Origin of the sequence: Rhodoferax sp. PAMC 29310, assembly GCF_017948265.1 — a bacterium.
Classification (GTDB): domain Bacteria; phylum Pseudomonadota; class Gammaproteobacteria; order Burkholderiales; family Burkholderiaceae_C; genus Rhodoferax.
This window is the reverse complement of the sequence record NZ_CP072852.1, coordinates 2632111-2743374: the sequence shown is the minus strand read 5'-3', so window position 1 is coordinate 2743374 and position 111264 is coordinate 2632111. Positions and strand designations below refer to the sequence as shown.

Sequence of the window (111264 nt, the reverse complement as noted above, 5' to 3'; positions counted from 1 at the left end):
GTGAAATCATTCAAGAGTTCCGTGTAACAGCTGATGCTGCTGCTCAATACCAAGCCGGCGGATCAGTTCCTGTCGCTGCCGTATTCGCAGTGGGCCAAAAAGTGGATGTCCAAGGCACCACCATTGGTAAAGGCTTCGCTGGAACCATCAAACGTCACCACATGAAATCACAGCGCGCATCGCACGGTAACAGCCGTTCGCACAATGTGCCTGGTTCCATTGGTATGGCGCAAGATCCTGGTCGCGTGTTTCCTGGTAAACGCATGACTGGTCACCTCGGTGTTGATCTCGTGACGACGCAAAACCTGGATGTCATCCGCATCGACGAAGCTCGTCAATTGCTGATGATCAAAGGTGCTATTCCTGGTTCGGCTGGCGGTTTCGTTACCGTGCTGCCTGCCGTCAAAGTCAAAGCAAAAAACGCTGATGAAAAAGGAGCGAATTGATGCAGATCGATCTCCTGAATGAACAAGGTCAATCGACCTCGAAATTTGAAGCGTCGGAAGCCGTTTTTGGCCGTGCTTACAACGAAGATCTGGTTCACCAGATTGTTGTTGCTTTTCAGGCTAACGCCCGTCAAGGCACTCGCGCTCAAAAAGACCGCGAACAAGTCAAGCACTCGACCAAGAAGCCGTTCAAGCAAAAAGGAACTGGTCGCGCTCGCGCCGGTATGACGTCCTCGCCTTTGTGGCGTGGAGGCGGTCGTATTTTCCCGAACATGCCTGACGAAAACTTCACGCAGAAAATCAACAAGAAAATGTATCGCGCCGGTATGGCCGCCATTTTCTCGCAGTTGGCGCGCGAAGGCCGTCTGGCGGTGGTTGATTCGTTGAATGTCGAGTCCCCTAAAACCAAAACATTGGCAGCCAAATTCAAAGCGATGAATCTGGAATCCGTGATGGTGATTGCGGATGAGGTTGATGAGAATCTGTACCTCGCATCCCGCAACCTCGTGAATGTTCTGGTCGTTGAGCCACGTTACGCTGATCCAGTTTCACTGGTTCATTACCGTAAAGTGCTTGTGACCAAGGCTGCAATGGACAAACTCAAGGAGATGTTTGCATGAGCCACGGACCAAATACAAGCAAATTTGACGAAGGTCGTTTGATGCAGGTTCTGGTCGGTCCTATCGTGTCTGAAAAGGCAACGATGGTCGCTGAGAAGAGCAATGTCGTCACCTTCAAGGTGCTGCAAGACGCAACCAAATATGAAATCAAGGCCTCTGTGGAATTGATGTTCAAAGTTGAGGTTAAAGGCGTCTCTGTGGTGAACACAAAGGGCAAAACCAAGCGCTTTGGTAAGTCTGTTGGCCGTCGCGACAACGTTCGCAAAGCCTACGTGACACTGAAGCCTGGTCAAGAGCTGAACCTTGGTGGGGAGGCTGCGTAATCATGGCTGTTATCAAAATGAAACCAACCTCACCAGGCCGTCGTGGCATGGTGAAGATTTCGCGTGACCATCTGCACAAGGGTGAGCCCTATGCACCGTTGTTGGAGCCACAGTTCCAACACGCTGGTCGCAATAACAACGGTCACATTACGACTCGCCACAAAGGTGGTGGTCACAAACATCACTATCGTGTTGTTGACTTTCGTCGTACCAAGGATGGAATTCCAGCCAAGGTCGAGCGTATCGAGTATGACCCTAACCGCTCAGCGCACATCGCCCTGATTTGCTATGCAGATGGTGAGCGTGCTTACATCATCGCCCCCCGTGGCCTTGAAGTTGGTGCATCCATCATGAGCGGCGCTGAGGCTCCTATTCGTGTTGGCAATACATTGCCAATCCGCAATATCCCGGTCGGCTCCATCGTGCATTGCATTGAGTTGCAAATCGGCAAAGGCGCGCAAATCGTTCGCTCCGCTGGCACCTCCGCTACGCTGTTGGCTCGTGAAGGTATCTACGCTCAAGTTCGTATGCGTTCTGGTGAGGTTCGCAAGATCCACATCGAATGCCGCGCTACTTTGGGTCAAGTCGCTAACGAAGAGCACAGCCTGCGTCGTCTGGGTAAAGCTGGTGCAACTCGCTGGAAAGGCATTCGCCCGACCGTCCGCGGTGTTGTCATGAACCCGGTTGATCACCCGCACGGTGGTGGCGAAGGTAAGACAGGCGAAGGCCGTCACCCAGTCGATCCTTGGGGTAATTTGACCAAGGGTTACCGCACCCGCAACAACAAGCGCACGCAGGTCATGATCGTGTCGCGTCGCAAGAAGTAAGGGGTAGGTAAATGACTCGTTCTCTCAAAAAAGGTCCCTTTGTCGACCATCATTTGGTAGCTAAAGCCGAGAAGGCCGTTGCCAATAAAGACAAAAAGCCGATCAAGACTTGGTCGCGTCGCTCAATGATCTTGCCCGATTTCATCGGCTTGACCATCGCGGTGCACAACGGCAAACAGCACGTGCCGGTCTTTATCACTGATCAAATGGTTGGCCACAAGTTGGGAGAGTTCGCGCTCACCCGTACTTTCAAGGGTCACCCAGCGGACAAAAAAGTCCAAAGAAAATAAGGAGGTGACCATGGAAACACGTGCAACCCTTCGTGGCGTTCGTTTGTCGGTCGATAAAGGCCGTTTGGTCGCGGACTTGATCCGCGGCAAGAAGGTGGATCAAGCCTTGAACATATTGCAGTTCACGCAGAAAAAAGCTGCTGTGATCATCAAGAAGGTTCTGGAGTCCGCTATTGCCAACGCTGAGCATAATGACGGCGCTGACATCGACGAATTGAAGATCACTTCGATTTTCGTCGAGCAAGGTGCTTCGCTCCGGCGCTTCACGGCCCGCGCCAAAGGTCGCGGCAATCAAATCAGAAAACCCACGTGCCATGTGTACGTGACGGTTGGTAACTGAAAGAGGCCAGGAAGATATGGGACAAAAAATCCACCCTACCGGCTTTCGCTTGTCGATCAGCCGTAACTGGTCTTCACGTTGGTACGCAAGCGACCGCGATTTCGCGGGCATGCTGGCCGAAGACATCAAGGTGCGCGAGTACCTGAAAGCCAAACTCAAGAACGCATCGGTTTCGCGCGTTCTGATCGAGCGTCCTGCCAAGAACGCCCGTATCACAATTTTCTCGGCTCGTCCGGGCGTTGTGATCGGCAAAAAAGGCGAAGACATCGAGAACTTGAAGCGTGAACTGGGTCGCCAATTGGGCGTTCCGGTCGCCGTGAACATCGAAGAAGTGCGCAAGCCCGAGATCGATGCCAAGCTGATCGCTGACAGCATTACGCAGCAATTGGAAAAGCGGATCATGTTCCGCCGTGCCATGAAGCGCGCCATGCAAAACGCCATGCGTCTGGGTGCCCTCGGCATCAAGATCATGTCGTCGGGTCGCTTGAACGGTATTGAGATCGCTCGTTGCGAGTGGTACCGCGAAGGTCGCGTGCCACTTCACACACTGCGCGCTGATATCGACTACGGTACATCCGAAGCCAGCACAACTTACGGCATCATTGGTGTCAAGGTTTGGGTCTACAAAGGTGACACGTTGGGTCGTAACGACCTGCCGGCCGCCGTTGAAACCCGCGCTGATGATGAGCGTCGTCCACGTGGTCCACGTCGTGATGCCCGTCCTGGTTCTGACCGTCCCGCTCCCCGCGGTGCGCGTCGTCCAGCCGGCTCCAACGCGGCCCCTGCCGATGGCAGCGACAAACCTGCTGAGGCTCGCGGAGCCGACGCTACGAAACCCACCGTTCAGCGCGTCCGCAAGGTAGCCGCGCCAGCTGCAGCAGCTGACGGAAAAGGAGAATAATTATGTTGCAACCCGCTCGCCGGAAATACCGCAAAGAGCAAAAGGGCCGTAACACCGGTATCGCTACTCGAGGCAGCTCAGTGGCATTTGGTGATTTCGGTCTGAAGTGTACTGATCGTGGTCGTTTGACAGCGCGTCAAATCGAAGCGGCTCGCCGCGCGATTTCTCGTCACGTCAAACGTGGCGGTCGCATCTGGATTCGTGTGTTCCCTGACAAACCAATTTCCCAGAAACCTGCAGAGGTTCGTATGGGTAACGGTAAAGGTAACCCCGAGTACTACGTTGCTGAGATTCAGCCCGGTAAGATCGTTTTTGAAATCGTTGGTGTTTCAGAAGAGTTGGCCCGTGAAGCGTTTCGTTTGGCAGCTGCCAAACTGCCTTTGCGCACCACTTTTGTCGCACGAATGATTGGTCAGTAATCAGGAGCACATGATATGAAAACTACTGAATTGCGCCAAAAAGACGTTGCCGGATTGCAGGCAGAAGTCAAAGCTTTGCAAAAAGCACATTTTGGCCTCCGTATGCAAAAAGCTACGCAGCAACTTAACAACACCGCTACATTGCGCACTGCGCGCCGTGATATTGCTCGCGCCAAGACTATTCTTGTCGAGACGCAAAGCGCTGAAAAATCCGCCAAATAAGGAGCACATATGACGGAAGCTAAAACATCCCTCAAGCGCACCTTGGTTGGCAAGGTTGTCAGCGACAAGCGGGCGAAAACAGTGACAGTTCTGATTGAGCGCCGCGTGAAGCACGAGCTTTACGGGAAAATTATTGGTCGTTCCAGTAAATACCACGCTCATGATGAAAAAGGTGAGTTCAAAGTTGGTGATGTCATCGAGATCACTGAGAGCCGCCCTATTTCCAAAACCAAAAACTGGGTAGCAACCCGTTTGGTTCAAAAGGCAGCGCTGGTTTAAGCCTTTAGCGGCGACATACCACCTGTCATTCAAAAACGGCTCACAATGTGAGCCGTTTCTGTTTGTGCAATCAAATCATTCATATTGGAGAAGTAGATGATCAAAGTCGGCGATAGCCTGCCCGCAACCACATTGATGGAATTTGTTGAAGTTGCTGGTGAGGGCTGCAGTATGGGCCCCAACCCAGTGGCCGTGGCCGCTGCCAGTGCGGGCAAAACCATTGCCCTGTTTGCCCTGCCAGGTGCGTTCACGCCCACTTGTTCGGCTCAGCACGTGCCTGGGTACATCCAGACCTTGGCAGAGTTGACCGCCGCTGGCGTTGACGAAATCTGGTGCATCAGCGTGAACGACGCCTTCGTCATGGGCGCCTGGGCGCGTGAACTTGGCGCCAATGGCAAAGTTCGCATGTTGGCTGATGGTGATGCCACCTTCACCAAAGCTACCGGCCTGACACTTGATTTGACTGGCAAGGGCCTTGGCCTGCGCAGCAATCGCTACTCCATGCTCGTCAAAGACGGCAAGGTTGTGACATTGAACATTGAAGGCCCCGGCAAGTTCGAGGTCAGTGACGCAGCCACGCTGCTGGAACAAGCCAAGGGCTAAGCCACCCCTGCTCTAGGCTGTGCCGTCTACTGCGGCTCTGCCTAGAGCTGCACCTTCAAATAGTGTGCACCTTCAATCGGGTTGAAGTAATAAGGTGGAATTTCCTCAAACCCCAGCTCCTGGTAAAGCGCCCGCGCTGTTTCCATGTCATTCAGGGTATCGAGCAACAAGCAGTCATAGTCGGCCATGCGGGCCAGCTCCATGATTTCCTCTGCCAGTTGCCGCCCCAAGCCCAGACGCCTGAATTCAGGGCGTACAAACAAACGTTTCATCTCACACGCATTCGCGTAGTCCACGCTGTCCAGCGGCCGCAAGGCACAGCAACCCGCTGTCACGCCGTCTACCGTTGCTATCAACAGCGCCCCCCGTGGCTCGGCGTATTCGCCGGGCAGGCCTGCCATCTCCGCTTCAAAGTTCTGAAAACAAAGGTCCACACCTAGGCGGGTCGCATAGTCTTGAAAGAGTGACTGAAGCGCGATCAGGTCATCAGGAAAGGCCGGTGGCGCGATGACAAGTGTGTGAGTGTTCACCAGAAAGTAGCTTCCAAAACGATTTCCGGCCGGGCCTTGAGCAGGCCTAAGACGCTAGCTTAACCATTGCCGCCACAAGAGACGCGCACATCGCATAAATGGCAAGCGCCAGCAAGCGCGACGCGCCGTCGTCGCGCGACGGTGGCACCAGCACATCTGTGGCTTTGTCGCCGGACAGCATGGGGCGAACCAGGTTGTTTTTCTTTTTGAACACGTAGTAAACAATGGCAATCAAGTGGATCGCAATCAGCGCCAGAAGAATAAATTTCCCCACGTTGGTGTGATAGAACGTGGCGCTCACCACCGTCTCGTTTGACACAAACTTGCCCAACGGACCGTAGGCAGAGATCTCGTCGTCGCTGAACAGGCCGGCGCCCACTTGCAGCAGCAAAAACACCAACATGGCGTACACCGACAGCGCACCCATGGGGTTGTGGCCGATGGAGTGCTCGGGGCGGCCTCGCCCGGTCATGTAACGCCAGAGCGTGGCCGGTGAATACAAAAACGACGAAAACCTCGACCAACGCCCACCCACCAGGCCCCAAACCAGTCGAAACAGCAGCAAGCTCAGCACGGTATACCCCAGGCGGAAATGCCACTCCATTGCCGCGCCGCCCACGTTGGCAGTAACGACCAAGCCAATCACAGAGGACGCCAATAGCCAGTGAAAAATCCGTGACGGCAAATCCCAAACCCTAACCTTGCTGCTCATGTTGAATCTCCGCTTTGACGTGAATAGAGAATACCAACGAAGGCTTCCTTGTTTCGCGCGGCCGCCATAGGGTAAGCAAGCGCTGCACAAAAATTGACTTTTCAGTACACTAATTTCGCTAGTTTAAATACCCTGTTACCAAGGAGTTCTGATGAAGCCTATCTTGTCACTTGTTCTCATTGCCGCCGTTGCCGCCTACGGCCCCGCTCACGCACAGTTTGCCAAGGCCGAAGACGCTGTCAAGTACCGCAAGAGTGCCTTGTTTGTCATGCAGCAAAATTTTGGGCGTGTCGCTGGCATGGCCGGGGGCAAGATTCCGTTTGATGCCAAAGTGGCCGCCGACAGCGCCGCCGTGGCCGAATATGTCAGCCGTCTGCCGTGGACGGCGTTTGGAGAAGGCACCGACAAAGGGGACACCCGTGCCAAGCCAGAGATCTGGAAAGAGCGCGCCAAGTTTGACGAATACGCTGAAAAGATGCAAGCCGAAATGGTAAAACTGTCCGCTGCTGCCAAAACCGGCAACCTCGACAGCATCAAAGCCGCTGTCAACGCCACCGGCGGCAGTTGCAAAACCTGCCACGATGCCTTCCGCAAGGAGTGAGTTGGGAGGCGTGTTCACACTCCTCTAAACGCTTTGGAGTTGTTGAAGCGGTTTGTGACGTGTTGTGGATGCGCGAGAGGCCCCCGTTGGGAGCATGGCTGCACACAACGGGCTGTTCTCGTCTCCGATGGACAGTCTTGACGCTATAAACTAGCCCCGAGCGTCGCTCCAGCGCAAGTCGCAATGATCGTCACCCCGGTAAAAGGTCTCGCCCTTGTTGTGCACGCAATACTCGGGTGAAACAATCATGTCGGTGAATTTCATCCCCTCGCCAATGCGGGTGTAGTCAAACAGCACGCTTCGCTCGACAGTCGCCCCCGCTCGAACGTGGCTGCCGTGGCCGATCCAAGTTGGGCCGATGATACGAGCGCCGGGTTCAATTTTTACGCTCGAGCCAATATACACCGGCCCTTCGACCTCCACATGGTCCCAGTCGACTCGCGTGTTTAAGCCCACCCAAACACCGGAGCGCACTTCACGGCCGGGTATATCCATGTTGGCGACCTCTCCCCGCAGCACTCGTTGAAGCACGGTCCAGTAGTCACTCACCCGGCCAATATCGATCCAATTGAATATTCGGTTCTATACATAAAAGGGGAGGTTTTTCTCCACCAGCAAAGGGAATAATTGCGAACCAATGTCAAAGGTCTGCCCAGGGGGAATCAGGTCAATGACGCTTGGCTCCATAAGGTAAATCCCTGTACTAGCAAGGGTTGAGCGGGCAGCGTCGGGATTTGGCTTCTCCTGAAATGAGCAGACACGTCCGACTGGGTCGGGGACAACAATGCCGTAATACTTGACTTGGTCGCGCTCTACATCTAGCGCCACCACGCTGGCTACCGCTTCTTTCTCCTTGTGTTCGGCCACTGCCGCGCCAATATCCAGGTCCACCAGTGCGTCGCCGCAGACCACAAGGGTGGTCTCGTCAAAAAAACCAGAAAAGTCCTGGATATGGCGCATGCCGCCGGCTGATCCGCGTGGCTTCGGGATGACGTCGCCATGGTCCAGAATGCCTTCGTAGGAATACCCGATCTCAACACCCCAGCGGCTGCCGTCGCCGAAATAGTGTTCAATTTTTCGGTGGTGGTAGGCCACGTTCACCATGATCTCGCGCACGCCGTAGCGGGCCATTTGCTCGATCAGGTATTCCATCACTGGTTTGCCCAAAATGGGAACCATGGGTTTGGGTAAGTCGCGCGTCAACGGGCGGACCCGCGTGCCTTGCCCGGCTGCCAAGATCATGCCTTTAGTCATTGGTTCCTTCCTGCTTGCCGATCGGCATTCATGTGATTTATTGCCACTCCTCGTACCGTGAAGCGGTGCAGCGGTCTCGGTCCGGATTTAACTTTCGTATCCCTGGGGGTTCTGCCGCTGCCAGCGCCAAGCGTCCCCGCACATGGTGGGCAGGTCGCGTGTCGCTTCCCAGTCTAAAAACTGTTTGGCAAAGGCCGGGTCGGCGTAGCAAGCCGCCACGTCACCGGGGCGTCGGGCCTGCACCTTGCACGGCACCGGCTGTCCACTGGCTTGCTCAAAGGCCCGCACCATGTCCATCACGCTGTAGCCCACGCCGGTGCCCAGATTGACAGCCCTGCACAAGCCACGCTCGGCGTTACCCAGTGCTTCCAGTGCGCGCAAATGGCCCAATGCCAAGTCCACCACGTGGATGTAGTCGCGCACTCCTGTGCCATCGGGCGTGTCGTAGTCGCTGCCCCATACGTTCAAATGCTCGCGTCGACCCACTGCCACCTGTGCCACAAAGGGCAGCAGGTTATTCGGTACCCCCTGCGGGTCTTCCCCCATCTGGCCGCTCTCGTGGGCACCCACGGGATTGAAGTAGCGCAGAATGCCAAAACGCCAATCGGCGTTGGCAGCAAACGCGTCGCGCAGCATGTCTTCCACCACCAGCTTGGTGCGCCCGTAAGGGTTGGTGGCCGAGAGTGGATGGTCCTCCGTCAGCGGCAGGCGCTGAGGTGTGCCATACACCGTGGCTGACGAACTGAACACCATCGACTTCACACCACACACTTGCATGGCCTCCAGCAGGCGCAGTGTGCCCACCACGTTGTTGTCGTAATAGCTCAATGGCATCTCACCTGACTCGCCTACCGCCTTCAGTCCGGCGAAATGAATCACCACGGTGGCGCCACTTTGGCGCAGCGCGTCTTCTAGCGCAGCGCGGTCACGTACATCGCCTTTCACCCGAGTCAGTGTTTTCCCGGCCAGCTTTTCTACCCGGTTCAGCGCCTCGGGCTTGCTATTGCAGTAGTTGTCCAACACTGTCACGCGATAACCAGCTTGCAACAGCGCCAAACAGGTGTGGCTGCCAATGTAGCCCGCGCCGCCTGTTACCAGAATTTTGTTGTGTTTCGTCATGAAATGGGCCTCCCAACCCCGTCAAATTTCGATGGCGCCGAAATGCGATGGCGGGCGCCGCTACAAATACAGGCTGACCCAACTGGCCCACTTGCCATTTGCGCTGCGACCTCAGGCCACAGCAGGTCAGTATATTGGGGCGGCGACGGGCATCTGAGAGAAAACGCCGTCACAAGGGGCCTATGGCTGGGTCAGAAGGCCCTGCTAGAGGTGGACAAGTTCAGGCCTCAGCCAACAACTCCTCAATCAGCTTGTGGAGTTCTGCAAAATTGGGTTCGCCAACATAGCGTTTGACAATTTCACCCCGCTTGTTCACGATGAACGTTGTGGGTGTCAGTTTGACTTCGCCCCAGGCCTTGGCAACGGCACCCGTGTTGTCGATGGCCACGCTAAAGGGGAGCGCCCGAGTTTCGGCGAAATTTACGACATAACTGGGGGGGTCGTAGCTCATCGCCACCGCGATGGTGTCAAATCCCTTGGGTGCATATTTCTCGTAAGTAGAAGTAATGCGGGGCATTTCCGCGACGCAAGTCACACAACTGGTGGCCCAGAAGTTGACCAGGGTGACTTTCCCCTTAAAGCTTGAGGTATCTTTCTTGGAGCCGTCAAGCATCACAAACGAGCTGGGTGGCGCCAGTGGAGTGCTGGAAAGCACATAGGCGGTGCCACCAACCGCCAAAGCGCCGGCCAATACGGCCAGGTAAATTGTTTTCTTCATAAGAGGGGTCCACCGTGAATCGTCGTCAGTTTAGTTCCATTCCATTGCCCATGATGGCCGCCGTCATTTTGATGGCGCACCAACGAGCCCATGCACTCACACTGGGAGATCTCACGCAAGCGGAGGCGTCACAGGGTCTCAAAGTGGCACTGGAGAGAGGGGCGCTGGCCGCCGTCAATCTGCTGGGCAGGCCTGGTGGATTCCTGAATAACGAAAAAGTTCGAATTCCTTTGCCCGGCTATCTGGACGATGCGGCCAAGTTCCTGTCCATGTTGGGCCAGGGCGGTCGGGTCGATGAGTTGGTCACGGCCATGAATCAAGCCGCTGAGTCCGCCGTTCCCATGGCCAAAAACCTGCTGGTGAGCGCGGTTAAATCCATGAGCGTTAGCGATGCCAAAAACATTCTGGACGGTGGCGAGACTTCGGTCACGAGCTTCTTTGCCGAAAAAACCCGGGCACCCTTGGCAATCAAGTTCTTGCCGGTGGTCACCCAAGCCACAGCCAAAGTGGGCATGGCGGACAAGTACAACCAGGTGGCAGGCAAAGCTGCGGACCTGGGGCTGCTAAAGAAAGAGGACGCCAATATTGAGACTTATGTCACCGGAAAATCACTCGATGGCCTGTACCTGATGATTGGGGAAGAAGAGCAGAAAATCCGACAAGACCCGGTCGGTACCGGCAGTTCAGTGCTGAAAAAAGTCTTTGGTGCGTTGAGCTGACGCCATGGTGCAGCGACGATGTGTTGTCATGGCAAGCGTATTGGCCATGCTTTTGTTGGGGTGCAGCCCGGCATTGAACTGGCGCGAGTTACGCCCCGAAGGCGCCCCTTTGGTCGCGCTGTTTCCCTGCCGACCCGACCAGGGGGTCCAGTCGATTCCTTTGGGGGCACATGTTGTGAAAATGACCATGATGGGCTGCGAGGCGGGTGGTGCCATGTTCACCTTGGCCTATGTGACTCTGGACGGCTCGATCGACGCCGACGCGCTGCGCGGGCTCTGGCAAGCGGGCACGTTGGCCAGCATGCAAGGGGTGCCTGCCGAGGCGGAGCCATTTGATTTGAAAAAGGCTGGTGCGAGTCTGGCGCCGACGCAAATTCGCACCACTGGTCAACGGACGGACGGGTCGCCGGTGGCGATGCGGGCGGCCTGGTTTGCCGCCGGCGGGGCGCTCTACCAAGTTGCCGTGTATGCAGATGGTGATGTTGATAAAGTGGCCCAAGATTATTTCGACGGCATTCAGATCGAGTAGACCGTCGTCGTCCTTGACCCGGCGAGCTGGAACTTGACCCGTAAGCAGCCATAATCGCGTCAAACAGGGATAGAGAGTTGAACGGCAAAACAAGTCCGGGCCACTGCCATCCAAAGTCTCCATAATGAACAACGGCATTCTCATCATCGCTCATGCGCCTCTGGCCAGTGCACTACGCCAGTGCGTGTTGCATGTGTTCCCCGACGGGGCGGACGCTGTAGGCGTGGTTGATGTTCAGCCCAACGTCCCGCCGGAAGAGTCGCTGGCCGGCGCACGCCAGGCCATGGCCTTGCTCGGCGCCAGCCACGTGCTGGTTTTGACGGACGTGTTTGGCGCCACGCCTTGCAACGTGGCGCAGAAATTGGTGGACGGAGTGGGCGCCAGGCTGGTGTCGGGTGTGAATTTGCCCATGCTGCTTCGGGCGATGACCTACCGCCATGAGTCGCTGGAATCCCTGGTCACGCGTTCTCTGGCGGGAGGCGCGCAGGGGATCATGTCCGTCGCTGTGACGGCGCCTCAAAATCAACAAAGAAAGACAAATGATCAAGACAAGCACGACCATCAGCAATAAGCTGGGTTTGCATGCCCGGGCGTCTGCCAAGCTGACCAAGCTGGCTGGCAGTTTTCCCTGTGAGGTCTGGATGGCCAAAGGCGAGCGCCGCGTGAATGCCAAAAGCATCATGGGCGTCATGATGCTGGCCGCGGGCATGGGCAGCACGGTGGTGATTGATGTGGACGGCGAGCGCGAGGAAGAGGCCTTGACCGCTTTGCTGGCCCTGATCGGGGACAAGTTTGGAGAGGGTGAGTGACTTTCTCCATACATGGTTTGCCGGTCGCACGCGGCATCGCCATTGGCCGTGCGGTGTTGGTGGCCTCAAGTCGGGTGGATGTGGCCCACTATTTCATTTCGGCAGACCAGGTTAAGGCTGAAATTGACCGGGTTCGCGCGGGACGTGACGCGGTCATGGACGAATTGCACCGCTTGCAGGCCAATATTGCGCACATGAGTGCCAAAGAGGCGCCTCAGGAGTTGACGGCGCTGCTGGACGTTCACCTGATGCTGCTGGAAGACGAGGAGTTGATTGGGGGTGTCAAGCACTGGATCACCGATCGTCTTTACAACGCCGAATGGGCGCTAACCACGCAGCTGGAGGTGGTGGCACGCCAGTTTGACGAGATGGAAGACGAGTACCTGCGTGAGCGCAAGGCCGACTTGGAGCAGATCACGGAAAAGGTCTTGCGCGCTTTGAAAGGCGTTGCGTCTCCCATCATGCAGCCGATGAGCCGGCCTCAGCGCAACAGCTCTCAGCAAGACCTGTTGCTGGACGACACGGTGGACGTTCCCCTGATTCTGGTGGCCCACGACTTGTCGCCTGCGGATATGTTGCAGTTCAAACAAAGCGTGTTTGCCGGCTTCATCACCGATGTGGGTGGCAGGACCTCTCACACGGCCATTGTGGCGCGAAGTCTGGATATTCCCGCAGTGGTCGGCGCCCGGCTGAGCAGTCATCTGGTGCGGCAGGACGACTGGGTCATCATTGACGGCGACGCAGGTGTGGTGGTGGTCGACCCCTCGCCCATCATCTTGGCGGAGTATGGGTTCAAGCAGCGTCAGCATGAGCTGGACCGGGGGCGTTTGTCGCGCCTGTTGCACACGCCCTCGGTGACGCTGGACGGGCAAAAGATTGACCTGCTGGCCAATATCGAAATGCCGGAGGATACGGTGGGCGCGGTCAAGGTTGGCGCCGTTGGTGTGGGCCTGTTTCGAAGCGAATTTTTGTTCATGGGGCGCCAGGGAAAATTGCCCAATGAGGAGGAGCAATACCAGGCCTACCGCCGGGCCATTGAAGGCATGCACGGCCTGCCGGTGACCATTCGCACGGTGGACGTGGGAGCGGACAAGCCGCTGGACAACTCGGCCAAAGAAGACGCACACCTGAATCCGGCGTTGGGGCTGCGGGCCATTCGCTGGTGCCTGGCTGATCCCGCCATGTTCAGGACCCAGTTGCGGGCCATTTTGCGGGCCGCCGCGCACGGAAAAATCAATTTACTAATTCCGATGCTGGTGCATGGCAACGAAATTCGCCACACGCTGGCCTTGCTTGAGCGGGCTCGCGTGGAGCTGGACAAACGGGGCGTGGCCTATGGTCAGGTGAAGATTGGCGCCATGATTGAAATTCCGGCGGCGGCGCTCACCATCAAGCTGTTCCTGAAGTATTTTGACTTTTTGTCGATTGGCACCAACGACCTGATTCAGTACACCTTGGCCATTGACCGGGCGGACGAGTCGGTGGCCCACCTGTATGACCCCACACACCCTGCGGTGCTGCGGCTGGTGGCTGACACGATTGCCGAGTGCCAGGCGCAAGGCAAGCCGGTGAGTGTGTGCGGCGAAATGGCCGGCGACGTGACCATGACCCGTTTGCTGCTGGGCATGGGGCTGCGCAGTTTCTCCATGCACCCGGCGCAGATTTTGGCCGTCAAGCAGGAGATCTTGCGCTCGGACACTGAAAAACTCACGCCATGGGCCGCCCAGGTGTTGGCTGACGAGGACCCCGCCGCGCGCATGTTGCAGCCCTGAGTCCCGCAGATGAAGACGCTTATGGAAGCTCTGCATAACTCCCCTATCTGTTTGCTTGACGTAAGCCCTGGTTGTGAGAATTCGATCCATGAAACAAGCCGCCCTGAACATCAATCTGACTGCCAAAAGAACCCGCACGCAAGTGTTCTTGGAGCAGATGTAGCAAGTCGTTCCGTGGGCGGCGCTGGTGGAAGTAATTGCGCCGTACTATCCCGAAGGTCGAGCCGGCAGGACCCCGTTCTCGCTTCACACCATGCTGCGTATCCACTTCATGCAGCAATGGTTCACGCTCTCAGATCCGGCCATGGAAGAGGCCTTCTTTGATACCCCGCTGTACCGCCAGTTTGCTCAGCTTGAAGAGTTTGGGCGTCTGCCCGATGAGTCCACCATTCTGAGGTTCCGTCACCGACTGGAAAAAACAAGCTGGCCGAACAAATTCTCGCCACCGTCAATGACCTCCTGATCGCGCGCGGCTTACTCCTCAAAGTTGGCACGGTGGTGGACGCCACGTTGATAGCCGCACCACCGTCGACCAAGAACAAAGACAAAACCCGCGACCCTGACATGCATTCGAGTAAAAAGGGTAATCAATGGTGTTTCGGCATGAAGGCCCATATCGGCGCGGATGCCGACTCAGGCCTGGTGCATACGGTGCGCTGCACCTCGGGCCACGTCAGCGACATCTCCGAGGCCAACACCTTGCTGCACGGGCAGGAATCAGTCGCCTTTGGTGATGCGGGTTACCAAGGCTTTCAGAAACGCCCCGATGCGAGACCAGATGTCACCTGGCATGTGGCCATGCGCCCGGGCCAACGCAGGGCACTGGACAAAGAGAACAACAAAGCCGATGCACTGGCGGATCAAGCTGAAAAGCTCAAAGCCAGCATTCGTGCCAAGGTTGAGCACCCCTTTCGCGTGATCAAGCGCCAGTTCGGTTTTGCGCGCGTTCGCTACCGTGGGCTGAAGAAGAACACGGCCCAACTCGTTACGTTGTTTGCGCTGTCCAATCTTTGGATGGTGCGCAGCAAACTGATGTGAGTGCGGGCATGAGTGCGCCTGAAAGCAGGGTGTTGCCGCCAGCCGAAAACTAGTCATCTAAACGGATAAGTGCCAATCTAAAACTGGCCAGGGTGTTCCACTGACCTGCTGAATATTTCAGCAGGTACTTAAAAGGTGATCACCATGGAAATGATAGGCAAGGTCAGGCGCATGAAACTGCGCGACAAACTCTCCCACAGTGCAATTGCGAAGGTCACCGGACTGTCGCGCACGACGGTCAAGAAGTGGCTCAACGCCTGGCGACAAAGCACCCAAGTACGTCAGAGAAAGTGTTGACGGCAAACTAACCGCCTTTGAAGAAACACTGGATCAGTCCCTCAAGGCTGACTCCCATCGGCCTAAACATGGCAGGCGCGCTGGACGCGCTTTGTTCAAGCAAATCCAGGCTCAGGGCTACCGGGGCGGCTACAGCATGGTGATCAACTTCATTCGCGCATGGCGCGAGAAGACGGGCAAATTGCCCAGCAAAGCCTTCGTGCCATTGAGTTTTGAGTTGGGTGAGGCGTTCCAGTTTGACTGGAGCGATGAAGGTTTGGTGGTGGGCGGCATCTTCTACAAGGTGCAGGTCTCACATTTGAAGCTGTGCGCCAGTCGGGCGTTCTGGTTGGTGGCCTACCCCAGCCAGGGCCATGAAATGCTATTTGATGCACACACCCGGTCCTTCCAGGCGTTGGGTGGGGTCACGCGCCGGGGTATCTACGACAACATGAAAACGGCAGTGGACAAGGTCAAGAAGGGCAAGGGGCGCATCGTCAACGCCCGCTTTGCGGCGATGTGCAGCCACTACCTGTTTGATCCGGACTTCTGCAACGTCGCCTCTGGTTGGGAGAAAGGCGTCGTAGAGAAGAACGTGCAAGACAGCCGCCGACGCATCTGGATTGAAGCTGACACCCGCCGCTTTGGCTCCTTCATTGAACTCAATACCTGGCTGGGTGAGCGTTGCCGATCTTTGTGGTCGGACACAACGCACCCGGTCCACAAGCAATTCACGGTGGCCGAAATGCTGGAGTTGGAACGGCCGTATTTGATGAACATGCCTGCGCCCTTTGATGGCTACGTCGAGAAATCTGCCAGGGTCAGTAGTACCTGCTTGGTGGCGGTGGCGCGCAACCGCTACTCTGTGCCTTGCGAATGGGCGGGACACATGGTGAGTACCCGGCTATATCCAAACAGCATTGCGGTTGCTGCCGAGGACACCATCGTGGCCAGTCACCCCAGGATGACCGGCTCCGGTCAAACCGACTACGACTGGCAGCACTACATCGACCTGGTGCAAAGAAAGCCGGGGGCTTTGCGAAACGGAGCGCCGTTTCTGGACATGCCACAGCCGCTACTGCGTCTGCGCCAGTCCCTGCTGCGCCACCCAGGAGGGGACCGGGTCATGGCCGACGTGTTGGCCATGGTCCCACAAGCCGGGCTGGAGGCAGTGCTGGTAGCGGTGTCGTTGTTGCTCGAAGGTGCAGCACCGAGTGGCAGCGTCAGCGCCGAGCATGTGCGCAATGTGCTGGCACGCCTGAACACACCTGCCACACCAGAACGGGCGCAAACGGCGTTGCAACTGACCCATGTTCCTAGAGCCGATACCGCACGGTATGACCGACTGCGTCCCACCCACCAAGATGGTCTGGAGGTGAGTCATGCGCAGTAATCATCCGATTGAAACAGTACGTGACGTCCAGGTTGAACTCAAGGCGTTGCGATTGCACGGCATGGCCAGCGCCTGGGGTGACTTGATGGAGCAAGGTGCCAGCATCGAGCCCTCGCGTTGGCTGATTGAGCATTTGTTACAGGCTGAAGATGTGGACCGGCATATCCGCTCGATTGCCCACCAGATGAAGGCAGCGCGGTTCCCTGTGCATCGAGACTTGGCGGGGTTTGACTTCGACATGTCATGCGTCGACAAGACACTAATCCAAAAATTGGCGGACCTGTCGTTCACGCAGGATGCTCAGAATGCGGTTTTGATTGGCGGGCCTGGCACCGGTAAGACGCACTTGGCAACCGCATTGGGTATCTCGGGTCTGACACGACACCACAAGCGGGTTCGGTTTTACTCCACGGTGGATCTGGTCAATGCACTGGAGCAGGAGAAGGCCAGTGGCAAGGCGGGTCGGATTGCCATGACCTTGATGCGTTTGGATCTGGTCATTCTGGATGAGCTGGGGTACTTGCCATTCAGCCAGGCCGGTGGTGCCTTGCTGTTTCATCTGCTATCCAAGCTGTATGAACACACCAGTGTCTTGATCACTACCAACCTGACGTTCGCGGAATGGTCCAGTGTGTTCGGGGATGCCAAGATGACGACGGCATTGCTGGACCGACTCACGCACCATTGCCACATTGTTGAGATCGGCAACGACTCTTATCGATTCCGGCACAGTTCCAAAGAGGCCAAGGGGAAGATCAAATCCAGGGAGCAATCAAGGAAGACCGCTGCGCGTGGAGAGGCTTCGCTCACTGAAGAAACTGATCCGTTCTGATCGTCGCGACGACCAAGGCCAGCGACTTCGGGTTGCGCCTTACGCAGGGTGCCATTGATGATCAATTCCGGCAGAAAACCAATAGAAAGGGAATCAGCAAAACCAGCTAACCGATATAGTTATCCACAGTTGGCATTCAAACTGCCAGCTTTAGCCCCTGGCCAGACTTCGATTGGCGCAGGTGGCCAGTATTCGATTGGCGCCAACAGTAAGCGACCCAACTAGATTTTTCAAGAAAGCTTCAGCCGCCACAATCCCGCGACACGCAGTGGTTCTGCGGACAGTCACGCAGGTACGGGGAACTGCCCTTAAGTTGGGCATAGGACGCCAATCGCCAGGCAGGCCATCACCAGCCCTCCCACGTTTGCGCAACGACCTCCACATCAAACACAACACACATGCAAAAGAATCGTATTCAGACCGCATAAACGCAAAGAATTTACCCATGAAGCAATGTTATTTTTATACATTGTATCAAATCTAACATTTTAGAAAAATTTGACAAATTGAAGTTTCAATAAATCAGGTGAATTCGGTATTTTTATGGCGAAACAACCTAGCCACTTACCGGTCGAGGCCGAATTGAGGCGAATGTGCAGCTTGCTTAAGAACTTCTTCCAGTCCAGGTGAAAAAGCAGAGGACGCACCCCGCCAGCATGTGCGCTCACGATATCGGAACGATTTACTAAGGGGGAGTGGTCTATGTCGCCCAGATATCGAGAAGTGGGCGCGCAAACCGAAACAATTTTTTAAGTGGGAGATCTGCGCTCAAAGTCCGGCCTGGATGGCTGGACCGATAGAAGTTTGGGCATGAGTGCGCCTGAAAGCAGGGCCCGCGCCCTGCAAAGCGCCAAAGGCGGTCAAACCAACCGCAAAATGATCAACTGGCAGCGGATTTATCGTGAAATCTCATCATTTGAAAATCAGTGACTTGCGACGCCGATTGGCCGCGAGTTATTCAGACCTTCCTTAGAGCAGCCGGAAAATCAGGGGCATGAGCAAGGAGGCAAGCACCACTTGCAGGCCCAGTGCCAGGCCGGCGTAGGCGCCGGCGTCCGCGTTGACTTGCAGGGCGCGTGCGGCGCCAATGCCATGCGCGGCTGTGCCCAGCGCAAAACCACGGGCCCGCCAACCGGGCGCGTCGGTGGGCAGCCCCAGCCATTTAAACAAGTACTTGCCGCTCAACGCGCCCACCATGCCGGTGACCACGGCAAACACCGCCGCCAGTGCCGGAATGCCCCCAATTTTGTCGGCAATGCCCATGGCCACCGGGGCGGTGACAGATTTGGGTGCCAGCGACAAGACCACCTCAAAGGGCAGGCCAAACGCCCAGCCTAGCGCCACTGCCGAGGCGCTTGCCGCCGTGCCTCCCGCCAATGCCGCCAGCAAGATGCCGCCCCAGCGTTGGCGCAACTCCACCCGGCGCTCCCACAGGGGCCAGGCCAGCGCCACGACGGCGGGGCCCAATAAAAAATGAATGAACTGGGCGCCCGCAAAATAAGTGGGGTAGCTCACGCCCGTGGACAGCAGCACGGTGGCCAGCGCCACCACACTCCACAAGACCGGGTTGGCCCATGGGGCCTGCTGAAAATGGGCATACACGCCTTGCGCCAGCACGTAAACCACGAGTGTGGCCGTCAAGCCAAACAGGGGCGTGGCGGAGAGATACACCCACAGTTCGACAAAGTCAGTCATGGTGTGGCTTGCGAGTTTTGTGCAGCACCAGGGCCGTCACGGCCAATCCGATCCAGGTGGACAGCACGATGACCACCAGCATGCGCACCCCGTATTGGCTCAATAAGCCCAAGTGAGTCATCACGCCCACGCCGACCGGCACAAACAACAGCGAGAGGTGGGACAGCAGGAATTGGGCACAGGCCGCCACGGGCGCGCGCACCACAGGCCACCGCAAGGCGAGCAGCAGCAAGAGCATGCCCACCACCGGGCCGGGAAAAGGCAGACTGAAGGCGCGGGCCAACAATTCGCCGACTGACTGAAGTGCCAGCAGCCAGGCCAGACCGCGCAGGCCGTCCATCGTCCCTAGAACCGGGGCAGGTCCGGGTGTTGGATTTTTCCGCCCCGCACCAGCATCTGGCCGTATTCGGCGCAGCGGTTCAGGGTCGGAATCACCTTGCCGGGGTTGAGCAGGCCTTTGGGGTCAAAGGCGCGTTTGACACCGAACATTTGTTCGTTCTCGGGGGCCGAGAACTGGACACACATGGAGTTGAGCTTTTCAACGCCCACGCCATGCTCGCCGGTGATGGTGCCGCCCATGGCCACGCTGGTTTCCATGATTTCTGCGCCAAACAATTCGCAGCGGTGCAATTGGTCGGCGTCATTCGCGTCAAACAAAATCAGCGGGTGCAGGTTGCCGTCGCCGGCGTGAAACACGTTGGCGCAGCGCAGCTCGTATTTCTTCTCCATCTCCTGAATCGCCAGCAGAATGTCGGCCAGGCGCTTGCGGGGGATGGTGGAGTCCATGCACATGTAGTCCGGGCTGATGCGCCCGCTCGCCGGGAATGCATTTTTGCGCCCGCTCCAGAAGCGCAAACGCTCGGCCTCGTCGCGGCTCACGGAAATGGCGGTGGCGCCGCAACGCGTCAGCACATCGCTCATGCGACCAATTTCTTCCTCCACCTCTTCCGGGGTGCCGTCGCTTTCACACAGCAAAATGGCCTCGGCATTTAGGTCGTAACCGGCGTGCACATAGTCTTCCACGGCGGCGGTCATGGGCTTGTCCATCATCTCCAGCCCGGCCGGGATGATGCCCTCGGCAATCACCGAGGCGACGGCGTTGCCCGCTTTGCGGATGTCATCAAAGCTGGCCATGATGCAACGCGCCAGCTGCGGCTTGGGCACCAGCTTGACGGTGATTTCGGTGGCAATGGCCAGCATGCCCTCAGAACCAATCACGACGCTGATCAGGTCCAGCCCCGGCGCGTCCAGCGCCAATGATCCGAACTCCACCGGCTCGCCGGCCATGGTGAAGCCTTTGATGTGCAGGATGTTGTGCAGTGTGAGCCCATACTTCAGGCAGTGAACGCCGCCGGAGTTCTCGGCAATGTTGCCGCCAATCGTGCAGGCAATCTGGCTCGATGGGTCGGGTGCGTAGTACAAGCCCAGTGGGGCCGCCGACTCACTGATGGCCAGGTTGCGCACGCCACACTGCACCACGGCTGTGCGGCTGGATTTGTCCATCTTCAAAATCTTGTTGAACTTGGACAGTGACAGTGTCACGCCCAGCTGGTGCGGCATGGCGCCACCCGACAAGCCGGTGCCCGCGCCCCGGGCGACCACGGGAATGTCCAGGGCGAAGCAGGTGCGCAGCACGCCTTGCACTTGCTCCAGCGTTTCAGGCAAGGCCACCACCAGCGGGCGTTGGCGGTAGGCGGTGAGGCCGTCGCATTCATAGGGCGTGGTGTCTTCCCGGTGCCACAGCAGGGCGTGGACAGGCATAAAGGCCTCTAGCGCCTTGACGACTTGCGCTTGCCGCTCGGCTTTTTCCAGCAGAGCCTGTTGTTCAGAGGTGGGGTTCTCACTCATGGCGATCTCGTCTCTTGGTTAATGACACCCCTTGACTGTAGGGCCAAGCGATCTCAAAGGGTTTGAGCAATTTTGACAACACGGTTGAAAAAAACAATGCTCTCAAAATAATAGCTGCTCCCGCAGGTGGAATAATCGCTGCAGGCCTATTTGATGTAAATATCTAGCCAATGCTCTTTTTCAGCCAGTCGGCAAAGGCGGCGCATTCCCAGCGGTCCATCATGCCGGTGCGCCAGCACAGGTAGTGGGCGTGCGGGCTGGGCACGTTGCCACCGAAAACCGTGTTGCTACCCAGTCGCACCAATGAACCACGCTCCAGCCATGGCGCGCCCAGCTTCAGGCGCACCAGCGCCACGCCCATGCCAGCGGCCGCCGCGTCGCACATCAGACCAATGTCATTGAACTGCGAGCCGTCGATTGGCTCCGGCCAATCCAGATGGTGGGCGGCAAACCAGCTGCGCCAGGGTTCCAGCGGACTGCGCAGCAGGCTTTCGCCCTCCAGGTCTTCGGCCACCAAAAACGGGCCGTGCTCACGCACAAAGGCGGGCGAGGCCAGCGGCGTGACCTCGTCCTTCATCAGGCACACGTGTTCCATGTCGGCATAGCGCCCGGTGCCAAAGCGCACCATCAAATCGGCGTCTTCGGCCACCACGTCGAGCAGCGGAATGGAGACCTGCAGCGTGAGGTCAATCTCGGGGTAGGCCTCGGTGAACTGGCGCAGGCGCGGGATCAGGATCGAGCGCGCAAAGGTGGGGGTGACGGCCAGGCGCAGCTTGCGCTTGCCGGGGGCTGCCGCCGAGCTGGGAAACTTTTGCAGCATGGCCAGCCCTTCGCGCACGTGGGCTAGGTACTCGCTGCCCTCCACGGTGAGCGAAAAGTCGGCCCGGCCAAACAGTTTGGTGCCAATGATCTGCTCCAGCTGCTTCACCCGGTGACTGACCGCGCTGGGCGTGACACACATCTCCTCGGAGGTCTGCGTCACGCTGCGCAGTCGGGCCAGTGCCTCAAAGGTGAGCAGACACTGAATCGGGGGAATGCGGGCGGCGGTCATGCGGGCATTGTTACACCGTAGGCGAGCCTTGGGGCGCTCAGCCTTGCAAGTAGCGCTGCTCCAGATGGGCTCGGAAATGACGGGGGTTGAGGGCTTCGCCGGTGGCGCGGCGCACCAGTTCTGGCGTTTCCCAGCGGCTGGCCTGCTGCCAGATGTTGGTCTTCAGCCAGTCGAAGATGGGAGCGAGGTTGCCGCCGGCCACTTGCGCGTCCAGGTCCGGCTGGGTCTGGCGCAGGGTGGCGAAATACTGCGCGGCGTACATGGCGCCCAGGGTGTAGCTCGGAAAGTAGCCAAAGCTGCCCCCGGTCCAGTGAATGTCTTGCAGACAGCCTTGGCGGTCGTTGCCCAGCGTGTCCACGCCCAGGTACTGCTTCATCTTTTCAGCCCACAGGGCAGGAATGTCGTCCGCCTTGATCTCGCCGTTAATCAGGGCACGCTCAATCTCATAGCGAAGAATGATGTGGGCCGGATAGGTGAGCTCGTCGGCGTCCACGCGAATAAAACCGGGGCGCACGCGGGTGTACAGGCGGGCCAGATTCTCGGGCGCAAAGGCGTCTTGTGCGCCTAGGTGCTTGCTCACCAGCGGGGCGATCAGGCTCAGAAAGGCCGGGCTGCAGCCCAGCTGCATTTCAAACGACAGACTCTGGCTTTCATGAATGCCCATGGAGCGTGCCCGCCCGATGGGCAAATGCGCGGTGCCTCTGGGCAAGCCTTGTTCGTAACGCGCATGGCCGGACTCGTGAACAATGCCCATCATGCTTTGCATGAAATCGTCCGTGCTGTAGCGGGTGGTGATGCGCACGTCTTCGGCCACGCCGCCGCAAAACGGGTGGGTGGAGATGTCCAGGCGGCCGGCTTCAAAGTCAAAGCCGAGCACGCCCATGATCTCTTCGCCCAAGGCGCGCTGGCGCTCGATGGGAAACGGCCCCTTCGGTGTGATCACCGACTCGGCGGATTGCTTTTCTCGCACCTGGCGAATCAGGTCGGGCAGCCAGGTCTTCACGTCGCCAAAGATGGTGTCAATGTCCGCACTGCGGGTGCCGGGCTCAAACTTGGCCATCAGCGCGTCATAGGGGCTGACCCCTTGCGCCTGCGACAAGGTCTGAGCCTCTTCGCGGGACAGCGTGAGCACCTCGCGGAAGTTGCCCAAAAAGCCTTGCCAGTCGTTTTCTTTGCGCTGGGTGCGCCAGGCGTGCTCACAGCGCGAGCCGGCCAGTGCCTGGGCTTCGACAAGACGAGAGGGCAGCAGGTTGGCCAGCGCCCAGTCGCGGTTCATCTCGCGCAGGCTGGCTTGTTGGTCATCGTCCAGCGCCTCGTCCTTGGCTTGAGCCAACAGCGGGGGCAGGGCAGCGTCGGTTAACGTTTTGTGCAACAAAATCTGCAGTTCCGCCAAAGCTGTTCCGCGTGCTTCGTTGCCCTTGGCCGGCATCATCGCGGCCTGGTCCCAGCCCAAAAAGGCGCCCAGGTGCTGGTAGCGGTACAGCCGGGTGAAGGTGTCGATCAAAGCGGCGTAGGCGCTGGTGCTCATGGGGCGGGTCCAATCGGTCAAGTTGAAGGCTCGTCAGCGGACCATTGTTGCACCGTCCGCCCTAGGGCGCTGGGTACAATGCCGCCCACTCTTCACACTGGTAGCCCTTATGTCCGACCGCCTTGCCGTGCTGCCTCAGTACCTGATTCCCAAACAAGCCCTGACCGCTCTGGCCGGTCGCATTGCCAACGCCCGAGCCGGGCAGTGGACGACACGCCTGATCGAGTGGTTTGTCAAACGCTACAACGTGAACATGGCCGAGGCCGCGAACCCGGATGTGGCAAGTTACGCCACCCTCAACGAATTTTTCACCCGCGCACTGAAGCCCGAGGTGCGGCCCTTGGCCCCGGCTGACCTGATTTGCCCGGTGGACGGCGCCATCAGCCAGTTTGGCGCCATGCAGCGCGACCAGATTTACCAGGCCAAGGGCCACCAGTACTCCAGCCGTGCGCTGGTGGGTGGCGACGCCGAGTTGGCGGCCAGGTTCGATGACGGCCACTTTGCCACTCTGTACTTGAGCCCGCGTGACTACCACCGCATTCACATGCCCTGCGATGGCCGCCTGACGCGCATGATTTACGTGCCCGGCGACCTGTTTTCGGTGAACCCGACCACAGCGCGCGGTGTACCGGGCCTGTTTGCCCGCAACGAGCGGGTGGTGTGCGTGTTTGAGTCGGCCCGAGGCCCGTTTGTGCTGGTGCTGGTGGGCGCCACCATTGTGGGCAGCATGGCCACCGTGTGGCACGGTGTGGTCAACCCGCCCCGCCCCGGTGAAATACGCGAATGGCGCTATGAAGATCAGAGCATTGAATTGAAGCAGGGCCAGGAGATGGGGCGTTTTTTGCTAGGCTCCACCGTCGTCATGCTGTTTCCCAAGAGCCCCCTGCAGTTCAGCGTGGCGTGGACGCCCAATGGTGCCATTCGTCTGGGTGAAGAAATGGCGCAACTGGGCGCGTAAGCCACCCCTGTCTATGGCGGCCAGCGCGGCGCCATGAATCCTCAGCGTTTGCGCTGGGTGCTTATTTGAAGATCACGGTCTTGTGACCGTTGATCAGCACCCGGTGCTCGCTGTGCCACTTCACGGCGCGGGCCAGCACCTGGCTCTCGGTGTCCCGTCCCAGGGTGGTCAGGTCTTCCACGGATTTGCTGTGGTCCACCCTGGCCACGTCTTGCTCGATGATGGGGCCTTCGTCCAAGTCGGCCGTGACATAGTGGGCCGTGGCGCCAATCAGTTTCACACCGCGGTCGTGCGCCTGGTAATAGGGCTTCGCGCCCTTGAAGCTGGGCAGAAACGAGTGGTGGATGTTGATGGCCCGACCTGCCAATTTCCGACACAGGTCGTCGCTCAATACTTGCATGTAGCGCGCCAGCACCACCAGTTCGGCCCCTTCGTTTTCAATGATCTCGTACTGCTTGGCTTCGGCCTGCGCCTTGGTGGCAGTGGTGACCGGAATATGGTGAAACGGCACGTTGTAGCTGGCGGCCAGTTGGTAGAACTCGCGGTGGTTCGAGACGATGGCCCGAATGTCCAGCGGCAGCAAGCCGGTTTTCCAACGAAACAACAAGTCGTTCAGGCAGTGCCCGTCTTTGCTGACCATGATCACGGCACGCATGGGCTGGCTGCGTGTGTGCAGGTTCCAGTCCATGATGTAGGGCTGTGAAAAAGCTGCCCACTGGGCTTTCAAAGCTTCGGCGTCAGTCTGCTCGCAGGCGAACTGAATGCGCATGAAAAACAGGCAGGTGTCGTGGTCGTTGTACTGGGCGGCTTCTTCGATGTTGGCGCCGCGGTCCAGCAGAAAGCCGGAAACCGCGTGCACCAGGCCCAAACGGTCCTGGCAGGACAGGGTAAGAATGTAGGCAGTTGTGGTCATAGGGGTGAATTGTCGCCGCTTGATGGGGCGATTTGGGGTAGCCCGGCCGCCGGCTCAGGGCGTTTTGACGGCGGGCGGCCCCGATGGGGAGCGGTTGGCTTCAAAGTCTGCGCAGTAGTCGGTCGGCGGGGCGGCATCCGTGGCCCATATTTGGCTGAAATTAGCTATTGAATGAATAGCTGCCTGCGCTTTATCTGCGCTGAGAAGTACCGTCTTTACCTTTAAAGTGGGTGGTAGTTGCAGTGGCACTCCGACTGATTGATCGGCATGGCCATTGCCCGCCAACAGCAGCACAGTCTTGTCGGTTTGTGCCAGCGAGGCCACTGTTTGCGCCATGCTGACGTCGCGCGCAATTTGCACCCGTGTCATGGGGGCAATCTGGCTTTCTGGCAATAAATTGCAGTGCCCGATGCGAATGGCTTGTTGCTGCGCTTTCAGAGCGGGTCCGCGCAACAACCCGTCAAGCCTTGGGTTGGCCATGGCCTCCCGAAGGCGGGCCGCGGGTAGGTTGGCCCCTGCCACCAACACGCCCGTGCGCACGGCGGCCATGACAGCTGGGCCGTAGGCCGACCACGGCCAAGCGTCGTCTTGCCATTGCAGGGCCGCCCGAACTTCGGCTTCGCTGGCGTGCCGGTTCAACTCTTTGGTGCTGTTGCCTTCATCGGCCATTTCCAGCGCAAGCGAACCCAAACGTTGGCTGTGTGCCAAGCGTTGAACCACAGCGAGATGAATGCGTTGGTGGTGGGCGACGTCGTGCTGCTCGCCCAAGATCAGCACGTCGGTGGGCAAAAGCTGCTCAAGTTGCGCGCTGTAGTTGAATGCGTCCGGCGCAGTCGGCAGGTGAGGTGGGGTCGTGCAAGCCACCAAGCTGAGCGCTGCGAACCAGACTCCAAGGCGAGCGCGGAACATCAAAGGGCTCGCTGCCTGGTTGAAAGTTGCAGGATCAGTGCACGACGACGGGGTTTTGCGCCAATTCGGCGTACCGTTCCAGCGTGTCTTCCACTTCTTCCTGGGTGGGGGTGTTTTCTTGCCAAGCCGAGATGTGTTGTTGAAACAATTCAGCCCAGGAGCCGTCGAGGTACACCTCTTTGCCCGAGCGTTTGTCCACAATTTCAAAGCCGTGACGGGCCAGGGTGGGAATCCGGGGGGCTGCATCGGCCATTTTGCTGCCCGCCTCAGTGGAGGCGTCTGCCGCGACCGCGTTGGCCAGCATATGCGTCACAGAATAGGTGTCAGAGTCGTAGAGCGTTTGCATGGTGAATTATCCCTCAATCATTGCTTGAACACAGTTGGTTGCATGGGGGACTGATTTCAAGGGCAGACCTTTCTATCTGAGAGCGCCCGGCCTATTCGCAGGGCGTCAACTGGGCAATTCGGTAGCCAACCACTTTTGGTCGATGGCGTCTCCATTGCGTTCCGTGATGCGGATGCGTGCCGGCAGGTAGCCCAAAGCCGGCGCCAGCCACAGTTCGACCTTCTGGTCATAGTCCTGGCGCGGGTTGCTAACCAGTTTCAGGGCTTGCAATTCGCCACCGGGCAGGGTCACAGTTTCTGGCGCCTGCACCGTGAAGAGCCAGATGGCGGCATCCCGGGGGCCAATGGTCTGGAAGGACACCGTGGTGCCCTCGGGGTAACGGTCAGGGGCAGCGGCAATCTGGGCGCCGAGTTGAACCAGGACGCTCAATCGGTCCTGCGCGCCGTTTAGCAGGGCCACATCCGGCGTGTTGGCGCTGAAGGTGACCTTGCCAGCCGTGTGGTTGAAGTGGGCGGCCACCTCGTTGCGGAGCTTGTCGGCAAAGCGTTCTGGGGCCAAGCCAGTGCTTCTTACGGCACCCCGGCTGGTTTGGCTGCGCGAAAAGCCAAAGGCGCTGTAAGACAGTTGGGCCTCGTAGGTGCTGCCGTCTTGCTGCCATTTGAAAATGCCATTCACGGTAAATGGCAGTTTATTGGAGGACACCTCGTAGCGCAGCAGGGCCGAGCCCGGCACGGTGGCTGCACTGGGAACCGGTGTGGCGTCTTCTGAGGCCGCCGTTGACGGCGCTGGGGCGGCGGGACTTTCGGGTGGCGGCGCGGCGGCCACCACCACGGGCTCCGGCACTGGGCTGGCGGGTGCCAATGGGGCGGCCGGAAGTGCCGCGACAGGCGCAGGTGCGCGCGGGGTGCGGGCGATCGGCTTCACCGGTGCGGGATTGGCTGCGGGCGCGGTAGCAGGAGCCAAAACGGGGGTCAAAGTGCGGGTCACAAAGGCGCGTGCAGGCTCGACCGCAGCGGGGGCGCTGACCCCCAACGACAGCGTGCCGGCCTGCAACAGAGCCCAATGCGCGGCGACCACCGCCGCCGTGAGCGCGGCCAACCCTTTGGCAGGCAGGCCCGGCGTCATGGCCTGCGCTGCGAAAGCGTCGCGAGGAAAGGGGTGAATAGAGCGGCCAGAGTGGGCATGGGGCACAGCGGTATGATGATCCGGCCCAGTTTACCAACACCCCACTTGCACGGCGTTTGGCCGGTCCGCACGCTGGAACCCACGCCATTTCCCTATGAAACTTGCCACTTACAAAGACGGTTCACGTGACGGTCAGTTGATCGTTGTCTCGCGTGACCTCAGTACCGCTCACTACGCCTCGGGCATTGCCAATCGCCTCCAGCAGGTTCTGGACGACTGGAACTTCATGTCGCCCCAGTTGCAAGACCTGTATGACACGCTAAATCACGGCAAGCCGCGTCATGCTTTTTCGTTTGACCCCAAACAATGCATGGCACCGCTGCCCCGGGCTTACCAGTGGGCCGACGGCTCGGCTTATATCAACCACGTCGAGTTGGTCCGCCAGGCGCGCGGGGCTGAAATGCCGCCCAGCTTCTATACCGACCCCTTGATGTACCAAGGTGGCAGCGACGATTTTCTGGGCGCCTGCAACGACGTAGTGTGCGCCAGCGAGTCCTTTGGCATTGACTTTGAAGCCGAGGTGGCTGTGATCACCGGCGATGTGCGCATGGGCGCCACGCCGGAGCAGGCGCTGGACGGTATCCGGCTGGTCATGCTGGCCAACGACGTGAGTCTGCGCCACCTGATACCGGGCGAGCTGGGCAAAGGATTTGGTTTCTTGCAGAGCAAACCCGCCACCGCGTTCAGCCCGGTGGCTGTGACGCTGGACGAATTCACGACGGGTGGCGAAAGCGCCTGGGACAAAGGCCGGCTGAACCTGATGCTGCAAAGCACCTGGAATGGGCGCAAGGTCGGCCGCTGTGATGCCGGGCCGGAGATGACGTTTCACTTCGGGCAACTCATTTCCCACCTGTGCAAAACCCGCAATGTGCGGGCCGGCAGCATTGTTGGTTCGGGCACGGTCAGCAACAAGGACTGGAGCCGGGGATACAGCTGCATTGCCGAAAAGCGCGCCATCGAGACCATTCAGGGCGGCAAAGCGACAACTGACTTTATGAAGTACGGCGACACCATTCACATTGAGATGAAAGGGCGCGATGGCTTGAGTGTGTTTGGCGCCATTGAGCAGGAAATCGCCCCGCCACCGCTGGTGGTGGGTCAAAGCTGAAGGGAAATGGGCGCTTCAGGCGCCCATGAGCCTGCTTGACGAACGTCCGCAGGCCGCGCAGCATCATTTCTATTGACAGGGCGACCAGCATCAGGCCCACCACCCGCTGAATGTAATTAGAGTTGCGCGCTGGAGTCAGGTCGCGTAGACAGCGCTCAGTGAGCGAAACCCCTTGATCTCAATCGGATTGCCGCACGGGTCGCGGAAAAACATGGTCCATTGCTCACCGGGCTCACCTTCAAAGCGCACCTGGGGCCGCAAGACAAAATCAATCTTTGATGTTTCCAGCCGCTGGGCCAAGGCTTGCCAGTCTGGCAGCGCCAGTACCAGACCAAAGTGGGGCATGGGGACCAGATGGTCGCCGACGTGCCCGGTGTTGGCCGTTTTGAACGGCTCGCCCAAGTGCAGCGAAAGCTGGTGTCCGAAGAAATCAAAGTCAACCCAGGTCGCGGTGCTGCGGCCTTCCGCGCAGCCCAGTACATCGCCGTAAAAATGACGGGCCCGATCCAGGTGGGTGACATTGAAGGCAAAGTGAAAAGCGCTTTTCATGGCAGCAGGATAGCAGGGCACTCGGCCCCGGCCGGCGAAATCACTCCACTTTTTCCTGGCAGGCAATGCAGCGCGACGCGTGCGGTGACGCGTGCAGGCGGGCCGACGGAATCTCAATCCCGCAGTCCGTGCACTGGCCGTAGCTGCCGTCTTCAATGCGACGCAGGGCCGCTTCAACTTGGTTGAGTTCTTCGTTCTCACGGGCGTCGAGCGCAAATTCAAGCTCGCGGGCCGTGTTGGTCTGGGCAGTGGAGTCTTCATGGCCGCCAAAATGTTCGGCGGACGCTTCGGCCCGGCCAATATCACCGCCGCGCAGGGTTTGGATTTGTTCTTTCAGTCCGTCCCGTTGAGAGAGTAGGCGTTCTTTGAAAGGGTTGGTGGATTGTGTTGTCATGGTGTTTCCTTTCGGTGTGTTGAGGTCATCATGCGTTGATTGGCGTCGAAATTGTTTGACGACGGTCAAGTTGTCAGGGTACTCCGACTGGGGTGCTCACGCATAATCGGGGCCATGCAATTTCTGCGCAACGCCCACCATCTCGCCCGCTTCGTGCTGGCGTGGTTTGTGTTGACCTTGGGGGTAGCCATCGCCTCGCCAGTGGTTCATCCCCGGGTCATGGAATTGATTTGTTCGGACGCCGGAGTGGTCAAGCTGGTGGTTCAGGGCGAGGCCGATGGTGGCCTGGTGAAAAACCATACACTGGAATGCCCCATGTGCATTATGGGCGGCGGTGCACCGCTTGTACAGAGCGGCTCCCCGCTGCCCGCCGAGCGCGTCACGGCAGCGTACACCCTGCCCCTGGTAACGGCACCGACAGCGGTCAGTCGCACTGGCCCGCCACCCGCACGCGGCCCGCCTTGGGGCGCTTGATGCTCTCTAATGAATAGCTGAAAACGCCGGTTTAACGAGGGTTGTTCCGCTATTTGGCTTGACATCGAGGCCCGGTCTCGCTGGCTTTTTGTTTCGCCTTGTCGACATTTCCGGTCCGCACCGTTCGTGGCTTGTCTGTGCGTGGCGTGCGCTTATTTTCCAAATTCCAAATGTCTGATGACTATTTCCATGATGCTCAAGGCCGTGTCGGCCGCCGCGCCCGGCTGCCACGGTGGTGGGCACTTCCAGCGCGCTTTCTCATGTGTCTCTGACCGGCGGCATAGGCCGATGGGTGAACGTGGTTGAGGCAGCGCCGCCAGTCCACCCGCATTGATGCCGGGCCCTCCTTTTTGTTGTCTTTTTACTTTTCGTTTTTCAGGAATCATTATGAACTTCCCCTCTCTCCTCATCGGCACATTATTGGCAGCCAGCGGCCTGGCTGCGGTCGCGGCCCAGCCGGTTGACATTCAAGGCGCGTGGGCCCGTGCCACGGTGCCCGGGCAAAAAGCCACCGGGGCGTTCATGACACTCACCGCCGCCGATGGCGCCAAGTTGGTGCGCCTGGAGTCGGCCGTGGCAGGCATTGCCGAAGTGCATGAAATGAAGATGGAGGGCGACATCATGCGTATGCGCGCGGTGCAAGGCGGCCTGGATTTGCCCGCAGGCCAAGCGGTCGAACTCAAGCCTGGCGGCTACCACGTCATGCTGATGGACTTGAAGGCACCGGTGACCAAGGACAGCACGCTGCCCCTGACGCTGGTGTTCAAGGATGCCAAAGGGGTGGAGAGCAAAGTCGAGCTGCAGGTGCCGGTGGCCACGAAGGCGCCCGCCCACATGGGGCACGCCAATGACACCAAAATGGACCATGGCATGCACGGTACCGCGCCGGTCAAAAAGACTCCGTAGTCGGGTTGGCCGGTAAGGACGCCCGTCCTGCCCGGGCGGCAGGTGATCGCCACGGCGCTCACATTGGGGTAAGCTGTTAACTGATCCGTTTGATAAACCCTATTGGAGCGACCATGAGTGACTCACCCAGCGCAGGTTTCGGCAAATTCGTCCCCGGTTTTGACTTTCTCCAGAATCTCGCCCGGGGGGCCACTGAGACGGTTCCCCAAATGCCCAATCTGGGCAACTGGATCGCTCCGACCCTGAATGTGGAAGAGCTTGACAAACGCATTCAGGAACTCAAGGCCGTGCATTTTTGGCTCGACCAGAATTCCAAAGCGCTGGGCGCCACCGTGCAGGCGCTGGAAGTACAAAAGATGACACTGGCCACCCTGCAGGGCATGAACTTCAACATGGGTGATGTGGCCAACGCCTTCAAACTCAAGGCGGCTGACACGCTCGCCTCGGGTGTGCAAAAAGCCACTGAAAAAGCCGCCGCCACGGCCAAAACCGTGGCTGACGTGGCCTCGGACGCCGAGGATGTGGCCCGCAAAGTGCGCAAAGCCGCGGAACCGGTGGCCTCGGCCGCGACCAACATGATTGACCCCATGCAGTTGTGGGGTGCGCTGACCCAGCAGTTTCAGACCATTGCCGCCAGCGCCATGAAAGATGCAGGCAAACACACGGCCATGGACATGACCAAGAACATGGCCGCCGGGTTTGCCAAAGAAACTGCCAAGGCCGCCAAAAAGACATCGAGCACGGCCAAACCCCGTGCGCCGGTCAAAAAGGCCGCCAGCAAAACCGTCCGCAAGGCACCTGCCCGAAAATCCTGACGCGCTTCTCCGCGCCTGATCAATGAAACTGTTTCCCTACGGCCACGCCACGCACCCCCAGTGGGAGATGGCGGCCGGCTTGGTGCTGGCGCAAGTGCGCGGCCAAATGAGCACCCCGGCCTATGCGTCCAGCCCGACCTTGGCCTTGCTCTACATCACCGACCACTTTGCCGACCAGGCGCAAGCTATTCTGGGTCACCTGAGCGCCGAATTGCCCGAGGTCACTGACTGGTCGGGCACCGTTGGAATTGGCGTGGCTGCCAACAATGCCGAGTACTTTGACGAGCCCGCGCTGGTTCTCATGCTCTGCGAATTGCCCACCGACCAATACCGCGTATTTTCTGGCGTGGCCCCGCTGGGGCTGGGTTTTGAGGCCCACACCGCCTTGGTTCATGCTGACGCCAATACCCACGACCTGGGTGAACTCATTGAAGAAATGGCTGGCCGCACCGACTCGGGATACGTGTTTGGCGGTTTGTCGGCCAGTCGGGGGCAGTCCATGCAGTTCGCCGTCGGCGGTGACGGCAACATCAAGGGCCAAGGGGCGGCCAGTGGCGTGTTCAAGGGCGGCCTGAGTGGCGTCGCATTTGGGGAAGGCATTGCCTTGATGTCCCGCGTCACGCAGGGCTGCTTGCCGCTGTCCAAGGCGCGCAAGATCACCGCGGCTGACCACAACGTGGTGACCGAGCTGGACGGCGAACCAGCGCTGGATTTGATGCTGAAAGAGTTGAATGTGTCGCTGGACGCGCCCGAGCACGCGCTGGAAGCGGTGCGCGCGACCTTGGTTGGCTTGGTCCACCCGGCCGACCAGATTGCGGAGCGGCGCGGGGTGAGTCGCATGGGCCGGTTTGGCAGCGATGTCATCGTGCGCCACATCATTGGCCTGGACCCCGGACGGCGTGGGATTGCTGTGTCTGACCGCCTGGAAATTGGCATGCAACTCTCGTTTTGCCAGCGCAATGTGCAGGCGGCCCGGACTGACTTGGTGCGTATTTGCGCTGAGATTCGCGAGGAGCTGGAGCCGGAGGAGATGCCACTGGCTGCAGTGAATGCGCTCGCCGCCTCGGAAGCTGAAGCCATGCCGCACCCGGCGCGTGGCATTGCCGGCGCCATTTATGTGAGTTGTTCCGGCCGGGGTGGCCCGCATTTTGGCGGCCCCAGTGCGGAGCTGCAAATCATTCGCCGAGCGCTCGGCGATGTGCCGCTGGTCGGCTTCTTCGCCGCCGGTGAAATTGCCCGCAATCACTTGTATGGCTATACCGGCGTGTTGACTGTTTTTACGGGTTGACGGGTTTTTGCCCCCGCTGCGCTTGCCCAGTGAGCGGGAGCAGCTATTCAATCAATAGCGTTTCTGCAGGCGGTTGCCCGCATTGACACAGAGGCGCTTTCGCACCTCGGTGCCTTTAAACGCCGCGCGCCCGGTCCGCCTTGAAGCGGGCCACCATGGCGCCAAAGCCGCCCACGTCCAGCGATTCGCGCACTTCACGCATCAGGTTCAGGTAGTAGTGCAGGTTGTGGATGCTGGCCAGCATGGGGCCGAGCATTTCGCCGCAGCGGTCCAGGTGGTGCAGGTAAGCGCGTGAGAAGCCGCTGCGCCCGCCTTGGTCATACGACACACCGGAGTTGCCAGCACAGGCGTAGCAGGTGCAGGTCACATCCAGTGGTTGGTGGTCTGTTTTGTGGCGGGCGTTGCGGATTTTTAGGTCGCCGTAGCGGGTGAAGAAAGTGCCGTTGCGGGCATTGCGGGTGGGCATCACGCAGTCGAACATGTCCACGCCTTGCGCCACGCCTTCCACGAGGTCTTCCGGCGTGCCCACGCCCATCAGGTAGCGTGGCTTGTGGGCGGGCAGGCGGTGCGGGGTGTGCGCCATGATGCGGCGCATCTCGTCCTTGGGTTCGCCCACACTCACGCCACCCACGGCGTAACCTGGGAAGTCCATCTCCACCAGTTGATCCAAAGACTCCTGGCGCAGGTTCTCGAACATGCCGCCCTGAACAATCCCAAACAAGGCATTGGGGTTTTCCAGCTTGGTGAACTCGGCTTGGCAGCGCTTGGCCCAGCGCAGGCTCAGTTCCATGGAGGTGCGCGCCTCCGCCTCGGTGGTGAGTTGGCCTTTGGTTTTGGGCTCGACCGAGATGTAGGGCGTGCACTCGTCAAACTGCATCACGATGTCGCTGTTCAGCGTGGTCTGGATTTGCATCGAGATCTCGGGCGTCAAAAACAGCTTGTCGCCGTTCACCGGGCTGGAGAACTTCACGCCCTCTTCGGTGATCTTGCGCATCTCGCCCAGGCTCCAGACTTGAAAGCCGCCTGAATCGGTGAGGATGGGTTTGTCCCATTTCTCGAACTGGTGCAGGCCGCCAAAGCTTTCCATCACGTCCAGTCCCGGGCGCATCCACAGGTGAAAGGTGTTACCCAGAATGATTTGCGCGCCCATGTCTTCCAGGCTGCTGGGCGTCACGCCTTTGACCGTGCCATAGGTTCCCACCGGCATGAAGATGGGGGTTTGCACCACGCCGTGGTTGAGGGTGAGCTCGCCACGCCGGGCGTGGGTGCCGGCGTAATTCTCGGTGGCGGTGTCGTTGTTTAGCAGTTCAAACTTCAGCATGACGGGCCTGTTCTTTGGTCAGCAGCATGGCATCGCCATAGCTAAAAAATCGGTATTGTTCGGCAATGGCGTGGCGGTACAGCGCCATGATGTGCTCGTACCCGGCAAAGGCACTAACCAGCATCATCAGGCTGGACTTGGGCAGGTGAAAGTTGGTGATTAGCGCATCCACCACTTTGAAGTCAAAGCCGGGTGTGATGAAGATATGCGTGTCGCCCGTGACTTGCCCGCTTTGCGCCCACGCCTCCAACGTGCGCACGCTGGTGGTGCCCACGGCAATCACCCGGCCCCCCCGCGCACGGCACTCGGCAATGGCGGTTTGTGTGGCCTGTGGCACGTCATACCACTCGCTGTGCATCTGGTGCTCGGCCAGCACTTCGGTTTTGACCGGCTGGAAGGTGCCTGCACCCACATGCAGGGTCACATGGGCCCGTTGGACGCCCATGGCGTCAATGGCGCTCAGCAAGGCCTCGTCAAAGTGCAGGGCGGCGGTGGGCGCGGCCACGGCGCCGGGGTTTTTGGCAAACACGGTCTGGTAGCGCGCCGCGTCCTCAGCCGAGTCGGTGTGGGTGATGTAGGGCGGCAGGGGCACGTGGCCGTGGCGTTCCATCAGGGTGTAGGGGTCGTCGCCCTGGTCGTTGGACAGCACAAAGCGAAACAGCGGGCCATCGGCATCGGGCCAGCGGCCCAGCAAGGTGGCGCGCAGGTGGGCAGTCGTACCAGGTGCGCCGGTTAACGCCACGGTGGCGCCAACTTCGGGCTTCTTGCTCACCCGCATGTGGGCCGCCACCTGGTTGCCGGTGAGCACGCGCTCAACCAGCAGCTCCAGCTTGCCGCCGGTGGCTTTTTCGCCAAAGAGGCGGGCGTTGATGACTTTGGTGTCGTTGAACACCATCAGGTCGCTGGGGCGCAATTGGCTGGTCAGCTCGCGGAACACGCGGTCCACCGGTGTTGCGGCGGTGCCATCCAGCAGTTTGGAGCCGCTGCGCTCGGCCGAGGGGTGCTGGGCGATGAGGTTTTCAGGGAGTTCGAAGTCGAAGTCGCTTAAAGCGAAGGCACGCTCGGTGCCGGGGAAGGTGGATGTCATGGTGCTTGAGGGGCGGACAGCCCCGTGCCAAGGTTGAAGAAAGGGGCGCCATTGTCGCAGGTGGGCGCCGCCCCTGAGCCACAATCACGCCATGACTGTCGCGCCGTCGCCTGCCACCAAGCCCAAACCTCTGTCAATTCCGCAGAAAGCCATGCTCAAGCTCGGCTTGGCGCGGCCGATTGACCTGGCGCTGCACCTGCCGCTGCGCTACGAAGACGAAACCCAGATTCAGCGCCTGAGTGAGGTGCGAGAGGGCCAGTCGGCACAGGTGGAGGGCGTGGTGACGTCTTGCGAGGTCAAGCTGGGCGGGCACCGGCAACTGCTGGTGACGCTGGACGACGGCACGGACACCTGCACCCTGCGCTTCTTCACCTTCTACCCCACCACCCAAAAAGCGCTGGCCGTGGGCAACCGGGTGCGGGTGCGCGGGGAAATCAAAGGCGGATTCATGGGGCTGCAAATGATGCACCCCACTTTTAAACCCGCCGGTGGCGACTTGGCGGTGGCGCTCACGCCCATCTACCCGACCTCGGCCGGTTTGCCGCAAGCGTATCTGCGCCGGGCGGTGGACGGCGGCCTGTCTCGCTCGGAGTTGTCCAACACCATTCCACTGGAGTTTTTAAGCCAAATCAGCCTCCAGCCCCGGTGGGGTCTGCGGGAGGCGCTCACATTTTTGCATCACCCAGCGCCTGACGTGCCGCTGGCCACGCTGGAAGACCACAGTCACCCGGCCTGGCAACGCCTTAAGGCCGAGGAGTTGCTGGCGCAGCAAATTTCCCAGTTGCAGGCCAAGCGCGAGCGGGCCAAGCTGCGGGCGCCCGTGCTAGCAGTGCGAGCGGCGCCGGGGGACGTGGCGCCACTGCATGAGCAGTTGTTGGCCGCGCTGCCGTTTGGGCTAACCGGCGCGCAGCGCCGGGTGGGCGAAGACATTGCCCAAGACCTGGCGCGTGCCGTGCCCATGCACCGGTTGCTGCAAGGCGATGTGGGTTCGGGTAAAACCGTGGTGGCGGCCTTGGCGGCGGCTATTTGTATTGACGCGGGCTGGCAGTGCGCCCTGATGGCGCCCACCGAGATTCTGGCGCGCCAGCACTTCACCAAGCTGCTCAGTTGGTTGGAGCCGCTCGGTATCAAAACCGCCTGGCTCACCGGCAGCCAGAAAGCCAAGGAGCGGCGCGAGATGTTGGCCCTGATTGCCAGCGGCGAGGCCGGCTTGGTCATTGGCACGCACGCCATCATTCAGGACAAGGTGGTGTTCAGCAAGCTGGCGCTGGCCATCATTGACGAGCAGCACCGTTTTGGCGTGGCCCAGCGCCTGGCGCTGCGCAGCAAGTTGACGATCGAGAGCGGGGAGGGCGACGCCACTTTGCTGGAGCCGCACCTGCTGATGATGACGGCTACCCCCATTCCCCGCACCCTAGCCATGAGTTATTACGCGGACTTGGACGTGTCCACCATTGACGAATTGCCGCCGGGGCGCACGCCCATCATCACCAAAGTGGTGAACGACGCGCGCCGCGACGAGGTGATTGAACGCATTCGCTTTCAGCTGCAGGAGGGGCGCCAGATCTACTGGGTGTGCCCGCTGATTGAAGAGAGCGAGGCACTGGACCTGACCAACGCCACCGAAACCCATGCCGAGCTGAGCGCCGCGTTGCCGGGTGTCATGGTGGGGCTGCTGCACTCGCGCATGCCAGTGGCTGAAAAGCGGGCGGTGATGGCGCTGTTCACCAGCGGCGAGATGGGCGTGCTGGTCAGCACCACGGTGATTGAAGTTGGGGTGGATGTACCCAACGCTTCCCTGATGGTCATCGAACATTCAGAACGCTTTGGGCTGAGTCAGTTGCACCAGTTGCGCGGCCGTGTCGGGCGTGGCGCGGCGGCTTCTGCCTGTGTGCTGCTGTATTCAACGGGCGACGCACCGCGGCTGGGCGAGACCGCCCGCGAGCGTCTCAGAGCCATGGCCGAGACCAACGATGGCTTTGAGATCGCCCGGCGCGACCTGGAAATTCGCGGCCCCGGCGAGTTCTTGGGCTCCCGCCAGTCGGGAGCTGCTTTGCTGCGCTTTGCTGACTTGGCGCTGGATGCCGATTTGTTGGAATGGGCGAAGGAACTGGCCCCGGTGATGCTGGACCAGCACCCTCATCTGGCTGAGAAGCACGTGCAGCGCTGGCTGGGCACCAAGGCCGAGTATTTGAAGGCTTGAGGATGGTGCCCCTGTTTTTACGGGCAGAAGGGGCTGCCATCGCTCGGGGGGTAAGCGCAACGCGCTATCTATTTTGTAGTATTTTTGGGCATGCTGTGGAGTGTTGGTGCATTCTGAAGCGAGCCGAGGCTGGAGTGCACTATGATCATTTTCAAGGGGGGTATCGGCGTGAGCTGCGGGCGACTGAGGCCAAAACGAAGGGGACATCATCAAGGAAGATTTTCAATCGACGATTTACGGCGACGGGGGCATTGACGGCACCGGCGACTGGGACTCGTCCCGTTCGTCAATGAAGCGGGTGATCGCCGCCATGATGGTCGTCGCAGTGGGCTCTTTACTACTCTTGCAATGGCTGGCCCCTGGTCAGACGCTTCGCCTGGCGGGTCCGGTGCTGTTTGGCGCAGTGGCAATGCTGGGCTGGTACTTCATGTTGCAACAGCGATTGCAGCTTGCTCTTAACATTCTCATTTTCGGGCTTTGGGTGGTGGTTACCGTCGTGGTGGCCTTTACCGGTGGCGTGCATGCTCCTATGGTGGTGGCCTATCCAGGCTTCATTTTGTTGGTTGGTTTGCTGACCCGCCGGTCTCAAACCTTGTGGGTCGGCGCGATGACCGTGCTAGTCACTGCAGGCTTTGTGGCAGCGGACTCTTGGGGTGCGCTGCCGGAGCCCTTGGCCACCACGGCGATAAAGCAGGGTTTGGATCAAATCCTTGTGTATTTGCTCTGCATCGTCTTGGGCCTGTCTTTGGTTCAAGCGTACCAAGCTCGATTGACAACGCTGCGAAAGGTCAGCGCGGATCTTGCGCGGCGAGGCGTCGCGCTTGAGGCCTCCCAAGCTGAACTGAAGCGCGCGCAATCGGTGGCCACCGTGGGGAACTGGGTGGGCGACATGGCGGCGGACACCATGCGGGCATCCGACGAGATGATGCGTATCTTTGGGCTGGCGCAGGACAGTCTCATGTCGTATTCGGACTATAAAAACCTCGTCCATCCGGAGGACAGGGATGCGCTGGATTTGGCTTGGCGGGCGGCCCTCAAAGGGGCGTCTTTTGATGAAGAACATCGGGTGGTGGTGAACGGCGGGGTGCGCTGGGTTCGTCAGAAAGCGGTACTGGTCTATTCCGCGCAAAGTCGCGCGCTGCGGGCCGAAGGCATTGTTCAGGACATCACCGAGAAAAAACGTGTGGAGCTGGCGTTAAAGGACAGCGAGGCTCGCTACCGCACTCTGGTTGAGCTGACGCCGCAGCCCGTGTTGGTGCACCGAGACGGGCAGTTGGTGTATGTCAATGAGGCTGCCGTTGCCTTGTTTGGCGCGGCGGACGCAGCCACGCTGCTACAAAAAACCGCAGCGGAATTGATTCATCCCGACTCACTGGCGGCGCAGGCTGATCGGATGAAGCTCATCAATACCCAGGGTAGCGTTGCCAGCACCACGCAAGCCCGCTTCGTGAAGTTGGATGGCACCGCCTTTGACGTGCAAGTGCAGGGCACGGCGATTGTGTACGAAGGACTGCCCGCTATTCAGGTCGCGATTCATGACGTGTCTGAACTTAAGGCGCAACAGGCTGCGCTGGCGCGCATGGCCCATTTTGATGTGTTGACGGGACTGCCTAACCGCGTGCTGTTGGCCGACCGGTTGCAGCAAGCCATGGCGCAGTCGAAGCGGCAGGGCCAGCGGTTGGCGGTGGTATTCCTGGATTTGGACGGCTTTAAGGCCGTCAATGACCGCCATGGTCATGGGGCAGGGGACCATCTGCTTGTGACGGTGGCCCGCCGCATGAAGCAGGCTTTGCGAGAGGGTGACAGCCTGGCCCGAATGGGCGGCGACGAGTTTGTGGCCGTGCTGCTCAATCTGGAGGAGGATTCCTCGCTTTTCTTGCGCTTGTTGGCCGCTGTCGCCGAGCCTGTCGAGTTTGAGGGCTTTGGGTTGGCGGTGTCCGCCAGTCTGGGGGTGTCCTTTTATCCTCAAGCCGACGAGGTAGATGCCGACCAATTGCTGCGCCAAGCCGATCAGGCCATGTACCAGGTCAAATTGAAGGGCAAGAATGGCTACCTTGTGTTTGACGCCGAGCAGGACCGTAGCCTGCGCGGGCGCCATGAAGGGGTGGCGCGGATCCGTCAGGCCCTGGAGGCGCGTGAGTTCGTTCTTCACTATCAGCCCAAGGTGAACCTACGAACCGGCGCCGTGGTCGGCGCGGAAGCCTTAATTCGCTGGCAACACCCGGAACTGGGTCTGCGGCCGCCGGCCGAATTTTTGCCTTTGATTGAGGAGCATCCGCTGGCGATTGAGCTGGGAGAGTGGGTGATTGATACTGCCTTGCGGGATCAGGCGGCTTGGCGCGCAACGGGGCTGGACATTCAGCTGAGCGTCAACGTGGGGGGACTCCAATTACAGCACCATGATTTCGTGACGAGGCTAGGCGACATCCTGGCCCGGCATCCCCAGCTCAAGCCGGATGCGCTGGAGTTGGAGGTGTTGGAGACCAGTGCCTTGGGCGAGTTGACGCATGTGTCCAAAGTCATTGATGACTGCCGAGCCATGGGAGTCTCCATGGCGCTGGACGATTTTGGCACCGGTTACTCCTCTCTGACCTACCTGAAGCGCCTGCCGGTGGCGACCCTCAAGATTGACCGAAGCTTTGTGAGGGATATGTTGGAGGACCCCGATGACTTGGCTATTTTGGAGGGCGTCATCAGTCTCGCCGGGGCCTTTCACCGCCAGGTAGTGGCCGAGGGCGTTGAAACCCGGGAGCATGGCGCCTTGCTGCTGCAATTGGGCTGTGAGCTGGTTCAGGGGTTTGGCATCGCCCGGCCCATGCCGTCGGGTCAAATCCCGCCGTGGTCCACCGCGTGGCAGGTCGCTCCCGTCTGGAGTGACCCGAGCCCAAGCGCGAGAGGTGCCCGATGACGCCGCACCTCGTCCCCGGCGACAACGCCAGGTGTCGTGTTTGCTTAGGGGCGGCCTGACCGCCACCGTTCTGGTGTCAAAATGGCGTTGATCGCACGCCACCTATGAATGGAGTCATTGCCGGCGCGGCGAAATTAATGGATGGCGAGCCTGTCCCGTCCTGTTCATTCGGGCCAATATTGGGAGTCCCGTGTCAGAAAAACCGTTGCCGCCGAAATTGCTTTTGCGCGATGCCAATACGCATCGCAGCCCGATCTCGCCGGCCCTGTCGCTAACCTTTCTGAGGTTTTCCATCGCCGCATTGCTGGTGGGTGCGGCAATTGCCGTTCTCGTACTGCGCGTCGTTTTGCCCCAGCAACCTGAGCGAGTTTGGGGAGCGATCGGCGTCGCTGCCATTGCGTTGGTGGCATGGCTGATTCAGTACCGGGGTCATTGGCGCCATGCCATGCGTTTTTTGGCTATAGGGGCATGGAGTGCGGTGACTGTAATAGCGGTTTTCACTGGTGGCGTCATGTCACCGGTCGTCATTGCCTATCCCTTGATTATTTTGATGACCGGTTGGTTGCTCAGCCCGTTGTCTGCGGTGATCACCGCGGGTCTGACGGTGGTCGCCACTGTCGGTTTGATCGCGGCTGAACAGTGGGGCTGGTTGGCGCGGGCATACGCCATTCCGCTGGTCTGGCATGGCGTGGATCAAATCATTGTCTACATCATGGCGGCCCTGATTGCCTTCTTTGTTGTTCGCGTCTACCAAAATCGGATCGACGAATCGCGGGAGGCCGCGGCTGCGCTGATCCAGCGCACGGCCGACATGGAGGCTGGCAAGTTGGACTTGCAGCGAGCTCAAGGGGTTGCCCGCGTCGGGAGTTGGGGGTATGAGTTGGGCACGGACATCATGCGATTTTCGGACGAGGCCTGCCGCATACTGGGTTTGAGAGAGGGCACCGTGCTAAATCAGGCCACCTGCCTGGCCGGTGTGTACTCCTTGGACCGCGATGCCATGGGAGAGGCTTGGCTCAGTGCCGTGAAGTCTGGCCATTTTGACCATGAACACCGGGTGCAGGTGGGGCGAGATATCCGCTGGGTACGTGAAAAGGCAGAAATCAGCTATTCGCCCGATGGAACGCCCTTGAAGGCAGTGGGCGTGACGCAGGACATCACGGTGCGCAGGCTGGCAGAGGAGGGGTTGCGGGAAAGTGAGGCGCGCTACCGAAGCCTGGTGGAATTCACGCCTCAGCCCATTTTGGTTCACCGAATGGGAACCTTGCTATTTGTGAACGAAGCAGCGATCAAATTGTTTGGCGCACGTGATGCGGCGCAGTTGATGACCCACCAAGCGCAGGACTTGATCCACCCCGATAGCCAAGTCAGCCAGCGGGCCCGCATGGAACGCATCAACAGCGACATGCCGGTGACCGGCATGGTGGAGGCGCGCTTTCTCCGGTTAGATGGGCGCACCATTGATGTCGAGGTGCAAGGGACGGCCATTGTTTACCAGGGTGAGCGTGCCATTCAGGTGGCCATTCACGACATCACGGAAATGAAGGCCCATCAAAAGCAGTTGGAGCACATCGCGCATTTCGATGCGCTTACAGGCTTGCCCAATCGGGTGTTGCTGGCGGACCGGCTTCATCAGGGCATGGTTCAAGCGCAGCGACGCGGCACCCTGTTGGCCGTGGCCTATCTGGATCTGGATGGATTCAAGGCCATCAATGACCGCTACGGTCACCAAACCGGGGACCAGTTGTTGATCGCTCTGGCGGCGCGAATGGGGCAGACCCAGCGTGAGGGCGACACGCTGGCGCGCCTGGGCGGCGACGAGTTTGTGGCGGTGCTGTTGGATCTGGACAATGCCGACGCCTGTTTACCCATGCTGACCCGGCTGCTGTCGGCTGCCGCCAAACCGGTCCAGTTGAATGGTCAAACCCTGCAAGTCTCTGCGAGTCTGGGGGTCACCTTTTTTCCCCAATCGGAAGGGGTGGACGCGGATCAGTTGCTGCGCCAGGCCGACCAGGCCATGTACCAAGCCAAGCTGGCCGGGAAAAACCGCCACCACGTCTTTGACACGGTGCTGGACCGCCACGTGAGAGGTCATCACCAAAGCTTGGAGCGCATACGGCGTGCCTTGGTGGACTCTGAATTCGTGCTTCACTATCAGCCTAAGGTGAATATGCGCACTGGCCAGGTGATTGGCGTTGAGGCCTTGATTCGCTGGCAGCACCCCGAGGACGGTTTGTTGGCGCCTGCTGCGTTTCTGCCGGTGATCGAAAACCACGCGCTGGCCGTGGAGGTGGGGGAGTGGGTGCTGGCCACCGCACTGGAGCAGGTCAAACAGTGGCAATTTCAAGGTCTGACGCTGCCGGTGAGTGTGAATGTGAGTGCCTACCAACTGCAACAGCCCGATTTCTCCTTGCGATTGCGTGCAGTGCAGGATGCATGCATTGATCTGCCGCCAGATTGCCTCCAGCTGGAAGTGCTTGAGACCAGCGCCATGACCGACATGGCCCACGTCTCAACGGTGATGAGTGAATGTCGTCGCTATGGCGTCACTTTTGCGCTGGACGACTTCGGCACCGGCTACTCGTCGCTCACGTACCTCAAGCACTTGCCGGTGAGTCAACTCAAAATTGACCAGAGTTTTGTGCGCAATATGCTGGACGATCCGGATGATCTCGCCATTCTCGAGGGCATCATTGGGTTGGCCTCGACTTTCCGGCGTGAGGTGATTGCCGAGGGAGTGGAGACCGTGGAGCATGGGGTGATGCTGCTCCAACTCGGGTGCCATCTGGCGCAGGGAAATGGCATTGCGCCCGCCATGCCGGGTTCTGAAATTGAGGGGTGGTTGCGTCGCTGGCAGCCAGCACCAGCCTGGCGCGACCAGGTCCTGATTCGTCCGCAGGACTTGCCCTTGTTGATTGCCGGCGTGGAACACCGGGCCTGGCTGGGTGCGGTTGAGCGCTACATCAAAGGCGAGCGCCTGGAGCCGCCACCGCTCGGGCCCACCGAGTGCCGACTGGGCGGATGGCTGGTGGGCGATGGTCTGGTGCACCACGGCTCGCGGCCGGGTTTTGAATCTGTTTCGCCTCTGCATGACCGTGTGCATGTCGTTGCCGGACGTCTGTGTGAGCTGAAATCAAGCGGCGAAGGTGAGCAGGCCTGCGCTCGCCTTGGCGAGCTGCAGGGCCCCAGCCAGTCTTTGCTGGCGCAGCTGTCCGCCCTGACGGAGTCCTAGCAGGAGTAAGCGCTTGATCGAAAGCGCGTATCCTCAAGTCCATGCTGCGATTGACACAAGCTCCGAACCTTGCCATTGCCACCCTGTGGGCCGACGCCCTGGCCGTGGAGGGTATTGAGAGCAGTGTGGAGCGAGCCTACCTGTCCGGCTTGGCTGGTGGCCTGCCTCCCGACCAGTGCTTGCCCGAGGTCTGGATTCACCATGAGCAACAGGAGGAGAGGGCGCGCACGCTCCTGTATGACCTTCAGCATGTGCCGCAACAGCGGTGGTTCTGTACCTGTGGCGAGTTGGTTGAAGGCGGTTTCGAGCAGTGCTGGAAATGCGGCGCCCTGATGCCGCGCTGAGAGGCTCGTCAGCCATTGCCCGCGAATTGAATGCAACAATGACGGCATGACGCTCACTGAACTCAAATATATTGTGGCCGTGGCCCGAGAACGCCACTTTGGTCGTGCTGCCGAGGCCTGCCATGTGTCTCAGCCGACCCTGTCGGTGGCCGTTAAGAAGTTGGAAGAGGAGTTGGAAGTCAAACTGTTTGAGCGAAGCGCCAACGAGGTGTCTGTGACGCATTTGGGCGAAGAAATCGTTCGTCAGGCCCAAAGCGTGCTGGAGCAAGCCACCCACATCCGGGAAATCGCCAAGCGCGGCAAAGATCCGCTGGACGGGCCACTCACATTGGGCGTGATCTACACCATTGGCCCCTATCTGCTGCCAGACCTGGTGCGCCAGATGATTACCCATACGCCGCAAATGCCGCTGGTGTTGCAGGAGAACTTCACCGTCAAGCTGCTCGACATGCTGCGCACCGGCGAGATTGACTGCGCCATTCTGGCCGAGCCTTTCCCTGACGCGGGGCTGGCCTTGGCCCCGTTGTATGACGAGCCCTTTCTGGCCGCCGTGCCGTTTCACCACGACCTGGCGGCCCATGACACCGTGAGCACCGAAGCGCTCAAGCAGGAAACCATGTTGTTGCTGGGCAGTGGCCATTGTTTTCGCGACCATGTGCTGGAGGTGTGCCCGGAGTTCGCTCGTTTCTCCAGCAACACCGAGGGCATTCGCAAGAGCTTTGAAGGCTCCTCCCTGGAGACCATCAAGCACATGGTGGCCGCTGGCATGGGGGTCACGCTGGTGCCCCGGCTGAGCGTGCCCAGCGAGGCCCTGTCGCCCAAACCCCGTCGCAAGCGCGACGAAGATCCGTTTGTCAAATACCTGCCGTTTGAGAAAAATCCACCCACACGTCGGGTGGTGCTGGCCTGGCGACGTAGTTTTACCCGTTATGAGGCTATTGCCGCCTTGCGCAATGCCATTTACGCCTGTGAATTGCCGGGTGTGACCCGTTTGTCCTGAGTTGGAGTGTTTTAGATGTCTCTTTTCCAAGCCGCCGTGCTGGCGCCGGTCCCCACGGTGGGCCGCTATTTGTTCTATTCAGTGAAAGATGGCTTGGCCGTTCGTGAGCAGTTGCGTCAGTTTTTGGATTTGGTGGATGGACTGACCGTGCTGGTGGGGCTGGGGCCTGAGTTGGTTGAGGCGCTGGGAGCCGAGGTGCCGGGCCTGCACCCGTTTGTGGCGCTGGACGCAGACGGAGTTCCAGTGCCGAGCACGCCGACTTCCTTGTGCGTCTGGTTGCGCGCTGCCGACCGGGGTGACTTGGTACACCTCACCCGACAAGTTGAGGCCGCGCTGTCGCCCGCTTTTCATCTGGATAAATTGATTGATGCGTTTCGCCACGGCAAAGGCCCGAATGGCCATGGGCGAGACCTGACCGGGTATGAAGACGGCACGGAAAACCCCGATGGCGAGGAGGCCGTGGCGGCAGCCCTGCTCCAGGGTGCCGGTGAGGGGCTGGACGGGTCGAGCTTCATGGTGGTGCAACAATGGATTCATGACCTGGGTGCCTTTGAGGCCATGACGGGCAGAGAGCAAGACCACACTTTTGGGCGCCGGCGCAGCGACAACGTCGAACTCGCTGACGCGCCTGCGTCAGCGCATGTGAAGCGTGTCGAGCAGGAAAGTTTTGAGCCATCGGCGTTTGTGGTGCGCCGCTCCATGCCTTGGTCACAGGGACAAAGCGCGGGCTTGGTGTTTGTGTCGTTTGGCAAGTCGTTTGACGCGTTTGAAGTACAAATGCGCCGCATGGCGGGGGTGGACGATGGCGTGACCGATGCGTTGTTCCGTTTCTCAAAGCCGGTGACGGGCGCATTTTTCTGGTGTCCACCGATGCAGGGAGGGCGTCTGGACCTGCGCCATCTGGGCTTGTGAGCGAGGTGCTAAACGCGCCAACGCCGCGCAGCAAAGCGTCCCTGTATTTGGCCCTCATCCGTTGGGACCGGCCTGCCGGCTGGCTGCTGCTGCTGTGGCCCACGCTCACCGCTTTATGGGTGGCTTCCGGCGGGTTTCCGGGCTGGCATTTGATCACCGTGTTCACGCTGGGAACCGTCTTGATGCGCAGTGCAGGTTGCTGTATCAATGACGTGGCGGACCGCGAGTTTGACCGTCACGTCAAACGCACAGCCGGGCGCCCGGTCACAACGGGCGCCGTGACCGTGAAAGAAGCGCTGGGGCTGGGTGCCGTGCTGGCTTTGCTGGCCTTTTTACTGGTGCTGACGACCAACGCCGTGACTGTGGCGTGGTCGGTCGCCGCCCTGGCGGTGACGTTGATTTACCCTTATGCCAAGCGCTATGTCTCCATGCCGCAGGCGGTGCTGGGTGTCGCCTTCAGCTTTGGGATTCCGATGGCATTCGCGGCCGTGTTGGGCAACGGCGCTTTCAGCGTTGTCGCCATGCAGTCCAGCGTGCCGACCTTGGCTTGGGTGTTGCTGCTGGGCAACCTGTTGTGGGTGCTGGCCTATGACACCGAGTACGCCATGGTGGACCGGGATGATGACCTGAGGATTGGCATGAAAACCTCGGCCATCACACTGGGGCGTTGGGATGTGCCCGTCATCATGGCCTGTTACCTGGGGTACATGTCTATTTGGGCTCTGGCCCTTGATAAATATGCGCAAGGCGCTCTGTTTTATATAGCAATATTGGTGGCGTTGGTCCAGGTGTTTTGGCACTTCACCTTGATTCGCTCCCGCACGCGGGACGGCTGTTTCAAGGCCTTTCGCCTGAATCACTGGCTGGGGTTCACCTTGTTTGCAGGTGTCGCATTGAGCTACTCCCTGGCGTGAGTCGTTGCCCCGGTGGCCCACAATTTACCTTGCGCCTTGGGCCGCGCCAAATTCTTCACCCAGCTCTTTGGCCCGCTGCCCCGCGGCGTGCATAGCCCGAACAAACTGGCCCTTGATGTCGTCATGCTCCATGGACGAGAGAGCCGCATAAGTGGTGCCGCCCTTGGACGTCACGCGCGCGCGCAACACCTCGGGTGCCTCGTCTGAGCGATGCGCCAATTCACCCGCACCCATGAAGGTGGCCACAGCCAGCCGGTAGGCGGTGTCTTTGGGCAATCCCATCTCGACGCCAGCCGTCGTCATGGCTTCCATGAAATAAAACATGTAAGCCGGGCCGGAACCCGACAGGGCCGTGACCGCGTCCAGTTGCGCCTCGTCGTCCAGCCAGATGAATTCCCCCGTGGACGAGATGACCTGGTCGACGAGGGCCTTGTCGGATGCGGTAACTTCGGCTCGCGCAAACAGGCCGGTGATGCCCTTGGCAATCAGGGCCGGGGTGTTGGGCATGGCGCGCACCACCCGTTCGCTCCCAAGCCAGCGCGCAATGCTGTCACTGGAAATGCCGGCCGCCACGCTCAGGTGCAAACCGTGCTGGTTGTGAGCGCGTACAGACGCTGCAGCCTCTTTGAAGGTTTGGGGTTTCACGGCCCACACCAGCAGGTCGGCACCGGCCAGAAAAGCGCCGGCTTCAGCGTGGGCGGTGATGCCAAAGCTGCTGAGCAGCTTGGCGCGGGCGTCAGTAAAGGGCTCGACCACGTCGATCTGGTCGATGGATTTGCCCTGGGCAATCAGCCCGCCAATGATGGCGCTGGCCATGTTGCCCCCGCCAATGAATGCAATGCGTTCGTTCATGAATATCCTCGGGTGGTGGGCCACGGGGTGGGCGCCAAATCAAATGAGTCTACTCAAAAACGAAGCTGGGCCGGGTTACAGCGCCACGGTTTGTCGCACCGCATGTTCCCAGCGCGCCATGAGCTCCTTCGCCCGGTGCGGGGCCAAGGTGGGCAAGAAGCGCCGGTCGGCTTTCCACAGGTCAGACAATTCGTCCGTGCTTTTGTAAACTCCGGTGGACAGGCCCGCCAGATAAGCGGCCCCCAAGGCGGTCGTTTCAGTGACGGCGGGGCGCACCACGGGAATGCCCAGCAGGTCGGCCTGGAACTGCATCAGCAAGTCATTGATACAGGCGCCACCATCCACTCGCAGTTCGGACACAGGGGCAATGCCGGCGTCAATCGCGTCACGGCTCATGGCCTGCAACAGCGCCGCGCTTTGAAAAGCAATGCTCTCCAGTGCCGCTCTTGCAATGTGGGCCACCGTGCTGCCGCGAGTCAGGCCCGTGATGGTGCCGCGGGCGTCGGGGTTCCAGTAGGGGGCGCCCAAGCCGGTGAAGGCCGGAACCATCATCACCCCGCCCGCATCCGGCACGCTTTCCGCCAGGGACTGAACTTCGCCGCTGCCTTTGATGGCGTTGAGCCCGTCGCGCAGCCACTGCACCACGGCACCGCCCACAAAGACGCTGCCCTCAAACACATAGGCGGGGGTGTTGGACGGCTGCGCGGCGGCGCTGGTGATCAGGCCGTTGTGCGAGGTTTCAAAATGATCGCCCGTGTGCATCAGCATGAAGCAACCGGTTCCATAGGTGTTTTTCGCCATGCCCGCCTTGAAGCAGGCTTGCCCAAACAGCGCGCTTTGCTGGTCACCAGCGACCCCGCCAATCGGAATCGCGTGGCCCAACAGGTCAGGGCTGACCTCGCCAAAGTGTGAGCTTGAGGGTTGAACCTCAGGCATCATCGCGGCGGGAATATCCAGGGCCTGGAGCAACTCCGGGTCCCACTGGTTAGTGTGAACATTGAACAGCATGGTGCGCGCTGCGTTGCTCACGTCCGTGGCATGCACGGTGCCGTTGGTGAGGCGCCAGATCAGCCAACTGTCCACCGTGCCAAAAGCCAATTCGCCGTTTTCTGCCAGTTGACGGGCGCCCCGAACGTTGTCCAGCAACCATTTGAGCTTGGTGCCGGAAAAATAGGCGTCCACCAGCAGACCGGTTTTTTGCCGGATGGTTTCCGCCAGGCCGCGTTCGCGCAGCGCAATACAAGTTGGTTCTGCCCGGCGGTCTTGCCAGACGATGGCGTGGTGGATCGGCAGCCCGGTGCGGCGATTCCACACCACCGTGGTTTCACGTTGATTGGTGATGCCAATGGCCTGCACGTCCTTCGCTTCAATGCCGGCTTTGAGCAGCACTTCGCGGGCGGTGGCCAGTTGGGTGCGCCAGATTTCCTGCGGGTCGTGTTCGACCCAGCCCGGCTGGGGGTAGATCTGGTTCAACTCCCGCTGGGCCTGGGCCACGGTGCGGCCAGCGGCGTCAAACACAATGCTGCGAGAGCTGGAGGTGCCCTGGTCCAGGGCGAGTAGGTAGGTCATGGTGAAGGCTTAAAAGAATTCAAAGAGAGGGGCAGGCGTCAGGCCATCGAAACATCACAACGCACCTGTGCATCGTCAAGTAAAGCCGGAAAAGGCTCGGGCGGTGGAGCGTCTGTGAACAGGCGGTCAATTTGCGACAAATGCCCGACGGCGGCCATGGCCGGGCGGTTGAACTTGCTGACGTCTGCCGCCAGCCAGACCTCGCGCGCATGGGAGATGATGGTTTGTGACACCTTGACCTCGCGGTAGTCAAAGTCGCGCAAGGAGCCGTCGTCTTCAATGCCGGAAATGCCAATGACGGCGATGTCGACCTTGAATTGGCAAATAAAGTCCACGGCAGCCTCGCCCACAATTCCCTGGTCGCGCCCCCGCACCACGCCACCGACGACGATGACTTCGCATTCAGGGTTGGCACTCAGAATCAAGGCGACATTGAGGTTGTTGGTGATCACGCGCAAGCCGCTGTGCTGCAGCAAAGCCCGCGCCACGGCTTCCGTGGTGGTACCAATGTTCAAAATGAGGGAGCAGTCGTTGGGCACCGCCACGGCGATCGCTTTGGCGATGCGTCGCTTGCCCTCCACATTCAGACTTTCGCGTTGCGGGTGGGCCATGTTCTCAACTGTGGAACTTGGCACACGAACGCCACCGTGAAAGCGAGTCAGCAAGCCCTCGTCAGCCATGCGCTGGATATCGCGCCGCACTGTTTGCAGCGTAACCCCGAGGGTGTCAGCCAAAAATTCTACCGTGACTGTGTTGTGGGTTTGAACCACGGCAAGTAGTTTGAGTTGTCTGGGGTTGGGGTTCATTCTTGTAATTTTTGATCGAAGAGGGATCGATGAAAGGCGAATCACACTTTAAAACGAAACAAAAGGAATATGTATAGGGTAATTACTGAGTCCAAACGAATCAAAACGAATAATAATTTAACGAATCGAATATTCAATTCGAATCGGTTCATTTTCTTCATTAAAGGTGGTGTGATGCAGTTGACTCTTGAGAGCATCAGCAAAAAGGTCGGGCCACAAACGTGGTTGTACGACATGAGCTTGGCCCCCCTGAGCGGGGCAGTCACCGTGTTGCTGGGGGCGACACAATCCGGCAAGACCAGTCTGATGCGCATCATGGCGGGTCTCGATGTTCCCTCCGGCGGGCAAGTAAAGGTCGACGGGAAGAGCGTGGTGGGAGTGCCAGTGCGTGATCGCAATGTTGCCATGGTTTACCAGCAGTTCATCAATTACCCGTCCATGAAGGTGCGCGACAACATCGCGTCTCCTTTGAAATTGCGCGGTGACAAGAACATTGACCAGCGAGTGCGCGAACTGGCTGAAAAACTCCATATCGAAATGTTTCTTGATCGCCTGCCCGCCGAACTTTCAGGTGGGCAGCAGCAGCGCGTTGCCTTGGCGCGCGCCTTGGCAAAGGGCGCACCCTTGATGCTGCTTGATGAACCCCTTGTCAATTTGGACTACAAACTGCGAGAAGAGTTGCGGGACGAGTTGACTGACCTTTTTTCGGCAGGGGACTCTACTGTGATTTACGCCACCACTGAGCCTGGAGAAGCGCTGTTGCTGGGGGGCTATACCGCGGTTCTGGATGCGGGTGAGTTGTTGCAGTACGGCCCGACTTCGGAGGTATTTCACCAGCCCAAGTCACTTCGCGTGGCGCGGGCCTTCAGCGACCCTCCGATGAACTTGATGTCCGCCAACGCGGCAACGTCTGGCGGCGTACAGCTGAACGGTGGACCGCTGCTGCCCTTGGCGCTGCCAACAACGCCATCGCGACAGTTGACTGTGGGCATGCGCGCCGGCTCACTCAGGGTTACGGCTGCAGAGGGTGATGTCAGCGTTATCGGCAAGGTCGAGTTGGCTGAGATATCTGGCTCAGACACCTTTGTCCATCTGGCGACACCGGTGGGCGAACTCGTGGCACAGCTCACTGGGGTTCATTATTTTGAGTGGGGTGCGCAAGTGCCTCTCTATTTCAACCCGGCACAAGTCTATGTGTTTGACGCGAAGGGCTTGCTGTTGCTGGCTCCGGTGCGGGGCGGAGGACGCTGATATGGCTCGCATTGAACTCGACATGGCTCATGCCTACAAGCCGAACCCCAAGCAGGACAGCGATTACGCTCTGTTGCCCTTGAAGATGGCGTTTGAGGATGGTGGCGCCTACGCCTTGCTCGGACCGTCTGGCTGCGGCAAGACCACGCTGCTCAACATCATGTCCGGACTGGTCACTCCCTCGCAAGGGCAGGTGAGCTTTGATGGCCGCGATGTAACCAGCGCAACGCCTCAGCAGCGAAACATCGCACAGGTATTCCAGTTTCCGGTGATTTACGACACGATGACGGTGGCAGAGAATTTGGCGTTCCCTTTGCGAAACCGAAAAATGCCGAAAGAGCAAATCAACAAACGCGTCGGTGAAATTGCGGAAATGCTGGAAATGAGTGGGCAACTCAATCAGCGAGCGTCAGGCCTGTCGGCCGACGCCAAGCAGAAGATATCCTTAGGGCGCGGACTGGTGCGTCCTGACGTTTCAGCTGTCCTGTTCGATGAGCCTTTGACGGTGATCGATCCCCACCTCAAATGGCAGCTGCGTCGCAAACTCAAGCAAATTCACCATGAGTTGAAGTTGACTCTGATCTACGTCACACACGATCAGGTGGAGGCACTGACCTTTGCTGATCAAGTGGTCGTCATGACGCGAGGCAGGGCGGTTCAGGTGGGATCGCCTGCGGATCTTTTCGAGCGGCCCAGTCACACCTTTGTTGGGCATTTCATTGGCTCGCCGGGCATGAATTTTCTGCCAGGTGTGGTGGGCGAGAACGGCATTGATTTGTCGGGCCAAACGCTCGTTTTGCCGCCAGGACGGACCTTGCCTACGGGGGATATCAAGATCGGTATTCGGCCAGAGTACGTGTCATTGGCACCGGCTCACGCCCCCGGTGCGCTGGAAATGAAAGTCGCCCATGTGCAAGACGTCGGTACGCATGTGATGCTGAGCGCTAAGTGCGCTGGCTACACCGTCAAAGCAAGGCTGTCATCGGACACCGAGCAATTGACCATAGGGGCGCCCATCTGGCTGAAGGTGATGGATGAGCACACCTGCTTTTATAAGAATGAGGAGATTGTGCAATGAGCACCACCATTAAGCCGGTGAATCAGAAGGCGTGGTTTCTGGTTCTCCCCGTCCTGATTTGCGTTGCATTTTCGGCCATCCTGCCCTTGATGGTGGTCGTCAACTATTCAGTACAGGACATTATTTCACTGGACCGGCGTGTTTTTGTGGGTACAGAGTGGTTTGCAGCCATCATGCGAGATGAAGAGTTGCATGGCGCTCTGATGCGGCAGTTGATTTACTCGTTTTCGGTCTTGGCCGTGGAGCTACCTTTGGGTATTTTGCTGGCCTTGTCGATGCCCGCCACGGGTTGGAAGGCATCAGCGGTGCTGGTCATCGTCTCCCTTTCGTTGCTGATCCCATGGAATGTGGTGGGCACCATCTGGCAAATTTTTGGCCGCACCGACATCGGCCTCATGGGGGCCGCGCTGCAAGGCATGGGGATTGACTACAGCTACACGGGCAACGCCACACATGCATGGTTGACGGTGCTGTTGATGGATGTCTGGCATTGGACGCCTTTGGTGGCCTTGCTGGGCTACGCCGGATTGCGGTCAATTCCAGATGCGTACTACCAGGCAGCCAGCATTGACGGCGCGAGCAAGCTCGATGTATTTCGGTATGTGCAACTGCCAAAAATGCGTGGCGTGTTGATGATTGCGGTGTTGCTGCGCTTCATGGACAGCTTCATGATCTACACCGAACCCTTTGTGCTGACGGGCGGCGGTCCGGGCAACTCGACGACTTTCCTGTCGCAGTTCCTGACGCAAAAAGCGGTGGGTCAGTTCGATCTGGGGCCCGCCGCCGCGTTCTCGCTGATCTACTTCTTGATCATCTTGCTACTGTGTTTTATCTTGTACAACTGGATGCAGCGAGTCGGCACCCAGGAAAAGGAGGGTGGCCATGACTAAGCCGAAGTTTCAAAAACGCACGCTGTTCCTGATCGCGTACATCATCTTCGCGCTGTTGCCCATCTATTGGATGATCAACATGTCGTTCAAGACAAACAACGAGATCGTCGCGGGCTTTTCCCTGTTTCCCCAAGACTTCACTTGGGCCAACTACAAAACGATTCTGACCGATCCGGCCTGGTACTCGGGCTACATCAACAGCTTGATCTACGTGGCAATCAACACGGTGATTTCTCTCACTGTGGCGCTGCCTGCTGCCTATGCGTTCTCACGCTACCGTTTTCTGGGAGATAAACATGTGTTCTTCTGGTTGCTGACCAACCGCATGACGCCACCGGCCGTTTTCTTGCTGCCCTTTTTCCAGCTCTACAGCTCGGTTGGGTTGATGGACACCCATTTGGCGGTCGCGTTGGCACATCTCTTGTTCAGCGTGCCGCTGGCCGTGTGGATTCTGGAGGGTTTCATGAGTGGCATTCCGAGAGAGATTGATGAAACGGCCTATATTGATGGCTACTCTTTTCCCCGATTTTTTATCCAAATTTTCTTGCCCCTGATCAAGGCAGGCGTGGGCGTCACCGTCTTCTTTTGCTTCATGTTCAGTTGGGTGGAATTGCTGTTGGCGCGTACCTTGACCAGCGTGAATGCGAAGCCGATCGCTGCCACGATGACTCGAACCATCTCGGCGTCGGGTATGGACTGGGCCACGTTGGCTGCGGCTGGGGTTCTCACCATCGTGCCGGGCGCCATTGTGATTTGGTTTGTTCGAAATTACATCGCGAAGGGTTTCGCGATGGGTCGTGTTTAACAGGAGGGCTGTATGTATCAATGGATGGCATGGACCACCCCGGTGGCCGTTTTCTTTACCTGTATTGGGCTGATGTTGGCTGGAATGACAGTTTGGGAAATTAAGTCCCCAACGATATTGCGCAAAGGCTTTTTGCCCATGGAAACCACCCGCGGAGATCGGTTGTTCATCGGCTTGTTGGCTGCGGCCTATACCAATCTTGCTTTTGTCGGCCTGAGCGGCTGGATGGCTGAGATTTTGAAGTTGGAGGCTGATCCTTCCATCTGGATCAGCTTTGTAGTTTCGATGGCCTTGTTGGCACTCATCATGCGCAAGGGGTAGGCCAAGGCACCTCATTGAGTAAAGCGACGGTTTGTTTACCCCCTGGAGCCGTTCCTGCCTTCTAAACAGGGGTTTTTTGATCTGAGGAGACTGACAATGAAGTTGAAATATTCCGTATTGGCCGTGGCGATGGCATGCGCTGTATCGAGCCCAGGTTGGGCTGACGAAGCGGCCGCTAAAAAGTGGATTGACAGTGAATTCCAGCCGTCAACCCTGTCCAAGACACAACAAGCGGCTGAAATGAAATGGTTCATTGACGCGGCCAAAAAACTCCAAGCCAAAGGTGTAAAAGAGATTTCGGTTGTGTCGGAAACCATTTCCACGCATGAGTACGAATCCAAAACTCTGGCAAAGGCCTTTGAAGAAATCACGGGGATCAAAGTCACCCATGACCTGATCGGCGAGGGCGATGTAGTCGAAAAACTGCAAACGTCCATGCAATCCGGTAAATCAATTTATGACGGCTGGATCACGGACTCTGACCTGATTGGTACGCATTACCGCTACGGCAAGATCATGAATTTGACCGACTACATGGCGGGCAGCGGCAAAGAATGGACAAATCCTGGATTGGACCTGAAGGATTTCATCGGCACCAGCTTCACAACCGGACCTGATGGCAAGTTGTACCAATTGCCTGATCAGCAGTTCGCTAATTTGTACTGGTTCCGCGCCGACTTGTTTGAAAAGCCTGAGCTGAAGGCGAAGTTCAAGGCGAAGTATGGCTACGACTTGGGCGTGCCATTGAACTGGAGTGCCTACGAAGACATCGCCGCGTTCTTTACCAACGACGTCAAGAACATCGACGGCAAAGCCATTTATGGTCACATGGATTACGGCAAGAAGGATCCTTCCCTAGGTTGGCGGTTCACCGATGCTTGGCTGTCTATGGCCGGCTCAGCTGATGTCGGAATCCCGAACGGTAAACCGGTTGATGAGTGGGGCATCCGCGCTTCGGCAGACGGCTGCACACCTCAAGGTGCATCCGTCTCTCGTGGTGGCGCGACCAACTCGCCAGCCGCAGTCTACGCGCTCACCAAATACATCGACTGGATGAAAAAGTATTCGCCGAAAGAAGCCATCGGCATGACCTTTGGCGAGGCGGGTCCAGTCCCGGCGCAAGGCCAAATTGCGCAGCAAATCTTTTGGTATACCGCCTTCACCGCTGACATGATCAAGCCTGGCTTGCCTGTCGTGAATGCCGATGGCACTCCAAAGTGGCGCATGGCACCTGGCCCGAATGGACCTTACTGGAAGCAGGGCATGCAGAACGGATACCAAGACGTTGGATCATGGACGTTCTTTAAGGATCACGATGCCAACAAAGTGGCTGCAGCATGGCTGTACGCGCAATTTGTGACTGCCAAGACGACGTCCTTGAAAAAGACAACCGTTGGCCTGACGCCCATCCGTGAGTCAGACATTCAGTCCCAGGCGATGACCGACATGGCGCCGAAATTGGGCGGTTTGGTTGAGTTCTATCGCAGCCCGGCACGCGTGGCATGGACGCCTACCGGCACGAACGTTCCTGACTATCCAAAGCTGGCTCAGCTGTGGTGGAAAAACGTTGCCGTGGCTGTGACGGGTGAAAAAACGCCTCAGGCAGCGATGGATAATCTCGCAGAGGAGATGGACGCCGTGATGGCCCGCCTGGAGCGCTCGGGCATGGCACACTGCCCGCCCAAGTTGAACCCTAAGAGCAACGCCGATAAATGGCTGAGCGACAAAGGTGCCCCATGGAAAAAGCTGGCCAACGAGAAGCCAAAGGGTGAAACCATCGCGTACGACACATTGTTGACCGCATGGAAAAACGGCAAGGTCCGCTAAACGCTTTTTAGCGAATCACTGGGAGGAAAGGCCGTGCAAGTGTGACTTTCACGGCCTTTTTCGCCAGCAACTGAGCGCATACCTCACCTCTGACTGGTGGCTCTTTGAACTTCAAATCGAACATCTCTAACTATGTCAACTGAAACATCGCCATTACCGACCATCCGGAAGAAGCTGCTTTCTCGGCTCGCACAGCCCCATCGCTACGACATCGCCATTGTGGGAGGCGGTGCAACCGGCCTGGGCGTGGCTCTGGATGCTGCGGCGCGAGGCTTCAGTGTGGTGCTGGTTGAGTCCGATGATTTTGCCAAAGGCACTTCCTCGCGATCCACCAAGCTGGTGCATGGCGGCGTGCGCTATTTGGCTCAAGGAAATATTTCCTTGGTGCGTGAAGCCTTGCATGAGCGCACAACGTTGCTGAACAATGCGCCACATCTTGCGCAGCCGCTGTCCTTCATCATGCCGTCCTACAAGTACTGGGAGACGCCGTTCTATGGTGTGGGACTCAAAATGTACGACGCCCTTGCCGGAAAGGCTGGGTTAGGGCGCACTGAACTATTGAGTCGATCCGAGACACTTGCCCAATTGCCGACCGCTCAACCGGCAGGGCTCAAGGGCGGCGTCAAGTACTGGGATGGGCAGTTCAATGACGCTCGCTTGGCTTTGGCGCTTGCACGCACGGCAGCGGTGCATGGGGCATTGTTGGTGAACTACTGTCGCGCCAATGAGCTTTTGTATGTCGATGGAAAAATCAAGGGCTTGCAATGTGTAGATGTCCTTTCAGGTGCGACCTTCGACCTTGACGCTGGCTGTGTCATTAACGCGGCCGGAGTGTGGGTGGATGAGTTACGGATTAAGGATGGTGCGGTTAATGACGCTAGCGGGCAAAGCTCGACGCGCCCCATGTTGGCGCCGAGTCAGGGTGTGCACGTGGTCGTGGATCGGGAGTTTTTGGATGCAGATGTTGGGTTGATGGTGCCAAAAACAGCAGACGGACGGGTGTTGTTCGCTGTGCCATGGTTAGGCAAGGTCATTTTGGGCACCACAGACACCCCGCGCAGCGATCTGTCCAGAGAGCCTCAGCCATTCAAAGAAGAAGTCGACTTCATATTGAGTGAGTCGGCCCGTTATTTAAAGCGCGCGCCAAAGCGGGCGGATGTGAAAAGTGTCTGGGTTGGGCTACGGCCTTTGGTGAAGCCCCAAGACGACGAAGGCTCTAATACCAAAGGAATAAGTCGCGAGCACACTGTTTTGGTCAGTCGGAGTGGATTGGTCACGGTAACCGGGGGTAAATGGACGACCTACCGTGCCATGGCGGAGGATGTGCTCGAGAGTTGTGCAGAACACTCACTCATTGAGCGGCGAAAGAGTGGCGTCACCGTCAAGTTGAAAGTGGTTGGGTCGGACGGGTCGCACCACGACGTCAAATCTATTTGCGCACCGCCAGGACCGCATTCTTATGGCTCAGACCAAAAGCACTTGCGCCTCATGCCTGGTGCAGATCAAGCGCTTGACGAAGGGCTGACGGAAGGTATGGTCCGATTTGCTGCTCGCTATGAATATGCTGTCACAGTCGAAGATATGCTTGCTAGACGTTCGCGGATGCTTTTTTTGGACGCTCGAAAAGCCGCCAGTTTGGCAGAGAAAGTTGGAGCAATTCTTCAGGAGGAAACTGGCCTAGATCCACAGGTCGACGCATTTATGAAGCTGACAATTCACTATTTAACGCTCCCCTCGTAAAAAAGACTTGTCAAAAACAAAAGGCGACGGCATAATAGCTGGCTTCGCTTGAAAAAGTATGAAGTATCTGCCCAAAGGAAGTGATGTGAGTGGTTCATGTCATGGACGACGGGCCCAAGACTGACTGGAAGTGATTGGTTGCCGGTAAGGTGACTGGTGCTTTTGGTGCAAGTTGGGAACAAATGAAATGATCCAAGCAGAATCAAGATTAGAAGTTGCCGACAATACCGGCGCAAAGTCCGTCCTGTGCATTAAGGTGCTGGGTGGTTCTAAGCGTCGCTATGCGAGCGTTGGCGATGTTATTAAAGTTAGCATCAAGGAGGCCGCTCCGCGTGGTCGCGTCAAAAAAGGCGAGGTCTACAGCGCGGTTGTGGTTCGTACAGCCAAGGGTATCCGTCGTAGTGATGGCTCCCTGGTTAAATTCGACGGCAATGCAGCAGTGTTGCTTAACGCCAAATTGGAGCCTATCGGCACCCGTATCTTTGGACCAGTGACGCGCGAGTTGCGCACTGAGAAGTTCATGAAGATCGTGTCATTGGCTCCTGAAGTTTTGTAAGGACGCGCCATGAACAAGATTCGCAAAGGCGACGAAATTATCGTGCTGACAGGGCGCGATAAGGGTAAGCGCGGCACTATCACGCTGCGTAAAGATGACTCCTACGTGATCATCGACGGCATTAATGTCGTTAAGAAGCACACGAAGCCCAATCCCCTCAAGGGTGCGGCCGGTGGCATTGTTGAGAAATCCATGCCTATCCATCAGTCCAATGTTGCTATTTTCAATGCTGCAACTGGCAAAGCTGATCGTGTTGGTATCAAGATGGCTGCTGACGGTAAGCGTTTTCGCGTTTACAAATCCAGCGGCGAAGAAATCAAGGTGGCATAAGCATGGCTCGTTTGCAACAACACTATCGCGAGAAACTGGCTGCAGAGTTGATGGCCAAGTTTGGCTACAAGTCGGTTATGCAGGTTCCTCGCTTGACAAAAATTACGCTCAATATGGGTGTTAGCGAAGCGGTGGCTGACAAGAAGGTCATGGATCACGCAGTTTCTGATTTGACGAAAATCGCCGGTCAGCGACCTGTGGTCACCAAATCGAAAAAGGCGATTGCTGGCTTCAAGATCCGTGAAGATCAGGCTATTGGCTGCATGGTTACATTGCGTGGCGTTCAGATGTATGAATTCCTTGACCGCTTTGTGACAGTCGCTTTGCCTCGCGTCCGTGACTTCCGTGGTATTTCTGGTCGTGCATTTGATGGCCGTGGAAACTACAACATCGGCGTTAAAGAGCAAATTATTTTCCCTGAGATTGAGTACGACAAGGTTGATGCTTTGCGTGGTCTCAATATCAGCATCACCACGACGGCCAAGACCGATGAAGAGTGCAAAGCACTGCTCACAGGCTTCCGTTTCCCGTTCAAGAACTGAGGTGACCTGTGGCTAAGATGGCATTAATTCAGCGCGAACTCAAGCGCGATAAATTGGTTGCAAAGTACGCTGCTAAGCATGCGGAACTGAAAGCAATTTCAAACGACGCAAAGCGTAGCGACGAAGAGCGCATGGTCGCTCGCCTCGCTCTGCAAAAGCTGCCCCGCAATGCGAATCCAACGCGTCAGCGCAACCGGTGTGCAATCACCGGTCGTGCACGTGGAACGTTCCAGCATTTTGGGTTGGCGCGCGCAAAAATTCGTGAAATGGCATTTGCTGGTGAGATCCCCGGCATTGTCAAGGCTAGCTGGTAAGCGGTAGGAGACATAGATATGAGCATGAGTGATCCCATCGCTGACCTGTTGACGCGTATTCGTAACGCGCAAATGGTCGCAAAAACTACCGTTAGCGTTCCTTCATCCAAAGTGAAGGTCGCAATCGCACAGGTATTGCAGGACGAAGGTTACATCGACGGCTTTAAAGTAAGCGCAGAAGATGGCAAACCTGAGTTAGTAATTTCCTTGAAATACTACGCCGGTCGCCCCGTGATTGAGCGTATCGAGCGCGTTAGCCGCCCAGGCTTGCGTGTTTACCGTGGCAGCGATGCCATCCCCCAAGTCCAGAATGGCCTAGGAGTGGCAATTGTCACTACCCCACAAGGCGTCATGACTGACCGTAAAGCACGCGCCTCTGGTATTGGTGGCGAAGTACTTTGCTACGTCGCCTAAAGCGTGACATTGAGGAGAAATAGAAAATGTCCCGTATAGGAAAAATGCCCATAGCGGTTCCCGCTGGCGTCGATGTATCAGTTGCGGTCAATCAGATCAGTGTTAAAGGCGCAGGCGGCAGTTTGTCTCTTGCTCTCAATGCGCTGGTTAAAGTGACCAATGAGGCTGGTGTGCTTAGTTTTATGCCTGCAAATGCTTCACGTGAAGCAAATGCAATGAGCGGCACAATGCGCCAGTTGGTAAACAACATGGTGGTTGGTGTGACAAAAGGCTTTGAGAAGAAGCTGAGCTTGATCGGCGTGGGTTACAAAGCTGCTGCGCAAGGTTCGAAATTGAACCTGACAGTCGGCTACTCCCACCCAGTTAACAAAGAAATGCCAGCAGGCGTGACTGTTGCTACGCCGACACCGACTGAGATCTTGATCAAAGGTGCGGACCGTCAGCGGGTTGGCCAAGTGGCTGCTGAGATTCGTGCTATTCGTCCGCCTGAGCCCTACAAAGGCAAAGGCATCCGCTACGCGGACGAAAAGATCACGATTAAAGAAACCAAGAAGAAATAAGGAGCTGCATCATGTTGACCAAAAAAGAGCAGCGCCTTCGCAGAGCCCGCCAGACGCGTATTCGTATTGCCGGCCAAGGCGTTGCGCGTCTTACAGTGAATCGTACCAACTTGCATATCTACGCCAGTGTAATTTCTGGCGATGGTGGCAAAGTTCTGGCAACGGCCTCAACGGCAGAAGTTGCAGTGCGCACCGAGTTGGGTGGATCCGGCAAAGGCGGCAACGTCGCGGCGGCCCAAATTATTGGCAAGCGCCTGGCAGAAAAAGCCAAGGCGGTTGGTGTTGAAAAAGTAGCCTTTGATCGTGCGGGTTTTGCCTATCACGGTCGCGTCAAGGCGTTGGCAGACGCAGCGCGTGAAGCTGGCTTGCAGTTCTAAGCAGATCGGAAATAAAGATGGCTAAAGTTCAAGCGAAAATGCAGGGTAAGGCTGAAGGGCCTGAAGACGGTCTGCGGGAAAAAATGATTGCGATCAACCGCGTAACCAAGGTGGTCAAGGGTGGCCGTATTCTTGGATTCGCAGCGTTGACCGTGGTTGGCGATGGCGACGGAAGCGTTGGCATGGGCAAGGGTAAATCGAAAGAAGTACCTGCTGCCGTGCAAAAAGCGATGGAAGAAGCGCGCCGCAACATGACCAAAGTATCTTTGAAAAATGGTTCTATTCACCACAAGGTGATGGGTCAGCACGGAGCCGCTTCCGTCATGATGGCACCTGCCCCCAAGGGCACTGGCATCATCGCCGGCGGCCCGATGCGCGCCGTTTTTGAAGTCGTTGGAATTACTGACATTGTGGCCAAGAGCCACGGTTCGTCCAACCCATACAACATGGTTCGTGCCACTTTGGATGCTCTATCCCATGCGACTACTCCGTCGCGGGTAGCTGCAAAGCGAGGCAAGACCGTCGAAGAACTCTTCGTTTAAGTGGAGCTCTGATTATGACAACACAAACAACAATCAAAGTGCAGCTTGTGCGTAGCCCAATTGGCTGCCAAGAGTCGCACCGCGCCACTGTCCGTGGCCTCGGTCTTCGAAAAATTCGCAGTGTTAGCGAATTGGTGGATACGCCTGAGGTTCGCGGAATGATTAACAAGATCAGTTACCTGGTCAAAGTGCTTTAAGAGGTTGAAAATGGAACTCAATAGCATTAAGCCTGCAGAAGGCGCCAAGCACGCCAAGCGTCGCGTTGGTCGCGGCATTGGCTCCGGCTTGGGCAAAACCGCAGGTCGCGGTCACAAAGGTCAAAAGTCACGCTCCGGTGGAGGCCCCGCAGTGGGCTTCGAAGGTGGACAGATGCCAATGCATCGCCGTTTGCCTAAGCGCGGATTCAAGTCCCATTTGTTGAAGTTCAATGCTGAAGTGACCTTGACCGCTTTGCAGCAATTGGGCGCTGCTGAAGTCGACTTGCTCGTTCTGAAGCAGGCTGGCTTGGTTGGCCAACTTGCCAAGGTTGTCAAGGTAATCAAGACTGGCGAACTTTCGATGTCGGTGAAATTGACTGGAATTGGTGCCACAGCGGCGGCCAAGACTGCAATTGAAGCGGCTGGCGGTAGTTTCGCCTGAATTGGTTAACTGAAAGAATCAGACGTGGCTACAAACGCGACAAAACTTGCAAAAACGGATAAATTCGGCGACCTGCGTCGTCGGCTTATCTTTTTGCTTTTGGCATTGGTTGTGTACCGTATCGGCGCGCACATACCAGTTCCTGGAATTGATCCGGAGCAGCTGCAGCAGTTTTTCAAAGGCCAGCAAGGCGGCATTCTGGGCATGTTCAACATGTTCTCCGGTGGCGCTTTGTCGCGATTCACCATCTTTGCCCTTGGAATCATGCCGTACATTTCGGCTTCAATTGTTATGCAATTGTTGACTTATGTATTGCCTGCATTTGAGCAGCTAAAGAAAGAGGGCGAAGGTGGTCGCCGCAAGATTACCCAGTACACCCGTTACGGTACATTGGGTCTGGCTCTTTTTCAGTCGATGGGCATTGCCATTGCATTGGAAAGTTCAGCCGGTCTGGTTGTCTCCCCTGGTTTTGGATTCCGCGTTACCGCAATTGTTACTCTGACATCGGGAACGATGTTTTTGATGTGGCTTGGTGAGCAGATTACGGAGCGTGGATTGGGTAATGGAATCTCGATTCTTATTTTCGGTGGCATTGCCGCTGGACTGCCTAATGCGATTGGTGGATTGCTGGAACTGGTGAGAACTGGGGCTATGAGCATCATAGTTGCGATGTTCATCGTTGTTTTGGTCGCAGCAGTGACTTACTTTGTTGTGTTCGTAGAGCGCGGTCAAAGGAAAATTCTGGTTAACTACGCTAGACGCCAGGTTGGAAATAAAGTCTACGGTGGACAATCCAGTCACTTGCCACTCAAATTGAATATGGCGGGTGTCATTCCTCCGATTTTCGCCTCATCAATTATTTTGATGCCGGCAACAATTGCTGGGTGGTTGAGTTCTGGCGATTCCATGCGCTGGTTGAAGGACATTGCTGGTTCGTTGACGCCAGGTCAGCCACTCTATGTGATGTTCTATGCAGCTGCGATCATATTTTTCTGCTTTTTCTACACTGCTCTGGTGTTCAATAGTCGAGAAACAGCGGATAATCTGAAGAAAAGCGGCGCGTTCATACCTGGTATACGTCCAGGTGACCAAACAGCAAAGTACATCGACAAAATTTTGCTTCGATTGACTTTTGCGGGGGCGATTTACATCACCTTGGTCTGTCTGCTTCCCGAGTTCTTGATTCTTAAGTACAACGTTCCGTTTTACTTCGGTGGAACTTCCCTTCTGATTATTGTGGTTGTGACTATGGACTTTATGTCTCAAGTTCAGAACTACATGATGTCGCAGCAATACGACTCCCTGTTGAAGAAGGCTAGTTTTAAGTCCTCGTGATTTGAATCGACTCATGTTGGTCCGGGCGCGCAAGCGCTTAGTCGGAATGCTTGGGTTGAGTTTTGGATGAGATCAAGGTCAGCGGGCAGCGCAAACTGAAGGTCTTAGTTAACGCCGGTTGGCTACTAGAGCTGCTGTCGCTGGATTTTCAGTGCAGCGCTCCAAACTGTTTTAGGAGAATGAAATGAAGGTTTCGGCTTCGGTCAAGAAAATTTGCCGTAACTGCAAGGTAATTCGGCGTAAGGGCGTTGTGCGCGTGATCTGTACAGATCCACGTCACAAGCAGCGCCAGGGTTAATTGCAAGAGTACTAGAGGATAAAAATGGCACGTATTGCTGGTATCAATATTCCACCGCAACAGCATTCTGAAATTGGCCTAACGGCAATTTTTGGAATCGGTCGCACACGAGCTCGTCAAATTTGCGAAGCTTGTGGTATCGCTTACTCCAAGAAGGTCAAAGATTTGACCGACTCGGATTTGGAAAAAATTCGCGATCACATCGCTCAGTTCACGATTGAAGGTGACTTGCGCCGTGAGACAACAATGAACATCAAGCGATTGATGGACATTGGTTGCTACCGCGGTTTCCGTCATCGTCGCGGTTTGCCCATGCGTGGGCAACGGACTCGCACCAACGCCCGTACCCGCAAAGGTCCGCGCAAGGCTGCTCAGTCACTGAAAAAATAAGAGACTCTGAAAGAATACTATGGCTAAATCCCCCGCCAATAATGCGGCCCAGCGGGTCCGTAAAAAAGTTCGCAAGAATATCGCTGACGGTGTGGCACACGTTCACGCCTCGTTCAACAACACGATTATTACGATCACGGACCGCCAAGGCAACGCCTTGTCTTGGGCTTCTTCTGGTGGTCAAGGATTTAAGGGTTCGCGTAAATCTACTCCTTTCGCAGCTCAGGTTGCATCGGAAGTCGCTGGACGCGCAGCACTTGAACAGGGCATCAAGAATCTTGACGTCGAAATCAAGGGACCAGGTCCTGGCCGTGAATCTTCGGTTCGCGCTTTGGCCGCACTTGGCATTCGCATCAACATGATTGCTGATGTGACGCCTGTTCCCCACAACGGCTGCCGCCCTCAAAAGCGTCGTCGTATTTAATACTGCATTTAAGCCCACCGCTGACAGCAATGCGCTGCCAGCTCCCACAGATTCTGTGGCAGATGACATAAAAGGAAATTCACGTGGCACGTTACCTAGGTCCTAAGGCCAAACTCTCACGCCGAGAAGGCACTGACCTGTTTCTAAAGAGCGCCCGTCGCTCTATTGGCGACAAGTCAAAATTTGATTCAAAACCCGGACAGCATGGCCGTACCTCCGGAGCCCGCACTTCGGACTATGGTTTGCAATTGCGTGAAAAGCAGAAGGTCAAGCGCATGTATGGTGTTTTGGAGAAGCAATTCCGACGCTATTTCGAAGAAGCTGACCGTCGCAAGGGGAACACTGGTTCCAACCTGCTGGCGCTGCTTGAGTCCCGCTTGGACAATGTCGTCTACCGCATGGGCTTTGGGTCGACCAGAGCTGAAGCTCGTCAGTTGGTATCGCACAAGGCGATGAATGTCAATGGCAAGAGCGTGAATATCCCGTCTTACATGGTTAAGGCCGGCGACATCATTTCTGTACGTGACAAGTCAAAGAAGCAGACCCGCATCGCTGAGGCCTTGCAATTGGCTCAGCAAGTCGGCATGCCAGCTTGGGTGGAAGTCAGCTTGGAAAAAGCTGAAGGAACATTCAAAACTGTGCCAGACCGCGATCAGTTTGCTGCTGACGTCAATGAGTCTCTTATCGTTGAGTTGTATTCTCGATAATTGCTACCTACCAAAGTAGTTTGTAATTGTTCCTGAAGCGCAGACATCTGCGCTTCAGGCGCTCCACCAGCCTTACCGGTGTAACGAGCCGAGGGTATTGAGAGGAAATCTGCGTGCAAAATAGTTTACTAAAACCAAAAACAATCAACGTCGAACAGCTTGGCCCAAATCGGGCCAAAGTCGCTTTGGAACCATTTGAGCGAGGCTATGGCCACACTCTGGGTAATGCATTGCGCCGAGTGTTGCTGTCATCAATGTCCGGCTATGCGCCAACTGAGGTAACCATTGCTGGTGTGCTGCACGAGTACTCGTCTATTGACGGTGTACAAGAGGATGTCGTGAACATCTTGTTGAATTTGAAGGGCGTGGTCTTTAAATTGCACAACCGTGACGAAGTCACATTGAGCCTTCGCAAAGACGGTGAAGGCGTTGTTACTGCCGCTGACATTCAAACTCCGCATGATGTCGAGATCATCAACCCGGATCACGTGATTGCCAATTTGTCACACGGTGGCAAGTTGGACATGCAAGTCAAGGTCGAGAAAGGCCGGGGCTATGTGCCTGGTTCAATGCGGCGTCATGCTGACGAGCCAAGCAAGGCTGTTGGCCGTATTGTTTTGGACGCATCGTTCTCCCCCGTTCGACGCGTGAGCTATACGGTCGAAAGCGCTCGCGTTGAGCAGCGTACTGACCTGGACAAGTTGGTGGTCGACATCGAGACCAATGGTGCACTTTCTGCGGAAGACGCAGTGCGTGCTTCTGCCAAAATCTTGGTTGAGCAACTGGCTGTTTTTGCTCAATTAGAAGGCAGTGAGTTGGTATTTGATGCACCTGCCCCACGTGGTGCAGCCCAGTTTGATCCAATCTTGTTGCGACCAGTCGATGAGTTGGAGCTTACTGTCCGCTCTGCAAACTGCCTGAAAGCCGAAAATATTTATTACATCGGCGATTTGATCCAGCGTACAGAGAACGAACTCCTCAAGACTCCTAATCTTGGGCGCAAGTCCCTGAACGAAATTAAAGAGGTCTTGGCCTCTAGGGGGCTAACTTTGGGCATGAAGCTCGAAAATTGGCCACCAGCCGCTTTGGAAAAGCGGTAACTGTCACGAATAGCTACGAAAGTGGCTGTGTGCTGCGGGTAGTACCTGATACGGCTATCTGTAATATATAAACTTAAGGAATGCACCATGCGTCACGGACACGGATTACGTAAACTCAATCGCACTAGCTCGCACCGACTTGCTATGTTGCGCAACATGATGAACTCGCTCATTGAGCATGAAGCCATCAAGACTACAGTCCCAAAGGCTAAAGAATTGCGCCGAGTCATTGAGCCAATGATTACATTGGCAAAAGTGGCGACTGTTGCCAATCGCCGTTTGGCTTTTGATCGCCTTCGGGACCGTGATAGCGTCGTCAAGCTGTTCAACGAACTCGGACCACGTTTCAATGCCCGTCCAGGCGGCTACACCCGCATTTTGAAAATGGGTTTCCGTGTTGGTGACAACGCGCCTATGGCTTTGGTTGAATTTGTTGACCGTGCAGAAGAAATAGTTGCGGTTGAGGACATAGAAGCTGCTTAAGCGGTTACAATGAGTACATGACGCGCGATGGAGCAGCCTGGTAGCTCGTTGGGCTCATAACCCAAAGGTCGTAGGTTCAAATCCTACTCGCGCAACCAACAGATTCGGGGCTTACCCCGGAAGTAAACGCCAACTCTCAAGTTGGCGTTTTGCTTTGTGCCCAATCTGTGCCCTCGCTGTCCCGTCGTTTACTCCATTTTTTTGACATGAACATTGGTGTTGCGGTGCCAGTTGAATTTGACATCCCGATAGCCGACTGGTCACCAAGCCTAGGCCTGTGATAGTCTGCACGTCTAGGAATCCAATCAACGGAATGGATAGCAACCGTAGCGACCGTCAGCTTCTTTGAAACACCCCTGAGTAGGTTTCCCTCAACGCCTTTTTCTGAACTTTGCCCATTACGTTACGAGGCAACTCATCCACCACAAACAAATGCTTTGGAACTTTGAAGTTGGCAATCTGAGATTTGATGGCCTGCAATAGCGCTTCTGCATTCAGTTTTTCACCGGCCTTGGCTACAACTACCGCCACCACGCCTTCACCGAAATCGGCGTGTGGGCAACCTATCACGGCTGATTCGGCCACGCCGGGCAGATCGTTGATGTACCCCTCCACTTCAGCGGGGTAGACGTTGTAGCCCCCCGTGATGATCAGGTCTTTGCTTCGACCGACGATGGTGACATAGCCCTCGGCGCTAATCTTGCCGACATCGCCGGTTTTGAACCAACCGTCGGCGGTGAACTCCTTGGCGTTGGCCTCAGGCATGCGCCAGTAGCCGGGGAACACATTGGGGCCGCGCACTTCGATGTCGCCGATGTCACCTGGGGCGCAAGACTCGCCATGTTCTGAGACGCAGCGCAGGTCAACTCCGGGTAAGGCGCGACCCACGGTGCCGCCCAAGCGTGGACCGTCTTTGTCGGCGTAAGGGTTGGAAGTGAGCATGGTGGTCTCGCTCATGCCGTAGCGCTCCAGGATTGTGTGGCCGGTGCGGTCTTGCCATTCACGAAAGGTCTCTGCCAACAAGGGTGCCGAACCGCTGATGAACAAGCGCATGTGGGCACAGGCGACTGGGTTCAGGCGGCTCTCTTGCAGCAGGCGCACATACAAGGTGGGAACACCCATGAACACGGTCGCGCGGGGTAACCATTCCAGGGTCCGCTGGGGGCTGAACTTGCTCATCCAGAGCATCTTGCTGGCGTTGAGCAGGGCGCAATGCACGGCGACAAAAAGGCCATGCACATGGAAGATCGGCAACGCATGGATCAGTACGTCACCCGCCTTCCAACCCCATAGCTTGTGCAGCGTGAGGGCGTTGGAGGCCAGGTTGCTGTGGGTCAATTGGGCGCCTTTGCTGCGACCGGTGGTGCCGCTGGTGTAGAGGATGGCGGCCAGATTGCCGGAGGGCAAGTCTTGGATGTTGTGTTCAGTGGACAGGCTCTGCGTGGCATCGATCAGGCTGCCCTGACCGTCGCCACAAAGGGTGAGCAAATGGGGGACACCGATGCGTGCAGCCAGTTCCCGAAGGCCGTCGACCTTAGACGGATCGGCCACGAACACGCTGGGCTCTGCATTTTCCATGAAATAGGCCAGCTCGGCCGACTGGTAGGCGGTGTTCAGCGGCACATAGACCACGCCTGCGCGCAGGCACGCGAGGTAAAACACCAGCGCAGGAACCGATTTTTCAACTTGCACCATGGCCCGCGCCCCTGGCGCAACTCCCTGTGCTTGCAGCCAGTTAGCCATTTGAGCCGATTGTTGGTGGAGGTCGTTAAAGGTCCAGCTTTGGCCGTCCTCCGTCTCGATGGCCACTTCTGACATTGCGTCGGCAAAGGCGTGGTGGAACTTGGCGTAAAGGTTGTTCGTGGAGGCGTTCATGGAAGCAATCGCTAAAGTCAGGCTTGAGGTTTGAGCTGGCGGCGCACGGCGACGGAATGGCTCACTTTCTGGTTGACGAAATCCTGGTGGCGCGTTTCCACTTCACCAATGTCGTAGAGGTAGTTCACCATCAGGCCCAGCGACTGCTTGATGCCTTTGCGCGACAGATCAGCGGCGAAGTTGATTCTCTCCAGGCGAGCGCCGTTGTCCAGGTGAAAGCGCGCTACGGGATCACCGAGAGACACATGGGACTGCTTGACAAGGAAACGGGCACACAAGCTGGTGAGGTCTTGGCGCAGCGGCTTGGGCATCCGGGTGAGCTGGTCGCCCGTTGGCGTGGCATGGAGTTGGCGCCAGGCAGTCACCCGTTGCAACGCCATTGACCACTGATCGTCCTCATTGGGTTGGCTGTCGAGCCAACGCACGAAAGCTGGGATGGGCGACAGCGTGCAAAAGGTTTTGAGCTGGGGCAGCTCGCTGCGCAACTGGTCGGCGACTTTTTTAATCAGAAAGTTGCCCAGCGACACACCGCGCAAGCCGGGTTGGCAATTGCTTATCGAATAAAAAACGGCGGTGCGCGTACCATCTGCGTTGGCCGCCTCTGGCTTGGATTCGATCAGCGGCGCGATGGCGTCGGCCATGTCATCCACCAGAGCCACTTCCACGAAGATGAGGGGCTCGTCGCCGAGCTGGGGGTGGAAAAAGGCGTAACAACGCCGGTCGGGCTGCAATCGGCGGCGCAAGTCGCTCCAGCCGCTGATTTCGTGCACGGCTTCGTGCTGGATGATCTTCTCCAGCAGGGCTGCGCTGGATTGCCAGTCGACCCGCTCCATTCGCAGAAAACCAGGATTGAACCAGGAGGTCAGCAGGTGCAGAAAGTCGGCGTCCACAGCGGCCAACTCGGGGTTGCCTTTGCGCAGGCCTAGCAGATCAACACGCATCGCCAGCAGCATGGCGGTGCCGCCAGGCGCACGATTGATGCGGCGCAAAAGTTCCTGCCGTGGTGCTTCGACCGCGTGGGTGAGGGCGGCCAGGTGCTTCGCGGACTGCGCCGCTGCGTATTGTGTGGCGGCTTGCAATACAGCTTCGGGATTTGGTGCGAAATCGGTAGCGAGCGCCGCAAAAAAAGCCTCCCGCCGCGTCGCTGGCAGACCCTTGTATCCCTCGATGACCTGCACCGCCAGCGCATAGACGTTGGCCTGACCACGCTCCGAGACGAGCAGATGGCAGGACTTGATCAAGGGTTCCAGGGAGCGATCGCTGCGAGCCTTTTGGGTCAGCTGGAGCAGTTTTTCTAGCATGTTCATAGGTTGGATTTATCCCATCAAGGCTTTGGGCAACCAAGTCGCGATTTCAGGGAACACGCAGAGAAGAAGGATGGCCACCACCATGCACAGCATGAAGGGGAAAGCGCCTTTCAGGATTGTGGGCAGCCGAACGTCGGGCGTGATGCCATTGATCACGAACAGGTTCAAACCGACGGGCGGTGTGATCAGGCCCAGTTCCATGTTGATCGTGAGGATGACACCGAACCAGATCGGATCGAACCCTGCCGAGGTGATCACCGGCATCAGAATGGGCGTGGTCATCAGGATGATGGCGGCAGGCGGCAGAAACATGCCAGCCACCAGAAGCAACAAATTGATTGCGGCCATGATGACCCAGCGGTTGACTTGCATGGCGCCAATCGCCTCCGCCACTGATTGAGTGACTTGCAGCGAAGACATCATGTAGCCAAACAAAATCGAGGTGCCGATGATGAGCAGCAACATGCCGGACTCGCGCAGGCCATCGCGCAAGATGTGCCACAGGTCGGCCGGCTTCCAGACTTTGTAAATCACGATCACCATGACGAGGCACAGCGCAGCGCCCACGCCCGCCGCTTCAGACGGCGTCGCGATACCGCCATACAGCGCGTAGACAACGCCCACGATCACCGCCATAAACGGCAACAACTTGGGCAGCAGTTCCAGTTTTTCTTTCATCGTGTAGATGCGGTCCGCATCCACCAGCACCGTGCCGCGCTTCCAGCTTATAAATAGTGCCCAAGCCATGAACAACAGTGTGAGCATGATCCCTGGCAAGACGCCGGCCAAGAACAATCGACCAATGGATGTTTCCGAGGCGATGCCATAGAGGATCATGGTGATGCTGGGCGGAATCAGGATGCCCAATGTTCCGCCGGCGGCAATGGCACCCGTTGCTAAATCTGCGTCGTAACCGCGCTTGCGCATTTCCGGAATCCCCATCTTGCCGATGGCAGCGCAAGTGGCGGGCGAGGACCCTGTCAGCGCGGAAAAAAGAGCGCAGGCGCCAATGTTGGAAATCACCAGCGAGCCGGGGACGCGGTGCAACCAGCGCGCCAGGGCTTCGTACAAATCACTACCCGCACGAGAACTTGCCACCGCCGCCCCCATGATGACGAACATCGGCAACGACACCAATGTGAAGTCGCTCAGGCCTGCAAAAATCGTTTCGGGAAGGAAGTGCACGCTGTTCCAGCCATCAAAGATGACCATGAACATCAGCGCCACAGCGCCCAGGCCAAAAGCGATAGGCAGCCCCGTGCCTAGAACCAGTATCGTGGCAAAAAAAATCAACGAGCCAATGGCCAGAGCGCTCATAGGTGGTCCAAAAAACAGAGGGAAAGGAAACGCTCAGAGTCGGTCTTCAGGAGACAGACCGAACGGATGTTCACGTTGCGTGATGACTTGCCAGATCTCGGCCAGGTACTGCAGACACAGTAGGCCCAAACCCACCGGCACCGAAAGGTAGGGAATCCAAAGCCGGGCACGCCAGATTGACGATGTCGTGTGGTTGCTTTGAAAGGCATCCCACCACCACGGTACGGAGGCATAAAAGAACAGTCCACAGAAAGTCAGCGCGATCAGGCTGCCCACCAGGTGTAAGGCACGCCGCGCCGGTGGTCGCACCATCAGGGGAAGCACATCTACAGCGACATGCCCACGGGTGAGCAAAATGTAAGGCGCGCCCAAAAAGGTGGCGGCCACCAGCGAGTACATGACGAACTCGGTTTGCCAGATGGAGGATTGGCCGAGCACGGCCCGAACGAACACCATCTGGCAAACCACGCCAATGGACACCAGGATCATCAGGGCCGAGCCCACGCCAAAGGCGCGGGAGACGGCCTGGACCCCGGTGATCCAGAAGGGCGCTGCTTTACTTGACACTTAGCGCCTTCTCGATCAATTCTTTGCCGCCAGGTACCTTGTCGGCAAATTCCTTGTAAGACGTTTTCTGGGCCACGGCGCGCCAGGCGTCGGCCTCAGCATCAGTCAGTGTCACCACTTCAACTTTGTTGGCTTTGAAGGTCTCCACCATTTTTTCGTCCAACTTCTTGGACTCGGCTTCAAAGAAGTTTTCAGCTTTCTGCGAAGCCGCCATCAGCGCCTTTTGTTGCGCCGGATTGAGCTTATCCCAGCTCTTCATCGAGATCAGAACGGGCTCGTACATAAACCACAGAGCGTTGTCTCCAGGGGCGGTCACGCACTTCAGTTGTTCATACAGACGGAACGAAACAAAGCTGCCGGTAGAGGTGTCGGTTCCAGTGGCCACGCCTTGCTGCAATGCGCTGTACACCTCACTCGAAGGAATGGACACGATGGAAGCGCCAGCACCGGCCCACATCTGGGAGAACGTGGCCCCCGCGGAGCGAACTTTCATGCCGACCACATCGTCAGGCTTCTTGATGCATTTGTCCTTGCCGCCAAAAGCGCCCGCCAACCAAGCGTCAGCCAGCACTTTGACGCCCCCTTTTTCGATGATGCCCTTGATGTCTTTCAGGAAGGCCGAGTCGTTGATGCGGCGGGCATGAGCATGGCCTTTGACCAAGCCTGGCATCAGTGTGGCGCCGAATTGGGGGTGGAAGCCCGAGGCGTAGTCCAGAGGAAGGGAAGTCATGTCAATCTGACCGCTGAGCATGGCTTTCCATTGCTCCTGCGCTTTCACCAGGCTGGAGCCGGGGAAAACCTTGATCGTCATGTCCACGTTCGCTGCGGCCACTTCTCGTGCAATCATTTGCACCATTTCATCGCGCACGTCACCCTTGCCACCAGGAAACTGGTGTGACGCCTTGAGCGTCACTTCGGCGTGAGCCGCAGTCCCAATGGCTGCCATAGCGGCCAGTGCGATGGCGGAAAGGTGGCGTTGAACGGATGTCTTCATGGTTGTCTCCAATAGATGTGGGCGTGATTGATGTATAAATCAGTGTCGATGTTATATGCAACAAATTCGGTCCCCCTATAGGATTAACCCGAGGTATAAGACCAACACCCAAGTTTGTCCCCCTTGCCCCAAGATTGCAACATGCGAAAAATATCCAGTAACCGCTCCCGCGTCCAACAAGTCAGAGACCAGCTTGAGGACGATATCGTCAACGGCCGGATGCAACCTGGCGATCAGGTGAAAATAGAACAATTGATGACCCGGTTCGAGGTGTCTCGCACGCCCGTTCGAGAGGCCTTGCAGCAGTTGGAGGCCAGCGGGATGGTCGCAGTGCTGCCCAAACGCGGCACCTTTGTGGCCAAGGTCGGTATTCCAGAGTTGATTCAGATGTTTGAGGTGATGGCTGAGCTGGAGGCGATGTGCGCGCGGTTGGCTGCGCGTCGTGCGTCTGGGGTTGCTTTGAAAGAGATCAAGGGCGCCTTGGGCGACTGTGAGCGGGAGGCCGAAGCGGCGGACCCCAATGCTTACTATTACGCCAATGAGTTGTTTCATGGCTTGATCTACCAGGCCTGTGGCAACCCGTTCCTCGTCCAGCAAACCCAGACTCTTAAAAACAGGTTAAAACCCTACCGGCGAATGCAGCTGCGCATGCGCAATCGCATCAAGCAGTCGCTGGAAGAGCACCGCCAAATCGCCGCTGCGCTCGAAGCCGGTGACGCTGAAGCGGCCGCCCATGCGGCGCGGGAGCATGTTTTAATCCAGGGGCAACGCTTCACTGACTTCATCAGTCTGAGCAATGCCGGTGAACGCCCGTAAGCAGGTTTAGGGTTGACGTCGAGGCAATCGCCGTCACCCCCTTTTTTTACGTTTGCCAAAATGCATTCCGCTATTCGGGCGCCTCTGGGAAAGGCGCGTGCAACTCGGCTTTCGCGTCGATCGGCGCTCTACATCAAACCGCAGGGCTACCAGATAACCACCCCTTGACCTCGCCGTCCAAAACTGGAAAAAGGCTATGGGCTTGCAGGGATGACCGAGAGCAGGCCGATTTGCTTCGACGTCTCGCGAATCAGCGCCATCGTGGCCTGTTGTGTCAGTGTTGTGGGCCGCAGTGCGCTGGTCACCAACGCGGATTTGATTCGCAAAACAGGATCGGTGATGGGTCGAACATAGAACGCGGAGGGCCGAACAGAAGTTGCCACCGCGTTGCGTGACAGAACCGCGCATCCTGCCCCGTCAGCCACCAAATCCAGAATCGCCGACACCCCATCGATTTCAAGGGCGATGTTGAGGCGTCCGCCCGCATTGACGATTTCGGACTCGACATGCATTCGGATGGCATTGGGGCGGCTGGGGATGACCAACGACATGTATGAGGCGGCCAGTAGCGCAATCGGTCCAGGCGGTGGGTCTTCGTGCAGCCCCGGTGGGCGAGCCTGCACCAGCACCAAGTCTTCCTCCGTCAGGGGTTCGATTTCGATGTCATTGCTGGGCTGCGCGTTGTAAAGAATGGCGATGTCGAGTCGGCCGTTGATCAGTGACTCGTGTATTCCGGCCGTCAGCCCTTCACTGATGGAGATGGTAGCATCGGGCATCTTGGCCCGAAATGCCCGAGTCAGGGGCACGGTCAACACCCGCGCCAGGCTGGTGGGAATGCCAACCGCTACCCGGCCCGCCAAAGACCCGCGAACCCGGCCCAACTCTTCCCGGGCACGCTGCATTTGATGGAGGATGCCGCGCCCGTGGGCCAGCAGCAGTTTGCCGGCTTCCGTCGGCAGTGCTCCCCTGCCGTTACGGGTCAGAAGCGTCAGGTTCAACTCGACCTCCAGCAGCCGAACCTGCCGGCTGAGAGCGGGTTGGGCGATGTCCAGGGCGATGGCCGCGCGGGTAAAACTACCCAACTCCGCCACGCGCACAAAGTACTCCAACTGCTTTAAATCCATAGCGATGTTCCGAAATGAGAGCGCTTCTTAAGCGAATAGCTGCGCCGTTATTATGCCGTTTTGTGATAACTGCTAGTCGTGCACTTGGCTTATCAAAGCCGCTGCATCCGACCAGAATACCCGGTATGCAAAGCCCCGCCGACTCTACCGTGCCCGTCCTTCAAGGGATTTCTTCCATGGCCACGCGCTTGCTACTGACCGAGCTGGCACATGCATATCAGGACTCCACCGGAACCCAAGTGCAGCTGGAATCAGTCGGCGGTGTGGACGCAGCCAAGCGTGTCCAAACCGGCGAGGTGTTCGATGTCGTGGTCCTCGCCTCCGACGCCATTGACAAGTTGTTGGCTGAGGGGCACTTGCTGGACGGCAGTCGCACAGACCTCGTGCACTCTGGTGTGGCCGTCGCCGTGCGAGCCGGTGCGCAGGCCCCCGACATTTTCTCTGAAGAGGCCGTGCGCGCCGCGGTGCTGGCGGCCCCAACACTGAGTTATTCCACCGGGCCTAGCGGTGTGGCTTTGGCCAAGTTGTTTGAACGCTGGGGTATCACTGCCGCCATCAAGGATCGCATCGTGCAAGCCCCCCCTGGCGTTCCCGTGGGTGCGTTGGTCGCGCGGGGTGAGGTGGCGCTGGGCTTCCAACAGCTCAGCGAACTCATCCACCTGGAAGGTATCGCCATCGTGGGGCCGTTGCCCGACGCGATTCAGATCACCACCACCTTTTCAGCCGGCATCGGCAGCCATTGCAGGCACCCCGATGCAGTGCGGGCTCTGCTGGCTTTCATGGCCGCACCAGCGGCAGCGGAGGCCAAGCGGCGCCAGGGCATGCAGCCAGCCTAGGCCCCCTCAACACAATAAGACTCAGGAGAAACGCGTGAAAAAGCCCATGATCATTGACTGCCACGGTCACTACACCACCGCCCCCAAAGCACTGGAAAACTGGCGCAACCAGCAAATTGCCGGCATCAAAGACCCGGCGATGATGCCCAAAGTGGCTGACCTCAAAATCAGCGACGACGAGCTGATCGAAACCATCGAGCAAAACCAGCTGCGCTTGATGAAGGAGCGGGGCAGCGACCTCACCATCTTCTCGCCACGTGCCAGCTTCATGGCTCACCACATTGGCGACTTCAATGTCTCCAGTACCTGGGCGGCGATCTGCAATGAGTTGTGCTACCGCGTGAGCCAGCTCTTTCCCGACAACTTCATTCCTGCGGCCATGCTGCCCCAGAGCCCTGGCGTGGACCCCGCCACCTGTATTCCCGAGCTGGAAAAGTGTGTCAAGGAATACGGCAATGTTGGCATCAACCTGAATCCCGACCCCAGCGGCGGCCATTGGACGTCCCCTCCCTTGAGCGACAAGGCCTGGTACCCCATCTACGAGAAGATGGTGGAGTTTGATATTCCCGCCATGATCCATGTGAGCACCAGTTGCAACAGCTGCTTTCACACCACCGGCGCGCACTACCTGAATGCGGATACGACCGCGTTTATGCAATGCCTGACCAGTGAGCTTTTCAAGGAGTTCCCCACCCTCAAGTTTCTGATTCCGCACGGCGGCGGCGCGGTGCCCTACCATTGGGGTCGTTTCCGTGGTCTGGCGCAAGAGCTGAAAAAGCCCCTGCTGGAAGAGCACCTGCTGAACAATATTTACTTTGACACCTGTGTCTACCACCAGCCTGGTATTGACCTGCTCAATACCGTGATCCCGGTGAAGAACGTGTTGTTTGCAAGCGAAATGATCGGTGCCGTGCGCGGCATTGACCCGCAAACCGGCCATTACTTTGATGACACCAAACGCTACATCGAAGCGTCCAAGATTCTGAGCGCCGACGACCGCTTCCAGATCTACGAAGGCAACGCCCGCCGCGTGTTCCCGCGCTTGGATGCGGCGCTGAAAGCCAAAGAAGCCAACACCAACTAAATCGGGGAATCACCATGAGCTTGAACCAACTGGGCATCGTCAAACGCAACATCATCCGGGCCGACAAGGCCGCGGTGGAGAAACTGTCCCGCTTTGGCGTGGCCACCATCCATGAGGCCATGGGACGCGTCGGCTTGATGAAACCCTATATGCGCCCGATTTACCTGGGCGCCAAAATGTGCGGCACGGCCGTCACCGTGCTGCTTCAGCCTGGCGACAACTGGATGATGCATGTGGCAGCCGAGCAAATTCAACCCGGCGACGTGGTGGTGGCCGCCTGCACCACGGACAACCAGGATGGCTTTTTTGGTGACCTGTTGGCCACCTCCTTTCAGGCACGCGGGGCGATGGGCTTGATCATTGATGGGGGCGTTCGCGACGTGAAAGACCTCACCGAGATGAACTTCCCCGTGTTCAGCAAAGCCATTCACGCCAAAGGCACCATCAAAACGACCCTGGGTTCGGTGAATGTGCCTGTGGTGTGCGCCGGGGCGATGGTGAATCCGGGTGACGTCGTGATTGCCGACATTGACGGCGTCGTGGTGGTGCCGGCCGCTGTGGCGCAACAAGTGGCCGATGTAGCCGAGGCCCGCGAGGCCTTTGAAGGAGACAAGCGCGCTATTTTTGCGTCGGGTGTGTTAGGGCTGGATTACTACAAGATGCGCGAGGGGCTGGAGAAGGCAGGACTCAAATACATCGATTGATATTTGAGGTCATTTTGGCCTCTAGCCACCGTCAAATAAGCGCAGTGCGCTATTGAAATAATAGTAGAAACCGGAGTTTCATGGAATTCACCAAAACCCCCGGCTGGCAGGACTGGTACGCCGGCCCCGCCAAGCCCCGCTTTCAACTCCCTGCCGGCGCCGTTGACGCCCATTGCCACGTCTTCGGGCCAGGCGCAGAGTTCCCCTACGCGCCCGAGCGAAAGTACACCCCTTGTGACGCCTCCAAGCAGCAACTGTATGCCTTGCGCGATCACTTGGGATTTGACAAGAACGTGGTTGTTCAGGCCACCTGCCACGGTGCCGACAATCGCGCCATGGTGGACGCTTTGCGCCACAGTCAGGGCAAGGCCCGGGGTGTGGCCACCGTCAAACGCAGCATCACAGATCAGGAGTTGCAGGACCTGCATACCGCTGGCGTGCGCGGTGTACGGTTTAACTTCGTCAAGCGCCTGGTGGATTTCACCCCCAAGGATGAACTGATGGAGATTGCCAACCGCATCAAGCCGCTGGGTTGGCATGTGGTGATCTATTTCGAGGCGGTCGATCTGCCTGAGTTGTGGGACTTCTTCTCTACCTTGCCCACCACCGTGGTGGTCGACCATATGGGCCGCCCTGATGTGAGCCAGCCTGTGGATGGGCCCGAGTTTGAGTTGTTCGTGAAGTTCATGCACCAACACCCCAATGTGTGGAGCAAGGTGAGTTGCCCGGAGCGGCTCTCTGTTGCCGGGCCCAAGGCGCTCAATGGCGAGCAAAACGCCTATGCGGATGTCATTCCCTTCGCCCGGCGCATCGTGGAGACTTTCCCTGACCGTGTGCTCTGGGGCACCGACTGGCCGCACCCTAATTTGAAAGACCACATGCCCGATGATGGGCTGCTGGTGGACTTCATTCCCCACATCGCCATCACGCCCGCTCTCCAGCACAAGTTGCTGGTGGACAACCCAACCCGCCTCTATTGGGGAGACTGATATGTCACTCGACAAACCCTACCTTGACGTGCCCGGCACCATCATTTTTGATGCGGAGCAATCGCGCAAGGGCTACCACCTGAACCAGTTTTGCATGTCGCTCATGAAAGCACCCAACCGGGAGCGGTTCAAGGCGGACGAAGTCGCCTACCTCAACGAGTGGCCGATGACTGACGAGCAGAAGCAGGCCGTATTGGCCCGTGACCTGAACCGTTGCATGGCGGCCGGGGGCAATATTTACTTTTTGGCCAAGATTGGTGCCACTGATGGCAAGAGCTTTCAGCAAATGGCGGGCAGCATGACCGGCATGACCGAAGATGAATACCGCGCCATGATGCTGGCCGGCGGGCGCTCAGCACAGGGCAACCGGGTCGTCGGCGAAGACGGCGACGCGCAGGCGCACCACCAACCCCAGGGCCAAGCCGGCCGACAAGGAACGAACTGACATGGCAAAGATCACCGCCTCTGTTTTCACCTCCCATGTGCCCGCCATTGGCGCTGCCATCGATTTGGGAAAAACCACCGAGCCATACTGGCAACCGCTGTTCAAGGGCTACGAATACTCCAAACAGTGGATGAAGGGCAACAAGCCTGACGTCATCATTCTGGTCTTCAACGACCACGCCACAGCCTTTAGTCTGGAGATGATTCCGACCTTCGCCATTGGCACCGCGGAGTCGTACCAGCCCGCCGACGAGGGATGGGGTCCGCGCCCCGTGCCTGTGGTGCGCGGCCACCCGGAGCTGGCCGCGCACATTGCGCAGTCCGTCATCCAGCAAGACTTTGACCTGACCATCGTGAACAAAATGGATGTCGATCACGGCCTGACCGTGCCCCTGAGCCTGATGTGCGGTCAACCTGAGGCTTGGCCTTGCCCGGTGATCCCCTTTGCCGTCAATGTGGTGCAGTACCCGGTGCCCAGTGGCCAACGCTGCTTCAATCTGGGCAAGGCCATCCGCAAGGCCGTTGAAAGCTTTGACGAAGACCTGAACGTTCATATTTGGGGCACGGGCGGCATGAGCCACCAGCTGCAGGGTGCACGCGCGGGCCTTATCAATCGCGAGTGGGACAACGCCTGGTTGGACCAAATGATTGCCGATCCGGCGGCTTGCGCGGCAACGCCCCACATCGACTATGTGCGGGAAGCCGGTTCGGAGGGAATTGAGTTGGTGATGTGGCTGATTGCCCGCGGCGCCATGTCCGATGTGCCCTACGATGCTACAGATTTGGAAGCGGCTCGCGCCCATTCTGTAGAGGTTAAGCATCGTTTCTACCATGTACCTGCGTCCAACACAGCCGTGGGCCACCTGATTCTGGAGAACACCTAAATGAGCAAAACCATCAAAGTTGCGCTGGCCGGTGCGGGTGCCTTTGGCATCAAGCACCTGGATGGCATCAAGAACATCGACGGTGTGGAGGTTGTCTCACTGATCAGCCGTGATATGGAGAAAACGAAAGAGACAGCGGCCTTGTATGGCATTGGCCATGTCACGACCGAGCTGAGCGACAGTCTGGGCCTGCCTGAGGTGGATGCCGTCATTCTCTGCACACCCACCCAGATGCACGCGGCGCAAAGCATTGCCTGCATGAGGGCCGGCAAGCATGTGCAGGTTGAGATTCCGTTGGCGGACTCGCTGCGTGGTGCCCTTGAAGTGGCGGCTATTCAGGAGCAGACTGGACTGGTGGCCATGTGTGGTCACACCCGGCGCTTCAACCCCAGCCACCAGTACGTGCACAAAGAGATCACGGCAGGGCGCTTCAACATCCAACAAATGGATGTGCAAACCTACTTTTTCCGCCGCACCAACATGAACGCGCTGGGCCAAGCCCGAAGCTGGACCGACCATTTGCTGTGGCACCACGCCGCCCATACGGTGGACCTGTTTGCCTACCAGTGCGGCAGCCCCATCGTCAAAGCCAACGCGGTGCAGGGCCCGATTCATCCGACGCTCGGTATTGCGATGGACATGTCCATCCAGCTCAAGGCCGCCAGCGGCGCGATTTGCACCTTGTCACTGAGTTTTAACAACGACGGCCCACTGGGCACCTTCTTTCGTTACATCGGGGACAGCGCCACCTATATGGCACGCTACGACGACCTGTTCAACGGCAAGGAAGAGAAAATTGACGTGAGCCAGGTGGATGTGTCCATGAACGGCATTGAACTGCAAGACCGCGAGTTCTTTGCGGCCATCCGCGAAGGTCGCCAGCCCAACAGCAGCGTGGCCAGCGTTTTGCCGTGCTACCAGGTTTTGCACGATCTGGAACAACAGTTGATGGATTGAGTACAACACCATGCTGCAACGGCAACTCGGCCCTTTTCAAGTTTCATCCATTGGCCTGGGGTGTATGAACCTTAGCCATGCCTATGGCGCGCCAGTGTCGGCAGAGCAGGGCGAGCGCGTCCTGTTGAGCGCGCTGGACGCCGGGGTGACCTTATTTGACACGGCCGCCTTGTATGGTTTTGGCGCCAACGAGACGTTGGTGGGCCGCGTGATGAAGCCACACCGCCACAAGTTCACGCTGGCCAGCAAATGCGGCATGCAGGGCGTGGACGCCAATGGTGATGGCAAGCGGGTCCGCGTCATTGACGGTCGCCCGGACACCTTGCGTCAGACCTGCGAAGACAGTTTGCGGCGGCTTCAAACTGATGTCATCGACCTGTACTACTTGCACCGCTGGGACAAATCGGTGCCGATCGAGGAGAGTGTTGGGGCCTTGGCGGATCTGGTAACGAAGGGCCATATCCGAAGCATTGGCCTCTCTGAGGTGTCGGCCAGCACCTTGCGCAAGGCGCATGCCGTGCACCCGATCGCCGCTGTGCAGACCGAGTACTCGCTGTGGACGCGCAACCCCGAGATTGCCGTGCTTCGGGCTTGCGAAGAGCTGGGCGTGACCTTTGTGGCGTTCAGCCCGGTTGGGCGTGGATTTTTGTGCGGACAGCTGCAGGATGTTGGAACGCTCGAGCCATCAGACATTCGCAGAGCCATGCCGCGCTTTGCGCCTGAGAACTATGCTGCCAATCTCAAACTGCTAGTGCCGTTCAATGCCTTGGCCGAAGCGCTGAACTGCAGCCCTGCTCAATTGGCCATGGCCTGGGTGTTGCATCAAGGCGAACACATCATTCCCATTCCGGGAACGACTTCCGTGCCGCACTTGAAGGAGGACCTGCAAGCGGCTGAGGTGGTGATTCCCGTGGCAGCCATGGCAAAACTGAACGAAATTTTTCAGCCCAGCGCCATTCACGGAGCTCGTTACAACCCGCAGGGAAGCTCAGAGGTGGACACGGAAACTGCCTGAGCGATGGAAAGGACGGCGCTGGGACTGCGATTGTTCGCGATACGACTTCCACTCCCGGCCTGATCCACATCCTTAAGCCAATAACGACAAGCTTGACTCCGGGTATGCTGGTTTGATATATCTGAGAGTCGGTAGATCGGATTGCGACTGGACTCATTTGGGGCCATAGTCGAGAAAAAAGAGACTTCGTTCATAACTTTGGAGACACGACATGAAAAAAAGACAATTTCTCAACACCGCAGCCATGGCTGTTTTGGCACTCACGGCAGCGAGTTCCTTTGCTCAGGACAACACGTTCAAAATTGGTTTGGTGTTGCCCATGACGGGGCAGCAGGCCTCAACGGGTCGTCAGATTGAAGCGGCCGCACGGCTTTACATGGCGCAGAACGGTAGCACCGTGGCGGGCCGGAAGATTGAGCTCATTTTGAAGGACGACACCAGTGTTCCTGATGTGACCAAACGCCTGTCTCAGGAGTTGATCGTCAACGACAAGGTGAATGTATTGGCCGGCTTTGGCATCACCCCGTCGGCCTTCGCGACGGCCCCTATGGCGACTCAGTCCAAGACACCGATGGTCGTGATGGCGGCTGCCACCTCCAGCATCACTCAAGCCTCGCCGTACATTGTGCGGACCAGTTTCACGCTGGCTCAGGCGGCGGTGGCCATGGGTGACTGGGCGCCAAAAAATGGCATCAAAAAGGTGGTCACGCTGGTGAGCGATTACGGCCCCGGCATTGATGCTGAAAAGTACTTCAAAGAACGACTGGTTTTCAATGGTGGTCAGGTCATCGAGTCCCTTCGGGTCCCCCTGCGCGGCCCTGATTTTGCCCCGTTTCTGCAAAAAGTGCGTGACCTGAAGCCCGACGCGCTGTTTGTGTTCGTGCCCTCTGGCGCGGGTGCGGCTGTCATGAAACAGTTTTTGGAGCGCGGCATGGACAAGGCCGGCATCAAGTTGATTGGCACGGGCGACATCACCGATGACGATCAATTGAATGACATGGGTGATGGCGCCCTGGGCGTGGTGACTTCACACCACTACTCCACGGCACATCCCTCGGCGACTAACAAGAAATTTGTGGAAGCGTTTGAGAAAGCAAATCCCGGCATGCGCCCCAATTTCATGGCCGTGGGCGGTTATGACGGCATGCGCGTGATCTATGAAGCCCTGAAGGCCACCAAAGGCAAGGGCGACGGTACGGCCCTGCTGGAGGCGATGAAGGGCCAGATTTTTGAGAGCCCGCGCGGCCCGATGTTCATCGACGCGCAAACACGTGACGTGGTGCAAAACATCTATTTGCGCAAGGTCGACAAAATGAACGGACAGCTTTACAACGTTGAGTTTGATGTGATCAAGGACGTCAAGGATCCTGGCAAGACGAAGTAAGACGACGAGCCGCTCTGGCTCGTCTTTCGAGAAACATACTGGCGCCAGGTCTGCCAAGACCTTGCGCCAGTATTGATATCAGCGACCTATATCTATGTTGACCATTCTTTTCGACGGTGTTGCGTACGGCATGCTGTTATTCATTTTGGCCGTGGGCCTGGCGGTGACGATGGGCTTGATGAATTTCATCAACCTCGCGCACGGCGCCTTCGCCATGGTGGGCGGCTACATCACTGTGCTGTTGATGCAGCAGTTTGATGTGCCGTTTCTGCTGTGTTTGCCCGTTGCTTTTTTCGGCTCAGCCCTTTTGGGTGCGGTGCTCGAGCGCACCTTGTACCGGCCTCTGTACAACAAGCCGCACCTGGATCAGGTCTTGTTCTCCATTGGTCTCACCTTCATGGCGGTTGCCAGCGTGGACTATTTCATTGGCTCCGGCCAGCAAATCATCCAGCTTCCGGAGTGGCTCAAAGGTCGCACCGAGCTGGGCGAAGGCCGCTGGATGCTGGGCATGGGCCACTACCGCCTGTTCATCATCGCCGTGTGTGCCGCCCTTACCGTGGCACTGCAATATGTGCTCACAAAAACGCGCTTTGGCAGCCGCCTGCGGGCCTCGGTCGATGACCAGCGCGTGGCGGCTGGTTTGGGCATCAATGTGAACTGGGTGTTTCTGGGCACGTTTGCAGTGGGCTCGGGCTTGGCGGGCCTCGGGGGGGCGCTAGGTGCCGAGGTGCTGGGGCTGGACCCCAGCTTTCCTCTGAAGTTCATGATCTACTTTTTGATCGTTGTTGCTGTGGGCGGCACGTCCAGCATTACCGGGCCATTGCTGGCGGCTTTGCTCCTGGGCATCGCCGATGTCGCGGGCAAATACTACATCCCTACTTTTGGTGCTTTCATTGTGTATAGCTTGATGATCGTGATTTTGATTTGGCGCCCGCAAGGCCTGTTTGTGCGCAAGGGAGCCAAGTGATGGTGAATCCTCAAAACCTTTTGATGAGCAGTGGCCGCTGGAGATCCTGGGAATACGCCTTGTGGTTACTCGCGTTGGCCTCGCCGTTCGCATTGGCCAGTCATGCCCTGATCATCAATGAGATCGCCATCGTGGCCCTGTTTGCCCTGTCTCTGGACTTGATTCTGGGATACACCGGCATTGTCTCTTTGGGGCACGCGGCTTTCTTTGGCATGGGGGCCTATTCAGCGGCCCTGTTTGCCAAGCTGGTCATGCCTGATCCGTTGGTCGGCTTGGTGGTTGGCATGGTGGCGGCCGGCCTTCTGGGTGCGCTGTGCAGCGTCACTATTTTGCGGGGCACAGACTTGACCCGACTGATGGTGACTTTGGGAGTCGGCCTCATCTTGATGGAGTTGGCCAACAAGATGTCCTGGTTGACCGGCGGCGCAGACGGTCTGCAAGGGGTGATCATGGGGCCCTTGCTTGGGCAGTTTGAGTTTGACCTGTATGGGCGCACCTCAGCCGCGTATTCGATCACCGTGCTGCTGCTGGTCTTTGTTCTGGCACGCCGATTTGTCAACTCTCCCTTTGGTGCCACCCTGAAGGCGATTCGGGACAACCGGCTGCGGGCGATGGCCATAGGCATTCCGGTGGCAAGCCGCTTGGTCGTGGTGTACACCGTCGCTGCCACGGTGGCAGGTGCGGCGGGTGCGCTTTTGGCGCAAACCAGCAGTTTCGCCTCGCTGGATGTTTTTGAGTTTCATCGCTCTGCCGATGTCATGCTGCTGTTGGTGATTGGCGGCGTGGGTTGGTTGTATGGCGGGGTGGCCGGCGCGATCGTGTTCAAGCTGATGCAGGACGTGATCTCGAGCATCACCCCTCAGTATTGGACATTCTGGATTGGGCTGTTCCTAGTGGTGCTCGTACTGGTGGGGCGTGACCGCCTGATTCGGCCGTGGACCTGGTTCAGGCCAAGCGCGGGAGGGCGTCAGCCATGAACAACATGAACGCATTGCCCATCGAGGTTGAAACCGTGTTGTCCGCACAAGGGCTGGTAATGAAGTTTGGCGGGATTATCGCCACCAATAACGTCACCTTGAATCTGAAAAAGGGCGCACGCCATGCCTTGATTGGCCCCAATGGGGCTGGAAAGACGACGCTCATCAACCTGTTGACCGGTGTGTTGCAGCCTACTGCGGGCAGGATTGTGCTTGAGGGCCAGGACATTACCGAGCTGGCGCCGCACCAGCGCGTGCATCGGGGCATGGTCCGCACCTTTCAAATCAACCAGTTGTTTGATACCTTGACACCACTGGAAACGCTGGCCATGACCGTGTCTCAACACAAAGGGCTGGGCGGCAAGTGGTGGCAGGCACTGGGGGCTCAAAAACAGGTCACGACACGTTGCGAACAATTGCTGGAGCAGTTTCACCTGACCGAGGTCATGAACCAGCAAACCCGCGTGTTGGCCTATGGCAAACGGCGCTTGCTGGAGATTGCCATTGCGCTGGCCTGTGAGCCCCGTGTGTTACTACTGGACGAGCCGGTGGCGGGCGTTCCCGCGGGCGAGCGGGAGGAGCTGTTGCAGACGGTAGCCGCTCTGCCCGAAGACGTTTCCATTTTGCTCATTGAGCACGACATGGACCTGGTGTTCAGCTTTGCCAAGCGAATGACGGTGCTGGTGAATGGCACGGTGCTGACTGAAGGCAACCCGGACCAGATTGCCAATGACCCTCAGGTCAAGGCGGTGTACCTGGGGCATGGCGATGAGATTCACGAGACTGGTTCACCAGCAAGCGCGGGGAGTGCGCTGACATGAGCGAATTATTGAATGTGCGGGGCTTGAGTGCAGGTTACGGCGAGGCCGTGGTGTTGCATGACATCTCCCTGTCGCTGGATGCCGGCCAGACCCTGGCCTTGCTGGGGCGCAATGGAACAGGCAAGACGACCTTGATCAACACCCTGGCAGGTGCGACACGGCGGCATGCCGGCGAAATCGGCTTGGGCGGTGTGGCGCTTCACAAATTGGCGTCTCATGAGCGTGCCGCCGTTGGCATTGGCTGGGTGCCGCAGGAGCGCAACATTTTCAAGTCGCTCAGCGTGCATGAAAACCTGACGGCCGTGGCCCGCCCTGCGCGGGCCGGGCGCGCCTCCAGCCCCTGGACGCCCGATCGTGTTTATGACTTGTTTCCCAGATTGGCTGAGCGAAAAAACAATCTTGGAACGCAACTCTCGGGTGGCGAGCAGCAAATGCTGGCTTTGGGGCGTGCGCTGGTGCTGAATCCCACCTTGCTCTTGCTGGACGAGCCTTGCGAGGGCCTGGCGCCGATCATCGTGCAGGAATTGCTACGTGCCATTCGACGTATCACCCGCGAGGAAGGCTTGTCCGCGATCATCGTGGAGCAGCACCCTCAGGCCATTTTGGCGATTTCCGACACCGCAGCCGTGCTGGATCGCGGCACGGTGGTGTACGCCGGAACCGCCAGCAGCCTGCAGGAACAACCTGAACTACTTGACAAGTTGTTGGGCGTGGCACGCTAAGTCGTACTTAGCTATAAAAACAGAAGCATTCCGCTCAGGTTTGACGGGGGCTAGCGATCCATTTCATACCTGTCCTGAAAAGGATGCCTGAGGTGCAGAGGCACCTTGGCCCAAGCTGCTGTGGGTCCAATAGGACTGCAGCATGGCAGGTGTCTAGCCGAGCAACCCTCGTTGTTAAAGCAAAGGGCGAAGTTCTCCGGCAGCGTCGAGTAGCACAGGCAACAGATCTCGCACCATGGCAGCCGTCGACAACCTGCTTTGTGAGGCCACGACATTCAAGGCCGCGACGGTGACGCCTTGAGCGTTGCGCAAGGGCACTGCCAGTGCATGGACGCCGATCTCATGCTCTTCGCTGGCCAGGCAAAAATCATCTTTTCGGACTTGTTTGATCAGCGCGCGAAAGGCCGCAGGGTCAGTGGTGGTGGCCGGCGTCAGGCGCGAAAGATGCCGTCCCGACATCCAGCTTCGAAATGCTTGCAGGGGTTGAGCGGCCAGCAGCACACGGCCGGTGGACGTGGCATGCGCGGGCAGGCGCGCGCCCAGATGCAAGCCATAGGCAATGACGCGGCCGGCGCCAGAAGGGTTGGTATGCCGGTCATTGCCACTGCGCGCCACGATGACGACTTCGTCAGCATCCAGCACCACGGCTGAGAAAGACTCTTGCACCTGAATCGCAAGGCGGTTCAAGGTGGGTTGAATGGCGCGTGGAATGCGTGAGGAGGCCAGGTAGCTGCCAGAAAACCGAAGCACTTTGCTGGACAGCCAAAAGTAGCTGCCATCGGTTTCCAGGTAACCCAGATGAGCCAGGGTCAGCAAATGGCGACGCGCGGCCGCTCGGGTAATGCCCGCGCGATCCGCGGCCAGGGTCGCGTTCAGGCGTTGCCGCTCGGTGTCAAAACTTTCCAATACAGCCATTCCCTTGGCCATGCCCTCGATGAAATCTACTTTGGCAATGGTCATGACAAATGGTTGAGTATTTGCGCGATCACTGCGCATTTTGCGCGATTATCGCGCAAATAACGAGTCCCAAAACCTTCAAATGGAGTGTTTCCTTTTACGCTGCATTGAATACGAAAGAAATACTCATGCGAACACAGGTTGCGATCATTGGTGCCGGTCCCTCGGGCCTGCTTTTAGGGCAGCTATTGCACAAGGCGGGCATTGACGCCATCATCGTCGAGCGCCAAAGCGGTGATTATGTTTTGAGCCGCATCCGCGCGGGAGTTTTGGAGCAGGTGTGCATTGACTTGCTGGACGAGGCGGGCGTGGGAGAACGCATGCACCAGGAGGGCTTGTTGCACACCGGCTTCGAAATGCTTTACGGTGGCCAACGCCACCGAATCGACATGAACCATCTGACGGGCGGAAAGAATGTGATGGTTTACGGGCAAACCGAGTTGACGCGCGACTTGATGGATGCCCGCACCAAGGCGGGTTTGCCCACTGTGTATGAAGTGAGCGATGTGGCTGTTCACGATTTCGACAGCCAGAAACCCCGTGTCACTTATCAGAAAGATGGCCAATCGCATGAAATTGAATGCGACTTCATTGCGGGTTGCGATGGCTTCCACGGTGTGTGTCGGGCCAGCATTCCACGCAGCTCTATCACCGAGTTTGAAAAGGTGTATCCCTTTGGATGGCTGGGGCTGCTCTCAGACACCCCACCGGTTCATGATGAACTGATTTACGTCAACAGCCCACGCGGCTTTGCCCTGTGTTCACAGCGCAGCCAAACCCGCAGCCGCTATTACCTGCAGGTGCCCTTGACAGACAAGGTCGATGAATGGACAGATGATGCGTTTTGGCAGGAGTTGCGCTTGCGCCTGGATGCACCCGGGCGGGAGCAACTGGTTACCGGCCCTTCGATTGAGAAAAGCATTGCGCCGCTGCGCAGCTTCGTGACTGAACCCATGCGCTTTGGCCGCATGTTTCTGGCCGGAGATGCGGCGCACATCGTTCCCCCCACCGGGGCCAAGGGATTGAACCTTGCTGCGACCGACGTGAAATACTTGTCCAGCGCGCTGATTGAGTATTACCAGGAGAAGTCGAATGCGGGCATTGACAGTTACTCGGTGCGTTGTCTGAAGCGCATCTGGAAAGGAGAGCGTTTCTCCTGGTGGTTCACGCAGTTGATGCACCGGTTTCCGGACCAAGGTGCCATGGCGTCCCGTCTGCAGGAGGCTGAGTTGGACTACCTCCTCAACTCCGAGGCTGGTTCGCGAACCATTGCAGAAAATTATGTCGGGTTGCCTCTAGACTTCGACCTGTCATGAATTGTTCGAAGGCCGAGGCAGGGTTGCGGTGGCACACGCGGCCCCTATACTTCGCCAAATATGAGCCTCATTTCCGAGAACCTGCTGGACATGCCGCTGGGCGATGAGCCCGGCCACCTGATCCGCCGCGCACAACAAATCGCTGTATCGACGTTTAACGAAGTGCACGGTCGCCGTGTGACGCCTGTTCAATACGCGATTCTCAAGACCTTGAATGACACCCCGGGTATTGACCAGGTCACCTTGGCCCAAATGATTGCACTGGACACGTCCACAACAGCAGACATTGCCGCGCGCCTGGAGGCCAAGGGATTGATCCTGAGGGCGATGTTGCCCAGGCGGCAGCGCAGTCTGTCGTTGACACCTGCAGGCGAAGCCATGTTGGCGGAACTTCGACCGGGCATTCATGTCATGTACGACGCAATGATGGCCCAGCTGACGTCAGAAGAGCAGCATGAGTTCATGCGACTTTTAAGAAAATTTGTCGATAGACGTGATACCGCTGAGCGACCGAAGGAAGGGTAGATCGCCAGGGGCATTCATAGCCGCTGACTGACGCCGCGGTCTTTCGGGTGACTAGGGTTTTCCCTGATCAAAAAGGGCTGTTGTCGCGAATCATCATTCCGTACAATGAATCATATTCAGTATACTGAATGATTGCTTGACTCTTTCCTATTCCTGCGGGGACTATCGCGGGACATCGCATCCCAAAAAGGACGATCTCATGTTTCTCAAAAACACCTGGTATGTGGCCTGTACGGCAGCTGAGTTGCAAGAAAAACCGCTGGGCCGCCAGATCTGCGGCGAGCGCATTGTGTTTTACCGGGCGCTGGACAACAAGGTGGCCGCCGTCGAAGATTTTTGCCCTCACCGGGGCGCGCCACTCTCCTTGGGGTATGTTTGCGAAGGCAAACTGGTCTGTGGGTACCACGGTCTGGAAATGGGCTGTGATGGGAAAACCATTGCCATGCCCGGCCAACGCGTCAGAGGGTTTCCAGCCATCCGCAGTTTTGCGGTGGTGGAGCGATTTGGTTTTATCTGGGTGTGGCCCGGTGGAGTGAATTTGAGTGATCCAGGCAAAATCCCTCACCTCGACTGGTACGACAACCCGGAATGGGCCTATGGCGGTGGTTTTTTTTACATCAACTGCGACTACCGCTTGATGGTCGACAACCTGATGGACTTGACCCACGAGACCTATGTGCACTCCAGCAGCATTGGCCAAAAAGAAATCGATGAAGTCCCTTGCCAGACCGTGGTGGAGGGTGACCTTGTCACGACCAGTCGACACATGACCAATATCATGGCGCCCCCATTTTGGAAGATGGCGCTGCGCGGGAATAAGTTGGCCGACGACATTCCTGTGGACCGTTGGCAGATTTGCCGTTTCACACCACCGAGCAATGTGATGATCGAAGTGGGCGTGGCTCACGCCGGAAATGGGGGCTACGACGCAGCGCCTGAACACAAGGTTGGCAGTGTGGTCGTGGACTTCATCACCCCGGAGACCGAGACGTCGATCTTGTATTTCTGGGGAATGGCGAGAAAGTTCAACCCCACCGATGCGGCGTTGACTGACTCGATTCGTGAGGGACAGCGGAAAATTTTCAGTGAGGACTTGCAGATGCTGGAGCTGCAGCAGAGGAATCTTCTGGCCCACCCGGATCGAGCGCTGCTCAAGCTCAATATTGACGCGGGCGGGGTCCAGTCCCGCAAGGTTCTGGATCGACTGCTCGAAGAAGAGCGTGCCGCAGCAATCGCCCTCGCTCCCGGAAATCCATCATGAGCAACGCACAGACTTTCACGGTACGGGTGGCGCGCAAGGTGATCGAGGCTGAGGACATTGCTACCTTTGAGCTGGTTGACGTCAATGGGGGGACTTTGCCGGCGTTTTCTGCGGGTGCGCACGTGGATGTGCATGCGCCGGGTGGTCTGACCCGTCAGTACTCTTTGTGCAATGACTCGGCAGAGACGCATCGCTACCAGATTGCGGTGTTGAACGACAGGGCTTCACGGGGGGGCTCGCGCGCCATGCACGAACGGGTCAAAGAAGGGTCATTGCTGGAGATCAGTCCGCCCAAGAATCATTTTCCGTTGGCGCATGGCGCCACCAAGAGCTTGCTGATGGCGGGCGGCATTGGCGTTACGCCCATTTTGTGCATGGCGGAGCGCTTGGCGGTGGTGGGTTCAGATTTTGAGATGCACTACAGCACTCGTTCACCGGCCCGCACCGCTTTTTATGACCGGATCCAAGGCTCTGATTTCGCCAGCCGGGTGCACTTCCACCATGACGATGGCGACACCACGCAAGCGTTGAACATCAATGAACTTCTCAGGGCACCTCAGGATAACTGTCATCTCTATGTGTGTGGCCCCAAGGGCTTCATGGACGCCGTGCTCGGTGCCGCCCGTGCCAACGCCTGGCCGGAAAGTCAGCTGCACTATGAGTTTTTCTCCGCAGATGTCACGGCTTCGGAGAGTGACCTTGGCTTTGATATCAAGCTGGCAAGCTCAGGTCGCATGATCAAGGTGGCCAAGGATCAAACGGTGACGCAGGCCTTGTCCGCAGCCGGCGTTGAGGTCCAAACATCCTGCGAGCAAGGCGTTTGTGGAACCTGTTTGACACGCATCCTTGAAGGCGTCCCGGATCACAAAGACATGTACCTGACGCCCGAAGAGCAGGCGGCCAATGATCAATTCACACCTTGCTGCTCACGCTCAAAAACCGCGGTACTGGTTCTGGATCTCTAGTCCCGACTTTTGCATCAACCCGAAATGGCTGCCTGGCAGCCATTTCGGCGACCTGTTTCATTCACCAGGGAGGCCTTATGGCACATGAAGCTATCAGTACTATTCAGGACGAACACGGCGCGCTGGCCGCCATGTTGCGATCCATCGGCATGATGATTGAGCGGGGTCCCGGCAATGAGCCAGAGCGGTTCTTTGACACGTTGAGGGCGATGCTGTTCTACATCGATGAGTTCCCCGAGAAGTTGCACCACCCCAAAGAGTCGGAACTCCTGTTCCCGTTGGTCGCCGAACTGGCACCAGAAACCCGGACCACCATCGACCACCTTGAAAAGGACCATGTACGAGGTGAGTCGAGCGTGCGCGAATTGCAACATTTGCTGATGGCTTGGGAGTTGCTTGGAGAGTCACGTCGTACGCCCTTTGAAGTGGCAGCCCAAAAGTACATTGCCTTCTACTTGGAGCATATGCGGCTGGAGGAGACCATCGTTCTCCCCGCTGCAAAGAAAGTTCTCGACGCGACGCACTGGAAGGCGGTTGACGCTGCATTTGCCACCAATTGCGACCCGCTGACGGGGAAGTACGCCCGCGATCCGGTTTACGACCGACTGTTTACCAAAATCGTGACCCAGGCACCGGCTCCAATCGGCCTGGGACGCAGCGGAGCCTAGGCGCGGGTGCCGCAATAGTGACTGCCGGTGGCATGAACAAAATCTACTTGATCACTCTTGATCAGACGGCTTGATTGCAGGACAAAGCTGACTTGGCAATGCTCTGGCGTGTGCCAAGGAAAATCCAAAGCCGGATTTTTCTATGTACCCAAGGTGGACGAGGACCCGGTCAGTTTGGAAAGCCTGCTTTGAATACTGCTTTGAAGGGGGAAATGCCAGCTGGCCAGGTCTGAGATGGGTAGAAGGCCAGTCAGGCCGGAGCGCCGCTCAAACGAGAAAATGTCCTTGCGGGCAAAGATGACGAATGACGGGGCGATGGGGAGGGTTCGTCGAGAATCCGGACAGTTGGCCTTTTTGGTCGCCTAAACCTGCATATTCATGATGTCTGTATAGGCTTGCACCATTCGGTTTCGCACATGGAGTGTGGCCTGGAAGCCAATTTGGGCCTTTTGAATGGCCACCATGGTTTCCTCCAGGCTAACTTTCGGGTTCTCCATCTGCACCTCTCGCTGCAGCTGGCTCGCGTCATTTTGTGCCGCGCTTACCGTGCCCAGGGCGCCTTTCAAAGCGCCAGCAAAGCCGCCGTCGACCGCTCCGGCGCCTTGACGCGAGGCAATGCCTGCGGCCGAAGCGGGCCGGATCGCCGTTGGCATTGTGGTGGGGTTTAGTCTGAGTTCCATATTTTCTTGTCCCTGAAAAGAGGGTGTGATGGATGCTATCGCCGCATGTTTGTAAACATTAATTTGAATTGAGGGGGAAAAGCCGGTCTTTTCATCCTAATGTTCTGGAGGTGGCGCAGAATAATCGTTCGCATCAGTGGCCCGATGCCGTGTCACTACCTACTGGATTAATGAGATGGTCACCGCCTCCGCAATACCGTTGAACCCTTCGCTCGCTGGTCGACTCTCCGGGTTGGATCAGTCGCAACGCTTGCGCCTGGCGTTGGGTGTCGTGTTGTTTCTGGCCATAGGAATTATCGGGATTGTGATGGGGCGTCAGGCTGAGTGGCGCGTCCTCTATTCCAATTTGGCTGACAAAGACGGCGGGGCCATCGTGGCCCAGTTGTCTCAAATGAATATTCCATACAAACATTCAGACGGCGGCGGTTCGATTCTGGTTCCTGCCGACAAGGTGTATGACACCCGCTTGCGTTTGGCCTCTCAGGGATTGCCAAAGGGCGCGGTGACTGGATTTGAGGCCATGGAGTCGAATCGGTTTGGCATGACTCAGTTTCAAGAGCGGCTGACGTTTCAGCGAGGCTTGGAGGGAGAGTTGACACGATCAATACAGGCGCTGTCTTCAGTGCAAAGTGCCCGTGTTCACTTGGCGTTGCCCAATCAAAATGGTTTCTTTAGAGAGCAGCAGAAGCCTTCTGCGTCGGTGCTTCTGAGTTTGAACGTGGGGCGAACCCTGGATCGATCGCAACTGGCCGGTATTGTTCACCTTGTCTCGTCGAGCGTGCCAGAGATGAACCCGACATCGGTCAGCGTGCTGGATGACACTGGAAAGCTATTGTCGACTCCACCGGAGGGCGCACTTGGAGGTGCCGGTGGTGATGCTCAGCAAATGCAGTACGTGCAGCAGCTTGAGCAGCTCTACACGCAACGCATTCTGGATATTCTGGAGCCCGTTGTTGGGCGCGGCAACGTCAAGGCGCAGGTGACTGCAGAACTTGACTTCAGCCAGACGGAATCGACGTCTGAATCTCACAAGCCGAATCAGGAGTTGAACTCTTCGGTGATTCGGAGTCAGCAGATCTCTGAAAGTGGCGCAGGCATTGGAGCATCTACGCCGGCAGGCGTGCCGGGGGCCGCATCAAATCAACCGCCGGGGCAAGCGTCAGCGCCCATCAATGGCACGGCGCAAGCCTTGGCTGCTGGCGGAGGGGGGGCAGGTGCGGGCGCTATAACTGGCGGGAAGCGAGACTCCATCATCAACTATGAAGTCGACAAGACCATTCGCGTTGTTCGCGGGGGCACGGGATCAGTCAAGCGACTCAGCGCCGCTGTGGTGATCAATCATCAAACGACGACTGACTCCAAAGGCAAGACCACGACGTCACCAATGACTGAAGCGCAAGTTGCGAGCATGACGGCATTGGTTCGTGAAACCATAGGTTTTAGTCAGGACAGAGGAGACTCTGTGAATCTGATGAATGCACCATTTGTGATCGATACACCGGTCGTGGTTGAGATTCCCCTTTGGCGCCAGCCTGAGTTGATTGACTTGGCTCGAAGCCTGGCCTGGCCTGTCGGAACCTTGTTGCTGGCTGCACTGGTGCTGCTTGGATTTGTTCGCCCGGCAATGAAGACATTGGCTAAACCGGTTGAGATGCTGCCCGCCGCAGCCAACCAGATCGACGCGATTGAAGGGGATGAGCCGGAGCGCCCACTCCTGGCTGCACCAAGTGCGTCGAACGGGGCTGTTGGCCCGACATCTGCCGAGTTGGCCTTGGAGGATGCGCGCAAGCTGACACGTGATAACCCAGAAGCGGTCGCAAACATTGTTAAATCTTGGATGAATAATGAAGTACCTGCCTAAACCAAAAGAACCAAGGGTGCGTCATGTCTGATTCAGACGGACTCGAGGATGCTGCGATATTGATGATGTCTCTTGGAGAGGCGGAAGCTTCTGAGGTTTTCAAACATCTGTCACCGAAAGAAGTGCAAAAACTGGGCGAGGCCATTGCCAAAACAAGGGCGGTCACTCGCGAGCGCCTGGATGGCGTGGTCGAAAAATTCACGGGTGTTGCAGCCGCGCAAAGCCTCTTGGTGTCGAATTCTGGCGATTACGTTCGCTCGGTTCTGAAGCGCGCGTTGGGCGATGACAAGGCAGCACTGCTCATCGACCGGATTTTGCAGGGCGGCGATGTTTCGGGAATTGAGAGCCTGAAGTGGATGGAGCCATCGTCCGTCGCGGAGCTTCTTCGCAATGAGCACCCCCAGATCGTGGCCGCGATCCTGGTTCACCTGGACTTTGACCAGGCCGCAGATGTGCTCAAGTTTTTTGTGGAGCGCCAAAGAAACGAAGTCATGTTGCGAGTTGCCACCATGGAGGGTATCCAGCCATCTGCCTTGAAGGACCTGAATGAGGTTCTCTTTAACGTGCTGGCGGGCGGTGACAAGGTAAGGAAGTCCTCCTTGGGTGGTGTCAAGACCGCAGCCGAGATGATTAACCTGATGGGTACGGCCATTGAAGGGACGGTGATTGAGTCGATTCGCAACCATGACCCCGACTTGGCTCAAAAAATCATGGACAAAATGTTCGTTTTCGACGACGTCATGAAGCTTGATGACAAGGCCATTCAGACTGTGTTGAAAGAAGTGTCCTCTGACGTGTTGATCGTGGCGCTGAAGGGGGCCCAGCCAGAGTTGAAAGAGAAGTTTCTTGCCAATATGTCGTCTCGGGCCGCCGAAACATTGCGCGAAGACCTGGAGTCAAGAGGGCCAATGCGCTTGTCGGAAGTCGAGGTACAACAAAAAGAAATTCTCAAAACCGTCCGACGGTTGGCCGACGAGGGCACGATTGTGATTGGCGGTGGCGGTGATGATGCGATGGTCTAGCTATGCGTAATTACTCCCGCTTTATTCCAGGTGAAGAGATTGACTCCTTTAAGCAGTGGGACTTTGGAGCGGTGGATTCCGCCGCCTTGCTTTTGGCTGCAAAAGCAAAGGAGGAGGAAAACTCAGTCGAGTCGGGAAAGGATGACGCTCTGACCCAGCAGGGCTACGCCCAGGGCTATGCGGAGGGCTTTGTCCAAGGTCAAGCACAGCTGAGGTTGGAAGCCCAGCGCCAAATCAGTGAATTCGTTGACCAGCAGGGGCAAGAGGCGAGTGAGAGGTTTTTGGCGTTGTTTGCCAATGCTCAGGCGCAACTGATGGAGTCCGAGCAGGTGATTGCCCAGGGCGTTCTTGAGCTCGCATGCGAGTTAGCCCGTCAAGTGATCCGTCAGGAAATATCCGTCAATCCCAATGTTTTGCAACCGGTGATTCGAGAGGCCATGGGCTTGTTGGGCGTTGAAACCAAGGCCGCAGTGGTTCGACTGAGTCCCGCTGATTTTGAGGTGTTGGAGGATCCGGTGCGGACTGAGTTCGCGGCCATGTCTCTGACCCTTGTGGCAGATTCGAACCTGTCAGCAGGAGGCTGCTTGATCGAGTCGGCTGGAACCGTGATCGATGGGCGCATAGAAAAACGTTGGAGCCAGGTTGTGGCTTCCTTGGGGTTGAATCAAGCATGGGGGGATGGTGATGAGCCCGCTTGAAGGCGCCGCCAAGTGGCAGAGTTTTTTTGAAGATGCCGGGCGGCGAATCTCGAACGCCCGCGCACAGGAGGTGCGAGGAACGCTGACAAGGTTGACCGGTTTGGTGTTGGAAGCTGTAGGCGTTCGGGAGCCAGTGGGCTCGCAATGTCTGGTCTCGATGCCATCGCGTCCGCCTGTCCTGGCTGAGGTCGTCGGATTTTCGAATGATCGAGCCTACTTGATGCCGGCTGGAGACGTTCACGGATTGTCTAGCGGCGCCAGTGTCGTGCCAGCACCACCCTACATTCCAGCTCCCAGACTTGGGGAGCGTCGACAGTCCGATCGGAATGCCGGTTACGGTGTATTGCGACTGCCCTTGGGTGACGGTTTGTTGGGTCGTGTGGTTGATGCTCATGGTTCTCCGATGGATCGCAAGGGCCCGGTTGAGGGGGTCAATGCCCGCCCATTGGATCGAACCCCTATCAACGCGATGGACCGGGCACCTGTGCGTGAAATCCTCGACACAGGGGTGAGTGCGATCAATGCCTTGTTGACAGTTGGAAGAGGTCAACGCATCGGTTTGTTTGCAGGATCTGGCGTTGGCAAGAGCGTTTTGCTTGGCATGATGGCGCGCTATACGCAGGCTGATGTGATTGTGGTTGGCTTAATTGGTGAGCGCGGGCGTGAGGTCAAAGAATTCATCGAAGATATTTTGGGTGAGGAGGGTCGAGCACGGTCGGTGGTTGTTGCTGCGCCCGCCGATGCGCCGCCGCTGTTGCGCATGCAGGGCGCTGCGTATGCCACAGCAATCGCGGAGTCTTTTAGGGACAAAGGAAAGCACGTCTTGCTGTTGATGGATTCGTTGACCCGCTATGCCATGGCGCAGCGCGAGATTGCGTTGGCGATTGGTGAGCCCCCTGCGACCAAAGGGTATCCGCCCTCGTGCTTTGCCAAGTTGCCACAGTTGGTCGAGCGCAGTGGCAATGGCTTGCACGGGATTGGATCCATCACGGCGTTCTACACCGTGTTGTCGGAAGGGGACGATCAGCAAGACCCGATTGCAGATGCCGCGCGGGCCATTTTGGACGGACACATCGTGTTGTCTCGCTCGCTGGCGGAGGCGGGACATTTCCCCGCAATTGACATTGAGCAGTCTGCGTCGCGTGTCATGAGCAATGTGGTGTCGCGCGAGCATTTCGAAACTGCCCGTCGCTTCAAAGCCATTCACTCCCGCTACGAAAAAGGTCGCGATTTGATTCAAATTGGCGCCTATGCAGTCGGGTCTGATCCAGCGCTTGATGAGGCTATCAAGCGGCATGATGGTATGGCGAGTTTTCTCCAGCAGGACATGTTCACGGCAGTTCCGATGAGCGAGAGTGTCATGGGGATGGCTTTCGCCATCGACGGTGCGAGGGCTGCCTCATGAGAGCTAGGGCCGTGAGGAGATCGATATGTCAATCTTGAACAGTTTGTCCTTGGCAATCGATCTGGCGACACGCAAGAAAGATCAGGCCGTCATGGTGCTTCAGCATTTGCAGCGCATGCACGAGGCCAATCAAAATCAAATGGGGCAGCTTGAAAGCTACGCAGCCGAAACCGAGCATAAATGGGCCGTGACGGCACAAGCAGGGTCGACACCGGAATTGATGGGTCATCACTACCAGTTCATGGCTCGTTTGCACCATGCGATCAGTTTGCAGCAGGATGTTTTGGGCGGATCCGCCCAGAAAGTAGAAGCCGCGCGGCGGTTGACTATGGACGGTGAGCTTCGGTTGGCAAGTTTGCGCCTTGTTTTGAAGAAAAAGAAAGCTGACCTGGGTCAACTCCAGGGTCGGCGCGAGCAGAAGCAAATGGACGAGTTTGCGGCCGTGCAAAGCCGGCGAATGCTGAATTTGAATTAGATCGGAGAATGACCATGAGTATTGATCAAGCTGGTATGGCTGCGGGCCAAAAGGCGGCTGCAACATCGGACAGCCGGCCGAGCAAGGGAGGAGCGGTTGCCGCCACTGACGCCGGCGACACCCCACAGGGCGGATTTGCCTCGTTGTTGAGCGCCTTGGCAGTGCCGGTTGAGCCGCCGGTCGTAGCGGCGGGGCCGACAGCGCTCGCCCTCAACGACGAAGAGGATCTGAAGGACGGGGTGCCAGTTCTGGGTCTTGAATTGCCCGGCAACCTGATAGCCCCGCCTAGCCTGGTTGGCAGCAAAGTAGACATCACCTCCCTGGCCGATCAACCGGTACTGGTCGAAAGTGATGGACTGAATTCAGTGAGGCTTGCCTCTTCCGGTGTTGACAAGGTTAGCAAGCATGTCAATGCTCAGGGTGCCGATCACCTTGCGCCAGATGTTGGGAAGCTGGCGGGTGCAGAGGTTGAGTTGGCAGCAAACGTAGCCAAGGTCGCGACTTCCGACGAGGCGTTGCGCCAGGAACCCTTGGTTCAAAAGGCAGTGCAAGCACGGCGAGCTTTGGGTGTTGACCTTCAAGCGGAGGCCGCCAATGCGCGGTTGGAGGCTAAGGCAGTGAAGTCAGTGGCTGAATTTGAAGTTGGCCTCAAAGACGCGATGCAGGTCAAGTTGTCTAGCGCCGGGGAGTTGGCTGCACGACTTTTGGAGCCAGCGGAGCGGCCCCGAGGAAAGTCGTTTGGGGTGACTGGTAGCGCTGGTGCTGAAGCGGGCTGGGCCCAGTATGCCCACCACGCGAGAAGCGCAGGGGACATCACGCCAAGTTTCACCATACCAGCGACCGCGCCTGCACAAATGCAGGTGGCGGATAAGGTGAGCTACTGGGTCACTCAGGGCATACAAAATGCGGAGCTGAAACTGGAGGGGTTTGGGGACGAACCCGTTGAAATCAGTATTCTTCTCAAAGGAGGGGAGGTTCGAGTTGATTTTCGAAGCGACCAACCTGAGGTTAGGCAGATGCTGGAGGGGGCATTGGGACAATTAAAGGAGTCACTCCAGCGCGAGGGGGTCCTTCTGTCCGGAGTAACCGTGGGAGGCTCAGGCTCTGAGGGGGGGGGGCGTCAGGAGTCACGCAAAGATTCTGGCGCAAATCAAAAACGAGAGGCGGAGCATTTGAAATCTGAAGTGCGCATTCAACGGCCAGCAGCGTCAATTGGGCGGTCATTGGATCTCTTTGTATAGGCGATGCAGGCGAGTTGGGTGAAGTAGCACCAGTGATACACCGTCTTAGTCATGCTTCTTCTGCGGATAACCTTCTGGTTGTAGTGAATAATCAAGCCCAATTGATGAACCTAAGGAAATACAGTGGCCGAGAAACCGGGAAATAGTGATACTGTGAAAGCGCCAGCAAAGAGCAAAAAGATGCTGATTGTCATATTGGGTGTCGTTCTCGTGCTGGTTTTGGGAGGTGGCGGGGCATTTTTCTACATCAGCAAGCAGCGCGCCGCAGCCTACGATGAGGAGGGCGGCGCTCCTGCCAAAGCGGTTGAAGCGGCTCATAAGACGCCCCCCGTCTACTTGCCTTTGGATAATATGGTGGTGAATTTGGCCAACCCGGGTGGGGATAGGGTTGCACAGGTCGGAATCACGCTTGAGGTTCGGGATGCGAAAGCGTCTGATTCGGTGAAGGTCTACCTGCCCGCTATTCGCAGCGGAATTTTGCTGATTATTTCTCAACGGACGGCTGAGCAACTATTGTCACCAGAGGGGAAAGTGGGTCTCGCCAAAGCCATTGTGAAGGAGGCTTCGATTCCTTTTGGTGGTGGGCAAGAGGTCGAGGAGGAAGAGGCCCCAGTTTCCAAGAAGACGAAATCAAAACGCGCCCCGGTTGTTGAATACCCGGTGGTTGCCGTGCTGTTTTCCAGTTTCATTGTTCAATAGCAGGCTGGCAGGTGCTTGGCTATGAGTGAATCGTTTCTATCTCAAGAGGAGGTTGATGCCCTGCTTGAGGGCGTAACGGGCGAAAGTCAAAAGCTGACTGAGGAGGTGCTGGAGAGCGGCGAGGTTCGTCCCTACAACATTTCGAGCCAGGAGAGAATCGTTCGTGGGCGCATGCCAACGATGGAAATCGTCAATGAACGGTTTGCACGAAATTTGAGAGTGGGTCTCTTTAACTTCATCCGGCGCAGCCCTGAAATCTCTGTGGGACCGGTGACGGTTCAGCGGTACAGCGCGTTTTTGAGGGAGTTGGCAGTGCCAACCAACTTCAATATTGTGGCGATTCGCCCGCTGCGAGGCAGCGGCTTGATTGTTTGCGAGCCGGCGCTGGTGTTTGGCGTGATTGAGTCGCTCTACGGTGGGGCTGGAAAGTTTCAGACGCGAATTGAGGGACGCGATTTTTCCGCCACGGAGCAAAGAGTGATCAACCGGTTGGTCCATGTGATCACCGAGGAGTACAAAAAGGCGTGGACAGGCATTTATCCCCTTGAGTTGGACTACCAGCGTTCGGAAATGCAGCCCCAGTTTGCCAACGTTGCCACCCCAAGCGAGATTGTCATCTCCACCTCTTTCCAACTTGAAATAGGGGAGATCACTGGAGCGGTTCATTTTTGCATGCCGTATGCAACGCTCGAGCCCATCCGGGACGTGTTGTATTCGTCAACACAGGGAGACTCAATTGAGGTTGACCGACGTTGGGTCAATGTGTTGACCCAGGAAATTCAGGCGGTGGAGGTCGTATTGGTGGCAGAGCTGGCTTCTGCTGATGCGACGGTGGAGCAATTACTTGCCATGAAGGCCGGTGATTTCATCGAGCTGGATCGTAAGCAGCGCATTCAGGCAACGATCGATGGCGTTCCGATTTTTGAATGTCAATACGGAACGCACAACGCCAAATATGCACTCAAGATTGAGCGAAATTTGAGAGGCAAGGACTACAACTGGAAAGGTAGATAGCAATGGCAACAGATGATAAACCCGCAGAAGATGACGGTATGGCGGACTGGGCCGAGGCGCTTTTGGAGCAGAAAAGCTCCGACGACGGCGCAGCAGATGCCTCTGGAGGGGTGTTGTCCGGCGACGCTCCCCGCTCCTTTTCGTCTTCGCAAAGTGACGCACCCATCCAAGACATTAATATGGTGTTGGATATTCCCGTTCTGCTCTCGGTGGAGCTTGGGCGCACTAAGGTGCCCATCAAACACATACTTCAACTGGGTCAGGGCTCAGTCGTCGAGCTGGACGCGATGGCCGGTGAGCCAATGGATGTGCTGGTGAACGGCTATTTGATTGCCCAGGGTGAAGTGGTGGTGGTGAATGATAAGTTTGGCATTCGCTTGACCGACGTGGTCACGCCATCAGAACGATTGCGTCGCGTCAGCAAGGGATGAGCAGCGCCATGAATCAAACCCTTCTTTCGGTGGGTTTGTTTGTATTGTTGCTGGCTGCAGTGCCGTTCGCGATTAAGTGGATTCAACGGCGTGCTCCGGGCGGAATGGCGTCTGCAAAAAACCTCAGCTTGGTGTCTGCTGTTGCCGTCGGCCCACATCAGCGCGTGGTCACGGTGGAGACGGGGCCGGAGGGAGCCCGGGTGTTGCTGACCTTGGGTGTGACGGCTCAGTCCATCACCGCGTTGCACGTCGCGCCCTTGGGCTCCTCAGAAAAGCATCCATCAGTTTCTTTGTCGAATTCGGACACTCGGCCATGAGTATTCCTTTGTTCCCCCTTCTGATGACTGTCGCTCTTAGGCGGCATCGGCGGGCTTTTGTCACCATACTGCTCAGCGCGATGGCGGTTTTGTTTCAAACGGATGCTGCAGCTCAAGCGGCGGGCCAACTTCCGCTGCTAATTGGAACAGGCGGAGGGGGAACGAGCTATTCCGTTCCCATCCAAACCTTGCTTTTTTTTACGGCACTGTCATTTCTGCCTGCTGTTTTGTTGATGATGACGGGATTCACTCGCATCGTTATCGTTCTGTCCTTGTTGCGGCAGGCGTTGGGTACGCAATCCGCGCCGCCAAACCAGGTTGTAGTGGGCCTATCGTTGTTTTTGACTATGTTTGTGATGGGACCAACGTTGGACAAGGTTTACAGTGAAGCTTACTTGCCCTATACGAATAGTGGGTTGCCATTCGATCAGGCCATCGCAAAGGCCGAAGAACCGCTTCGCCAATTTATGACCAAGCAAACCCGGCAAAGCGACCTGGCTTTGTTTGTCCGGTTGGCGAAGCTTGAGCCTGGGGCGACAGCGCAATCTGTCCCCATGCGTGTGCTTGTTCCTGCATTTGTAACCAGTGAGCTCAAGTCTGCCTTTCAAATCGGATTTATGATTTTTATTCCGTTTCTCGTCATTGATATCGTTGTGGCCAGCGTTTTGATGTCACTAGGAATGATGATGCTGTCCCCTGTGTTGGTCGCACTTCCGTTCAAGCTCATGCTCTTTGTATTGGCTGACGGATGGAATTTGTTGATTGGTTCGTTGGCAGCCAGCTTTGTCACTTAGGGTAGATCAATGAACGCACAAATGGTACTGACGATGGGGCAGGAGGCGCTGATCATGCTGTTGATGGTGTCCTCCCCTGTACTTGGTGCTGTACTGATTGTGGGCTTGCTCGTCAGCCTTTTTCAGGCGGTTACTCAGATCAATGAGGCAACATTGGCGTTCGTCCCAAAACTCGTCGCGGCGATTGCCGTTTTTGCAGTGGCGGGCCCGTGGATGTTGAATATGTTGATTGAGTACATTCGGCGGACAATCGAGGCGATTCCGTCCGTCGTGATTTAGCGCACATGCTGTCATCGTGATTACATTGACTGAAGCCCAGTTGATGGAGTGGATTTCTCCTATCATCTGGCCGTTCCTTCGGGTCTTGGCTGTTTTTACGGCAGCCCCCATCTTCTCGTCCAAAGGGTTCCCGGTTCGAGCTCGAATTGCCTTGGCATTTCTCATCGCCCTTGCCGCTGGGCCTAGCCTTGAAGGGCAGGCGGTCATTAGCATTGGCGGCCCTGATGCGATTGGCGCGGTGGTTCAGCAGGTCGGCGTAGGCTTGTCTATTGGATTTGCTGTCCGAGTCATCTTCGCTGCGGTCGAGTTGGCGGGCGAGGTGGTCGGATTTCAAATGGGGCTGGGCTTCGCGTCATTTTTTAACCCCGCGTTGAACAATCAATCAAGTGCGGTGGGACGTTTTTTTGGCCACATGGCCGCTTTTCTTTTCGTGGTCATGAATGGACATTTGCTCCTTCTCATGGCGGTGATCAAAAGCTTTCACGCTTTCCCGGTCGATCAAAATTTTCTTGAAGTATTGAAAATTACCCGGCTCTTCGAGCTTGGGGCCGACGTGTTTGCAAGCGGATTGTGGATTGCACTGCCGATGATTGGAATGTTGATGTTCGTTAACTTGGCGCTCGGCATCATCTCTCGGGTGGCGCCTCAGATGAATATCTATGCGATTGGATTTCCCATTACCTTAACCGTCGGTCTGGTTGGTATCGCAGCAACCTTGCCCATGCTTGAGCACCCGTTCTCAGCGCTGATGGAGCGAGTGATCACTTTGTTTGTCCGGCCTTGATGACTACACCAATTCATTGCGAATGGCGTATACGGTCAACTCTGCATTGTTCGACAGTTTCAGTTTCTCAAGCACTCTGGACCTGTATACGCTGACGGTTTTGGGGCTCAGCATGAGCTCTTCGGCGATATCTGATAGGCGCTTTCCAGATGCTATTTTTAAGAGTGTTTGAAGCTCGCGTTCGGAGAGCGAGGCGTGCAGGGTCATGTTTTCTGGCGCAGTCAGACTTTCCACCAACATGTTGGCCACATCGGGGGTGACGTATTTTCGTCCTTGTGAAAGCGTTCTTACGGCACTAATCAGGTCCGCCGGGTCGCCAGCCTTGTTGAGGTAGCCTTGAGCGCCGGCCCGAAGGCATCGGATTGCATATTGGTCCTCGGGAAACATGGAAACAATCAAAACCTTGATGTGTGAATCGGTCTCCCGCAAGCTGGACAGAACCTCCAGGCCGCCACGACCTGGCAAATTGAGGTCTAGGACCAGCACGTCACACGCGGCTGTGCGGATCGCTTCGCGCACTTCAGCATAGCTACCCGACTCGGCCGTCACCTTGATATCAACAGCCTCTGAAAGCGTATCGCGAATGCCGCGGCGCACCATGGCGTGATCGTCGCAAAGGATTACGTTAATCATTGTGGTCCATTCTGTCAGGCGACATCGTGTCGGTTGAGTTCAGTGGCACAGAGAGCGTAATCGCTGCGCCATTGCCGGGGTGGGAGCTGACGTCCAGCCAACCGCCTACTGTTTTGGCGCGCTCTCGCAGGCCGTTGATGCCGAATGACTTAGGTTTATCAAGTTCCGACCTCAAAATGCCTTGTCCATTGTCCCGAATCTCAAGTGTCAGGTGGCCTTCCGTGTCGGCTAAATCAATCGTGACCCGAGTGCATTTTGCGTACTTGGATATGTTCGTCAGCGCTTCTTGCGCCGTTCTAAATGCAACCAGTTGTACTTCTTTGCTGATCGCGCTTTGTCCGCAGTGAATATTGACTTGAGTGTCAATGCTGGTGCGCCGACCAAAGCTCGCCGCCAGCCACTGAACGGCTGGAGCAAGACCTTGATCAAGGATGGCGGGGCGCAGATTCATCATGATACGTTGACTGGCCTCCAGTGCATGTTGCAGCATTTCATTTGCCGCGCTTAAATGGGCCTGAGTCGAGGGGTCGTTGGAGTGTCGGCCAATCCATGACAAATCAAACTTGACCGCCGCCAGTGCGCCGCCTATGTCGTCATGAATTTCACGCGCTATCGATGCGCGTTCTTGATCGATGGTCGATTGGAGGTGCTCAGCAAACTCAGCCAGCCGTCTTTCTGAGCGCAAAAGCGCTACATCCGACTCTTTCTTTTGTTTTCTAATCCGCTGAACTTCAAGCGTTCGTCGAATGACCTGTGGCAATTGATTCAGATTGTCTTTCGACAGATAGTCACTAATTCCGCGTTGAATCGCTTCAACCGCGGCCTGTTCTCCAATGGCGCCGGACAAAAGGATGACGGGTGGCGGATCTTCGTATTGCTGAAGTTCATTCCATGCGTCCAGTGCCGTAAACCCAGGAAGTCGGTAGTCTGCAAGAATGACATCGAATGGATGCAGCGAAAGGGCGCCTCGGAATTCGTCTAATGTCTCTACCCGTTCGATATCGGCAACGCCCATCGCTTTTTTCAGCGCCATTTGCACCAAGTGGTGATCAATAGCTGAGTCCTCCAAATGAAGGATTCTTGGCGCAAGGGTTTTAGAGGCATTTTGCATGGTGTTTACCGCTATCATTGTCAACAATGCCGCGACTAAGCGGATGTCAATTGACCTTGCCCCTGGAATCCGTATCCCATAACCGAGATCATGAGTTGGCTTGCTTGGGCTGATTAGCAAGCCAGTTTTGCTCGAACCGCACCGGGCTGACGTAGGCCAGTGTCGAATGCAGTCGAGTCCGGTTATACCAAAGCATCCAAGCAATCGTTTCATCCTTTGCCTCCCGCTGAGTCTTGAACTTCTGTCCGTATAACCGTTCCACCTTCAATGATCCAAACAGCGTCTCGCTGCAGGCGTTGTCCCAACAGTTGCCGCGCCGGCTCATTGAACTGGTGATGTCGTACTCCTTGAGCACTTCCCGGAAGTCCTTGCTGGCGTACTGACTGCCGCGGTCGCTATGGAACATCAGGCCAGCCTGCTTGCCCGGATGCCGCTTGAACCATGCCATGCGCAGCGCATCAATGACGATGTCCCGCGTCATTTCCTCTCGTAACGACCAGCCCACTACTTGGCGGCTGAACAGGTCAATCACCACGGCCAGAAACAACCAGCCTTCGTCCGTGGCGATGTACGTGATGTCACCCACCCAGACCTTGTCGGGTGCTGCCACATCGAACTCCCGGTTGAGCAGGTTGGGTGAGATCGCTAGATCGTGATTGCTATCGGTGGTGACCTTGAAGCGCCGCTTTCCCTTGGCACGGATGCCGTGCAACTGCATGAGCTTTTGCACGCGCTCTTTGCCCACACGGATGCCACGGGCAAGCAGCTCCTTCCAGGTGCGTGGCCAGCCGTAGCCGCCTCGCGTCTCGGCATGGATGGCCTTGATGTGCACCAGCAAGGCGTCATCGCTCAGGTGGCGGAGCTGGGCCGGACTGGCCAGTCGCACAAAGTGTTCGTGGTACCCGGCGATGCTCACCCCCAGTACGCGGCACTGTACCGAGATCGGCCATGTGCTGCGGTGGCGCTGGATGAAGGCGTACTTCAAATCGATCCCTTTGCGAAGTACGCCGTCGCTTTTCCCAGAATGTCACGCTCCATCTTCACACGCGCCAACTCGGCCCGCAACCGGCTGATCTCCATCTGCTCGGCGCTGACCAATACCTTGCTGTCAGCTCCCTTGAGCTGGCCCTGGCGCTGCGCCTTGACCCAATTGAACAACGTCTGGTCGACCACTCCCAGCGTGCGTGCCGCGGCTGCAATGCTCTGGCCACCTTCGACCAGTCGAACTGCTTCTTGCTTGAATTCGAGCGTGTAGCGCGCTCTTGCTGTCTTCGTCATTTCCGTTCTCCTTGCGTGAATTTAAACACTCAGCAAGAGATACGTTTTTCGAGGGCAAGGTCAAATAGATGTCTCGTTCGGGTCGAAGCACCCCAGATGATTTTTGCCCGGGGTCGAGGAATCCTGCTAACCTTGCCATTTTCAAATCTCGCTTGTGGCGCTTTGTGGTTTGACAATTGGCATTGAGACTGGATAGAAAATGCAACAAGATCAGACAAGTTCCTCTGTTCCGGCGGTTCAGCTACCTGTGATGCTTGTGGCTGACCTGCAAGACTCCCTTCTTGTGGTCGTCCACGACCTAAATCGGCTTGACGGACTGCTTGCCCATACGATGGAGAATCTGATGGAGCGCTTTACCCTTGCGAGCGCCCATTTGGAAGATCCTGTTTTGGGAAACTCGGCAGTACTTGAGTCAGTGCGAGATACATTGAGGTCGGCTGTAACTGAGTTGCAGTTTCAAGACTTGGCCTCCCAGTTGATTGTTCACACATCCAAAATTCTTCAGGGCTGCGCTTACCGCTTGGCATCGGAGTCAATGGGGCAAGAGGACGGGGAGGCGGTGCCATTTGTTGAAGAGGTGCCGGAGCGCCCCAACCCTGTAACCCAGGATGAAATGGACGCCGGGTCCATTGAGCTTTTTTGAATTTATTTTTTCAATCATCGAAACAGTCGGAGCTACACATGCCTTTAATACTCGCAGTTGACGACTCTCCGTCCATGCGCAAGATGGTGTCTTTCACCTTAACTGGAGCTGGCTATCAAGTTGTGGAAGCGGTCGATGGGGTTGATGCGTACGAAAAGGCGCAAGCCCAAAAGTTCGATCTTGTGTTGACCGATCAGAATATGCCGAGACTTGATGGCTTGGGATTGACTCGCAAGTTAAGAGAGCATCCGGAGTTTAAAACAACTCCAATTTTGGTGCTGACAACAGAGTCCAGTGATCTTATGAAGCAGGCAGGGCGCGCTGCCGGTGCAACCGGATGGCTTGTGAAGCCGTTTGATCCGGCTCGTTTGCTTGATGTCATCAAGAAAGTCATCAAGTAACTCGTTAGACATGACGATAGAAATATCACTATAAGTTGGAGATGAGCATGGCGGCAGTAAATTCAGAGGGCGGGGGCGCGGGGAGCGACTTTGACTTAAGTCAGTTTTATCAGATTTTTTTTGAAGAGGCTGGAGAAAGCCTCGATTTGATGGAGCAAATGCTGCTGAACTTGAATCTTGAGAGTGCGGATGACGAGGAGTTGAATGGAATCTTTCGGTGCGCCCATTCAGTTAAGGGCGGCGCGGCTACCTTTGGTTTTTCTGACGTGGCGGAGCTGACTCATCAGATGGAGTCATTGCTGGATCGATTGCGGCGCCACGAACTGCAACCAAACTCGGCGATGGTCGATGTGCTGCTTGAATCAGCCGACGCGTCTCGTGGCTTGTTAGCGCGCCACCAAAGTGGTGGTGTCGGGGACCCTTTGCCGACCTCTGACTTGGTGCGAAGAATTAGTGTGCTTGCTTCGGGCAAGCAAATTGCGACAGCGCAAACCGTTGAGCAATTGGCGGCGGTAGTTGCGGCACCGCCAGCGCCGGAGCCGAGTGGGCCAGATGCTGTGGACGGAGCTTTGCGTCGACTGGAAATTGTGGTTGGCCCATTGGATCACGCCACACAAGCTGATGCGATCCCGGAATTATTTCGAGATATCCCGGGTCTTGGTACCGCCAGCTCCATGCCGTGCAGCCAAACGGGATTTAGTCAATTCTCAGTGCAAACAAGCGCTTCCGATGAGGATTTGCTCGATTTGTTTGCGTTTCATGTCTCCCGTGACAAAGTTGTAATCAATCCAGTTGGGGGTGAGTCCGATGGGACGTATGGGTTGTTTGAAGACTCTCCTGGTTCCCCATGTGCAAATCCTTACGATGACGATCCTCCCCCGGGATCTCCCTTGGCGCCTTTTCCAGGGTTTGGTTTTTTTGATGGCGCCCCAGGTGTGCCCGATGCGCGCATCGAACCCATCTCTGGTCCTTCTGCCAAGGTATCCGGCACAGGGCCTGGCAAATTGGCTGGCAGTGCTGCCCAGCCTGAAGCGGCCACAATACGAGTGGCAATAAGCAAGGTGGACCAGCTGATCAATCTCGTCGGTGAACTCGTGATCACCCAAGCGATGCTGGCTCAGAACAGCAGGGCTCTTGATCCGGCGCTTTATCAGCAGTTGCTAACCGGGCTGACGGATTTGGATCGAAATACCCGGGATTTGCAGGAGTCTGTGATGTCGATTCGCATGATTCCAATGTCGATCGTCTTTAATCGATTTCCACGGATGTTGCGGGATCTTGCGGGAAAGCTCGGCAAGAAGGTTGACTTTGTCACCGTGGGTGAAGCGACGGAGCTCGACAAGGGATTGGTCGAGAAAATTACAGATCCACTGACTCATCTCGTTCGGAATAGTTGCGACCATGGCGTTGAGATGCCTGCTGATCGCATTCGAGCGGGGAAACCGGAAACGGGAACGATCACGCTATCTGCTGCCCATCAAGGGGGGTCAATTGTCATCGAGGTTCGCGACGATGGTCGAGGGATGTCCCGTGAAAAAATCCTGGCGAAATCTCGCGAACGTGGACTCGATGTGTCGGATCAAATGTCCGATTCTGAGGTTTGGCAATTGATTTTTGCTCCCGGATTTTCGACAGCGGATGTCGTCACTGATGTCTCGGGGCGAGGTGTTGGTATGGATGTAGTCAAGCGCAATATCACGTCCCTGAACGGTACCGTTGAAATCGAGTCTTTTGAGGGACGGGGCATGAAAGTGTCAGTCCGCCTTCCGTTGACGTTGGCAATCATGGATGGCATGTCGGTGGGGGTTGGTGACGAGGTCTACATACTGCCACTGTCATCTGTTATTGAATCGTTTCAAGTCAAGGCGGATGCCGTCAATACCGTTGGGCAGGGCGCACAATTGGTGAAGGTTCGCGATGAATATATGCCCGTGATCGAATTGGAAACAGTTTTCCAGGTCCCTCGTTCCGACGTTGGTAAGTCAGGGGACATCATGGTCGTGGTCGAGGCGGACGGCAGTCGGGTTGCTTTGTTGGTGGATGAATTGCTCGGCCAGCAACAAGTGGTGGTGAAAAACCTTGAGTCCAACTACAGGAAGGTTCCAAACATTTCAGGGGCCACGATTTTGGGGGATGGCAAGGTCGCACTCATCTTGGATACGGGGGCGTTGGTTCGCCGTTCGCGTCATTGATCTACTTATTTACAGGAGGGTGGTATGGGGGCACTTGAGAATTTTGGGGATGTGATCGCGACGGATGCTCGGGAATACCTGACTTTTAAGCTTGATCAAGAGGAGTACGGAATTGACATTCTGAAGGTTCAGGAGATTCGGGGCTACGAGCGACCAACTCGCATTGCAAACGCGCCTCCATTTCTCAAAGGAGTTGTGAATCTCAGGGGAACCATCGTCC

The 111264-nt window shown here is 57.4% G+C and carries 125 protein-coding genes, 1 tRNA gene and 2 pseudogenes (2 of these 128 cut by a window edge); 94 read left to right on the top strand and 34 right to left on the bottom strand.

Annotated features, from left to right (window positions below; translation table 11 throughout):
• The 11 genes from rplC to J8G15_RS12655 form a co-directional block, all read left to right on the top strand.
• Positions 1–446, top strand: the 3' portion of a protein-coding gene (gene rplC, locus J8G15_RS12705; RefSeq protein WP_210547576.1) for a 50S ribosomal protein L3. 241 nt of this gene lie to the left of the window's left edge; only the last 446 of its 687 coding nucleotides appear in the window; the start codon falls outside the window, past its left edge; the stop codon is at positions 444–446.
• Positions 446–1066 (top strand): 50S ribosomal protein L4, encoded by a 621-nt coding sequence (gene rplD / locus J8G15_RS12700; protein WP_210542420.1) that lies wholly within the window; start codon positions 446–448, stop codon positions 1064–1066. The genes rplC and rplD overlap by 1 nt, the downstream gene beginning before the upstream one ends.
• Positions 1063–1389, top strand: coding sequence for a 50S ribosomal protein L23 (rplW, locus tag J8G15_RS12695; protein WP_210542418.1), 327 nt, complete (start codon positions 1063–1065; stop codon positions 1387–1389). The genes rplD and rplW overlap by 4 nt, the downstream gene beginning before the upstream one ends.
• Before the next feature lie 2 nt (positions 1390–1391).
• Positions 1392–2216 carry a 50S ribosomal protein L2 gene (gene rplB / locus J8G15_RS12690; RefSeq protein WP_210542415.1) on the top strand — a complete coding sequence of 275 codons (825 nt, stop codon included), beginning with the start codon at positions 1392–1394 and terminating at the stop codon, positions 2214–2216.
• 11 nt (positions 2217–2227) lie between these two features.
• Entirely contained in the window at positions 2228–2506 is a 279-nt protein-coding gene (rpsS, locus tag J8G15_RS12685) for a 30S ribosomal protein S19 (RefSeq protein WP_210542413.1), read from the top strand.
• Positions 2507–2516: 10 nt separating this feature from the next.
• Positions 2517–2846 (top strand): 50S ribosomal protein L22, encoded by a 330-nt coding sequence (rplV, locus tag J8G15_RS12680; protein ID WP_210542411.1) that lies wholly within the window; start codon positions 2517–2519, stop codon positions 2844–2846.
• 16 nt (positions 2847–2862) lie between these two features.
• On the top strand, positions 2863–3747 hold the full coding sequence (gene rpsC / locus J8G15_RS12675; protein WP_210542408.1) for a 30S ribosomal protein S3: 885 nt from the start codon (positions 2863–2865) through the stop codon (positions 3745–3747).
• A gap of 2 nt (positions 3748–3749) precedes the next feature.
• Positions 3750–4166, top strand: a complete 417-nt coding sequence (rplP, locus tag J8G15_RS12670; RefSeq protein ID WP_209393184.1) for a 50S ribosomal protein L16 — start codon at positions 3750–3752, stop codon at positions 4164–4166.
• A gap of 15 nt (positions 4167–4181) precedes the next feature.
• Complete coding sequence (rpmC, locus tag J8G15_RS12665) at positions 4182–4388, top strand: 50S ribosomal protein L29 (protein ID WP_210542407.1); 207 nt, start codon at positions 4182–4184, stop codon at positions 4386–4388.
• Between the two features lie 9 nt (positions 4389–4397).
• Entirely contained in the window at positions 4398–4667 is a 270-nt protein-coding gene (rpsQ, locus tag J8G15_RS12660; RefSeq protein ID WP_210542405.1) for a 30S ribosomal protein S17, read from the top strand.
• 96 nt (positions 4668–4763) lie between these two features.
• Positions 4764–5270 (top strand): peroxiredoxin, encoded by a 507-nt coding sequence (locus J8G15_RS12655; protein WP_210542403.1) that lies wholly within the window; start codon positions 4764–4766, stop codon positions 5268–5270.
• Between the two features lie 41 nt (positions 5271–5311).
• Here the strand turns inward: J8G15_RS12655 and J8G15_RS12650 are convergent, their stop codons facing one another.
• Complete coding sequence (locus tag J8G15_RS12650; RefSeq protein ID WP_370627547.1) at positions 5312–5779, bottom strand: GNAT family N-acetyltransferase; 468 nt, start codon at positions 5777–5779, stop codon at positions 5312–5314.
• A gap of 67 nt (positions 5780–5846) precedes the next feature.
• Complete coding sequence (locus J8G15_RS12645; RefSeq protein ID WP_210542400.1) at positions 5847–6512, bottom strand: cytochrome b/b6 domain-containing protein; 666 nt, start codon at positions 6510–6512, stop codon at positions 5847–5849.
• A 151-nt stretch (positions 6513–6663) separates the two neighbouring features.
• Here J8G15_RS12645 and J8G15_RS12640 point away from each other — a divergent pair, with 151 nt between their 5' ends.
• Positions 6664–7113, top strand: coding sequence for a cytochrome c (locus tag J8G15_RS12640; protein ID WP_210542398.1), 450 nt, complete (start codon positions 6664–6666; stop codon positions 7111–7113).
• Positions 7114–7263: 150 nt separating this feature from the next.
• Here J8G15_RS12640 and J8G15_RS22140 read toward each other — a convergent pair whose 3' ends face one another.
• The 4 genes from J8G15_RS22140 to J8G15_RS12625 form a co-directional block, all read right to left on the bottom strand.
• A complete protein-coding gene (locus J8G15_RS22140) occupies positions 7264–7662 on the bottom strand; it encodes a hypothetical protein (protein ID WP_370627423.1) in 399 nt (132 codons plus the stop codon).
• A gap of 33 nt (positions 7663–7695) precedes the next feature.
• Positions 7696–8367 (bottom strand): NDP-sugar synthase, encoded by a 672-nt coding sequence (locus J8G15_RS22135; RefSeq protein WP_370627422.1) that lies wholly within the window; start codon positions 8365–8367, stop codon positions 7696–7698.
• A gap of 87 nt (positions 8368–8454) precedes the next feature.
• Complete coding sequence (gene galE, locus J8G15_RS12630) at positions 8455–9486, bottom strand: UDP-glucose 4-epimerase GalE (RefSeq protein WP_210542396.1); 1032 nt, start codon at positions 9484–9486, stop codon at positions 8455–8457.
• Positions 9487–9706: 220 nt separating this feature from the next.
• On the bottom strand, positions 9707–10204 hold the full coding sequence (locus tag J8G15_RS12625; RefSeq protein ID WP_210542393.1) for a TlpA disulfide reductase family protein: 498 nt from the start codon (positions 10202–10204) through the stop codon (positions 9707–9709).
• A gap of 14 nt (positions 10205–10218) precedes the next feature.
• On the opposite strand from J8G15_RS12625, the gene J8G15_RS12620 reads away from it, so the two are divergent.
• The 8 genes and pseudogenes from J8G15_RS12620 to istB all read left to right on the top strand — a co-directional run bounded on the left by J8G15_RS12620 (position 10219) and on the right by istB (position 17572).
• Positions 10219–10923 (top strand): DUF4197 domain-containing protein, encoded by a 705-nt coding sequence (locus J8G15_RS12620; RefSeq protein ID WP_370627421.1) that lies wholly within the window; start codon positions 10219–10221, stop codon positions 10921–10923.
• Between the two features lie 28 nt (positions 10924–10951).
• On the top strand, positions 10952–11452 hold the full coding sequence (locus J8G15_RS12615) for a hypothetical protein (protein ID WP_210542391.1): 501 nt from the start codon (positions 10952–10954) through the stop codon (positions 11450–11452).
• A 124-nt stretch (positions 11453–11576) separates the two neighbouring features.
• The gene (locus tag J8G15_RS12610) at positions 11577–12023 is read left to right on the top strand and encodes a PTS sugar transporter subunit IIA (protein ID WP_210542389.1); all 447 of its coding nucleotides are present in this window, start codon (positions 11577–11579) and stop codon (positions 12021–12023) included.
• Positions 11992–12261 (top strand): HPr family phosphocarrier protein, encoded by a 270-nt coding sequence (locus J8G15_RS12605; RefSeq protein ID WP_210542388.1) that lies wholly within the window; start codon positions 11992–11994, stop codon positions 12259–12261. Before J8G15_RS12610 ends, J8G15_RS12605 begins: the two co-directional genes overlap by 32 nt.
• Positions 12258–14033 (top strand): phosphoenolpyruvate--protein phosphotransferase, encoded by a 1776-nt coding sequence (ptsP, locus tag J8G15_RS12600; protein ID WP_210542387.1) that lies wholly within the window; start codon positions 12258–12260, stop codon positions 14031–14033. The genes J8G15_RS12605 and ptsP overlap by 4 nt, the downstream gene beginning before the upstream one ends.
• An 88-nt stretch (positions 14034–14121) precedes the next feature.
• Positions 14122–15071: pseudogene (locus J8G15_RS12595) on the top strand (IS5 family transposase).
• A 144-nt stretch (positions 15072–15215) separates the two neighbouring features.
• A pseudogene (istA, locus tag J8G15_RS12590) lies at positions 15216–16740 on the top strand (IS21 family transposase).
• Positions 16730–17572 (top strand): IS21-like element helper ATPase IstB, encoded by an 843-nt coding sequence (gene istB, locus J8G15_RS12585; RefSeq protein WP_210542386.1) that lies wholly within the window; start codon positions 16730–16732, stop codon positions 17570–17572. The pseudogene istA and the gene istB overlap by 11 nt, the downstream one beginning before the upstream one ends.
• A gap of 969 nt (positions 17573–18541) precedes the next feature.
• On the opposite strand, the gene J8G15_RS12580 is transcribed toward istB, so the two are convergent.
• The 5 genes from J8G15_RS12580 to J8G15_RS12560 all read right to left on the bottom strand — a co-directional run bounded on the left by J8G15_RS12580 (position 18542) and on the right by J8G15_RS12560 (position 23694).
• Complete coding sequence (locus tag J8G15_RS12580; protein WP_210542385.1) at positions 18542–19267, bottom strand: LrgB family protein; 726 nt, start codon at positions 19265–19267, stop codon at positions 18542–18544.
• Entirely contained in the window at positions 19260–19607 is a 348-nt protein-coding gene (locus J8G15_RS12575; protein WP_210542384.1) for a CidA/LrgA family protein, read from the bottom strand. Before J8G15_RS12575 ends, J8G15_RS12580 begins: the two co-directional genes overlap by 8 nt.
• 5 nt (positions 19608–19612) lie before the next feature.
• Positions 19613–21115 (bottom strand): FAD-linked oxidase C-terminal domain-containing protein, encoded by a 1503-nt coding sequence (locus tag J8G15_RS12570; protein ID WP_210542383.1) that lies wholly within the window; start codon positions 21113–21115, stop codon positions 19613–19615.
• Between the two features lie 163 nt (positions 21116–21278).
• Positions 21279–22166, bottom strand: coding sequence for a LysR substrate-binding domain-containing protein (locus J8G15_RS12565; RefSeq protein ID WP_210542382.1), 888 nt, complete (start codon positions 22164–22166; stop codon positions 21279–21281).
• Positions 22167–22203: 37 nt separating this feature from the next.
• Positions 22204–23694: a carboxypeptidase M32 gene (locus tag J8G15_RS12560; RefSeq protein ID WP_210542380.1), complete on the bottom strand. Its 1491-nt coding sequence runs from the start codon at positions 23692–23694 to the stop codon at positions 22204–22206.
• Between the two features lie 109 nt (positions 23695–23803).
• Between J8G15_RS12560 and asd the strand changes: the two genes are divergently transcribed.
• Complete coding sequence (gene asd, locus J8G15_RS12555; protein WP_210542379.1) at positions 23804–24652, top strand: archaetidylserine decarboxylase; 849 nt, start codon at positions 23804–23806, stop codon at positions 24650–24652.
• 61 nt (positions 24653–24713) lie between these two features.
• On the opposite strand, the gene purU is transcribed toward asd, so the two are convergent.
• From purU to J8G15_RS12535, 4 genes are all read right to left on the bottom strand, one after another.
• On the bottom strand, positions 24714–25565 hold the full coding sequence (gene purU / locus J8G15_RS12550) for a formyltetrahydrofolate deformylase (protein WP_210542376.1): 852 nt from the start codon (positions 25563–25565) through the stop codon (positions 24714–24716).
• Positions 25566–25619: 54 nt separating this feature from the next.
• On the bottom strand, positions 25620–26474 hold the full coding sequence (locus tag J8G15_RS12545; protein WP_210542374.1) for a ChaN family lipoprotein: 855 nt from the start codon (positions 26472–26474) through the stop codon (positions 25620–25622).
• A 34-nt stretch (positions 26475–26508) separates the two neighbouring features.
• Positions 26509–26820: a DUF3567 domain-containing protein gene (locus tag J8G15_RS12540; protein ID WP_210542372.1), complete on the bottom strand. Its 312-nt coding sequence runs from the start codon at positions 26818–26820 to the stop codon at positions 26509–26511.
• Between the two features lie 105 nt (positions 26821–26925).
• Positions 26926–28011, bottom strand: coding sequence for a DUF3108 domain-containing protein (locus J8G15_RS12535; RefSeq protein WP_240538266.1), 1086 nt, complete (start codon positions 28009–28011; stop codon positions 26926–26928).
• A gap of 88 nt (positions 28012–28099) precedes the next feature.
• Here J8G15_RS12535 and J8G15_RS12530 point away from each other — a divergent pair, with 88 nt between their 5' ends.
• Positions 28100–29113, top strand: coding sequence for a fumarylacetoacetate hydrolase family protein (locus J8G15_RS12530; protein WP_210542370.1), 1014 nt, complete (start codon positions 28100–28102; stop codon positions 29111–29113).
• A 135-nt stretch (positions 29114–29248) separates the two neighbouring features.
• On the opposite strand, the gene J8G15_RS12525 is transcribed toward J8G15_RS12530, so the two are convergent.
• Both J8G15_RS12525 and J8G15_RS12520 read right to left on the bottom strand, forming a co-directional pair.
• Positions 29249–29662 (bottom strand): VOC family protein, encoded by a 414-nt coding sequence (locus tag J8G15_RS12525; RefSeq protein ID WP_210542368.1) that lies wholly within the window; start codon positions 29660–29662, stop codon positions 29249–29251.
• A 40-nt stretch (positions 29663–29702) separates the two neighbouring features.
• A complete protein-coding gene (locus J8G15_RS12520; protein ID WP_210542366.1) occupies positions 29703–30056 on the bottom strand; it encodes a TraR/DksA family transcriptional regulator in 354 nt (117 codons plus the stop codon).
• A gap of 114 nt (positions 30057–30170) precedes the next feature.
• On the opposite strand from J8G15_RS12520, the gene J8G15_RS12515 reads away from it, so the two are divergent.
• Entirely contained in the window at positions 30171–30530 is a 360-nt protein-coding gene (locus tag J8G15_RS12515; RefSeq protein WP_210542365.1) for a DUF2946 family protein, read from the top strand.
• 152 nt (positions 30531–30682) lie between these two features.
• Here the strand turns inward: J8G15_RS12515 and J8G15_RS12510 are convergent, their stop codons facing one another.
• On the bottom strand, positions 30683–30916 hold the full coding sequence (locus J8G15_RS12510) for a hypothetical protein (RefSeq protein WP_210542364.1): 234 nt from the start codon (positions 30914–30916) through the stop codon (positions 30683–30685).
• A gap of 1 nt (position 30917) precedes the next feature.
• On the opposite strand from J8G15_RS12510, the gene J8G15_RS12505 reads away from it, so the two are divergent.
• From J8G15_RS12505 to J8G15_RS12495, 3 genes are all read left to right on the top strand, one after another.
• Complete coding sequence (locus tag J8G15_RS12505) at positions 30918–31436, top strand: copper chaperone PCu(A)C (RefSeq protein ID WP_210542362.1); 519 nt, start codon at positions 30918–30920, stop codon at positions 31434–31436.
• 113 nt (positions 31437–31549) lie between these two features.
• Positions 31550–32251 carry a PhaM family polyhydroxyalkanoate granule multifunctional regulatory protein gene (locus J8G15_RS12500; protein WP_210542360.1) on the top strand — a complete coding sequence of 234 codons (702 nt, stop codon included), beginning with the start codon at positions 31550–31552 and terminating at the stop codon, positions 32249–32251.
• A gap of 22 nt (positions 32252–32273) precedes the next feature.
• On the top strand, positions 32274–33539 hold the full coding sequence (locus J8G15_RS12495; RefSeq protein ID WP_210542358.1) for an FIST N-terminal domain-containing protein: 1266 nt from the start codon (positions 32274–32276) through the stop codon (positions 33537–33539).
• Between the two features lie 115 nt (positions 33540–33654).
• Here J8G15_RS12495 and tgt read toward each other — a convergent pair whose 3' ends face one another.
• A complete protein-coding gene (gene tgt, locus J8G15_RS12490) occupies positions 33655–34860 on the bottom strand; it encodes a tRNA guanosine(34) transglycosylase Tgt (protein WP_210542356.1) in 1206 nt (401 codons plus the stop codon).
• The gene (gene queA / locus J8G15_RS12485) at positions 34847–35947 is read right to left on the bottom strand and encodes a tRNA preQ1(34) S-adenosylmethionine ribosyltransferase-isomerase QueA (RefSeq protein ID WP_210542354.1); all 1101 of its coding nucleotides are present in this window, start codon (positions 35945–35947) and stop codon (positions 34847–34849) included. Before queA ends, tgt begins: the two co-directional genes overlap by 14 nt.
• Before the next feature lie 91 nt (positions 35948–36038).
• Here queA and recG point away from each other — a divergent pair, with 91 nt between their 5' ends.
• The 7 genes from recG (at position 36039) to ubiA (ending at position 47460) form a co-directional block, all read left to right on the top strand.
• Positions 36039–38150 (top strand): ATP-dependent DNA helicase RecG, encoded by a 2112-nt coding sequence (gene recG, locus J8G15_RS12480; RefSeq protein WP_210542352.1) that lies wholly within the window; start codon positions 36039–36041, stop codon positions 38148–38150.
• A 289-nt stretch (positions 38151–38439) separates the two neighbouring features.
• Complete coding sequence (locus tag J8G15_RS12475; protein ID WP_210542351.1) at positions 38440–41058, top strand: bifunctional diguanylate cyclase/phosphodiesterase; 2619 nt, start codon at positions 38440–38442, stop codon at positions 41056–41058.
• A 190-nt stretch (positions 41059–41248) separates the two neighbouring features.
• Entirely contained in the window at positions 41249–44290 is a 3042-nt protein-coding gene (locus tag J8G15_RS12470; RefSeq protein WP_210542349.1) for an EAL domain-containing protein, read from the top strand.
• 41 nt (positions 44291–44331) lie between these two features.
• Positions 44332–44634, top strand: coding sequence for a putative signal transducing protein (locus tag J8G15_RS12465; RefSeq protein ID WP_210542347.1), 303 nt, complete (start codon positions 44332–44334; stop codon positions 44632–44634).
• A 46-nt stretch (positions 44635–44680) separates the two neighbouring features.
• Positions 44681–45634, top strand: a complete 954-nt coding sequence (locus tag J8G15_RS12460) for a LysR substrate-binding domain-containing protein (protein WP_210542346.1) — start codon at positions 44681–44683, stop codon at positions 45632–45634.
• A 15-nt stretch (positions 45635–45649) separates the two neighbouring features.
• Positions 45650–46546 (top strand): Dyp-type peroxidase, encoded by an 897-nt coding sequence (locus J8G15_RS12455; protein ID WP_210542344.1) that lies wholly within the window; start codon positions 45650–45652, stop codon positions 46544–46546.
• Positions 46543–47460: a 4-hydroxybenzoate octaprenyltransferase gene (gene ubiA / locus J8G15_RS12450; protein ID WP_370627420.1), complete on the top strand. Its 918-nt coding sequence runs from the start codon at positions 46543–46545 to the stop codon at positions 47458–47460. The genes J8G15_RS12455 and ubiA overlap by 4 nt, the downstream gene beginning before the upstream one ends.
• A 24-nt stretch (positions 47461–47484) precedes the next feature.
• Here ubiA and proC read toward each other — a convergent pair whose 3' ends face one another.
• From proC to J8G15_RS12435, 3 genes are all read right to left on the bottom strand, one after another.
• Positions 47485–48312, bottom strand: a complete 828-nt coding sequence (gene proC / locus J8G15_RS12445; protein WP_210542339.1) for a pyrroline-5-carboxylate reductase — start codon at positions 48310–48312, stop codon at positions 47485–47487.
• Between the two features lie 75 nt (positions 48313–48387).
• Entirely contained in the window at positions 48388–49881 is a 1494-nt protein-coding gene (glpK, locus tag J8G15_RS12440) for a glycerol kinase GlpK (RefSeq protein ID WP_210542337.1), read from the bottom strand.
• A gap of 38 nt (positions 49882–49919) precedes the next feature.
• Positions 49920–50687 carry a DeoR/GlpR family DNA-binding transcription regulator gene (locus J8G15_RS12435; protein ID WP_210542334.1) on the bottom strand — a complete coding sequence of 256 codons (768 nt, stop codon included), beginning with the start codon at positions 50685–50687 and terminating at the stop codon, positions 49920–49922.
• 174 nt (positions 50688–50861) lie between these two features.
• On the opposite strand from J8G15_RS12435, the gene J8G15_RS12430 reads away from it, so the two are divergent.
• From J8G15_RS12430 to J8G15_RS12310, 25 genes are all read left to right on the top strand, one after another.
• Positions 50862–51938: an ABC transporter ATP-binding protein gene (locus tag J8G15_RS12430; RefSeq protein ID WP_210542332.1), complete on the top strand. Its 1077-nt coding sequence runs from the start codon at positions 50862–50864 to the stop codon at positions 51936–51938.
• A gap of 1 nt (position 51939) precedes the next feature.
• Complete coding sequence (locus J8G15_RS12425; protein WP_210542330.1) at positions 51940–53016, top strand: ABC transporter ATP-binding protein; 1077 nt, start codon at positions 51940–51942, stop codon at positions 53014–53016.
• Complete coding sequence (locus tag J8G15_RS12420) at positions 53013–53906, top strand: carbohydrate ABC transporter permease (protein ID WP_210542328.1); 894 nt, start codon at positions 53013–53015, stop codon at positions 53904–53906. The genes J8G15_RS12425 and J8G15_RS12420 overlap by 4 nt, the downstream gene beginning before the upstream one ends.
• Complete coding sequence (locus tag J8G15_RS12415; RefSeq protein ID WP_210542326.1) at positions 53899–54711, top strand: carbohydrate ABC transporter permease; 813 nt, start codon at positions 53899–53901, stop codon at positions 54709–54711. The genes J8G15_RS12420 and J8G15_RS12415 overlap by 8 nt, the downstream gene beginning before the upstream one ends.
• A 12-nt stretch (positions 54712–54723) precedes the next feature.
• Positions 54724–55032 (top strand): DUF2160 domain-containing protein, encoded by a 309-nt coding sequence (locus J8G15_RS12410; RefSeq protein ID WP_210542324.1) that lies wholly within the window; start codon positions 54724–54726, stop codon positions 55030–55032.
• 96 nt (positions 55033–55128) lie between these two features.
• Complete coding sequence (locus J8G15_RS12405; protein WP_210542323.1) at positions 55129–56859, top strand: ABC transporter substrate-binding protein; 1731 nt, start codon at positions 55129–55131, stop codon at positions 56857–56859.
• A gap of 132 nt (positions 56860–56991) precedes the next feature.
• A complete protein-coding gene (locus tag J8G15_RS12400) occupies positions 56992–58599 on the top strand; it encodes a glycerol-3-phosphate dehydrogenase/oxidase (protein ID WP_210542321.1) in 1608 nt (535 codons plus the stop codon).
• Between the two features lie 187 nt (positions 58600–58786).
• Entirely contained in the window at positions 58787–59155 is a 369-nt protein-coding gene (rplN, locus tag J8G15_RS12395) for a 50S ribosomal protein L14 (RefSeq protein ID WP_210542319.1), read from the top strand.
• Positions 59156–59164: 9 nt separating this feature from the next.
• Positions 59165–59485: a 50S ribosomal protein L24 gene (rplX, locus tag J8G15_RS12390; RefSeq protein ID WP_210542317.1), complete on the top strand. Its 321-nt coding sequence runs from the start codon at positions 59165–59167 to the stop codon at positions 59483–59485.
• A 2-nt stretch (positions 59486–59487) separates the two neighbouring features.
• Positions 59488–60027 (top strand): 50S ribosomal protein L5, encoded by a 540-nt coding sequence (gene rplE / locus J8G15_RS12385; protein ID WP_210542315.1) that lies wholly within the window; start codon positions 59488–59490, stop codon positions 60025–60027.
• An 8-nt stretch (positions 60028–60035) separates the two neighbouring features.
• On the top strand, positions 60036–60341 hold the full coding sequence (gene rpsN, locus J8G15_RS12380) for a 30S ribosomal protein S14 (RefSeq protein ID WP_210542313.1): 306 nt from the start codon (positions 60036–60038) through the stop codon (positions 60339–60341).
• An 18-nt stretch (positions 60342–60359) separates the two neighbouring features.
• The gene (rpsH, locus tag J8G15_RS12375) at positions 60360–60755 is read left to right on the top strand and encodes a 30S ribosomal protein S8 (RefSeq protein ID WP_210542311.1); all 396 of its coding nucleotides are present in this window, start codon (positions 60360–60362) and stop codon (positions 60753–60755) included.
• A 26-nt stretch (positions 60756–60781) separates the two neighbouring features.
• Positions 60782–61315, top strand: coding sequence for a 50S ribosomal protein L6 (rplF, locus tag J8G15_RS12370; RefSeq protein WP_210542309.1), 534 nt, complete (start codon positions 60782–60784; stop codon positions 61313–61315).
• Positions 61316–61326: 11 nt separating this feature from the next.
• Complete coding sequence (gene rplR, locus J8G15_RS12365) at positions 61327–61692, top strand: 50S ribosomal protein L18 (protein WP_210542307.1); 366 nt, start codon at positions 61327–61329, stop codon at positions 61690–61692.
• Between the two features lie 17 nt (positions 61693–61709).
• Positions 61710–62234: a 30S ribosomal protein S5 gene (rpsE, locus tag J8G15_RS12360; RefSeq protein WP_210542306.1), complete on the top strand. Its 525-nt coding sequence runs from the start codon at positions 61710–61712 to the stop codon at positions 62232–62234.
• Positions 62235–62248: 14 nt separating this feature from the next.
• Complete coding sequence (rpmD, locus tag J8G15_RS12355; RefSeq protein WP_210542305.1) at positions 62249–62431, top strand: 50S ribosomal protein L30; 183 nt, start codon at positions 62249–62251, stop codon at positions 62429–62431.
• A 10-nt stretch (positions 62432–62441) separates the two neighbouring features.
• Positions 62442–62873: a 50S ribosomal protein L15 gene (gene rplO, locus J8G15_RS12350; protein WP_210542304.1), complete on the top strand. Its 432-nt coding sequence runs from the start codon at positions 62442–62444 to the stop codon at positions 62871–62873.
• Between the two features lie 24 nt (positions 62874–62897).
• Positions 62898–64208, top strand: coding sequence for a preprotein translocase subunit SecY (gene secY, locus J8G15_RS12345; protein WP_210542303.1), 1311 nt, complete (start codon positions 62898–62900; stop codon positions 64206–64208).
• Positions 64209–64392: 184 nt separating this feature from the next.
• Complete coding sequence (gene rpmJ / locus J8G15_RS12340) at positions 64393–64506, top strand: 50S ribosomal protein L36 (RefSeq protein ID WP_084795560.1); 114 nt, start codon at positions 64393–64395, stop codon at positions 64504–64506.
• A 24-nt stretch (positions 64507–64530) separates the two neighbouring features.
• Positions 64531–64896, top strand: coding sequence for a 30S ribosomal protein S13 (gene rpsM / locus J8G15_RS12335; protein WP_210542302.1), 366 nt, complete (start codon positions 64531–64533; stop codon positions 64894–64896).
• A gap of 19 nt (positions 64897–64915) precedes the next feature.
• On the top strand, positions 64916–65320 hold the full coding sequence (gene rpsK / locus J8G15_RS12330; protein WP_210542301.1) for a 30S ribosomal protein S11: 405 nt from the start codon (positions 64916–64918) through the stop codon (positions 65318–65320).
• A gap of 83 nt (positions 65321–65403) precedes the next feature.
• Positions 65404–66027 (top strand): 30S ribosomal protein S4, encoded by a 624-nt coding sequence (gene rpsD, locus J8G15_RS12325; protein ID WP_210542300.1) that lies wholly within the window; start codon positions 65404–65406, stop codon positions 66025–66027.
• Positions 66028–66140: 113 nt separating this feature from the next.
• A complete protein-coding gene (rpoA, locus tag J8G15_RS12320) occupies positions 66141–67127 on the top strand; it encodes a DNA-directed RNA polymerase subunit alpha (RefSeq protein ID WP_210542299.1) in 987 nt (328 codons plus the stop codon).
• A gap of 87 nt (positions 67128–67214) precedes the next feature.
• Positions 67215–67610: a 50S ribosomal protein L17 gene (rplQ, locus tag J8G15_RS12315; protein ID WP_210542297.1), complete on the top strand. Its 396-nt coding sequence runs from the start codon at positions 67215–67217 to the stop codon at positions 67608–67610.
• Positions 67611–67631: 21 nt separating this feature from the next.
• Positions 67632–67708: transfer RNA gene (locus J8G15_RS12310), tRNA-Met, on the top strand.
• A 238-nt stretch (positions 67709–67946) separates the two neighbouring features.
• Here J8G15_RS12310 and J8G15_RS12305 read toward each other — a convergent pair.
• From J8G15_RS12305 to dctP, 5 genes are read right to left on the bottom strand one after another with little or no spacing between them, the layout of a single operon-like run.
• A complete protein-coding gene (locus J8G15_RS12305; protein WP_210542295.1) occupies positions 67947–69485 on the bottom strand; it encodes a malonyl-CoA synthase in 1539 nt (512 codons plus the stop codon).
• A 17-nt stretch (positions 69486–69502) separates the two neighbouring features.
• On the bottom strand, positions 69503–70792 hold the full coding sequence (locus tag J8G15_RS12300) for a malonyl-CoA decarboxylase (RefSeq protein WP_240538264.1): 1290 nt from the start codon (positions 70790–70792) through the stop codon (positions 69503–69505).
• Positions 70793–70801: 9 nt separating this feature from the next.
• The gene (locus tag J8G15_RS12295) at positions 70802–72109 is read right to left on the bottom strand and encodes a TRAP transporter large permease (RefSeq protein ID WP_210542293.1); all 1308 of its coding nucleotides are present in this window, start codon (positions 72107–72109) and stop codon (positions 70802–70804) included.
• A 33-nt stretch (positions 72110–72142) separates the two neighbouring features.
• On the bottom strand, positions 72143–72676 hold the full coding sequence (locus J8G15_RS12290; RefSeq protein ID WP_210542291.1) for a TRAP transporter small permease subunit: 534 nt from the start codon (positions 72674–72676) through the stop codon (positions 72143–72145).
• A complete protein-coding gene (gene dctP, locus J8G15_RS12285) occupies positions 72666–73670 on the bottom strand; it encodes a TRAP transporter substrate-binding protein DctP (RefSeq protein WP_210542290.1) in 1005 nt (334 codons plus the stop codon). Before dctP ends, J8G15_RS12290 begins: the two co-directional genes overlap by 11 nt.
• A 141-nt stretch (positions 73671–73811) precedes the next feature.
• Here dctP and J8G15_RS12280 point away from each other — a divergent pair, with 141 nt between their 5' ends.
• Positions 73812–74486 carry a GntR family transcriptional regulator gene (locus tag J8G15_RS12280; RefSeq protein ID WP_210542288.1) on the top strand — a complete coding sequence of 225 codons (675 nt, stop codon included), beginning with the start codon at positions 73812–73814 and terminating at the stop codon, positions 74484–74486.
• A gap of 194 nt (positions 74487–74680) precedes the next feature.
• Here J8G15_RS12280 and J8G15_RS12275 read toward each other — a convergent pair whose 3' ends face one another.
• Positions 74681–75610, bottom strand: coding sequence for a LysR substrate-binding domain-containing protein (locus J8G15_RS12275; RefSeq protein WP_210542287.1), 930 nt, complete (start codon positions 75608–75610; stop codon positions 74681–74683).
• A gap of 125 nt (positions 75611–75735) precedes the next feature.
• On the opposite strand from J8G15_RS12275, the gene J8G15_RS12270 reads away from it, so the two are divergent.
• The 13 genes from J8G15_RS12270 to J8G15_RS12210 all read left to right on the top strand — a co-directional run bounded on the left by J8G15_RS12270 (position 75736) and on the right by J8G15_RS12210 (position 87394).
• On the top strand, positions 75736–76446 hold the full coding sequence (locus tag J8G15_RS12270) for a substrate-binding domain-containing protein (RefSeq protein ID WP_240538262.1): 711 nt from the start codon (positions 75736–75738) through the stop codon (positions 76444–76446).
• 46 nt (positions 76447–76492) lie between these two features.
• On the top strand, positions 76493–77530 hold the full coding sequence (locus J8G15_RS12265; RefSeq protein ID WP_210547571.1) for an amidohydrolase family protein: 1038 nt from the start codon (positions 76493–76495) through the stop codon (positions 77528–77530).
• 14 nt (positions 77531–77544) lie between these two features.
• Entirely contained in the window at positions 77545–78234 is a 690-nt protein-coding gene (gene ligK, locus J8G15_RS12260) for a 4-carboxy-4-hydroxy-2-oxoadipate aldolase/oxaloacetate decarboxylase (RefSeq protein ID WP_304621842.1), read from the top strand.
• 80 nt (positions 78235–78314) lie between these two features.
• Entirely contained in the window at positions 78315–79223 is a 909-nt protein-coding gene (locus tag J8G15_RS12255) for an amidohydrolase family protein (protein WP_210542286.1), read from the top strand.
• A 1-nt stretch (position 79224) separates the two neighbouring features.
• Positions 79225–79668: a protocatechuate 4,5-dioxygenase subunit alpha gene (gene ligA, locus J8G15_RS12250; RefSeq protein WP_210542285.1), complete on the top strand. Its 444-nt coding sequence runs from the start codon at positions 79225–79227 to the stop codon at positions 79666–79668.
• A 1-nt stretch (position 79669) separates the two neighbouring features.
• Positions 79670–80551: a class III extradiol dioxygenase subunit beta gene (locus tag J8G15_RS12245; RefSeq protein ID WP_210542284.1), complete on the top strand. Its 882-nt coding sequence runs from the start codon at positions 79670–79672 to the stop codon at positions 80549–80551.
• Complete coding sequence (locus J8G15_RS12240) at positions 80552–81508, top strand: Gfo/Idh/MocA family oxidoreductase (protein WP_210542283.1); 957 nt, start codon at positions 80552–80554, stop codon at positions 81506–81508.
• 10 nt (positions 81509–81518) lie between these two features.
• Positions 81519–82523, top strand: coding sequence for an aldo/keto reductase (locus J8G15_RS12235; protein WP_210542282.1), 1005 nt, complete (start codon positions 81519–81521; stop codon positions 82521–82523).
• A gap of 211 nt (positions 82524–82734) precedes the next feature.
• A complete protein-coding gene (locus tag J8G15_RS12230) occupies positions 82735–83907 on the top strand; it encodes an ABC transporter substrate-binding protein (RefSeq protein WP_210542281.1) in 1173 nt (390 codons plus the stop codon).
• Between the two features lie 94 nt (positions 83908–84001).
• Positions 84002–84874: a branched-chain amino acid ABC transporter permease gene (locus tag J8G15_RS12225; protein WP_210542279.1), complete on the top strand. Its 873-nt coding sequence runs from the start codon at positions 84002–84004 to the stop codon at positions 84872–84874.
• Entirely contained in the window at positions 84874–85851 is a 978-nt protein-coding gene (locus J8G15_RS12220) for a branched-chain amino acid ABC transporter permease (protein WP_210542277.1), read from the top strand. Before J8G15_RS12225 ends, J8G15_RS12220 begins: the two co-directional genes overlap by 1 nt.
• Entirely contained in the window at positions 85848–86672 is an 825-nt protein-coding gene (locus J8G15_RS12215) for an ABC transporter ATP-binding protein (RefSeq protein ID WP_370627419.1), read from the top strand. The genes J8G15_RS12220 and J8G15_RS12215 overlap by 4 nt, the downstream gene beginning before the upstream one ends.
• A complete protein-coding gene (locus J8G15_RS12210) occupies positions 86669–87394 on the top strand; it encodes an ABC transporter ATP-binding protein (protein WP_210542275.1) in 726 nt (241 codons plus the stop codon). The genes J8G15_RS12215 and J8G15_RS12210 overlap by 4 nt, the downstream gene beginning before the upstream one ends.
• A 174-nt stretch (positions 87395–87568) precedes the next feature.
• Here J8G15_RS12210 and J8G15_RS12205 read toward each other — a convergent pair whose 3' ends face one another.
• Positions 87569–88354 (bottom strand): IclR family transcriptional regulator C-terminal domain-containing protein, encoded by a 786-nt coding sequence (locus tag J8G15_RS12205; RefSeq protein ID WP_210542273.1) that lies wholly within the window; start codon positions 88352–88354, stop codon positions 87569–87571.
• 125 nt (positions 88355–88479) lie between these two features.
• Here J8G15_RS12205 and pobA point away from each other — a divergent pair, with 125 nt between their 5' ends.
• The 5 genes from pobA to J8G15_RS12180 all read left to right on the top strand — a co-directional run bounded on the left by pobA (position 88480) and on the right by J8G15_RS12180 (position 93086).
• Positions 88480–89667, top strand: coding sequence for a 4-hydroxybenzoate 3-monooxygenase (pobA, locus tag J8G15_RS12200; protein WP_210542272.1), 1188 nt, complete (start codon positions 88480–88482; stop codon positions 89665–89667).
• Between the two features lie 60 nt (positions 89668–89727).
• Positions 89728–90192 carry a MarR family winged helix-turn-helix transcriptional regulator gene (locus J8G15_RS12195; protein WP_210542271.1) on the top strand — a complete coding sequence of 155 codons (465 nt, stop codon included), beginning with the start codon at positions 89728–89730 and terminating at the stop codon, positions 90190–90192.
• 199 nt (positions 90193–90391) lie between these two features.
• Positions 90392–91453 (top strand): aromatic ring-hydroxylating dioxygenase subunit alpha, encoded by a 1062-nt coding sequence (locus J8G15_RS12190; RefSeq protein WP_210542270.1) that lies wholly within the window; start codon positions 90392–90394, stop codon positions 91451–91453.
• On the top strand, positions 91450–92418 hold the full coding sequence (locus tag J8G15_RS12185) for a PDR/VanB family oxidoreductase (RefSeq protein ID WP_210542269.1): 969 nt from the start codon (positions 91450–91452) through the stop codon (positions 92416–92418). Before J8G15_RS12190 ends, J8G15_RS12185 begins: the two co-directional genes overlap by 4 nt.
• Before the next feature lie 77 nt (positions 92419–92495).
• Positions 92496–93086: a hemerythrin domain-containing protein gene (locus J8G15_RS12180; RefSeq protein ID WP_210542268.1), complete on the top strand. Its 591-nt coding sequence runs from the start codon at positions 92496–92498 to the stop codon at positions 93084–93086.
• Between the two features lie 362 nt (positions 93087–93448).
• Here J8G15_RS12180 and fliE read toward each other — a convergent pair whose 3' ends face one another.
• Positions 93449–93766 carry a flagellar hook-basal body complex protein FliE gene (gene fliE, locus J8G15_RS12175; protein ID WP_210542267.1) on the bottom strand — a complete coding sequence of 106 codons (318 nt, stop codon included), beginning with the start codon at positions 93764–93766 and terminating at the stop codon, positions 93449–93451.
• Between the two features lie 175 nt (positions 93767–93941).
• On the opposite strand from fliE, the gene fliF reads away from it, so the two are divergent.
• From fliF to fliR, 13 genes are all read left to right on the top strand, one after another.
• Positions 93942–95627, top strand: a complete 1686-nt coding sequence (gene fliF, locus J8G15_RS12170; RefSeq protein ID WP_210542266.1) for a flagellar basal-body MS-ring/collar protein FliF — start codon at positions 93942–93944, stop codon at positions 95625–95627.
• Between the two features lie 23 nt (positions 95628–95650).
• Positions 95651–96649, top strand: coding sequence for a flagellar motor switch protein FliG (fliG, locus tag J8G15_RS12165; protein WP_210542264.1), 999 nt, complete (start codon positions 95651–95653; stop codon positions 96647–96649).
• A gap of 2 nt (positions 96650–96651) precedes the next feature.
• Positions 96652–97347 carry a flagellar assembly protein FliH gene (locus J8G15_RS12160; RefSeq protein ID WP_210542262.1) on the top strand — a complete coding sequence of 232 codons (696 nt, stop codon included), beginning with the start codon at positions 96652–96654 and terminating at the stop codon, positions 97345–97347.
• Entirely contained in the window at positions 97334–98752 is a 1419-nt protein-coding gene (fliI, locus tag J8G15_RS12155; protein ID WP_210542260.1) for a flagellar protein export ATPase FliI, read from the top strand. Before J8G15_RS12160 ends, fliI begins: the two co-directional genes overlap by 14 nt.
• A gap of 25 nt (positions 98753–98777) precedes the next feature.
• Positions 98778–99227: a flagellar export protein FliJ gene (gene fliJ, locus J8G15_RS12150; RefSeq protein WP_210542258.1), complete on the top strand. Its 450-nt coding sequence runs from the start codon at positions 98778–98780 to the stop codon at positions 99225–99227.
• 14 nt (positions 99228–99241) lie between these two features.
• Positions 99242–100468 (top strand): flagellar hook-length control protein FliK, encoded by a 1227-nt coding sequence (locus J8G15_RS12145; RefSeq protein ID WP_210542257.1) that lies wholly within the window; start codon positions 99242–99244, stop codon positions 100466–100468.
• Positions 100469–100591: 123 nt separating this feature from the next.
• On the top strand, positions 100592–101167 hold the full coding sequence (gene fliL / locus J8G15_RS12140) for a flagellar basal body-associated protein FliL (protein ID WP_240538260.1): 576 nt from the start codon (positions 100592–100594) through the stop codon (positions 101165–101167).
• A 21-nt stretch (positions 101168–101188) separates the two neighbouring features.
• The gene (gene fliM, locus J8G15_RS12135; RefSeq protein WP_210542256.1) at positions 101189–102181 is read left to right on the top strand and encodes a flagellar motor switch protein FliM; all 993 of its coding nucleotides are present in this window, start codon (positions 101189–101191) and stop codon (positions 102179–102181) included.
• A 2-nt stretch (positions 102182–102183) separates the two neighbouring features.
• Complete coding sequence (gene fliN, locus J8G15_RS12130; protein ID WP_210542255.1) at positions 102184–102612, top strand: flagellar motor switch protein FliN; 429 nt, start codon at positions 102184–102186, stop codon at positions 102610–102612.
• An 8-nt stretch (positions 102613–102620) separates the two neighbouring features.
• Entirely contained in the window at positions 102621–102929 is a 309-nt protein-coding gene (locus tag J8G15_RS12125; RefSeq protein ID WP_210542254.1) for a flagellar biosynthetic protein FliO, read from the top strand.
• 80 nt (positions 102930–103009) lie between these two features.
• Complete coding sequence (gene fliP / locus J8G15_RS12120; RefSeq protein WP_210547567.1) at positions 103010–103723, top strand: flagellar type III secretion system pore protein FliP; 714 nt, start codon at positions 103010–103012, stop codon at positions 103721–103723.
• 9 nt (positions 103724–103732) lie between these two features.
• Positions 103733–104002, top strand: coding sequence for a flagellar biosynthesis protein FliQ (gene fliQ, locus J8G15_RS12115; protein WP_210542253.1), 270 nt, complete (start codon positions 103733–103735; stop codon positions 104000–104002).
• A gap of 16 nt (positions 104003–104018) precedes the next feature.
• Positions 104019–104786: a flagellar biosynthetic protein FliR gene (gene fliR / locus J8G15_RS12110; protein WP_210542252.1), complete on the top strand. Its 768-nt coding sequence runs from the start codon at positions 104019–104021 to the stop codon at positions 104784–104786.
• A gap of 3 nt (positions 104787–104789) precedes the next feature.
• Here fliR and J8G15_RS12105 read toward each other — a convergent pair whose 3' ends face one another.
• The 3 genes from J8G15_RS12105 to J8G15_RS12095 form a co-directional block, all read right to left on the bottom strand.
• Positions 104790–105419 carry a response regulator transcription factor gene (locus J8G15_RS12105; protein ID WP_210542251.1) on the bottom strand — a complete coding sequence of 210 codons (630 nt, stop codon included), beginning with the start codon at positions 105417–105419 and terminating at the stop codon, positions 104790–104792.
• Entirely contained in the window at positions 105412–106530 is a 1119-nt protein-coding gene (locus J8G15_RS12100; protein WP_210542249.1) for a response regulator, read from the bottom strand. The genes J8G15_RS12105 and J8G15_RS12100 overlap by 8 nt, the downstream gene beginning before the upstream one ends.
• Positions 106531–106618: 88 nt before the next feature.
• A protein-coding gene (locus tag J8G15_RS12095; protein ID WP_210542005.1) for an IS3 family transposase occupies positions 106619–107808 on the bottom strand; the annotation gives its coding sequence in 2 pieces (ribosomal slippage) (positions 106619–107550 and positions 107550–107808; 1191 coding nt in all).
• Positions 107809–108007: 199 nt separating this feature from the next.
• Between J8G15_RS12095 and J8G15_RS12090 the strand changes: the two genes are divergently transcribed.
• The 4 genes in view from J8G15_RS12090 to J8G15_RS12075 are tightly spaced (at most 47 nt apart) and all read left to right on the top strand, a layout consistent with a single transcriptional unit that may run on beyond the window.
• Positions 108008–108451, top strand: coding sequence for a hypothetical protein (locus tag J8G15_RS12090; RefSeq protein WP_210542247.1), 444 nt, complete (start codon positions 108008–108010; stop codon positions 108449–108451).
• Between the two features lie 38 nt (positions 108452–108489).
• Positions 108490–108852, top strand: a complete 363-nt coding sequence (locus J8G15_RS12085) for a response regulator (protein ID WP_210542244.1) — start codon at positions 108490–108492, stop codon at positions 108850–108852.
• Positions 108853–108899: 47 nt separating this feature from the next.
• Positions 108900–111044, top strand: a complete 2145-nt coding sequence (locus J8G15_RS12080; RefSeq protein WP_210542242.1) for a chemotaxis protein CheW — start codon at positions 108900–108902, stop codon at positions 111042–111044.
• Between the two features lie 24 nt (positions 111045–111068).
• A protein-coding gene (locus J8G15_RS12075) for a chemotaxis protein CheW (protein ID WP_210542240.1) crosses the window boundary here: on the top strand, positions 111069–111264 show its 5' portion. 296 nt of this gene lie beyond the right edge of the window; 196 of the gene's 492 nt are visible here — the first part of the coding sequence; it begins with the start codon at positions 111069–111071; the stop codon falls past the right edge of the window.

Coding starts and splice junctions, on each gene's coding strand:
- J8G15_RS12655 (WP_210542403.1), top strand. CDS start 4,764: ATGATCAAAGTCGGCGATAGCCTGCCCGCAACCACATTGATGGAATTT.
- rpmC (WP_210542407.1), top strand. CDS start 4,182: ATGAAAACTACTGAATTGCGCCAAAAAGACGTTGCCGGATTGCAGGCA.
- fliQ (WP_210542253.1), top strand. CDS start 103,733: ATGAACGCACAAATGGTACTGACGATGGGGCAGGAGGCGCTGATCATG.
- J8G15_RS12605 (WP_210542388.1), top strand. CDS start 11,992: ATGATCAAGACAAGCACGACCATCAGCAATAAGCTGGGTTTGCATGCC.
- istB (WP_210542386.1), top strand. CDS start 16,730: ATGCGCAGTAATCATCCGATTGAAACAGTACGTGACGTCCAGGTTGAA.
- ligK (WP_304621842.1), top strand. CDS start 77,545: ATGAGCTTGAACCAACTGGGCATCGTCAAACGCAACATCATCCGGGCC.
- J8G15_RS12500 (WP_210542360.1), top strand. CDS start 31,550: ATGAGTGACTCACCCAGCGCAGGTTTCGGCAAATTCGTCCCCGGTTTT.
- J8G15_RS12400 (WP_210542321.1), top strand. CDS start 56,992: ATGTCAACTGAAACATCGCCATTACCGACCATCCGGAAGAAGCTGCTT.
- J8G15_RS12145 (WP_210542257.1), top strand. CDS start 99,242: ATGAGTATTGATCAAGCTGGTATGGCTGCGGGCCAAAAGGCGGCTGCA.
- queA (WP_210542354.1), bottom strand. CDS start 35,947: ATGACATCCACCTTCCCCGGCACCGAGCGTGCCTTCGCTTTAAGCGAC.
- J8G15_RS12565 (WP_210542382.1), bottom strand. CDS start 22,166: ATGACCGCCGCCCGCATTCCCCCGATTCAGTGTCTGCTCACCTTTGAG.
- J8G15_RS12515 (WP_210542365.1), top strand. CDS start 30,171: ATGCAATTTCTGCGCAACGCCCACCATCTCGCCCGCTTCGTGCTGGCG.
- rplO (WP_210542304.1), top strand. CDS start 62,442: ATGGAACTCAATAGCATTAAGCCTGCAGAAGGCGCCAAGCACGCCAAG.
- J8G15_RS12190 (WP_210542270.1), top strand. CDS start 90,392: ATGTTTCTCAAAAACACCTGGTATGTGGCCTGTACGGCAGCTGAGTTG.
- rpsK (WP_210542301.1), top strand. CDS start 64,916: ATGGCTAAATCCCCCGCCAATAATGCGGCCCAGCGGGTCCGTAAAAAA.
- J8G15_RS12240 (WP_210542283.1), top strand. CDS start 80,552: ATGAGCAAAACCATCAAAGTTGCGCTGGCCGGTGCGGGTGCCTTTGGC.
- J8G15_RS12570 (WP_210542383.1), bottom strand. CDS start 21,115: ATGAGTGAGAACCCCACCTCTGAACAACAGGCTCTGCTGGAAAAAGCC.
- J8G15_RS12215 (WP_370627419.1), top strand. CDS start 85,848: ATGAACAACATGAACGCATTGCCCATCGAGGTTGAAACCGTGTTGTCC.
- J8G15_RS12090 (WP_210542247.1), top strand. CDS start 108,008: ATGCAACAAGATCAGACAAGTTCCTCTGTTCCGGCGGTTCAGCTACCT.
- rpsS (WP_210542413.1), top strand. CDS start 2,228: ATGACTCGTTCTCTCAAAAAAGGTCCCTTTGTCGACCATCATTTGGTA.
- J8G15_RS12540 (WP_210542372.1), bottom strand. CDS start 26,820: ATGCAAACGCTCTACGACTCTGACACCTATTCTGTGACGCATATGCTG.
- fliM (WP_210542256.1), top strand. CDS start 101,189: ATGAGTGAATCGTTTCTATCTCAAGAGGAGGTTGATGCCCTGCTTGAG.
- J8G15_RS12560 (WP_210542380.1), bottom strand. CDS start 23,694: ATGAGCACCAGCGCCTACGCCGCTTTGATCGACACCTTCACCCGGCTG.
- rpmJ (WP_084795560.1), top strand. CDS start 64,393: ATGAAGGTTTCGGCTTCGGTCAAGAAAATTTGCCGTAACTGCAAGGTA.
- dctP (WP_210542290.1), bottom strand. CDS start 73,670: ATGAAGACATCCGTTCAACGCCACCTTTCCGCCATCGCACTGGCCGCT.
- J8G15_RS12510 (WP_210542364.1), bottom strand. CDS start 30,916: ATGATTCCTGAAAAACGAAAAGTAAAAAGACAACAAAAAGGAGGGCCC.
- J8G15_RS12455 (WP_210542344.1), top strand. CDS start 45,650: ATGTCTCTTTTCCAAGCCGCCGTGCTGGCGCCGGTCCCCACGGTGGGC.
- J8G15_RS12230 (WP_210542281.1), top strand. CDS start 82,735: ATGAAAAAAAGACAATTTCTCAACACCGCAGCCATGGCTGTTTTGGCA.
- J8G15_RS12205 (WP_210542273.1), bottom strand. CDS start 88,354: ATGACCATTGCCAAAGTAGATTTCATCGAGGGCATGGCCAAGGGAATG.
- J8G15_RS12610 (WP_210542389.1), top strand. CDS start 11,577: ATGAACAACGGCATTCTCATCATCGCTCATGCGCCTCTGGCCAGTGCA.
- fliG (WP_210542264.1), top strand. CDS start 95,651: ATGTCTGATTCAGACGGACTCGAGGATGCTGCGATATTGATGATGTCT.
- J8G15_RS12225 (WP_210542279.1), top strand. CDS start 84,002: ATGTTGACCATTCTTTTCGACGGTGTTGCGTACGGCATGCTGTTATTC.
- asd (WP_210542379.1), top strand. CDS start 23,804: ATGTCCGACCGCCTTGCCGTGCTGCCTCAGTACCTGATTCCCAAACAA.
- J8G15_RS12495 (WP_210542358.1), top strand. CDS start 32,274: ATGAAACTGTTTCCCTACGGCCACGCCACGCACCCCCAGTGGGAGATG.
- rplX (WP_210542317.1), top strand. CDS start 59,165: ATGAACAAGATTCGCAAAGGCGACGAAATTATCGTGCTGACAGGGCGC.
- J8G15_RS12220 (WP_210542277.1), top strand. CDS start 84,874: ATGGTGAATCCTCAAAACCTTTTGATGAGCAGTGGCCGCTGGAGATCC.
- J8G15_RS12295 (WP_210542293.1), bottom strand. CDS start 72,109: ATGAGCGCTCTGGCCATTGGCTCGTTGATTTTTTTTGCCACGATACTG.
- J8G15_RS12625 (WP_210542393.1), bottom strand. CDS start 10,204: ATGAAGAAAACAATTTACCTGGCCGTATTGGCCGGCGCTTTGGCGGTT.
- J8G15_RS12125 (WP_210542254.1), top strand. CDS start 102,621: ATGAATCAAACCCTTCTTTCGGTGGGTTTGTTTGTATTGTTGCTGGCT.
- glpK (WP_210542337.1), bottom strand. CDS start 49,881: ATGACCTACCTACTCGCCCTGGACCAGGGCACCTCCAGCTCTCGCAGC.
- J8G15_RS12160 (WP_210542262.1), top strand. CDS start 96,652: ATGCGTAATTACTCCCGCTTTATTCCAGGTGAAGAGATTGACTCCTTT.
- J8G15_RS12530 (WP_210542370.1), top strand. CDS start 28,100: ATGAAACTTGCCACTTACAAAGACGGTTCACGTGACGGTCAGTTGATC.
- J8G15_RS12525 (WP_210542368.1), bottom strand. CDS start 29,662: ATGAAAAGCGCTTTTCACTTTGCCTTCAATGTCACCCACCTGGATCGG.
- J8G15_RS12195 (WP_210542271.1), top strand. CDS start 89,728: ATGAGCCTCATTTCCGAGAACCTGCTGGACATGCCGCTGGGCGATGAG.
- fliF (WP_210542266.1), top strand. CDS start 93,942: ATGGTCACCGCCTCCGCAATACCGTTGAACCCTTCGCTCGCTGGTCGA.
- recG (WP_210542352.1), top strand. CDS start 36,039: ATGACTGTCGCGCCGTCGCCTGCCACCAAGCCCAAACCTCTGTCAATT.
- J8G15_RS12405 (WP_210542323.1), top strand. CDS start 55,129: ATGAAGTTGAAATATTCCGTATTGGCCGTGGCGATGGCATGCGCTGTA.
- ligA (WP_210542285.1), top strand. CDS start 79,225: ATGTCACTCGACAAACCCTACCTTGACGTGCCCGGCACCATCATTTTT.
- rpmD (WP_210542305.1), top strand. CDS start 62,249: ATGACAACACAAACAACAATCAAAGTGCAGCTTGTGCGTAGCCCAATT.
- J8G15_RS12415 (WP_210542326.1), top strand. CDS start 53,899: ATGACTAAGCCGAAGTTTCAAAAACGCACGCTGTTCCTGATCGCGTAC.
- rpsQ (WP_210542405.1), top strand. CDS start 4,398: ATGACGGAAGCTAAAACATCCCTCAAGCGCACCTTGGTTGGCAAGGTT.
- rpsE (WP_210542306.1), top strand. CDS start 61,710: ATGGCTAAAGTTCAAGCGAAAATGCAGGGTAAGGCTGAAGGGCCTGAA.
- J8G15_RS12410 (WP_210542324.1), top strand. CDS start 54,724: ATGTATCAATGGATGGCATGGACCACCCCGGTGGCCGTTTTCTTTACC.
- J8G15_RS12435 (WP_210542334.1), bottom strand. CDS start 50,687: ATGAACCCCAACCCCAGACAACTCAAACTACTTGCCGTGGTTCAAACC.
- rplF (WP_210542309.1), top strand. CDS start 60,782: ATGTCCCGTATAGGAAAAATGCCCATAGCGGTTCCCGCTGGCGTCGAT.
- rpsM (WP_210542302.1), top strand. CDS start 64,531: ATGGCACGTATTGCTGGTATCAATATTCCACCGCAACAGCATTCTGAA.
- fliP (WP_210547567.1), top strand. CDS start 103,010: ATGGCGGTTTTGTTTCAAACGGATGCTGCAGCTCAAGCGGCGGGCCAA.
- J8G15_RS12305 (WP_210542295.1), bottom strand. CDS start 69,485: ATGAACGCCTCCACGAACAACCTTTACGCCAAGTTCCACCACGCCTTT.
- J8G15_RS12280 (WP_210542288.1), top strand. CDS start 73,812: ATGCGAAAAATATCCAGTAACCGCTCCCGCGTCCAACAAGTCAGAGAC.
- J8G15_RS12185 (WP_210542269.1), top strand. CDS start 91,450: ATGAGCAACGCACAGACTTTCACGGTACGGGTGGCGCGCAAGGTGATC.
- pobA (WP_210542272.1), top strand. CDS start 88,480: ATGCGAACACAGGTTGCGATCATTGGTGCCGGTCCCTCGGGCCTGCTT.
- J8G15_RS12580 (WP_210542385.1), bottom strand. CDS start 19,267: ATGACTGACTTTGTCGAACTGTGGGTGTATCTCTCCGCCACGCCCCTG.
- J8G15_RS12425 (WP_210542330.1), top strand. CDS start 51,940: ATGGCTCGCATTGAACTCGACATGGCTCATGCCTACAAGCCGAACCCC.
- rplP (WP_209393184.1), top strand. CDS start 3,750: ATGTTGCAACCCGCTCGCCGGAAATACCGCAAAGAGCAAAAGGGCCGT.
- J8G15_RS12615 (WP_210542391.1), top strand. CDS start 10,952: ATGGCAAGCGTATTGGCCATGCTTTTGTTGGGGTGCAGCCCGGCATTG.
- tgt (WP_210542356.1), bottom strand. CDS start 34,860: ATGCTGAAGTTTGAACTGCTAAACAACGACACCGCCACCGAGAATTAC.
- J8G15_RS12640 (WP_210542398.1), top strand. CDS start 6,664: ATGAAGCCTATCTTGTCACTTGTTCTCATTGCCGCCGTTGCCGCCTAC.
- J8G15_RS12255 (WP_210542286.1), top strand. CDS start 78,315: ATGGAATTCACCAAAACCCCCGGCTGGCAGGACTGGTACGCCGGCCCC.
- J8G15_RS12235 (WP_210542282.1), top strand. CDS start 81,519: ATGCTGCAACGGCAACTCGGCCCTTTTCAAGTTTCATCCATTGGCCTG.
- J8G15_RS12545 (WP_210542374.1), bottom strand. CDS start 26,474: ATGTTCCGCGCTCGCCTTGGAGTCTGGTTCGCAGCGCTCAGCTTGGTG.
- proC (WP_210542339.1), bottom strand. CDS start 48,312: ATGAACGAACGCATTGCATTCATTGGCGGGGGCAACATGGCCAGCGCC.
- J8G15_RS12520 (WP_210542366.1), bottom strand. CDS start 30,056: ATGACAACACAATCCACCAACCCTTTCAAAGAACGCCTACTCTCTCAA.
- rpsC (WP_210542408.1), top strand. CDS start 2,863: ATGGGACAAAAAATCCACCCTACCGGCTTTCGCTTGTCGATCAGCCGT.
- J8G15_RS12300 (WP_240538264.1), bottom strand. CDS start 70,792: ATGAACATGCTAGAAAAACTGCTCCAGCTGACCCAAAAGGCTCGCAGC.
- fliN (WP_210542255.1), top strand. CDS start 102,184: ATGGCAACAGATGATAAACCCGCAGAAGATGACGGTATGGCGGACTGG.
- J8G15_RS12245 (WP_210542284.1), top strand. CDS start 79,670: ATGGCAAAGATCACCGCCTCTGTTTTCACCTCCCATGTGCCCGCCATT.
- J8G15_RS22135 (WP_370627422.1), bottom strand. CDS start 8,367: ATGACTAAAGGCATGATCTTGGCAGCCGGGCAAGGCACGCGGGTCCGC.
- J8G15_RS12575 (WP_210542384.1), bottom strand. CDS start 19,607: ATGGACGGCCTGCGCGGTCTGGCCTGGCTGCTGGCACTTCAGTCAGTC.
- rplQ (WP_210542297.1), top strand. CDS start 67,215: ATGCGTCACGGACACGGATTACGTAAACTCAATCGCACTAGCTCGCAC.
- J8G15_RS12105 (WP_210542251.1), bottom strand. CDS start 105,419: ATGATTAACGTAATCCTTTGCGACGATCACGCCATGGTGCGCCGCGGC.
- galE (WP_210542396.1), bottom strand. CDS start 9,486: ATGACGAAACACAACAAAATTCTGGTAACAGGCGGCGCGGGCTACATT.
- fliE (WP_210542267.1), bottom strand. CDS start 93,766: ATGGAACTCAGACTAAACCCCACCACAATGCCAACGGCGATCCGGCCC.
- J8G15_RS12460 (WP_210542346.1), top strand. CDS start 44,681: ATGACGCTCACTGAACTCAAATATATTGTGGCCGTGGCCCGAGAACGC.
- rplV (WP_210542411.1), top strand. CDS start 2,517: ATGGAAACACGTGCAACCCTTCGTGGCGTTCGTTTGTCGGTCGATAAA.
- J8G15_RS12085 (WP_210542244.1), top strand. CDS start 108,490: ATGCCTTTAATACTCGCAGTTGACGACTCTCCGTCCATGCGCAAGATG.
- rplE (WP_210542315.1), top strand. CDS start 59,488: ATGGCTCGTTTGCAACAACACTATCGCGAGAAACTGGCTGCAGAGTTG.
- rplR (WP_210542307.1), top strand. CDS start 61,327: ATGTTGACCAAAAAAGAGCAGCGCCTTCGCAGAGCCCGCCAGACGCGT.
- fliJ (WP_210542258.1), top strand. CDS start 98,778: ATGTCAATCTTGAACAGTTTGTCCTTGGCAATCGATCTGGCGACACGC.
- rplD (WP_210542420.1), top strand. CDS start 446: ATGCAGATCGATCTCCTGAATGAACAAGGTCAATCGACCTCGAAATTT.
- rpsH (WP_210542311.1), top strand. CDS start 60,360: ATGAGCATGAGTGATCCCATCGCTGACCTGTTGACGCGTATTCGTAAC.
- rplN (WP_210542319.1), top strand. CDS start 58,787: ATGATCCAAGCAGAATCAAGATTAGAAGTTGCCGACAATACCGGCGCA.
- J8G15_RS12210 (WP_210542275.1), top strand. CDS start 86,669: ATGAGCGAATTATTGAATGTGCGGGGCTTGAGTGCAGGTTACGGCGAG.
- J8G15_RS12465 (WP_210542347.1), top strand. CDS start 44,332: ATGCTGCGATTGACACAAGCTCCGAACCTTGCCATTGCCACCCTGTGG.
- J8G15_RS12080 (WP_210542242.1), top strand. CDS start 108,900: ATGGCGGCAGTAAATTCAGAGGGCGGGGGCGCGGGGAGCGACTTTGAC.
- J8G15_RS12420 (WP_210542328.1), top strand. CDS start 53,013: ATGAGCACCACCATTAAGCCGGTGAATCAGAAGGCGTGGTTTCTGGTT.
- J8G15_RS12265 (WP_210547571.1), top strand. CDS start 76,493: ATGATCATTGACTGCCACGGTCACTACACCACCGCCCCCAAAGCACTG.
- J8G15_RS12475 (WP_210542351.1), top strand. CDS start 38,440: ATGAAGCGGGTGATCGCCGCCATGATGGTCGTCGCAGTGGGCTCTTTA.
- J8G15_RS12180 (WP_210542268.1), top strand. CDS start 92,496: ATGGCACATGAAGCTATCAGTACTATTCAGGACGAACACGGCGCGCTG.
- J8G15_RS12645 (WP_210542400.1), bottom strand. CDS start 6,512: ATGAGCAGCAAGGTTAGGGTTTGGGATTTGCCGTCACGGATTTTTCAC.
- J8G15_RS12505 (WP_210542362.1), top strand. CDS start 30,918: ATGAACTTCCCCTCTCTCCTCATCGGCACATTATTGGCAGCCAGCGGC.
- rplB (WP_210542415.1), top strand. CDS start 1,392: ATGGCTGTTATCAAAATGAAACCAACCTCACCAGGCCGTCGTGGCATG.
- J8G15_RS12430 (WP_210542332.1), top strand. CDS start 50,862: ATGCAGTTGACTCTTGAGAGCATCAGCAAAAAGGTCGGGCCACAAACG.
- J8G15_RS12270 (WP_240538262.1), top strand. CDS start 75,736: ATGCAAAGCCCCGCCGACTCTACCGTGCCCGTCCTTCAAGGGATTTCT.
- J8G15_RS12275 (WP_210542287.1), bottom strand. CDS start 75,610: ATGGATTTAAAGCAGTTGGAGTACTTTGTGCGCGTGGCGGAGTTGGGT.
- purU (WP_210542376.1), bottom strand. CDS start 25,565: ATGACCACAACTGCCTACATTCTTACCCTGTCCTGCCAGGACCGTTTG.
- fliI (WP_210542260.1), top strand. CDS start 97,334: ATGAGCCCGCTTGAAGGCGCCGCCAAGTGGCAGAGTTTTTTTGAAGAT.
- rplW (WP_210542418.1), top strand. CDS start 1,063: ATGAGCCACGGACCAAATACAAGCAAATTTGACGAAGGTCGTTTGATG.
- J8G15_RS12100 (WP_210542249.1), bottom strand. CDS start 106,530: ATGCAAAATGCCTCTAAAACCCTTGCGCCAAGAATCCTTCATTTGGAG.